The sequence below is a fragment of the Thermophagus xiamenensis genome (genome assembly GCF_900112795.1).
GTDB classification, from domain to species: Bacteria; Bacteroidota; Bacteroidia; order Bacteroidales; family Marinilabiliaceae; genus Thermophagus; species Thermophagus xiamenensis.
In genome coordinates this window covers 1-115,343 of record NZ_FONA01000009.1, presented here as the reverse complement: position 1 = coordinate 115,343, position 115,343 = coordinate 1, and the positions used below count along the sequence as shown (strand labels likewise).

Sequence of the window (115,343 nt, the reverse complement as noted above, 5' to 3'; positions counted from 1 at the left end):
GGGGTTAATTACATTGCCTTTGTAATCGACAGCCCAGAAAAGGCCTCCATGCTTCTTGTCCAGGAAATGGTGAATGAGGTAATCGAAGGCGCGATGAGCCAGGTCGAGGTAATGTCTATTTCCGAGGAAATTATAAGCAGCAGAGAAAGTCCATAAAATACGGGTATTCAGTACCAGGCTTTTGTCTGCCTTGGCCACCATTTTTCCTTTGGCATCGATCTGGCCTGCAAAGCCGCCATACTGATGGTCAATGGTGCGGGTTTGCCAGAAATGAAGAATATTTTTTAATTCCTTGTCAAATTCGTTGATCAATTGCTCTTTTTCTACCATCATGTTTGCTTGTTTTGGGTTTTGAAGAAATGTGTGTTTTTGTTTATCAATTGGTTTATTGTTGCAACTGAACCAGCGCTGCAAAATTTGTCCGGAGGAGTGTGGATGCAATAATCAACCAATTGATCGATGGTAGAAGTTGCTACGTGTAATCTGGTATCGGACGAAGCATAATAGATGAAAACCGTTCCATCGTCATCGGCAATCCAACCGTTGGAAAAAAGAACGTTAGAAACGTCGCCTATGCGTTCCTCTTTAAGGGGACTCATAAAATGTCCGGCTGGTTTGTGCGTGACGATCCATGGCTTTTCCAGATCGGTCATAAAAAGATAGAGGGTATATCGCAACCCTGCGGCGGTATATCTTACTCCATGCGCCAGATGGAGCCATCCTTTGCTGGTTTTGATTGGTGCCGGTCCCAAACCGTTTTTAAGTTCATATATGGTATGATATCTTTTGGGATCGACAATGATTTCGTTTTTAATCACGGCATGTTCAATATTGTCGGCCAGCCCGAAGCCAATACCACCACCTTTCCCGGTATCAATAAATCCATCCTGCGGGCGTGTAAAGAAAGCGTATTTGCCATCGATTTTGTGAGGAAACAATACTACGTTGCGCTGCTGACCACTGGTGGAGATGAGGTCTGGCAGCCGTTCCCAGGTAATGAAATCACGGGTGCGGGCAATGCCTGCCGATGCCACGGCACTGCTCGTGTCGCCTTCAGGTGCGTTGGGGTCTTTCCTTTCGGTGCAAAAGACGCCGTAAATAAATCCATCGTCGTGCTTTGTAAGACGCATGTCGTAAACATTGATGTCCGGATTTTCATTTTGAGGTAAGGTGACCGGCCTCTCCCAAAAGCGGAAATGATCGATGCCGTTGGGACTTTCAGCTATAGCGAAAAACGATTTCCGGTCGTTACCTTCTACTCTTACCGCCAGCAAATATTTATCTTTCCATTTGATAGCCCCGGCATTGAAGGTGGCATTGAATCCGATACGTTCCATAAAAAAAGGATTGGTGTCGGGGTTCATATCAAACCGCCAGTGAAGGGGAATATGATCTCGGGTCAGTACCGGATATTTATATCGGTTGTAAATACCATTGATACTAAACAAGGGTTCATTGGGTCGGGCGAGAAGTTTTTCATGTTCCTGCGAAATGATCTTATATCGTTCATTAAACAGTTTATTCTCCACAGCCATACAATTATTTTTAGAAGGATAGATTATAAGGTGAAAGATGTTGGAATTTGATTTATTACATCCTGAGTGCCCAATTTTTTTTCTGTGATTCTTGCTGAAATGCCTGGGGGTCAAAAGCTTTAGTTTTTTGCCAGGTTTTATGGGCTTAATTAAGGTTGTTATTTTGTTTAAATTGGTTCCAGTCCTTTAGCAGCCATACTTTTTCATTACTAACAAAAGTTTTGAAGTCAGATGCAGAAGGGTGGTGGGGATAAGTGCTGAAGAAGTGGGTGGTGTCGGCATTTCGCCAAAGCATGACATAGGCAATTTTATCGGCTGTTTTCCCACTAAAAATTGACTTTCCAAGTTTTTGAGTAAACCACTTGTAGTCTGTCATTTTATCCAGTCCGGTTTCGGTGAAGGCAGCCACCTTACCGGTTTTTTCTGCATAGTTGACCACAATTTCAAGTTTGTGACGTGCGGCTTCAATGTTTTCGGTGCCGGGACGAAAATCACCGTAATTGTCCACACCAATGATATCTACCACATCGTTACCGGGATACCAGGTCAGGTATTCGTCTTCGGTATTGAACCGGTTATCGGGTGAGTATGCCGAAAGGAAATTGATTTCTTTTTGGTTGCGCAAATATTCGATGGTAAATCTGAAAAGTTGTTTAAATTCTTTCGGTGAGCACAATGAACTTCCCCACCAGAACCAGTCGCCATCCATTTCGTGCCAGGGACGGAAAATGAAAGGAATCTGGTCGCCTTTTTCGGTTTTTAGGGAAGCCATGAATAGGGCTACCCGGTCCAGGTATTTTTTAAAAACATCATGATGCGTTCCTCCGGGAAGGATGTGTTTGACAACCTCGGTATCGGTTGTCCAGGCATTTTTTGTTGGGTCGAGCGGGCTGTAGGGATGCCAGCTAAAGGTTATGACGGCACCCTGTTGATATCCCTTCAGGGCCAAACGACGCATTGTCTCGAAAGGAACACTGTCCAGGTTAACTGTTCTTCCAAGTTCAATACCTCCCAGCTCCCATCCCAAAAGAGCGGGATAGTCACCTGCCGTTTCATAGGTGTCGGACCGGCCTTCTTCATATTTCCAGCCAATGCCGTAAGCCAGATCATCCTGGTGCCCGAAAAGGATCCCATTGTTTTTAATTGCTTTCAATTGTTTAAATAAGATTTTCGCAGAGTTATTTTCGGTATCTGAGGATTTACCGGCACCACATGCGATCATTAAGTTGACGGTCAATAGTGTAATGATAATTTTTTTCATTAGTATATAATTTAATTAATTCTTTGGTCTAATGGAACTCGCATGGCTTAATAAAATTTATACATGCTCTTTTGTGACTAAAGCCGCCATGCTCGTTTCATCCGTATAAAATTTATCTAAGTTATTGGTTGGATGGAACTCGCATGACCTACAGTTTATATATGTTCTTGTTGTGATAAATTTTCTTGGTCATGCTCGTTTCATCGAATTTATTTGTTTATAATTCCTAGAAAACCTTGTCATTGGAATGTAATTATTAAAGTCATCTCGTAAGGAAAGCGCTTGGAAAAATGAGGTGGGTATTTGGCTTTTCTGGCTTGTTTAATTAAAGGTATAAACTTTTATTTCAGCGGAGTGAGTCGTAGCATAATAACATCGTGCGATGGGACTGTAGCCTTGAAAACTCTTTTGGTGTTACCGATATTTTTTTTATCCCATAAATTGCGTATGTTATAGATTGTTTCATTAAATGCTGTTTCGAAACCAAAGATTTCATCCACTACATTTTCTATTTTCCAGTCAAATTTTATCACAGCAGGTTGATCCCTTCTGTTTAGGAAACAAACAGCCCACTCACCGTTGCTTAATGGTTTGAACCAGGTTTCGAGGCTGTCAATGCTATTGTATTTGAACCCCTGTATCCCAAGAGAATCCTGGTTAACCGCAATAACTTCCTGATTGGTCAGAATTTCGACGGTCTCTTTCGACATGTTTCTCAGGTCATTTCCGGCAATCAGCGGTGCCGCCAACATTGCCCACATAGAAAAATGTGCCCGATCTTCATTAACCGACAATCCGTTGCCTACTTCCAGCATATCTGGGTCGTTCCAATGTCCTGGTCCGGCGTATTGACGTAGTCCCTCCTGCATGTCCAGAATTTTCATCACTCCCCAGGAGTACCATCCGCCGTGGTCATGTTTACAATCCCAACAAATAAAGATATCACCCGTTGTTCGCCACATGTGGGCGATGTCTTTGGCCCATTCCCAGGGTTTGCTGGTGCCCCATTCACACATGCTGAAAAGAATGGGACGACCTGCCTTGTAGAGAGCGTCTCTCATGGTAGAATAAGCACCGATGGGATTGATGTTTTCCGTGTTACACCAGTCATATTTTAAGTAATCAATGCCCCATAGGGCATACTGAAGCGCATCCTGGTACTCATATCCACGGCTTCCCGGATATCCGGCGCATGTTTTTGTTCCGGCATCGGAGTAGATGCCCAATTTCAGTCCTTTACTATGAACATAATCAGCAAGAGCTTTCATCCCGTTAGGGAATTTGGCAGAATCGGGATAGATAAATCCGAGGCTGTCACGGCCACCCTGCCAACAGTCGTCTATCACAATATATTCATAGCCGGCGTCTTTCATACCGCTTTCCACCATGGCATCCGCAATACTGCGAATCAATTCTTCATTCACCTCGCAGCCAAATTTGTTCCAGCTATTCCATCCCATTGGTGGGGTAAGTGCCAACTTTTCAAATTTTTGAGCTTGAATTAGGATTCCGAAAAGAAAAATAAAGATTCCAAGGCAACTTGTTTTTGAATTCATATTGCAGAAATATTTAGAAAAAAAGAAAACTAAGAACTTACCATACGCTAAATACAGGAATTTTTAATATTGTTCCAAGTACGATTTTTTCATTTGATTATAGTATTTGTTGTGTTTTCCTTTTTTATTTGCATAAAATGAACTTATGTGGTTGGCTAAAGCTTGTTATGTCTAACATTCACCCTTCAATTTCAATCGACTGAGCTCGTGTCTAGGACTAAAAGCCTGGCATAATCTCAGTTGAATGAGAAAACTACTATCCTACAAAGTCATAGAATTGAAAAATTCACCTTCTTCATTCTGCTTGTGCACTTCAGCTTCTGCATTTAATTAGCAAATGTACTTGTTGTATTAACCTTTTGGAGTCATGCTCGTTCCATGAGAATTTCCTGTTTTTACAGGCAATGAGATATAAAATTTTCATATGTTTCATTACCGAATCTAAAAGTATATGTTACGGGCCATGAAGTATCGCCAATGTTATGTTATCCCTTTAATGTTGTTTTAAGTCAGGCATTTCATCTCTGGAAATTACCGCATCATCATTGAACGCATTTTGCCACCATGCGATGTCGGCGAATTCATGGTCAGTCCCGTTAAAATTTGCACTATTGGGATTATTGGTTCGTTCATAATCGTACCAGGGCATGAACCAAGACCATTTGGCCAGTGATGCCCACTGGTCAGAGATGTGCGGAACACCGCCCATTTCACTTAACGTGATGATTTTGTCGGGATAATCCGTCTGGATGGTTTCAAATTGTGCGGAGATAACCGAGACATCCGATACATCATAAATATCCCTGCCAATGATATCCACATAGTCATCACCGGGATAGAAATCTTCATCGTTGGTTTGTGTTGTCCATACCCAGATGAGGTTGTTCAAACCCTGTGCTTCAAAGTAATTAAACATATAGATCCATAATTTTTTAAATGCCTCAGCGCCGTCATATCCCCACCAAAACCAGGCAGTACCGTCATTATACTCATAAATGTTCCCAGCCGCTTCATGAAGAGGGCGCCAGATAACAGGAATATTCTTGTCAGAAAGTAGTTTTAGGTAACCGGCAACTTTATTCAGGTCGGCATTTAGCACCTCGTTTTCCCATGTTCCTTCAACAGTGGCATTGGCTGCGCGGAAAGATGTTTCGGAGGGGCGGTAGGTGTATTCCGTAGCTCCTTGGGATACCGGAACTAACCAGTGCCAGCAGGCGCCTACCAGCCCCTTGTTTTGCCACCACTCTTCCACTATCTGGGTGTTGGAGTAATCAATCCAATTGGAAGGTGAATAGGGTAAATGGATATAATCAAAGTTGGCCATGGCGGGATATTTCCCTGTGTGTAACCGTACCCATTCCGCCTCATTAATGTTCCAGTTTACATTGGCCATGGTGGCCGAAATAATGGATGTACCATAAATTTCCTTGAGGAAATTATAAACGTTTTGAGCTTCGGGAGAGGGATTGGAAACAGCAAGCTTTTCTTTAATAATAACCGGTGCTTGAGTAGTAAAAGAGAATCTTATTTCGTTTTTTGAGGGTACATCCAAAGTGTTTATTACAGCTCCTGGCGGAACGATAACCGTATAATGAGTACCATATTCCAGTTCCGTGTTTAATATTACTTTCCGGAAAGAAGCATTGGCCGATACGGGAATCCCGTTCACTGTGATGGCTACCTTTTCATTTATATGAACCACTTCATCAAATGTGACAGATACCTCAGCATTTATAGGGACCTCCTCAGCTCCGTCAACAGGATTAGTACTTTCCAAAACAGGAGGAATTGGTTTTTCTCCGGCGTCATGGGAACAACCTACGGATAAAAAGAAAAGTAAACAAAGAATCCAACCTATTTTTAACATATTCTAAAAGATTGTAGGACAATATTTAGGAAATAACAGGGGCTCGTGAAAGGCCCCTGCTATTTTTGAAGAAACACAAAGCTATGGAGCAGGTTCAAACCTAAAATTATCCAGACTGATTTTGGTGAAATCCAAATTGTCGAATGGCTGAACAATGAATCCCCAGTCACCACTGTTGGTAATATTTCCACTAATGCCCAGCTCACTTAGACTATAGGTGACGGTAACCCAACTGTTTCCGGTACCCCAGGTGGTGTCATCGTTTTGAAGACCAAGTTTGAACCAGTTAGAATCCATTCCTGATAATTTCAACTGGAAATTATTGGCGGCATCACTAATGGTTCCTTCAATTTTGACATCAATTTTTACGAGGTAATTATCGGCAGTGATTTCCGGTTTCGGGAAGGCGTCGTTATGGTTACAACCCCATACCCATGTCCAACTTCCCGAGGCGATTTGAGTGTTGCCTTTCAGGTATTTGCCGGAAACGCCATTTTCATCGTCCATAAGAGTGCTCACCCCACTCCAGTTATCCCAATCAAGACTGTGTCCCTCTTCATCAAAATCGTTAAATACCAGATCGGGATTAAAAATCTGATCAACACCGCCAAAGAATAATACCGGTAACAGACCTTCTTCACCTTCGTAAGTAATAACCCGGATCTGACCATTTCCGGTAAGTACTTGCTCGGGGACATAGACTTCAACACGGGTATCGGTTTTTTCACCGTAAGCCGTTGCCTTGATTTCGCCCGGGAATACCAATTCTTTTATCAGATCTAGGTTGGAGCCAAGAATGGTAAGAATTTCACCAGGCGTACCTTTATTTTCCAAATACCCGGTAACATCGGGAAGGTTAGATAGAATAGTAACCGCACCGGTAGATGGTACCTCAACTCCGTTAATGGCTACCAGAGTTAAAATACCGGTCTGGGCCCCCACTTTCACTGTTACCATTATTTCCGATTCGGTTTGGTTGATGATGTCTCCTTCGACACCACCGCTAAATATGACTTTGTCAACCAAGTCAAGGTTTTCGCCGGTAATGGTAAGTGTATTGTTGGGTTTTATTTCAGAAGGACTAAATGAGGTGAGGACAGGGTCCAGGAATGTAAGCTCATCGGCCGTAACGGATTTCTGTGCCAGGGTGTTGAACACCACAGCCCCTGAGAGTGCCCCGTCGGGTGTGGTAACCGAAATTTCTGTCTCAGTTCTACCATCCAAAATGGTTCCTTCAAAGCCGCCTTCAAAAACGACGGAAGAGACAAGATCCAGGTTTTCACCGGTGACGGTTATTATTTCACCGTTCTTGAGCGTTGTAGGCGTGATGGATGAAATAGTCGGGAGCATCATTTGAAGCTCTGTTTCCGAAACCACTTCTACTTGTGATGCAGGCAATAAAACAATATTTCCGTCCATGGCGTTGTCAGGAATTGTAACAACGATTTCCTCCGGGCTATGGCTGACAAATTCGGCAGAATCGATTTTAATATTTCCCAATTTAAATGAAACGACAAGGTCTAGGTTGGTACCCGAAATGGTCAGGTTATTTCCTGCCTTTACAGGGTTTGGAGAAAAATCGTTCAGAACAGGTAGAGTCACGTTTAACTCCGTTTCGGTATAGACGATGACGGGATCTTCGGCCCCGTTGGAAACGCCAATGATGCCTGTCCGCGCTTCATCGGGTACTATTACTTTTAGTTCCTTTCGGCTTTGTGCTTCAAAGGACGAGGTATCGGCAACGACTCTGTCGGTGAAAATGACTTCGTTGACCAAGTTCAGGTAATCCCCTGTAATTGTAAGGACTTCGCCTGGTCGAATGGTTTCGGGGGAAAAGGTTTCGATAGAAATAGGCTCAGAATAGCCAATTGGTGTTTTGGTGGTAATGTCGCCCGGAGGGGTTTTCAATACGACCAGGCCTTCTTCGGCTGTTTGCGGGACTGTAAGGGTAATTAGTTCCGCCGACTGTGAAGTAAATTCCGAAGCGTTAATTTCGATGTTGTTCGGAATAATAATGGCCGACACCTTGTCCAGGTTAATACCGATAAACCTAAGTTCAGCACCACGTGCCACGGGCATTGGCCCATAGCTTAGCAGTTCAACATTGCCACTGTTTTGATCGTCGTCGTCATCACAGGATGTCATGAACATGACAGCCCCAACGATTACAAGGATCAGTGGCAACCATGAGTACCTTTGAAAAATATTGTGTTTTGTTTGCATAATTAACAGATTAACGGATTATCAACTATTTTGGGACTACTCTAACGTTGTCAATGGCAATAAACAGATCCTGTTCGAGCTCAGCATCCAAAGCTGGTCCCCAGACAAAAAAGGTAAAACCACCGAAATCATCAGGATAGGTCAATGAGAGATTATTGACAGAAGCGTCATGAGAAAATCTGAACTCCGTTAAGGGAATAGAAACAGTAATCCAGCCTTCAGTCTGATAACTATCCCCGATTTCGAACCATGGTCTCCAGAGGGCACGTCCCAAACTGGTATCACTATAATAGGCATTTCCTCCATCAGGACCGGGGATGTCATAGGGTGTAAAGATACATTGCAAATAACCAACTGCCCAGGGATTTACTACATTAACCTCGAATTTCAGAACCATATCAGAAAGACTGTTTTGTCCCAGATCGAACAAAGGATTTTGTTGGTCGGGATTGCTACTCCAACCGCCCCATAGGTTCATGGCAAGGTTGTCTTCAATCCAAGCCCAGTCGGAAAGTGTTCCGGTAAGGGCCAGATAGTTACCGGAGACTCCATCGGGACTGGATGCTTGCGTAACACCTGATCGCCAGCCGGCACCCAGCTTGGTGTCAAAATCGAGGAAAATGTTTCTGTCGTCGCGGAAATAGAAGGATGAACGCGTTGATCCGTACATGGATTTTACCGTAATGGGGCCGGGCGATACGCCTTCAGGAACAATGACGCGAATCTGGTCAACAGTATAACTCTCTATTTCCGCTTCAATATTACCTGGGAAAAAGACCTGAAGAGGTCGTTCCTCATCACCAAGGAAATAATTGCCGTTGATAACAGCCACTTCCCCGTCGGGTACATATTCGCATGTCATTGAATTGAGCAGAGGTTGTGGAACCTGTACCTGGAAATCATAAGTGTATTCCACACCACTGCGGGTGATTAACTTAATTTGATCGGTTACCTCTTCCGGGATCTCATTGGGTATGGTAACAATAATGGCTTTATCCGTGATATAATTCACATTTAAAACTGCCTTTTGGTCATTAAACCAAATCTCAACCACATCTCCGAGATTATCACCCACCAATGCAATGGTACTACCCAAAAATGCCCGAACCACGAGAGAATCCGATGCCATAGGATCAGTGATTCGGATATATTTTATTTCCGGCACTTCTCCGGCTCCATCGTCGGAATCGTCATCGCAGGAATTAAGAATTGTCCCGGAAAAAGTACCGAACAATAAAAGCAGTACAACGGTCATAAAAGACGTACTTCTTTTCAATTGCTGTTTTATATTGTTCATTATTTCAGTTTTTTGTTGTTAATTAGGTTTTAATATCATGATAACCAATGACTATTTATTTTTTTGTTTGTAAGCCCAAGAAATATGGTATTGGTTTCATTGTTGCTTCCTTAATAAGGGATGGTACTGAAATCGAATGGAACAGGATCTTCGCTTAGATTAGGGTTCATGGACAAATCGATGTCGGGGAAAGGAAGTGTAAAATCGTCGTTGGTTATATTAACCTTGAATGAATTTATTGAGATGCTGGAAGCATCGACTTCTCCTTTGTAATAGCCATACAGGTCACCTTCATAACTACCTCTTTCCTGTTGATTGATCCATTGGCGAGCCAATTCGGGATTATAGTATGAAAGACGCACATAGTCATACCAATTATCCCCTTCCAGGGCGAATTCTTTTCTTCGCTCATTGAAAATCATTTCGAAAGAAAGTTCCGTGACGGGATCGGCGTCGGGGATGGCTCTCTGTCTGACGGCATTGAAATACTTCAATGCTTCCGGGTCGGTGGTGGTTTCATTGTTTCCAAGAATGGCTTCGGCATAAATGAGATAAATATCGGCCAGTCTCAGAATATGAGTAGCCAGATCCGTTGCCATTCGTTGCCCTAGATTGCCATTTTCTGCTGCATGATCACCTTCATAGTGTCCCACGATATGTTTAACCATGAAACCGCCGGTAGGAACTCCAAAAACAGCTCCGGCCACATTGTTGTCATTGTCCATGGTAGCTGTGAAGCCGCCCACGTGCCGCCAGAAATAATCGTAATGGTCGTTCCACATCATCATGGTGGCTTTTCGTCGTGTATCGTCATTTTGACGGGTGGGACTAAGGGCATTTTCACCAAAGAGGTTTTGAAGATCGATGGTTACGCCCCTCCAGGATCCCCATGTGTCGCCGGCAATGCCGGTAAAATTATTAAGTGCGACGTCAGACTGAATAGAATTTTGTGAGGTCCACGTATCTGAAATAGTCCAACGCCAGGAAATGAGATTTTCAGAGTTAAAGTTGCCAGTGCTGATGCGGAAAAGGTTACTGTAAACTGGCTCCAGAGAGCCCGGATATTCGTCAATCACCGTTTTGGCATATTGTTTTGCGAGGTCCAGATATTCCTGATTTCTGGTTCCATTCATTCCAAGCCCGGAACGGGTAAGATATACTTTTGAAAGCAAGCCCATGGCTGAATATTTGTTAATACGCCCTTCCTTATTTTCTTCAGGCAATAATTCGATTGCTTTTAGCAGGGTTCGTTCAATATATTCATAAACATCTTCGAGGTTATTTCTTTTAAGGCTTGTCGCATTTCCCTGACCAATAATTTGGGTGTTACTATGAATGATTGGAACTGCCCCCCAAATCCTGGCAAGGTAGAAATAAGCCAAAGCTTTCATTGTCATAGCCTCGCCGGTGACTGTATTTTTTGCTTCCTGGCTAACATTTGGACCGGATTTGGCAGCAATGTTTTCAATTACCGCATTACAGTGACCATTTACCAGCCATAACGAGTTAGAAGCATTGACCAAATCTTCATTGCTTGAGTTGAGATTAAAATTTTGATATATGGTTTCAGTTCCGGTATATATATTTCCAGCTAGTTGATCACCAATCCACAGAAATCCTCTTTGAAAGTCGTACCAGGGTGAATTGTATAATACATTAGCAGCTTGAAAACACTGTTCATCCGTTTGATAAAAATTATCAATGGTATAAGAGTCTTCTGTTGGTCTGTCCAAAAAGTCTTCACAGGAAGAGGTAGCCAACCACAGACCTGTAAAGAGCCAAATGATTTTATGGGGTGCTATTTTTTTCATTTTTTTATGTTTTTAATTCATTAAGAGAGAGATTCAGTTAATGTTTTAAAATGCAACGTTTAACCCGAAAATGAAGATTCTAGGTGCCGGATATCGTCCATTGTCAAGTCCATAAACATTGTCGCTTGTTTGGCTGGCACCAATTTCGGGGTCAAAACCCGAATAATTGGTGATTGTATAAAGGTTTTGAACTCCCGCTGTTATTTTCAAATTATCAACCCCATAACGGTTAATTATTCTGTTCGGAACGTAATAAGAGAGGGAAACATTTTTGAATCTCAGGTATGAACCATCTTCAATATACCTGTCGGAAATTCTGTTGTTGTCATTGGGGTCACCTGCAATGGCTCTAGGCATATTGTCTTCTCCCATCTGAATAATCTGAACATTGTCAATGTCGTTGTACCACCCTTCAACCTCTTCAATGGGCCCAAGAATAGTACGTTTGGTTACATCCGAGAGTTGATTGTCCCACATGTTGTCCATTGTGGTAAGACTTCTGCCGATGTAGTTCAGCACTTTATTTCCATAATTTCCGTTTACAAAAACGGTGAGTTCAAGATTTTTATAGCGGAATGAATTGTTCCAACCGTAAGAAAATTTGGGCCATGGTGAACCCAGATAAGTACGGTCATACTGGTCGATGATTCCGTCAGGTTTTCCATCTGGACCTGAAATGTCCTTGAATTTCAGGTCGCCTACCCAGGTGGTAGTTGCACGATCCCACATTAGTTCACCCGTTGCTTCGTTGGTGGCGGGGAAAGCCTCCTGTTTGGGGCTGTTTAAGATGTCTTCTTTACTTGTGAATATTCCTTCTACCTTATAACCGTAAAAGCCATAGAGTGATTGTCCGATTTCTGTTAGTGTAACGACATCTGTCCACTGACCGTAACCTTCGATGTGTGCCGAAGGAGCATCGGTCAACCCCAGCAAGGTGTTGTCATTCATGGTGAAGGTGATATTGCTTTTCCAGGTAAAGAGAGGCCCGGATACCGGTATGGCATTGAATGTTATTTCAATTCCTTTATTACGAATTTCACCGAAATTACCCATAGGAGGATTTAATCTTGAGGATGCATTACCCCTTGTTCCCATGTAGGAGGGTAATTGCATGGCCATGAGCATGTTTGTGGAGGTTTTATGATAAAGGTCCACAATCAGATCAATACGGTTATTGAAGAAACCCATGTCAACGCCCAGGTTGTATTGTTCTTGCTCTTCCCACTGAATATAGGGGTTGGCGATATTGCTCTGGCGATAACCCATTCCCAGTCCGGTAGGCATTTTAGTTATAGAAGCGCCCCACTGGTAACCGCCAATGTCGGCATTACCTGTTTGTCCCCAACCGGCGCGGATTTTAAAGCTGTTCACAATATGGCTTACCCCGTTCCAAAAAGGTTCATCGGAGACCCGCCACATGGCTGAAGCAGAGTGGAAAGGGGCCCATCGGTTCTCGGGACCAAAATTGGAAGAACCATCATATCGGAAAGTATAGGTTAAATAGTATTTCCGGTTATAGTTATAATTGGCGCGGGTAAAGAATGACGCCATGGCACTGCTTCCAAAACCGGAACCTACCGTCATGGTATTATTTTCTCCCAATGAGGGGGAATGGACTTCATTGCTGGACAGGGCATTGCTGGCACCACTGAGGTATTCCCAAGAGGATTCCGATACTTCCTGACCCACCATTATAGTGGGATTGTGATATCCGAATGACCGGCTGTAAGTAAGATAATTCTTTAATTCCCAATATCTGTTTTTATTGTATTGCCAACGGGAACTGTTTTGAGTATTGCTGACATTGCCATATTGATAGGTGGGAAGAAATGTATAGGCATCGGTGTTCCCGATGTTAAGAGAAGCTTCTGTCCTTAAGCTAAGCCCCTCCAGAAATGTGATATCGCTGTAAATATTACCGATGAAATTTAATCTTTCCAATTTGATCTCTTCATCCAACGCCTTCGCGATAGGGTTTATTTTTCCCGGGGACCCTTCCCTTTCATCACCCGACCATGTTCCGTCCACATTATAAACCGGAACATCCGGGGATGTTTTCAGTGCAACATTGATTATTCCTTCATCGCTATTGTTGAGACCTAAATCATCCTCAGATTGGGCAATGGTAATATTAGTTCCCATATTCCACCATTCCTTAAGCTCAACATCCAGATTTACTCTTCCTGTAAAACGCTCGTAACCACTGCCAATAACTGTTCCTTCCTGATTAAAATAGCTGCCCGAGATATAATACCGACTCTTGTCTGTTCCGCCACTCGCACTAATTTGATGTTTTTGCAACGGTGCAGTGCGAAATACTGCCTCCTGCCAATCCGTTCCTTCTCCTAGCAAGCTGGGATCCAGTAGTTCTTCCCTGGACTCCCGACCGTCCGTTTCGGCAGCAATATTATTGCTGTATTCGGCATATTCACGGAGATTCATTACATCGATTCGTTTGGCCTGTTCCTGAATTCCATATTCAAATGAATAGTTAAAGCTGGCTTCACCGGTTTTTCCACGCTTTGTGGTAATCAGTACCACACCGTTTGCTCCTCTTGAACCATAAATGGCCGTTGCAGATGCATCTTTGAGTATTTCTATTGATTCAATATCTGAAGGATTGATACTGGATAATCCACCGCCAAAAGTGCTGACGGGACCATTCCCCAAACGATCGCCAATTCCCACATCATGACCACCCTGAATTACATTTTGAATAGGTACTCCATCAACGACATAAAGAGGTTCGGCCGATCCTGTACTTAAGGTACTTTGCCCTCTGATGCGAATGGATACTGACGCCCCTGGTTGACCGGAGGTTGTGATTGCTGTAACCCCTGCTGCCCTACCCTGAAGGGCCTGATCCAGATTGGCCGACATGGTTTGTTGAAGGTCGTCGCCGCTAACTGAAACACTTGCAGTGGAAATATCGCTTTTACGCATTGTCCCATAACCAATGACCACCACTTCATCTATTGCTCTTGTTTCAGGTATTAGTTGAATCGAAAGTTCTCTTTGGTCATCTACTTGAATGATTTGACTTTCGAATCCTATAAAGGAGAATTTAAGGCTGTTTTGACCTTCTTTAAGGTTAATGGTAAAATGACCGTCCATATCAGTTACTGTACCGGAAGTAGTTCCCTGAATTATCACGGATACCCCTGGTAAGGGGGCGCCCGTTTCATCGGTAACCTTTCCTGTTACGACCTTTTCTTGCGCATGAACTGTTATTTGAAATGCAAGAAAAAACATCGCTAAAAAAAACTGCAGATTGTTTTTCATAAGGCGAATATTAAAATTTTATTATGACAACGTGTAAAAAGCACACTAAAAATACCTTTACAAAAATAAACCAAAAAACACATAAAGTCCGATACTATTTTATCACTTTCTTTTACTTTTTGGTCAGGCCTGATTTTAACTGAATGTGTTATTGTTGTGTGTAAAAGAATGTGTTAAGAATAATAATGGGGATTTTTAGAAATTTATTAATTGTTTGAATAGCATGATGAAAGGTTGGATAATAGATAATAATACAATCTTAACAATAGGTGTTTTAAAAGTTATACTAAAAACTAAAAAAGAAAAAAAGGTGTTTTTTATTGATATTTAAATGGAATGACTTTAGGATACCGGGAAATGTTAAATCCTTGATTAGTTATATTTTGTAAGGTTATTGAAATTATTACATTTGATGAGTTGGGCTCAATTCGGGGGGGATTTTCGGATATAACCAATTAAAAAAGAAATGATTAAGAAAATAGAATTGCTGAAGTTGCTCAGAATACGTTTTTTATTCCATTAAAATTTGAACGAAATTCAGTGGGTGTACAATTTTGTTTCTTTTTGAAAGTTCGATTAAAATTGGAAATATTATTAAAGCCACATTCGTAACATATTTCCGATATGTTTTTAGTGGTTTCTATTAACATACGTGTAGCATATCCCAAGCGGATTTCATTTACAAATTCAATAAATGTTTTTCCAGTTCTTTGTTTGATTAGTCTGCTAAACGAAACAACAGACATATTCAAAAGTTTGGCGGCCTCTTCCAGTTTAATCCTATTTTTATAATTTTCTTTTACAAAGTGGTAAATTCTTTCAATGTTATCGCTATTAAAAAAGTCATTTTGATTTTGGAAGGATATGTTTGTTAAAAGTTTTTGATTCTTTGAAATTGCTAACTCATATAAAAGAGATTGAAATTCCAAAAAAGAATCAAACCCCCTTTTTTTGTTTATTCGCTTTAGTCTTTGTGCTGCCAATTGTGCTGTTTCCTGAGAAAATAAAATGCCTCTGTTGGCATTATGGAGTAAATCTTTTAAAGGCTTTAAGATGTTTTTTCTTAGTAGATGATGTTGAAACAGATCTCGTGGAAATTGCAGGGTGATTTCGTGAAGAAGCTTATCGCCTTTGTTTTTATAGTTCTCCCATCCATGGAATAAATTAGGTCCTATCATTACTAATTCTAAGTCATCAATGATTCCAATGTGGTCACCAACTATTCTCCGTCCCCCCCTGGCATTGGCTATAAAATTGATTTCGTATTCGGGGTGAAAATGAATCGGGAAATTAAAAAGTCTTCTTTGACGATCAAAAATCAAAAAACAATCATCATCTTGGAGAGGTGTTATTTCTCTATGGATATGATTTTTTGTTTGATTTTTCATCCGTAAAAATTTTACTTACTTCATTGATATATTGTTTCTTAAAAGTAGTTATTAGTGGTTGGTCATTAGTCGCTAGTCTATTAGCACTAATGACTGTTGACTAATGATTATTGACTTCTTCTGCCTTCTGTCTCTGTATTTTTATCTTTTTTACAAATATAATTATTAAATATTTTATAGAGTTATTATCAACTTAGGGTATAGAAATTTACCAAAGTGGCCGGTAAATTGGAGCAGTATAAATTTCAGTTGACATTAGCATTATTAAATCGGTAAAAGCGGCTAAAATTTTCTACCTTTGAAAGTCCAAACCGAAACATAGGTATGATTGATAAAGGTACCATAGACCGTGTGATGGATACTGCGCAGAACCAAATTGTCGATGTGGTTTCGGAATTTGTTAATCTTAAACGCAGGGGGGTTAATTATATTGGTTTATGCCCTTTTCATAATGAAAAAACGCCCTCTTTCATAGTTTCGCCTTCCAAAGGGATATTTAAGTGTTTTGGTTGTGGTAAAGGTGGAAATGCCGTAAACTTCTTAATGGAGCATGAACAGATATCTTTTGTTGAGGCCATTAAGATTTTGGGAAAGAAATTTCATATTCCGGTAGAAGAAAAAGCCTTAACACCAGAAGATATTGTCCATCAAACCGAGCGGGAGAGTATGATGGTGGTTACCTCTTTCGCTGCACGATATTTTGCTGAAAGGCTTCATCAATCTGATGAAGGGAAATCTGTTGGTTTAGGCTACCTTCGGGAAAGAGGCTTTAGAGATGATATTATTCGGAAATTTGAATTGGGTTATTCTCCTGAAAACAAGGATGCCTTTACCCGAGAAGCATTGAGGAAGGGGTTTAAACTTGAGTTTCTTGAGAAAACCGGGCTTACAATTGTTAGGGATGACTATAAAGTTGATAGGTTTAGAGGTAGGGTTATTTTTCCCATCCACAGTTTGGCCGGGAAAGTTATTGGTTTTGGTGGGCGAGTGTTACGGTCGGATGCTAAAACTGCCAAGTATTTAAATTCCCCTGAATCAGAGATATATCATAAAAGCCGTATACTTTACGGAGCATATCAGGCCCGACAAGAGATAGCACGTCAGGACCGATGTTATTTAGTGGAAGGTTATACTGATGTTCTTTCTTTTCATCAAGCCGGTATTCATAATGTTGTGGCCTCATCAGGAACTGCCCTGACGCCTGATCAAATTCGCCTTATTGCTCGCTTTACCAAAAATTTGACCATAATTTATGATGGGGATTCGGCCGGTATAAAAGCATCATTGCGTGGAATTGACCTGGTACTTGAAGAAGGATTAAATGTTAAGGTGGTGTTGCTTCCTGACGGGGAGGATCCCGATTCATTTTCAAAAAAACTGGGAGGAGAAGACCTTCAGGGATATATTAAGGAACATGAAACGGATTTCATTCGATTTAAAACATCGCTACTATTGAATGAAACAAAAGATGATCCTGTTGGAAGGGCTCGTCTTATTCAGGATATAGTTCGTTCAATTTCTGTAATCCCCGATTCCATTATGCGTACAGAATATGTGAAGGATTGCAGTAATTTGATGAAGATTGAAGAACATCTTCTGTTTTCGGAAATTGGGAAATTGCGTCGTAAAAGGTATGAAAAAGAGGCTAAGAGATCACAACGAGCTGTTTTATCAGAAAAAAATGTTGCTTCATCAGTCCGGATTGAAAAAGAAGCCCTTAATGCATCCAATCCTTTTGATACGGAAGAAAGAGAAGTTTTACGGTTTCTGCTTAAATACGGCGACTACGATTTGGGTGAATTGGAGACTGAAGACGGAGTTCGCCAATTAACTGTTGGTGAATATATTGTTTCAGAACTTCGACAAGATGACCTGGAAAGTGTAAATCCTCTTTATAATGAAATCATGAGATTGTATGAAGAAAATTATAAAAAGGAAAATTTTAAAACTTCGCATTTTTTTATTACCTACCCCGATAGTAAAATAAGTAGCCTAACTACAGACCTTATAGCTAAAGAGTATCCTCTGAGCAGAATTCATAACAAAGGTGGAAACGTGGAAAAAGAGAGTGATAAGTTAGAGGAATTGGTTCCTAAAGTGGTGACCGAATTGAAATGGCGTAAATTAAAGGTGCTTCTCGATGAAAAGCGAAGACAATTAAAAATAGCCGAGGAACAGGGAGATCAACAAAAATTCATGGAGCTGTTGCGGGAAATTAATGGGTTGCAACAGGCGTTTATTTATATTTCTAAGGTTTTGGGTGAAAGAACTGTTGTTTAATTATTTTTATGCGGATAATTGAATTATAGCTTTTTTATGAAAACATATACTATTGCCGATCAGGAATTTATAGAAGAGATTATAGCGGGGTGTAAGGTTTGTTTTGCCGGGGTGGTGGATGAAAACGGATTACCCTATGTTGTTCCCATGAATTTTGGATATTATCAGGGGGTATTTTATCTTCACAGTGCACCCGAAGGCCGTATTATTCGAGCGCTTGAGAAAAATAATCATATCTGTCTGACCTTTAATTTAGGTGAGGAGCTTGCTTTCCAGCACCCGGAAGTGGCCTGTAGTTATCGGATGAAAGCCAAAAGCGTGGTGGCCGAAGGGAAAGTTTCTTTTGTAGAAGATATGGAGCAAAAACGTCAGGCTTTGGATTATATCATGGCTCAATACAGCGATAAATCGTTTAAATATAATGACCCGGCCGTTAGGAATGTTAAAATTTGGCGAGTCGATATAGACACTTTTGGATGTAAAGAATTCGGTGCACCACATGGGGCCTATAAAAAATAATTTATGGTACTAAATTATATTTGGATTGCTTTTTTTTTGGTTGCCTTTGTAGTGGCGCTCATCAAGCTTGTTTTTTTTCAAGATTTTGAAGTTTTTACCAGTATAATAAATGCGATCTTTGACAACGCTAAGACCGGCTTTGATATTTCGCTTGGCCTGACGGGCGTTCTTACACTTTGGCTTGGATTGATGCGTGTGGGAGAAAAAGGTGGAATGGTAAAAGTCATGTCTAAGGCTATCGGTCCTTTTTTTCGACGTATTTTCCCTACTTTAACCAAAGACCATCCTGCATACGGACCCATGATGCTTAATATCGCGTCCAATATGTTAGGCCTTGATAATGCTGCTACTCCGATGGGCCTTAAAGCCATGAAAGAGATGCAACAAGCCAATGAGAAAAAAGATACCGCTTCGGATGCACAAATCATGTTTCTGGTTCTGAATACTTCCGGCCTGACCATTATCCCCGTTTCGGTTATGGTTTATCGCGCGCAATTGGGAGCCGCCAATCCTGCCGATATTTTTTTACCTATTCTTTTAGCGACATTTTTTAGTACTCTTGCAGGGCTTATTGCAGTGGCAATTTGGCAAAAAATTAATTTGTTCGATAAGGTTGTGCTAGCTTACCTTGGTGGCTTGACACTTTTTATCGGCTCTATTATTTATGTTTTGTCAAAGCTTGATAAAGATGAGATTAGTCAGATTTCCATATTGACTGCCAACGTTATTTTGTTTTTTATTATTATAACTTTTATATCAATGGCCTTGTATAAAAAGGTGAATGTTTACGAAACTTTTATCGAAGGGGCTAAAGATGGATTTCAGATCGCTGTTCGCATTATTCCTTATCTGATAGCGATACTTGTAGGAATTGGTGTTTTTAGAGCTTCAGGGGCAATGGATTTTCTTATTAGCGGTATAGAGTGGGGTGTAGCATCACTGGGGTTGAATACCGATTTTGTACAAGCACTTCCTACCGCAATAATGAAACCACTTAGTGGCAGTGGTGCCAGAGGGCTTATGGTGGATGCCATGCAACAATATGGAGCCGATTCATTTGTGGGACGGGTTGCCAGCACTATACAGGGGGCTACTGACACTACATTTTATGTTATTGCCGTTTATTTTGGGTCGGTAGGCATTCGAAATACCCGTTATGCAGTTGTTTGTGGATTAATTGCCGATTTCGCAGGCATTATTGCTGCAATTTTATTAGGGTACCTTTTCTTTGGTTAAACTGGAATGCAAGAATAGTTTTAGGGCTAATTGTTGGTTGATTTTAAAGATTATTTCATGACATATCAGGGTAATTTGGTAAAGATGGATGGAACTCTTCAAAATGGAGAGGTTGTTTATAATCTGCGGTTAGGAGGTAGTGAGTTGCGTTTAAATGACTTGTTGGGGAAATTTATTCAAATTCACTATATGGGTAAAATTAATTGTGTGGTTTGTGGCAAAGAAATTCGAAAATCGTATGGTCAGGGATTTTGTTATGAATGTTTTTCTTCCGCCCCTGAAGCCGACGAATGTATTTTGAGACCGGATCGTTGTTTAGCTCACCTTGGGATTGCTCGCGATATGTATTGGGCAGAAAATCATTGTTTACAGCCACACATCGTTTATTTAGCTATAAGTGGCGGATTAAAAGTAGGTGTTACCAGATTATCGCAGGTGCCTTATCGGTGGATTGACCAGGGGGCGACTCATGCAATCAGAATTTGTCAAGTTCCTAATCGCCATATTGCCGGGGTAATTGAAACTTTTCTTATGCCTCATTTTGGCGATAAAACTAATTGGAAAAAAATGATAACCAATGAGGCTCTTGACAATATCGATTTGGTAAATAATAAAGAAAAAGCTATTAACTTGCTTCCGCGGGAGTTAAAAAGATATGGTTTAAACGATAACAATATTTTTGAAATTCAGTACCCGGTAAATTTCTATCCTCAAAATCCCGTTCAAATTAATTTCGATAAAGAAACTTTGGTTAATGGTATATTGACCGGAATTAAAGGTCAATATCTAATATTCGATAATCAAAAAATAATTAATGTCAGACGCCATTCAGGTTATTTGGCTCAAATTCAATTTAACTAACGATTAAAACCTTTTCATGGCATTATCATGTTGAATTGAATTAGAATGGAACGAACATGACCAACTTAAATGTGACAAAAGGCATCATTCTCGTTTCATTAGTTCTAAGCAGGTATTTTCCCTTCTCCTATTGAATTTGTTATTTTTTGCTAAAAGTTGCGGTGCTATTTTGGTCTTTTTTGAAAATTTGAGATTTAAAAAGAAACCAAAGTTAATAGTTTACGTAGCAATGGAATGTTGCCTGTGGTTACGGGTGATCTTCGTCACTTTGTAATAACCACACCTATTTTTAAATTTTGAATATGGGTTGTTTGAAATAAATTAACAATTTAAAAACAAATGAGAAAGATTTACTTGATTTTTGCATTTCTCCTTCTGATACCCGTTGCGATGGAGGGACAAGTAGAAAAGTACAAGGCCGTATTTACTTTGAATTTTATCAGGTATATTGGGTGGCCGGAAGATGCTCGCCAAGGAGATTTTGTAATTGGCGTATTAAACTCATCTAGTGTTGCCAAATGGATCAAAAGTCAATCAGCTGGTAAGAAATTTGGTTTTCAGGATGTTGTTGTAAAGGAGTTTAGTTCTGTAGATGAGGTCGAAGATTGCCAAGTTCTTTATGTTTCTTCCAAGGCTCGTTTTTCAAAAGTCGCAGATCAATTACAGGGAAAGTTAGGCAATAATTCTCTAATAATTACCGAGGAAGAAGGAGCTACTGATTTTGGTTCCATGATTAATTTTGTGATTAGAGATGAAGTTCTAAAATTTGAAATTCATAATAAAAATGCTTCTGATAAAGGACTTCAAATCAGTTCTCGATTAGGAAATATGTCTTCGGCCATAGTTTTATAAAAAATATTACTTTATAAATTTTATCGCAAAAAAGTTTAGAACTAATAATTTATGAATTAAGGACCGACAAATTCGGTATGCTAAAACAGGGTTCATGAAAATGAAAATTAAGTTTAATATTGCCCAAAAATTAATATTTGGTTTTGGAATTATTTTATTGGCAATACTTATTAATTCAGTATTGACATTAGGAATTTTGTCCAGAAGCAGAAATCTTTCGATGGATGTTACCACTATTTATTCTCCAACCGTTGAAAAATTAGGAGACCTTGGTATGGTCGTAACCCAAACCAAAATGCTTATTAAAAACTGGGTGTATATTGATCGTCAAGCCAATACACCTGATAAGGTTAGATTGGAAGAAATACATAAAACAGGATTTCCTAAAATTAAAGAGGATCTTCTTAAGCTTTCTGAACAATGGGAAAATAAAGATGAGAAGCAGCTGCTAGAAAATATGTTTAATAAAATTGATTCTCTGTTTGCTATGCATCAGAAGATAATGACTGCGTTAAATTCTTTTGAGGCATACGATGATCCCATGGTTCTTTTTGAGGTCGAACCCATGGTGGTTGAAGGGGGCGAAGTAATGGTTCTAAGTGATGAGATCATTAAAGAAGTTACTGCTTTGGAAGAGAAATACCTAAATAGTTATGAAGATTCTCTTGGAAATATGCATTCCATCTTTTCTTCCTTCACATGGTATATGATTATCATGAGTATTATTTTGACAGCGGCATCTCTTTTAATTGGATATGTTCTTTATTCATCTATAGTTAAGCCATTATCGAAAGGGGTCAAATTTGCACAATCCTTTGGTCAAGGTGATTTAACAGCAAGTATTGAAGTTAATCAGGATGATGAGATTGGCGTTTTGGCCCGAGAGTTGAAAACTATGGCCCTTAACCTTAAAGATATTGTGATAACCATCAAGCGAAATGCAATCGATTTGGTACATTCAAGCCGAAATCTTAGAGACAGTTCATTACAGCTATCTCGTGGTTCGGCCGACCAGGCAGCATCTGCCGAAGAGGTTTCTACTTCTATTGAAGAGATGGTAGCCAATATTGATCAGAATACAGATAATGCTATTCAAACTGAAAAAATTACCGTTGATACTGCTCGTGAGGTCAATGTTGCAAATGAGCTCTCTTCAGAGGCTGCCAAGGCTATGGAAGACATTTCGGAACGCATATCGATCATTAGTGATATTGCTTTTCAAACCAATATATTAGCTTTAAATGCGGCCGTAGAGGCTGCTCGGGCAGGTGAACATGGGCGTGGTTTTTCGGTTGTTGCTGCTGAGGTTCGCAAATTGGCCGAGAAGAGTAAAGCTGCCGCTGATGAAATCGTGAATCTCGTAGCTAAGGGGTTGAAGGTTTCAAAAGAAGCTGGTGAAAAAACCAAAATGCTTGTTCCGGAAATTGAAAAAACTACTCAATTGATTAAAGAAATTGCTGCCGCCAGTTTGGAACAAAAAACGGGTGCCGACCAGATTAATCAGGCCATGCAACAGTTAAATCTCATTACTCAGGAAAATGCTTCTTCATCCGATGAATTAACCCAGTCTTCTAAACAGCTTTCTGAACTGGCTCGGAACCTTCAAAAAGCAGTTAGCATTTTTAATATTGGCGGAGATGATGAGGTCAATGAAATGTCCGAAATGAAAGAAGATTTTGATCATGACCAACGCGGATTGGCCGATCAGAATGTTTCCACGGTAAAGGCTACTGATGGAGGAATAGATAAAAAAACAGACCTTAAAGAAGGTATGTCATCAATAAAACCAGACCTTTCCAACCTTGGAAAAGAGTTTGACCTGGATAATTATGAAAAATTTTAATATTTGTTTCTCTTTCTATTTGAATTAGTGGCAAGTAATTTAACAAAATAGCTTTTTCAATTTGTCAGGAAGCGATTGAGTGTTTTAACTTTTTTGAGTTGAAGTTATTGGATATCAGCTTGAAACTGAAATGAAGATTAAGTTTAATATTTAGTGAAACGCCATTATGAAGGACGACAGTTATTCAGTCCAATTAAAAAACGAAAAAGAAAAACAAGTGCTGACCTTTTCCGGTCAGTTAACAATAAATTATATTCAAAAAATTAAAGATGCTGTAACAAAGCAAATCAACTTTTCTAAAGATTTAGAAATTAAGGTAGAAAACCCTGATAATTTGGATATCACTTTTCTGCAATTATTGCAATCGTTAAAGATTACTTTTGAGCAGAATCAACAAAATTTCTCAGCAACTGCAACCTTACCGAATGAGTTGTTGAGTTTAATATCCAATGCGGGATTTTCCACCTTGTTGAGTTGTAACCCTGTAAACAATTAAACATATGGCAAAAACAGTTCTTATTGTTGATGATTCTGAAAGTATCCGGGAAGTTGTGAACTTCACTCTCCAAAATGAAGGATATGATGTTTTGGTCGGTGTTGATGGGCAGGATGCTCTTCAATATTTGGATGGCCGACCCATTGATATTATTATTACAGACCTCCATATGCCTAACATGGATGGGTTAGAGCTTATACGTAAAGTTAGAGAGATGGATAACTATAAACACATTCCCATTTTATTTCTTACTACTGAATCCCAGGCAGCAAAAAAAATGGAGGCTAAACAGGCTGGCGCTACCGGATGGATTATTAAACCCTTTGTCCCGGCTAAATTGTTAAGCGCTATTTCGAGGGTTCTTCGCTAAATTCTATTATATCTGTCTATTAATAGCTATTTGCTTTCTCTTGTAGGCAAAAAAATGTGAGAAACCGCAAAATAATATGATTGATAAATTTAAAGCCAAGTTTGTTGAAGAATCTTTAGATAATGTGAATGATTTGGAAGAAGCTCTCTTTGCTTTAGAAAATGACATGCAAAGCAAAGAACTTATAGAGCGCATCTTCCGGGCTATGCATTCCCTCAAAGGTGGAGGAGCCATGTTTGGCTTTAATCACCTTAGCGAATTTACACATCACCTCGAAAATATATTTGATCAGATTCGAAACAACAAACTTGAAGTTACTAATGACTTGATTTCTCTCACCTTTTCCGCGGTTGATGAAATTAAATACCTTCTGGATAAAGGAGATTTGACTGAAGAAGAGGATCTGGAGGAATTTAACAGCTTAATGGAGAAAATACAGGCTTTTCTGCATGATGACGGCGCACCTAGTGTTTCTCATAAAACATCTTCTTCCAACGCTGTTGACGATAATTCGGATTCGAAGATTTACTTAATTTCTTTTATCCCGCGGGAAAATTTGCTTCAAAATGGAACTAATCCATTGTTCCTCCTGGATGATTTGCATGCCTTGGGTGATGGACACAGCATCGTTTTTACTCATAAAGTTCCCCCTTTTGATGCTTTAGTCCCTGATTACAATTATTGTTTTTGGCAAATTATTCTGTCTACTTCCGAACCAGTTAATGAAATTAAGGATGTTTTCATTTTCGTTGAAGATGAATGTGATCTTTCGATCGAAGAAGTAGGAAAAGGAAGTTTTAAACTTACCCCACCCATTGAAAAACTTATTGAAAGCGCGCGTCAAGCTAATTCCTTGATTAAATCCTCTGAATTAAAAATATTATTAAATAAGGTTGATAAAAAGGAGGATAACAAATCTTCTCAAAAGGCTAAGTCGGGGACAAATAAACAAAAAACGCAGCTCAAAGAGCATAAAATTTCGAGTATCCGGGTTGCTTCCAAAAAGATTGATGAACTGGTAAACCTGGTAAGTGAGCTGGTAACAACACAGGCCCAGTTGAGTGTATATGCCGAAAAAAAAGGTGATAGTGATATTTTGACCTTGGCCGAAAATGTCCAGAAGCTATCCCGACAATTAAGGGATAATGCCTTTGAGATTAGTCTTATTCCCATGCAAAGCGAGTTGATGCGTTTTCAACGGCTGGTTAGGGATTTGTCTAAAGAACTTGGGAAAGAAACTGAATTTGTTATTGAAGGTGGGGATATTGAGCTGGATAAAAATATTATTGAACATCTAACAGATCCTTTACTGCATATTTTACGAAATTGCGTTGACCATGGTATTGAGACGCCTGAAGAGCGCGTTGCTGCTGGTAAGTCGCCTAAAGGTAATATTTATTTTAAGGCGTATTATGAAGGTGCTAACGTGATGATTGAAGTCACTGATGATGGAAAGGGGATAGATGTTAACGCCATTAAAGCCAAAGCCATAAAAAGAGGACTGATTCATGAAACAGATGAACTTACCCAAAAGGAAATTATGGATCTGGTTTTTACCAGTGGCTTTTCCACAAGAGATACCGTATCAGATGTTTCAGGCCGTGGTGTGGGAATGGACGTTGTTCGAAAAAAAATTGCCGAAATTCGGGGGGAAGTTACTATAGATTCTCAAGTTGGCCAAGGAACAACCATCACTTTACGTTTACCCCTTACCTTGTCTATTATCGATGGGTTATTGTTAAAAGTAGGATTTAACAAATACGTTGTACCCATTTCTTCAATAGAAAAGATCTATTCTTTAGCGAAAGAGCAATTAAGAGACTCATTTAATAGGGTAGTCGTTATTGATAATACACAAATCCCTTATGTTGATTTGCGGGATGTGTTCAAAGAAGAAAAACAAGAGACTACTAATATTCAGATGGTATTAATTAGACATGAGAATAAAAGACTTGGATTATTGGTTGATGAGGTGCTGGGAGAGCATCAGACGGTTGTTAAGCCAATGGGACGCTATCTCCAAAGACATGAAGTAATATCCGGAGCATCTGTTTTAGGTGACGGTTCCATTGCTTTAGTTGTTGATACCAACAGAATTTTTCAATTCAGTGGTGGTAATAATAGTGGAAAAAACAATTAAATGTCAAAAGGTTAAATTATGGCCGGGCAACAACAAAATAATACCCTTCTATCTTTTAAAGTTGGTGAGGAGTTTTTTGCTTTAGATGCCATGAAGGTAAATCATATCCTTGAGGTTTCTGAGATCACTAAAGTTCCGAATACTCCTGAATTTATGAAAGGTGTGATAAATCTTCATGGAAATATTGTTCCTGTAGTTGACTTAAGAGTGATGATGGGTTTTCCGGATAAAGGTATTAATCATGACACAGCCATTATTGTTGTTTCCCCGGATGACCAACAAGAGAATAATTTGGGGGTAATGGTGGATATGGTGAAAGAGGTTATTGAGGCAGAAGGTATTGAGGTGAAACCCACAGTGGTTGATTCAAAGAAAAGTCGCATTAAAAATTTTAAAGGGACTTTTCTTTTTGAAAACCAATTCATTCATATTGTAGACGTGCAAGAGTTAACTATTGCAGCTGAAATTTAAATTGAATTTTGGATTTTAATTAAAATAGATAGATGGAGTCCTATCTGACATTTAGACTTGCCAAAGAAGTCTTTGCAATACATGTTTCCAGGGTTTTAGAAATCCGGGAATACGAGCAACCAAAACCTGTTCCCAAGCAATCGGTTTTTTTAGCCGGGTTGCTTGAATTTAGAGAAGAAGTTATTCCGGTAATTGATACCGGTATTAAATTTAATTTGGGTTCTGTGAAACTCTCCAAAAACTCAGTTTTTGTTGTCCTTAATTTAGAATCAGGCCAAGGTAATTATAGAGTTGCCATTTTGGTCGATTCGGTTTCTGATGTAATTGAAGTCGAGGAGAAGGCGTTAAAGCCTATTCAACAGGAATATAAACCAGGCTATGTGGATGGCCTATTTAAATTTGAGAATGATTTTATTTTGGTTTTAGATCCTGATAAAGTTTTTACTGATAAAGAGGTAATCGAAATGAATAAAATTGTTTCGATTGCCAAAGAGCAGTGGAGTAGTTAAGAAATGATGGTTGAAGAAAATAGTGCTAAAGGTTTTGATTGTTTTAAAGCCCAACTGTCTGAACAAGATTTTCAGGCTTTTAGTACATTTATATATAGGGAATATGGGATTAAAATGCCTCCTGCCAAGCGCATTATGCTTCAAGGCAGGTTGTTAAAGAGAATTCGTGAATTAAAGATGAATTCCTATTCCCAATATCGGGATTTTTTCTTTAGTAAAGAAGGCCAAAAAAAGGAGTTGTTTAATTTTTTAAATGTTATAACAACCAATAAAACCGATTTTTTTAGAGAACCGGTACATTTTGATTTTTTATCGGAACAGGTCTTACCGGATTTTTCTACCCGTGGAGGAATGAAACAGCCTTTTAAAGTATGGAGTGCAGGCGTTTCGAGTGGCGAGGAAGGTTACACCATTGCTATCGTTCTTAGCGAATTTAAGTTGAGAAATCCAGGTTTCAGGTTTGAAATATTGGGGACAGATATTTCAAATAAAATGCTTGAAACTGCGGCTAAAGGTGTTTATAAGGAGGCTAAAATCGATATGGTTCCTCAGGCATTAAAAAAGCGCTACTTCTTAAGAAGCAAGAATCGTCTGAATCCAACTGTTCGGGTAATCCCTGAACTCCAAAAAGATTTTAAACTTAAGTATTTGAATTTAATGGATCAGTCATATGATGTGGTGGAAAAATTCGATGTTATTTTTTGCAGAAATGTGCTTATTTATTTTGACAGAAACACTCAAGAAAAGGTTATTAACCGTCTGTGTCGGCATCTAAAATCAGACGGCTATTTTTTTATTGGTCATTCTGAATCATTGTCGGGAATGGATGTTCCGCTCGAAAATGTTAAGCCAACTATTTTTAAGCGGAAATAAAACTTTAATGGTTGTAATTGTTTTGAATTTGAATTAAGGCTATAAAAGATAAATGATTTATTAATACGATGACGCTTTTTTAAATGATGCATTATGGCAAACATTAGTGACAGACAGCTTTTAAAAGAATTAAGAGAGAAGCTAAACGAGCGGAAGAAATTTGAGCAGGAAGTTCAAATGCTCACAAAGGAATTGCAGGAGGTTACCAAAAAGCTTAGAGAATCAGAAGCTCTTAAAAGCCACTTTATTTCCAATATTTCCAATGAGATTGTCAACCCTTTTACCTCTATTCTCGGGTTATCCAAATCAATTCTTTCGGTTGAAAAGAATGACTGGAAGAAAGTGGTTTCCATGGTGGCCTTAATTCATAGTGAGGCTTTTAATTTAGATTTTCAATTGAGGAATATTTTTGTTGCTGCAAAAATTGAAGCTGGGGAGGTTACACCTAATATCTCAAAGGTCAATATTCGGGGTGTAATCCAAAGTATTATCGATTCCTTTAGTCTCGTAGCCCGAAAAATGGGGATTGAAATAGACTTTGAATGGGAAATTGAATATGGCTTTGGGAAAAACTTTTATTTTAAAACCGATAGTGAAAAACTGAAGCTTATTTTAAGCAATTTGTTGAATAATGCGTTGAAATATAGCTATAAAGATGGCAAGGTAATTATTAGGGTTTGGGCCAATGACGAAATACTGAGTTTCTCAGTAAGAGATTTTGGTACAGGTATTTCCGAAAAAAACCAAAAAATCATTTTCGAGCGTTTTAAGAGGCTTGATACTGGCATTAACTCCATCAACCGTGGTCATGGACTTGGCCTTTCCATTACAAAAGCTCTTCTGGATGTTTTAGGAGGAGAAATTGAAATTGAAAGCCGGAAAGGTGAGGGATCGACCTTTACCATACACCTTCCTGAAGCCAAAAATGTTGTTGAAGGTTTTAGTGGTGAAGGTAATGACATCTTTTTTGACGATGGTGATGAGATTTTTTAAGGTTTTTACTAAATGGAGCAACAATATACACAACATTTTTTATACCCATCCACCTTGTTTGCCAGTAGAGAGCCCTATGTGGTGAAAACCATTTTAGGATCATGTGTTGCCATTTGTTTATGGGATCCGGTAACTAAAATTGGTGGTATTAATCATTATATGCTCCCCACTTGGAACGGGAATGATTTGGCCTCCCCTAAATATGGGAATATTGCCATTGATAAGTTATTGGAACGAATGATATTTTTGGGTGCCAAACGGGAAAACCTCAAAGCCAAAATTTTTGGTGGCGCCGAATTACTGGAAAGCGGTGCTAATGGCACTTTGATTGGTGAACGGAACATAAGGGTAGCTCGGCTTATTCTGGAAGAAAAAAAGATTCCGGTGGTAGCTTCTAGCACTGGAGGTCGAAAAGGCCGTAAGATTCTTTTTTTTACCGACACTGGCGAGGTAAGACATAAGTTTTTAGATAAAAAGGAATTGTAATTTATAGAAATGAGTAAAAAAATCCGGGTTTTAGTTGTTGATGATTCGGCTGTTGTTAGGCAAAGCTTGTCTGCTATATTGGAGTCTGACCCCGATATTGAAGTCATGGGGACTGCAGCAGATCCTCTAATTGCTGTTAAAAAGATTATGAAAGAGGTGCCGGATGTAATTACACTGGATATTGAAATGCCCCGGATGGATGGCTTAACATTCCTTCGAAAAATTATGTCGCAACATCCTATTCCTGTTGTTGTAATTTCTTCTCTTACTACCGAAGGGACTGAAACAGCCATGAGAGCTCTTGAATATGGTGCATCTGAGATTATTGGGAAGCCCGCCATGAATGCCGGGCAATTTATTAATGAGTCTAAAATTTTATTGTGTGATGCTGTTAAGGCGGCCTCCCAGGCAAAACTTACTCGCCTTAAGTTAAATCATCATAACCATATTGATTGGATTGCCCCTAAATTGTCCGCCGATGTTATTCTTAAAAAAAGCGTTTCGTATAAAAAAATCATTGACACCGAAAAAATCATTGTATTAGGTGCATCAACAGGTGGAACCGAGGCTATCCGTGCTTTTTTAAAAGTGCTTCCTGCTAAAATGCCTGGAATTGCTATTGTTCAGCACATGCCCGAAGGCTTTACCCGCTCATTTGCTAAAAGTCTTAATGCATTGTGTAATCTGGAAGTTAAAGAAGCTGAAAATGGTGATAGATTATATCAGGGACGAGTGCTTATTGCACCCGGAAATCACCATATGCTGCTTAAGCGTACCGGTAAAGAGTATTCGGTTGAGGTAAGAGAAGGTCCTTTGGTCAACCGGCATCGCCCTTCCGTAGATGTTCTTTTCCGGTCAGCGGCTCGTTATGCTGGACAAAATGCCATGGGAATCTTACTTACCGGTATGGGAAGTGACGGCGCAAAAGGATTATTGGAAATGAAAGAGGCTGGTGCTGCTACCCTGGTTCAGGATGAAGAAACGTCTGTAGTTTTTGGAATGCCTAAAGAAGCGATCAAATTAGGAGCGGCCCAAAAAGTGCTTCCAATTGATAAAATGGCACCTTATGTTATGAAATATTTTATTTGATTTTTTGAAATACGCCTCCAAATTATAATTGATAATTTTGCATTAGTGCTTTTCACGGTTATAACTTTTTTTTTGATTGTACGTTTAGGTTCGAAAATATATTCCATTATTTGAAGGAATTTGAAAAATTTTATTAATCAGAGAAACGAAAAAAGTTAATCCTGCATAACTAATTTTACTACTTAAGAGGTCAAAGAGTTGACAACATGAAGAAGAAAGATTATCGTAACATATTATCGCAATATTCGCTCAGAGGTTTTGCCTTTGGTTTGATTTTGGCTGTGCTCATAATTTTACTTAGTCTTGATGCCGGACCAGTAAAGCAAACCGGTGAAGGATTATGGAGCCTCCTTTATTTGGTACCAGGTATGTGGATTGTGGTATTTTTCCCTTTCATTTTTGCTTTTCTTGGTTATCAGGTATCGAGTGTTTTTGTTAGGGCACTTCGCAAACAGCATAAACGTATCAAGAAAGAGGCTAGCAAAACCCGTATGGTGTTGGGGTTTATCGACAACCTTAGACAGGGTAAATTAGATGAGATAATTCCTAATAACAGGAAGCACGATGCTTTGACGAATGCCCTTATAAAGCTTAGAGAATTCATGATTCAAAGCAAAAAAGAACAGGAACAGCGTCGATTGGAGGAAGAACAACGGGCTTGGGTGACACAAGGTCTCGCTCAGTTTGCCGAACTTTTAAGGAAAAATAACGATAACCTTGAAGAACTTTCCTATAACATTATTCATTATCTGGTTAATTATATGAAGATTAACCAAGGTGGATTTTTCCTGTTAAATCAACCCGAAACCGGGGAAGAAGGGGAAAAGTATTTTGAAATGACGGCCTGTGTTGCTTACGACCGTAGAAAATTTGCCGACAAAATAATTAAGTGGGGTGAAGGATTAGTGGGGCGGTGCGCTTTGGAAAAAGAAACTATTTATATGACAGATGTGCCTGATGGGTATGTCAATATAACTTCGGGACTTGGTGAAGCTACTCCTGGTGCCATTTTGATTGTGCCACTTAAAGCTAATGAAGAGATTTATGGTGTTATTGAGCTAGCCTCTTTTAGGCCTTTTCAGCAATTTGAAATCGAATTTGTTGAAAAGTTGGGTGAAAGTATTGCAGTTACTATTTCTACCGTTAAGACCAATATAAAAACTTCCAAGTTGCTGAAAGAAACCCAAATTCAGGCGGAAAAAATGGCTCAGCAGGAAGAGGAACTGCGGCAAAATCTTGAAGAGATGACCGCCACTCAAGAGGAAAGTGAAAGGCGGGAAATAGAAATGCAAGGGATTCTCGATGCTATTGACCATGCAGCTATAAGCTGTGAATTTGAAACTGATGGAACACTTATTTCGGTAAATCATAATTTCCTGAATACTTTCAAATATCGACCTGAAGAAATTGAAGGGCAAAATCTTAAAATTTTCTTTTTTAAGGAAGATGAACCTGAGCTAGATAAAATTCTTTCTCAACTGCAAAAAGGGCAGAACTTCCGTGGTCGTGTAAGGCGTAGAACTAAACTGGGGGAAGAAATATATTTACTTACCACCTATTCGCCGGTGGTTGATAATGATGGCAATATAATGAAGATTCTTAGTTTGGAGAATGATGTAACCGAGCAGGTGAAGATGGAAGAGGCTCTTAAACGTTCCAAAGAGGAATTGGGTATTATGCTTGAAGAGGCCAGAAATGAAGTGAAAGAGCATTTTAAGGAAATTGAAGCTGTGAAAATCAGAAATGAAAAGACTCTGGAAGGGGCACTTGATGCCATTATTACCACTAATAAAGATGGAATCTTGGAGTTTTTTAATGCGGCGGCTGAAAAATTATGGGGCTATTCACGAGAAGAGGTGTTAGGGAAACACGTTTCTAAGCTCTTTTCAAAAAATACAGCTAAAAATGATCCATTTGTGTCTGCTTTTGTTAATCCTGGAGAAAACAAAATAATTGGACAACGTAAAGAAGTGCCTATTTTGAATAAATACGGTGAAGAAGTTCCGGTACTTTTCCTATTATCAGAAGCCCAGGTGGGTGACGACCATTCTTACACCGCATTTATTCAAAATGTTGAAGTTGAGTTGTTTTAATTGATTGAAGAGTTGTATCAACCCAAAGTAATGACCTATAAAGAATACCTCCGGGTGCTTAAAGAGCATACACCCTATGATTTTTCTGAATATTCCGATAATTCTATTAACAGAAGAATCCAAAAGGTGATGCAAGACCATAAGATGACCTTCGATGAGTTAACAGCCCGTACCCTCTCTGATAATCGTTTTGTTGAAGAGGTTGTTGAAGCCATCACCGTTAATACAACAGATTTTTTTAGAGACCCTGAATTGTGGAGATTTTTATTTGAAAAACATTTATCTATTTATCGCAAAAATGGAGTTATCAATATTTGGCATGCAGGCTGCTCTACTGGGCAGGAAGTTTTTTCCCTTTTAATCTTATTTAATGAACTGGGGATGCTCCCTAAAACCAGAGTCTTTGCCACCGACATAAGTCAAAAAGCTTTAGATAAAGCAAAAGAGGGAATTTATAAACACCAAATTGAAAGGGGATGTATTGACAATTTTTCAAAAGTTTTTAATGACCCTAAGAAAGGCGAGCAGATTTTAGATAAATATTTTGACGTTGATTCAATGAATGACATCATTACTGTTAAACCATTACTAAAGAAAAATATAAAATTCATTCGCCATGATCTGGTAAAAAATGGCTTACCATTCTATAATAAAATGGATATTGTCTTTTGCAGAAATGTCCTTATTTATTTTAATGCCAAATTACAAACTAGAATTATTCAACGTTTTTTTGATGTATTGTTCTCTAATGGTACACTTGTTTTGGGTGCTCACGAAAGTTTAAATGGTTTTTTTAAAACTAAATTTGAAAAAACGGGCCCTGTTTTTAAAAAAAGCAATGGGTTTCATTTTAGATGCTGATTACAATATTTTGAACATGGGTGTTTCTCTTAGTATAAAAGAAATTAAAACAGTTACCAGTGAAATGTCCAAGTATGATTGTTTGGATTATTCCGGGCACTCCTTCTCTTTTTTAAAAAGAAGGCTTGGACATATCTTTTCCCAACTTAAGATACGCCGATTGACCCAGTTTTGTGAACAATTGGCTGATGAAAATTTCAGGGAATTGATAAACTATCATATGGCCGTTAATGTGACCGAAATGTTCCGCGACCCCGGATTTTGGAGGGTCTTAAGACGTGATGTTTTTTCTTTATTCGATAAGGAAGGCTGGTCGGTATGGTTCCCCGATACACCTTCGGGAGAGGAGGTTTATTCTTTGTTGATTTTGCTAAAAGAACAAGGAATACTTAATAACGTGAAGGTTTTGTGTCAGCATCCCTCTAAAGAAAAATGCAGAGAAATCTCTGAAGGAGTCATAGATCAGAAAAAAATAGAGATTAGTTATAATAACTATCGAAGGCTGGAAGAGAAAGACTTGTTCAACAATTATTTTATCGAGAAGGAGGGTGAAAAATATTTTAACAAAGAGCTTTTGGAATTCTGTGAGTTTAAGTGTGCTTCGGTAGGAGTGGGCGATTTTAATGAAAAATTTGATTTAATTCTTTTTCGGAATTCAGGCATTAATTATACGGTTCGTAAGAAAGAAGAGCTTTTAGCGAGGTTGCTAAGCAATTTAAAAACGGGTGGAATTATTGCCTTGGGTGTTCGAGAGTCTATTCCCGAGGTATTTCATAATCAGTTATGTGTTTTAGATAGGAAAGAAAGTATATTTAAAAAAATTTGAAGGCTCTTTAGATTGTTTTATTGCAGATCGTATAGTTCCCTGTTGGTAAAAGTTCAAGTTTGGGAAATTATTAATTAAACGAGATAATAAACTAAATATATAAAAGGATTGGATGAATATACCGGATCAGAAGTTTAAAGTGGTCGTTATAGGTGGTTCGGCCGGAAGTTTTTCAGTTGTATCCAGGATACTTTCTCAACTGGATCCATCCTTTTCTGTCCCAATAGTGTTATGTCTTCATCGTCTTAAGCATATACGCTCCGGGCTGGTAGAGGGACTGAATATGAAGTCAAAAATTCCGGTTGTGGAACCGTATGATAAAGATAAGTTAAGGCCTGGTATTGCCATGTTGGCACCTTCAAATTATCACCTTTTTGTTGAATTTGATGGTACGGTTTCTTTGTCTACTGAAGAGGTAAATAATCATAGTAGGCCTTCTATCGATTATGCCTTTTCGTCGGCAGCATTTGCATTCAGAGAAAAAGCCCTCGGGATTATTCTGACCGGTGCCAATAGAGATGGAGCGCAAGGAATTAAATGTATTCACGATAAAAAAGGATTTACAATTGTTCAGGACCCCGCTTCTTGTGAGGTCGATACAATGCCTCGGGCTGCACTCAAGTTGTTTACCCCCAACCAGGTCCTTAAACCTGATGAAATTGTTCAGGTATTGAATCAATTAAAGGGGTAATAAAACAAGGTAAAAAAATGAATATGATCAGGCATTTTTTTAATAACCATAATTTTCAAAAATGGCTTTTCCTTTTCGGAGGTATTGCCTTTACCTTGTCGTTGTTTAAAAATGTTTTTCTCAGTCATTATCCAGGAACTTCATATTATTTGGTTGAAACCCTGGCTTTTTTGTTTTTTTTGGCCGCTTTCTATATTAGCGATAAAAACAATCAATTTGTTCATCTTCAACTGAAAAAGTATAAAAATAAGCTAGAGGATGAACGGATAAAAAGTGAACAAAAAATAAGAGAATTGGAAAATTTAATTGCTGAATATGCCAGAAAAGACGATGAAGAAAAAAGGTTTGTTTCGTACCAGGATAAAATTATCCAAAAACTTGTCACCGATTCTCGTGTGCAATCTGATAAGCACCATTTTTTGTTTTTGTTAATTGAGTTTTTTCAAGGAATGGCCGCCATCTGGTACAAAAAAGAAGAACCTGATAATCAATTTAACGTAGAAGCCTCTTTCGGATTACCAGAAGATTTTGAACCCAAACCTTTTGTTGAAGGCGACGGGCTTAATGGGCAGGCTGTTACCGACAAGAAACCTTTGATGGTGAAAGATGTCCCTGCGGACTACGTGTCGGTTGAAACTGCCTTAGGGAAAAGTAAGAACTATTTTTTATACTTATTACCCATTTTAAAAGAAGGTGAATGTGTTGGGCTGATAGAAATCATGACCTTCAAGGATTGTGATGCAGAGCGGCATTGGCCGGCTATTATGGAACAACTAATTAAAAAGAATATTTTATAAGGATGGTCGGCTGATTAAGCGATGGCTAAAAACAGGAAAAAAATTATTGTTTTTTAATTGGGGCTAACAATAATTCTCTGTTTTTCCAAGGTTATGATTGTTCTTTTAGGAATTTTATGAAGGTCACTATTCTATATTGTTAGCAGAAAATATTGACTATACGGATGAAATGAGCATGGCGGCTTTCGCCACAAAAGAACATGTATAAAAACAAAGAGGCAGAAGTGCACCAGAAGTGCACAGGCAGAAGAAGTCAATAGTCATTAGTTGAACAGTCATTAGTGTTAATGGACTAGTGACAAATGAATAACCACTAATGACTACTTTTAAGAAACAATATATCAATGAAGTAAGTAAAATTTATACGGATGAATATATCTGAGAGATTATATAAAAGAGTTAGAAAGTTGTTCTATACAGGCGTATTGTCCGTAAAGGAACGTTTCTATCTTTTGGTTTTTATCTTTCTGTTTCTTTTTTTGGCATGGGAAGGTTTTCTGTCCATTGAAAAAAGTGTTTTTAGTTTTTCAAATATATTGTCGTTGCATACCTGGTGGTTGGTTTGGTTTGTTGATTTTTTAATTATTGCCATTCCTTTTTCTTTCGTCTTTGTTCGGAATTATTTAAATGAAAAAACTAACCGTTTTAGACTAGAGATTTGGAATTTAAAAAAGCGAATCGAGCATAATATTGCCCTGGCTAATCATCTAAAAGAGGGTAAAGAGGACCTGGATGAACTTTGTGCCGACGACCCCTTGGCTACGGTTTTGCGCGATATCGGGAAAAATATAAAAGTTGCCCGGCTTCGGGAGGAGGAGGAAAATTATATTTCCAGAGGCAAAGAGAAGATGTCGGACCTTTTAAGGATGCATAGAAATTTAGAGGAACTAACCCTTGCTGTTCTACGTGAATTAATCGAATATCTGGGGGCTATTCAAGGTGCTTTCTACATTTTGGAAGAGGATACTCTGAAACGTCGCGCCATGTATGCTTATAATCGTCGACGCTTTGAATATGACGAATTTAAAATCGGGCAAGGATTGGTGGGTGCCGCTGCTTATGAAAAGCAGTTAATTTATAGAACAGAAATACCTGATGATTATTGGAGCGTTACTTCCGGTTTACTTGGGGATAAGAAACCAAAGTCTTTGCTTGTTATTCCTTTGTTGCAGGAAGAAGAACTGCAAGGTGTTGTCGAAGTAGCATTCCTTAAAGAGCGCCTGGAAAACCGGCATTTAGCATTTGCTGAAGTGGTAGCAGAATCTATTGGGCAAACAATTTATAACCTGAAAATTACTGATCGTACTCAAAAGCTTTTGAAAGAGTCTCAGGAATTAACCAAAACGCTTCAGAAAAACGAAGAACAACTCCGGCAAAATGCTCAGGAGATGCTCGAAACGCAGGAAGAGCTGGAAAAATCCAATCAAATGCTTGAGGCACAAGTGCAGGAGGTTGCTAATGCTCAAAAACGGTTAGAAGCACTGTTGACCAATGCATCTGAATTTATTTCCATCTATAATGAAAAGCAGGAATTAATTTTTGAAAGCCCTTCCGTAAAAAGAATTTTGGGTTACGATGATGACGATAATGTTACGGGGATGGACCCTGATTTGCTTACTCCCAGAGGTTATCGTACCATTAATAATCTTTTTCAATATCTTCTGGAAACGCCGGGTGGTGAACAAACTGCTCAATATACCTACCTGAGGAAAAACGGTGAAAAATTATTTCTTGAAACCAAAGGTAAAAATTTACTGCATGACCCTGCTATTCGTGGTATAATTTTTAATACGCAGGATATTACTGAGCGCAAAAGAGCCGAAAAAGAGGAGCGCATGAAAAGTCGGATGCAAAGCCTATCCGAAAATAGCCCCGATATGATTATGCGCGTTAATATGATGGGGAAATTAGTTTATGTGAATCCTGCAGTGGCTCGTTTTGTCGGTATCCCTACTTCCGAAATTATTAAAAAGAGAGTAAGTGACCTGGAAGTTGATGCCCAGTTTGTTAATTATATTGAAGAAACTTTGTCAAATATTAAACAGAAGCAAGATACAATAATTTCCGAAGTAAAGGTAATGACTCAGGAAGGGGAAAGAATAATGGAAATTAAGAGTATCCCCGAATTGAATGATGATAATGAACTCGAGTCGGTGTTGTTTGTGTCACATGATATGACAGAGGTCAAAAAAATTGAAGCGGAAATTAAAGAGAAAAACAAAAAGATATCTGACAGTATCAATTATGCACAACGCATTCAGAGTTCATTGCTTCCCGATTCTAAATATTTGCAGGAGTATTTTCCTCGTTCGTTTATTTTTTATCGGCCTAAAGATGTGGTTAGCGGTGACTTCCCTTGGTTCCTCAAAAAAGACGATGTCTTTTTTGTTGCCGCGGTCGATTGCACCGGGCATGGAGTGCCAGGTGCTCTGCTCTCATTTATAGGCTATTTCTTGCTTAATAATATTGTTAGTGCTGATCCTTCTTTATCCTCTGCACAAATTATGGAACAACTTCATCAGGAAGTGCGTAGAACGCTTAAACAGGATAAAGAAGGTTCTACAGGTCGTGATGGTATGGACATTGCCCTGTGTAAAATTAATCCACAAAATAAGGTGCTGGATTTTTGTGGTGCTCATAGACCTTTATTTTTATTGCGTAAAGGTGAGTTATTGGAATTTCAGGGAACTCGTAAAGGCGTTGGGGGGGCTCCGCTACCTCGAAGGAAGGAGAAAGTGTTCGAAAATCACTTGATTGAGTATCAGGAGGGAGATAAGATCTTTATTTTTTCGGATGGTCTTCCCGACCAATTGGGTGGTCCTGACAGAAAGAAATTTCAACCCAAAAGAGTTCGAGAGGCCTTAACTATGGATCCCGGTTTTACTATGGCCCATTTTTCCAGGTTTTTCCCAAAAACATTTTATGAATGGATGGGAAATGAAAAACAAGTTGACGATGTTTTATTGATAGGAATTGAATTGTAATTATATTTACATCTTTAAAGACTTCATACATTATGAGTAAGGAAATAGAAAGTCACCGTTTTCTGGAGTTTGCTTACCAACTCTACAAGACGATGAAAACCAATGAGATTAATTTGGTTTATGAAGGAGAAGTTACTCAAGAAATCACCAAAACTTTTACTTCTCTTACTGAAAAAAATATGGCCCGAAGTGAAGAACCTAATCAGGTTCAGCGAAAGGTTTTTAATGTTATGGTCGAGTGTTTGCAGAATATTAGTAAGCATGCCGACACCTTGTCCGACGAAGGTGAAACCGATAAGCGTGGTATTGTTATGGTGAGTAAAGGTGAAGACAGCTACAAAATTATTACCGGGAATGTTATCCGTAATTCCAAAATCCCCGGTTTAAAAGAAAGTCTTGAACATATCAATAGCCTTGATAAAGCCGGATTATCTTCCCTTTACAAACAGCAAATCAAAGAAACTAAACTTTCCAAAAAGGGTGGTGCCGGGCTTGGACTTATTGATATCGCTAAAAAGACAGGAAGTAAATTATCCTATCAATTTAAAGAGCTCAATGATGATGTATCGTTTTTTATATTAACCTCTACTATTAAACGAAATTGAAAAATTTTTTAGATTTATGGATGTAATTAACATACAGGGAACTGATGACACTCCAAGTGTTATTTTAGACAAAGCCAGCGGAAAATTTGAAATTTCAGGTCGCTCCTTACCTGAGGACGTTAATATGTTTTATGAACCTATTTTGGATTGGATTGATCTCTATAGTGAGGATCCTAATGACCGGACCGAGTTTTCTTTTAAACTAGAGTATTTTAACACCGCTTCTTCTAAAATTATTCTGGACATATTATTGAAGCTGGAAGAAATTATGGAAAAAGGTAAAGAAGTGGTGATTAAATGGCATTATCATGAAGATGAAGAGGATATGTTGGAGGCGGGAGAAGAGTATGCCGATATTGTTGAAATCCCCTTCGATTACGTTTTGTATAACGACTAGACTATTTAGTGGTTTTTTACCTTTATCTGACCAATGAGCGAAGAAATTCTTAAGGCATTGATGCAACTGTTTGGCTTGATTGCCAAACAAGACGGAGGCGTTGAATCCAACGAAACGGAATATGTCAGAACCTTTCTTAAACACCAGCTTAATTCTGAGGCTGTTGAAGAGTATTATAAATTATTTTTGAAATATACTGCCGATTCCAGAGTTGGACGAGGCGAAGAGGGTAAGATCCGGCTGACTTCCATGAAAGATTCGGTTCGGATTTTGGGAATTTGTAAGAAAATTAACAAACAACTTAATCGTGAACAAAAGGTTGTTGTACTGGTCAGATTGTACGAACTGGTTAATGCCGATCATAAGTTTACCGAACAACGAATGGCCATCATTAATACGGTGGCCAATGTCTTTAAATTGTCCGATCAGGAAATTAGCAATGTCGAGAACTTTGTTATTCATAATGACCCGGGAAAGCTCGACTTTGGTAATTTGTTAATGGCTAAAGAGGAAGATCCTGGTTTTAAGGAGGCTAAATTTATTCATACACCAGGATTAGATGGGGCCATTATTATTCTTAGGGTTAAAAGTGCAGATCTTTACTTTATGAGATATACCGGTGATCAGGAAATCTTTCTTAACGGACTGGTCATCGATAAAAGAAGAATTTATCTGTTTCCCAACGGGAGCTTTATTAAGGTACCTAAAGGAAAACCCATCTACTTTACCGATGTGGTTGGTCATTTCATGACCGATACAAATACACCCCGCATTACTTATGAGGTTAAAAATGTGGAGTACCGTTTCAAAAGTGGTGATATCGGTATTCGAAACATTGAAATGGCTGAAGAGCAGGGAAAACTCATCGGTATTATGGGAGCCAGCGGTGCGGGAAAAACAACCTTGCTGAATGTGCTGTCGGGTATTGAAACACCAACAAAAGGACAAGTTCTCATTAATGGCTATGACCTCCATCGGGATGCCGAAAAGTTAGAGGGGGTTATTGGGTTAATCCCTCAGGACGATCTTTTAATTGAAGAGCTTACCGTTTTTGAAAATCTTTATTATAACGCCAAACTTTGCTTTAAAGATAAAAGTGAAGAGGAAATTCATCAACTGGTAGATGATACCCTTAAAAGCCTGGGACTTTATGACCGCCGACATCTTAAAGTGGGGTCCCCTCTCAATAAAATGATCAGTGGTGGTCAACGCAAACGTCTTAACATTGCTTTAGAGTTAATTCGCGAGCCCGCTATTTTATTTGTTGATGAACCTACTTCAGGCTTGTCATCACGGGACTCCGAAAATGTGATGAACCTGTTGAGAGAACTTGCTTTAAAAGGGAAACTTATTTTTGTGGTAATTCACCAACCTTCGTCAGACATCTTTAAGATGTTTGATAAAATGTATATTCTCGATACCGGAGGGTATCCTGTCTATTATGGCAATCCCAGTGAATCGTTGATCTACTTTAAACGGCTTGATGCACAAATTAATAGCGATGTAGGTGAGTGCCCTACTTGTGGAAACCTTAATCCCGAACTAATTTTTAATATCATCGATTCTAATGTAATTGATGAATACGGTAATTATACAGACCAAAGAAAGGTGTCGCCAGAAGAGTGGCATGAACAGTTTAAAAAAAATATTCAGATTCCCCAGGTAAAAACCGTTCATGATACTCCACCTAAAAGTTTGAATATCCCTTCCTGGTTTAACCAGTTTAAGATTTATACCTTACGTGATTTCTTTTCTAAAATCAGCAATACCCAATATATCCTGCTAAATCTTTTAGAAGCCCCGTTACTTGGGTTTATTTTATCCTATTTGGTAAGATATATTGCCGACCCTTCTTCAAATGTTTATATCTTTAGAGAGAATGAAAACATCCCCCCTTACATTTTTATGGGAATTGTTGTAGCACTATTTTTTGGTTTGATCATAAGTGCCGAAGAAATTTTTAAGGATGCCAAAATATTAAAAAGAGAGGCATTCCTAAATCTAAGCCGATCGAGCTATCTGATGTCTAAAATTCTTATACTTTTTGCTATTTCTGCCATTCAAATGGTGTTGTTCGTTTGGGTGGCCAATACCGTTCTTGGTATTAAAAATATGTATTTTGAATTCTGGATAGCTCTTTTCACGATATCTGCCTTTGCAAATATTCTGGGGCTGATTATTTCAGCATCTTTTAATTCCATTATTACCATTTATATTCTTATTCCCTTACTGATGATTCCCCAAATGGTGTTGGGGGGTGCTATGTTTACTTTCGATAAGCTAAACAAGGACTTTTCAAGCCCCGATGTAGTGCCCGTTATTGCTGAATTCATGCCTTCCAGATGGATTTATGAAGGATTGATGGTGCATCAGTACAAGCACAACAATTTTAAGAAAAATATCTTTGATGTGGAGATGCGTGAAAGCATGGCTGACTTTAAACAGGTTTATTATATTCCTACATTAAGAGATATTGTTTCCGAAACACAACGCTATCTCAATGGTGATGAAAATATTTCCTCTGAGCAATTTAAAAGCAATATTGAGCTGCTGCGAAACGAGATTTCACGGGAAATGAAAAGAGTTCCTTCTATACCTTTTAATAACCTTAATCAAATTACACCCGATCAATTTTCCGATAAAACCGTTGTTGATATTAATAACTATTTGGATCGTATCCTGAAATATTACCAGAATGAATTCTTTAAAGCTAATTCCACTAAAGAACAGTTTCTTACGGCCAATATCAACGCCAATAGGGAAAAGTTTGAACGTATTCGCGATGACTATTTTAACGAAAGTATTAATGATATTGTCCGTAAGGTATTCGATAAGAATAAAATTTTGCGGGAGGATGATCATCTAATACAAATGGTTGATCCAATTTATCAAAAACCAGAGCCTTCTAATTATTTGGATTTCAGAACCCATTTTTTTGCCCCTGCAAAATATTTTGCAGGACATTTCTTTGAAACATTGTGGTTTAATATTGCCGTTGTGTGGGTGTTGACTATCCTCCTCTATATTGTGCTTTATTTTGATCTCCTTAAAAAAGGTCTTAATTTTGCCGGCCGGTTTAAACGAATAAAATCATAAGACGGGTAACCTTTTTGTTTTCATAACAGTATAACAGAAACAAAATTTAAAAGTAAAATGCTATGATCAGAAAATTATTTGTTGCGTTGCTTATAATTGTTTCTTCCAATATGTTTTTTTCGTGTGCAGGAGGCGGTAATAAAAAAGAAAAGGCGCAGGAAGATGAATTAATTTTACCTGATTCAATTAAAGGAGATGCTCCATTGAAGCTTTCTGAGGAGATTATTGGTGATGTGATTCAAAATATATCTTCACCTGTTGAAATGGCCAATTTAATTAAATCAACAGGAGTGGATTTTTCTCAGCAAATTCTTAATAATCCGGAAAATATTTCCAAGTATAGCACCAGTTACAAAAGGGCACTCAATTTAGGCGTTTTTAGTGCTGACCTAGGTTACATTAACTCCTACGATAAAAGCAATATTGTGGTCTCTTATCTGCTTGCCGTTAAAAATTTAGCTGATGGCATTCGTGTGGGGCAATTTTTTGACTTTGAGGCTTTAAAACGAATGGCTACCAACTCTAGCAACTTAGATTCCTTAATGCAAATGTCGGTTAGCAGTTTTAACCAAATGGACTCTTATCTGCGAAACCAAAATCGGAGCAATGTAAGTGCGTTGATTATTACCGGTGCATGGATCGAAGGTCTTTACATTGCCAGTAATGTTATCGATAAAACCAACAATGATGAATTAATTTCCAGATTAGGTGAGCAAAAAGAAATTGTTGATATCCTCTACATCATTTTGAAAAATTATGAACAAAACAGTAATTTTGAAAGCTTGATTGGGTATATTGGCGAATTGAAAGAATTGTATAAGGGCGTAAAAATTACACGGGAAGTGGTTGAACCAAAGACAATTGAACAAGATGGAATGCTAATTGTAGTTCAGGATGAAGTCAGTCATGTGGATATCTCTCATGACGTTCTTGGGAAAATTATTGAAAAAATTAAGGAAATTCGCGCCTATATTATTAGTTAAGGCAGATTTTAAGGATAAACAGAATTTAAGCAAGGCAAGATTTGTGAAACCGGCCATATATTTTTAGGGTGTTTTTGAGGGAATAACCAGGATAACCTTATGGCCTATGAAAAATATTAGAGAAATGAAAAAAGTATTATTTACCTTCTTTTTCATATTTGTACTTGGTTCAGCTGGGGTCTATGCTCAGTGTGATCATGATGCGCTTTTGAAACAGGCTTTGAATGAAATGGGTAGCGGGCAGTATATTAAGGATTTCATTGTAGAGTTGAAAAAAGGTGATGGACAATCGGGTTCCGTTAAATATTCAGTTATTCTCAACAGCCGGAGTCAATACAAATTTAATGTGGTTAATGCTTCCGGAAATGCGGAAAAAGTCCTAATGGAACTTTATGATGGAGAAAAATTACTGGTAAGCAATAAAGTTCAAGGTAAAATGTATAAAGCCTTCGGCTATATTTGTCGTTCTACGAAAGTTTACAGCCTGGTTTTTTCCTTCCCGGAAGGAAGTGAAGGATGTGCCAGGGCTGTGCTATCTCTTCAAAAACAATTTCAAAGCGGAGAAATGGGATTCTAATTTTCCCGCGATAAATTATTTTCTTCGGAAAGCCAAATATTACTTTCAGAAAGATAACGCCGCATTTCAGAAAATAATGCGGCGTTTTTTAATTTTTTAGGCAACTATTTCGTTTTCATTACGTCTTAATACTGAGTTCAAGTGTTTAATCTTTTAAAAATAATGTGGCATGAGTTCAAAGCGGCTTTCCATTGGTTTGCCCGAGCGCTTTTTAGCCGGACAGATCGTTTTGCTTCTTACATTAATTCTTTTAATTGTTTTGTAGTGGGATTCAGTATTGATTGCGGTCATTTTAATGGTTTTCCGTTGGTTTAATTCTTTAATTTATCTTAGGTCACTGGAAAATTTTTATTTGAAATTATCGAACTGTATCCATGACACCGCCTGTTTAAGGTCATTTTTAAGGCCTTTTTGAGTCCAGATACTACGTAGTATGCCTAGAATTTAACTTTTTGGGGGACCAAAGCGAAACTTTTGCGCTTTGGTTTTTTTTATTGCTTTTGAAAAGGCTGATTAAAGTATTTCTCACCAAAGGTTAAACTCTTCCCTTTCTACCCAAGTTTTACTCTTTTTTTACCGTAGGCAGATTTAAAAGAATAATATCCGGAATCGGCTTTGGTGGTTTAATAAGTATTTTGGTTGGTTGAGAGGGATTTTTATCTGTTTTATGCCAATTATATTACCTTTGCAAGTTGCAATTTTTTAGCTGAAATGAATCTTCATATTCGTATAAAATTTATATAAGTTATAGGACGAATGTAACTCGCATGAACTACAGTTTTTACATGTTCTTATCGTGATAAATTTTTTGGTCATGCTCGTTTCATATAAAAATAAAGTTTGCATGGTAATGCTAACTTAATTTTAAAAAGTGCAATCTGAAGTTGGAGAAGGCTAAAGTAATTTCATTAATTGCACAATTGTTGAAAAGATGTTTCTTGTTGTGACGTCAGGGGGCAGGTTTAGATTTTTAGAATAACAGTTTTAGAAAACTCAATAGTATGAAGCGATTTATTTATTCTTTTTTGAGGGCTTATCTGTTTTGGCTTGTATTTTTTGCTTTTTTCAGAACTCTTTTCATAATAGTTAACCAGTCATTTATTGAAGATACCCCCATAACAGTTCTTTTGGCCTCTTATTGGCCGGGGCTTCGGATGGATATGTCCTTTGCAGGCTATCTGATGTTGTTGGTAATTGTTTTTCAACTGTTTCTGCTACCGTTAAAAAAAGACTTTTGTTACCGATGTTTTAAATGGGTGTATTATATTCTTATCCCTATTTTTGTTGGGTTATTATTAGGCGACATTAATTTGTTTCGCTATTGGGCCGGACATTTAAATAAAGAAGCCATTTCTTTTTTGAAAACCCCTGATATTATTTTTGATTCTATACATCTGGGTGAGGCGATATTATTCTTTGTCTTGTGTGTAGTTTTTTCCTGGTTATGGATTTTTTTATTTAATAAGGTTGTTATAAAAACCGCTTTTCAGTCAAAATTTAATCAAAAGCAAATTGCTGTAAACTGGCTTTATACACTTCTCTTGGGTGCTTTTATGATTGTACCCATTCGGGGAAGCTTTAGCGTTGCGCCTATTAATACAGGAGTTGCTTACTTTTCTGGTTATTTGTTTGCAAATAATGCGGCTGTCAATCCCTTATGGAATTTGGCCTATTCCATGAAACGAAATGCCATTAATGATGGTGGGTATTCTTTTATGGATGATCAAAAGGCTCAGGAAAGATTTAACAACTTGATGCACCAATCCGGAAAATTTCCCAAAATACTTAATACCGATAAACCGAATATTGTTGTTATTCTTCTCGAAAGTTTTTCTGCTCAAGCCATTAAAAAACTTGGCGGACAGAATGTAACCCCTAACTTAAATACATTGATGAAAGAAGGAATATTTTTTTCCAACCTTTATTCGGCCAGTTTTCGTTCTGATTATGGAATTGTAGGGGTCCTTACTGGCTATCCCGGGATACCGGGATATTCTGTTATGCAATATCCCGAAAAATCGCGGCATTTAAATTTTATTCCGCAAAAATTAAAAAAAGCCGGATATAAAGACCTTAACTTTTTGTATGGGGGGGATATGACTTTTAAAAATATGAAGTCATTAATTGTACTTGCAGGATTCGATTCCATTACCAGTATTGAAGATTTCCCGGCTAAATACAGAGGGAAAAAATGGGGTGTGCATGATCAGTATACATTTGAAAAACTTTTAAATCTTTTGGAGAATTCAAACAATCCTTCATTTAGTTTTTTCTTCACCCTTAGTAGTCATGAACCTTTTGATGTTCCGATGGAAAGGGTGATTAATGATGATTATCTTAATTCGGTGTATTATACCGACCATTGTCTGGGGATTTTCTTCGACCAGGTAAAAAAACGGGGATTGTGGGATAATACCCTTTTTATTCTTGTTGCTGACCACGGAGTTGTTGGACCCGAAAAATTGGGTTATACCAATGCCCGTCGATACCATATACCAATGTTGTGGACCGGCGGTGCGGTGGCTGTAAAAGATACCGTTATTGAAACTGTTGCTTCGCAGGTAGATCTCGCGGCAACTCTTCTCAACCAGCTTAATATTGATGCATCTGATTTTAAGTTTAGCAAAAATATACTTGATGAATCGGTAAATGGGTTTGCATTTGTGCATTACCCTGATGGGTTTGGATTTATTGACTCAAATGTTTTTCAGATGTATAATAAAAACAATTTTAGCGTGCAGGTGATGTCGGGCGCCAAAACAAAGGAAGATAGTTTGAAAGCTAAAGTATGGATGCAAATTATTGCGAAAGATTTTAAAGAGAGATTGAGTAATGAGTGGAAATAGATATAAAGAAAGTGATTTCGAAGTGATGGCGCCTGTCGGTTCTTATGAATCTCTTATGGCGGCCATTCAGGGAGGGGCTGATTCGGTTTATTTTGGTGCCGAAAAATTAAACATGAGGTCGAGATCTTCCGCCAATTTTTCTGTTGATGACCTTCGACAAATTGTAGCCATTGCCAATGAGCATAATGTAAAGACATATTTGACCGTAAACACCGTTCTTTATGATGAGGATCTTCCTACAATGCGGAAACTTATTGACGCCGCTAAAGAAAATGGTGTTTCGGCCATTATTGCATCGGATCAGGCAGCTATAAATTATGCCAATAGGCGGGGCGTAGAAGTTCATATCTCTACACAAGTCAATATATCAAATATAGAAGCGCTTAAATTTTACAGCCATTTTGCCGATGTAGTTGTTTTGGCAAGAGAACTCAATCTGAAACAGGTAGGCGAAATTTTTAAAGCAATTGAGAAAGAGCAGATAAAAGGTCCTTCCGGAAAACTTATGCGTATTGAAATGTTTGCACATGGTGCTTTGTGTATGGCTATTTCCGGGAAATGTTATCTGAGTTTGCATCAGTTAAACAGTTCTGCTAATCGTGGTGGATGTTTGCAACCCTGCAGACGTAGTTATATGGTTACTGAAAAAGACTCAGGACAACAGCTGGAAGTAGATAACGAATACATTATGTCACCCAAAGACTTAAAAACTATCCACTTTTTAAATAAGATGATAGATGCCGGGGTGCGTGTTTTTAAAATTGAAGGCAGAGCTCGAGGGCCTGAGTATGTGAAAACCGTTGTAAGTTGCTATCGTGAAGCTATTAATGCGGTAGTTAACAATACTTATTCTCAAGAAAAAATTGAGGAGTGGGAGCAACGTTTGGCTTCGGTATTTAATCGCGGTTTTTGGGATGGATACTACCTGGGACAAAAACTTGGGGAATGGAGTGCCAATTATGGTTCTTTGGCAACCAAAAGGAAAGTATACATTGGGAAAGGAACCAATTATTTCCCTAAAATAGGTGTTGCCGAATTTGTTTTAGAAACAAAAAGTTTAAAAGTTGGTGATGAGATTTTAATTACCGGACCTACCACCGGGGTTGTTGAGATGAAAGTACCTGAAATAAGAGTAGATCTTAAGCCGGTGGAAGAAGCCCGGAAAGGAGACCGTTTTTCAATGCCTGTTGGAGTGAAAATTAGACGCTCTGATAAATTGTATAAATGGGTTTCTGTTAATCCAAAGCAGTAAAGAAATTTTATTAGTTTGAAATTTATTTTTACCAGCTTTCCTGTTATCTTGCTTTTAGATAAAACTATTGGTTCTCGCAAAGCATGAGAAAGTTTAATTCATTAACTCCTTTTTTCTTAGGGTTTAGTGCTTTTAAACATGATTTTGTTTTGACAAACCATGCTGTTCATGCTGGGATCTTTTGAAAGCACTACTTCTTTATCTTATGGAAAGAAATACGTATATTGATAATTCGAAACCATTAAAAGTCTGATTATGACAAGTGAAGTAGATCTTTCCAAGAAAAAGAAAAAATCGGCCGGCCCCTGGACTATTGGTTGGGGGTGGTTTATTACAATTCCTGTTCTTTACTGGTTTGCCAAGGCCTGCAAAAGGGTAATGAGTGATAAGGAAGAAACAATTTCACCGCTTGCTATTATTAAAATGCGTTATGCAAAAGGTGAAATCGACAGAAAAGAATACGAAGAAAAATTAAAAGACTTGTCTTTTAATTCCATGGCACCTTAATATTCATGTTTAAAATTCTGGTAAAAGGTAACTAATTCTACCTTTCATGGAACTGTTTAGCTGTGCGTACACTTAATTATATATTAATTCACTTTTCTCAATTTACTCACCGGGCTTTTATGGCTTTTTAAAATAGATTAATTATGTCCTTAAAAGGATTCATATCGGTTAATTAGTAAGATTAATATTATATCCTCTAGAGGATTTATTGTAATCAATTAAAATAATCAATATCATATCCTCTAAAGGATATATTGTGGATAATTAAAATAATCAATATCATATCCTCTAGAGGATATATTGTGGATAATTAAAATAATCGAAATCACATCCTTCAAAGGATTAATAATTATTTGTGGGAATTTTATATAAAATATCCTTTAAAAGAAGGATATATTCCTGTCGGTAATAGAAACTATTGCAAGTGGTTGATGGAAACGGCAAATATTGTTTTGAAAACTTTTAACTGCAACGGAATTCCTAAAAAGGTAATAAAACCGGTAGATGTTATGACCAATTAAAATGGATGAAGGGCATTTTTAAAGTGAGTAATATATAGTTAGGATATTTAATAGAGGAAAATAAGCAAAACAACGGGAGAAAAATTAATATTCTCTTTGATTTATCAGATTTCCTTTTTCATCCCATATTGACCAAACACCTGTTTTTTGCCCCGAAGAATATTCCATTTCATATCGGAGTGTTCCGTTTTCATCCCAAATAAACCATTTTCCATGCTTTTTCCCGTTTTTATAGCGGGCTTCTGCTTTTTTAGTGCCATTTTCGTCCCAGGTAATCCATGTCCCATCCATTTTATTGGCTTTGAAAATGCGCACTTCTTTTTGTTTTCCGTTGGGGTAAAAGTAGGTGGTTTTTCCTTCTTTTTTTCCCTGCAGAAGGTTCATTTCAAGTCGGACCGAACCATCGGGATAATACTCAATATAAGTTCCGGAGTAAGGTTGGTTGTTTGAGTCGTAGTAAATTCCGTTTTTTTCAACAAGCTGGGCTTGAAGGATGGTTGTTGATACCACCATTGTGAGCAATAACATCAGCTTTTTCATGGCTTAATGATTTTTTAAGAGTTTTATAAAGCCTCCCAACTTGTTCCTGTTTGTGTGATAACGTAAAATTAACATTAAAGTTACAATTTGACAACATTAATAAAAAAAGGAAGACGAGTTTGAGCGTCTTCCAGGTAATATAGAGTAACGTATACAACTGCAATTCGTTATTCTGTAGCGACAGGTGCCAGTTCAAGATTCAAATCATGCATTTCATCAGGGTTGACTTGTATTTCTCTAATAATAGGTTGGTAAGAAATAATATTAGCCTCTATCGAGTAATTTCCCGGCTTAATTTTATCGAAATGAAATTTGCCGTCAAAATCGGTATATGTTTTAGTGGTAGAGCCTTTTAGTTTTACCTCTACGCCGGTTAAGGCTTCGCCTGTTATTTCATCAATAATTGTACCTGAGATGATGTTGTTAACAGCTATGGATTTGTCGTTTCTTTTGTTTTCATTGTCCGATGAAGCCTTCAATCCCGCTGAGGTTGAAAAGGCTAATACTAGAACTATTACAATTGCTTTCATGACTTTCCTGATTTTGATTTGTTTTTTTCTTTCTGACTCAAAAGTAGAACAGTCATGTTAAAGCAATATTAATTGGTTATTATTTGATAATTAAATTGCTACTTCTTCAATTGCTTCGGATACGTTGATGATATAATCAGCCAGCTTTTCACATTCCGAAAACAGGTCATTAAATATAATACCTGCTTCGTAGGAATACACTTTATTGGCCAGGTTGTCGAGATGCTCACTTTTTAACTGGTTTCGATAGTTGTTGATTTGACTCTCCAGTAATTTAGCTTTGTCGAGTGAAACGGCTAGTTCATCTTGCTGAAGGTTTTCCCGCATTATTGAAAGAGCTTCTTCTACAAGATTAAACATGAGTTCCAGCTTTTCCAAGGCCGAGGATTTAAATTTAATGTTTTGTTCCCGCATACGGTTGACGGTTCTTGCCAGATTGAAATTACTATCGGCAATGCTCTCCAAATCACCCGCCATTTTGAGCATAGACCTTAATCTTTTTCGGCCAATTTCACTGAGTTTGTATTGGGAAATTTGTGCCAGATAATTAGTTATTTCTACTTCCACATTATCACTAATGCCTTCATATTTTTGAACCTTGGAGAATTGTTTATTAAACTTTTTATCTTTTTCTTCATGCATCATTTTTCTGACGAAACCAAACATCTTGGTGGTGTGTTTGGCATAAAATTGAATTTCTTTTTTTGCTTGAAGTAACGACAGTTCGGCTGTTGAAAGCATTCCGGTGGTAATGTATTTTAGCCGGAATTCTTCGTCAGACTCTTTTGATTTATTTGGAACCAAATATTCAACTGCTTTTTGTATAAGCGGGGTAAACCAAACGAATATAAGTACATTGATAATATTAAACGAAGAATGGAAAATTGATAAGGCGGTTGGGATGGCTGCGGGAGAGTGACTGGGTGAAATACCGCCATTGCGAGACATTAAAGAATCAATGAGCCCGGTGAATTGATTAAATACAAATAACATCCACAAAACTCCCAGAAGATTAAAAATTAAGTGGATTCGGGCAGCCCGCTTGGCACTTAAGTTACCTACTGCCGCTGCTATGTTGGCCGTGATGGTTGTACCTATATTTTCACCAAGAATCATGGCGGCCGCTTGATTGAATTCTATCCATCCCTCGTTGCACATTACGAACGTTAAGGCCATGGTGGCCGAAGAAGATTGAACGATGATGGTTAAACAAGTTCCGATAACTAAAAACAAAAGCGTTGTTGCCAACCCGTGATCCGTATAGCGGTGTAAAAAGCTTAAAAGTTCAGGATTTCCTTGAATGTTTGGAACAGATTGCTTTAAAAACTCTAAACCCAAAAAGAGTAAGGCAAAACCTATTAGCAATTCACCATATGAACGTTTAGAGCCAGATTTTGAAAAAATGAATGGTAAGCCCAACCCTATTAATGGAAGTGAATAGGCACTAATTTTAACTTTGAAACCAAATATTGTGATGACCCATCCGGTGATAGTGGTCCCGATATTAGCGCCCATGATAACTCCAATAGATTCTTTTAGTGTGATTAATCCGGCATTTACAAAACTCACCACCATAACCGTTGTGGCTGAGGAGGATTGTATCATGGCCGTAACCAAAAAGCCGGTGAATATGCCAAAAAAGCGGTTGGAGGTCATGGCCGACAGTATGGCCCGCATTTTATTCCCTGCAACTTTTTGCAAGGCCTCACTCATAATTTTCATGCCATAAAGAAATAGCCCTAAGGAGCCAATAAGTGAAAGAAAATCAAATAAGGAATATTCCATCGCGTTGTTTTCTGTAAAAATTTAATGTAAAGTGATTTAATCAATTCATGCCTTTGAGGTTAGGGCTTGACTGATTTTTTACATTTATTTTTCTGTCATTTTATGATACTCATTGCAATTTCAAATTCATTAATTAATACTATTCCACTCTGTAATTGTAAATAAAATTGTAATCACCACCTGTTATGAGGTTGAACCGATAGGCCGATGATTTTAAAAAACCTATTGAAAAACGAGAGGTTCCTTTTAGCGGGAAACCTTTGTATAGTGTTCCATCGCTATTGTAGAGAAAAATTTTACTTTCTTTTTCGGAAACTAGCCCAATCTTGTAATCGGTTGATGAAAAATGATATATATCGGCAATAACCTTTACGGGGGATTCCAGCTTTTTATTGACTTCGGGGTGTAAATTATTGTTGTATATTTTAAGTTGTTCAGCGGTTACAATTACATACTTGGGTTTGTTGTCATAAAGAATTGCAAAATAGTGTGGTTGATTTTCAACTTTTGTTTGTGGACGAATAATGGTTTTCCCCGACGGCAACAATATTTGTGCTAAAGAACCGTCGGTTGTTGTTGTAACCAATGCCGATTTTTCGGAATTGGGGTATTCCAAATAAAAGGGGCTCAAATTGTTTCTGATGAAAATTTTATTGGGTCTGACTCTTGTGTTGCCACGACGGTCCATAATATAGTTTCGGTATTGGTCACTAAAAACAATATAATCTTTGCCACTGGTCCGGAAAAATTGAACGGGTTGGGTAACAATTCCTTCGGTTTGAGGGATGTTCCAGCCGGTTACCCTGGCTCCAGTTTTGTCAAACAGATATATTTTGCGGTCTTCAAGAGCCAGGAATAATCGATAATTTCTGTTCTTGTCATAGTCAAAAACGGCCACCCCGTTGGTAGCTTTTGCGGGTAAAGTAAAAGGATATCTTGCCACATGGTTGCCATTGCGGTCAAGGAGGTAAAGCTTTTTCTCGGTATTAAAAAGATATTGCAGCTTGTTGTTTTGATAGTAGTCGATTTGATGAATTTCACTAATTATGGGACCGTCAAGAGGTTTTTCCCATAATATTCGCCCCATATTATTAATAAGGTACAAGTTGTTGAGTTTGTCTTGAACCATTATTTCTTTTTCCAGGGTATAATGATTAACCACTAAAGCCGGTTTTATTGCCACGGCCGAATCTAACCGGCTTTGCCAAATGGTGCGAGGTTCTTTGTCTCGGTGGGGAGTATAATCGGCACAGGCGGTAACATAATGAAGTCCCGAACTATTGGATAGTTGGATGCCGGCACCATAAAAGTTGAATAGTATTTTCATCTGTTCCTGTGTGGGATGAAAATAATCGGGATTTAGGCTGGGCTGAAGAAACGAAATTAGATGAGGTATTTCGGCAAAAAGGAAAAGATTTTCTTCATAGGCAAAATTTTCCATAAAAGAGGAAAAATAAGGATGGCTTTGCAAAGTCCTTTTTAAAATGTTTTGATATAAAAATGATTCTAATGATTTTTGGCTGTCACCGAAAATTAAATAATTACGGTAGAATGAAAAATATTGTAAGGGGGTATCGGGAAACAAATAACCTAATGCGACTTTTGGCAGCTCTTCAGAAAATCCCTGGTAGATGGGGAATGTGGTGGATTCATCAACTTTATACCAGGTTATTGGGTCGGTAGAAACCCCAAAATATTTCTGCATCTGTTTTAACTCAGAAAGGGTGCTGGCCTGACCTTTCGTCCTGAAGACGAGAAAACGTCCTTCTTTAGGATTGCTGGCATTATAATTGGAAAATGCCAACGCGGCCTCTCCCTCTACCAGGTTGAAAAAAGCATCAACAAAATGACTTCCGGTAGCATTTTTATAGGACTGGTTCACCGTTTCAAATTTCTTGGCTTCATCTGAATTTTGAATATATCGTTTAAGGTTTTCGATAAATCGAAGAGGGTCATCATAATTATAGCTAAAAAATAGCTTGATGTCGGATGGCAATACTTGATGAAGAGATGACTTACGCGGTTTAACCCCTTCGAATAAAGAGGAAAATTTAGAGGTGTCTTTATTGGATAGGAACCCATTCAATGTGAGACGTTCTTTATTTAATTGAAGGTCTAAAGCTCCCCAGGAACTAATTCTCCCAAAGAACGATGCGTTGTTTTTCGCCTTAGGTGCCAAAAAAGGTTCCGAAAAGCCGGGAAGAAGCGAGAAGTTAAAAAATAATGATGCGATAGAACCCGGGTTGGTAGTTTTATTGAGGTTAGAAAATTGTGGGTTGGTTCTGAGAGAATGCCCCGTTTGTTGCTGTCGGATAGAGGCTTCAACGATAAGGGATGATGGACTAACTGTCAGCACGCCATTTTGCCAGGTAACAAAGAGTGGGTTGATATTGTTGGCCGGAATTGAAATTTTAAATATTGAAAAGCCGGTATAAATTCGTTTTTCGGAATGACGGTTAGTAATCCATGATTTTAGGTCATTTAAATGTGCCTGGTTTTGTATGGCAAAATGCATCGCCCATTCAAATGAATTTTTCCCGATTTTGTTGACCGATACATATATAGGTGCTTTGAGCAGATCTTTAAATGCGCTACCAGAAAATAACGAAGTGGTATCGATATAGTTGATAAGATCAAAAAATTTAGAAATACTTTCAAAAGCTTGCAGGTCTGATTTATAATTTATTTTGTTTTGAAGCGTTTCAACAAAATCTTCGGCTGAATTGATTCTTAAAATTAATGGGGAATTAAGGGGGACTGCATCCAATGTTTTTTCGGCACTAAAACTTTGGTGTCTGTATAAATTCCAAAAGACAGCAATGATTACTGCCACGAATATCAATATAATACCGAAAATGCCCAGGTTTCGTTTCGTCATCAGCAGCATCTTTTTATGGCTTTAAGTCAATCATCGGATTATTGCCACTTTCGTAGTTCCTCTTTGTTCTCCATCTAAAGAGGTCAAAAATATAATATATATACCGGATTTTACTTTTTCTCCTCTAAGATTTTTCCCGTTCCAGAATGCATTTCCACCTAAAGAGATGGTTTCATATACTAAATTTCCTTGTGTATCGGTAATTTTTACATTAGTTTCCTCCAATAAGCCTGTAATTGTGATGAGCCCACCATATTCGGGTCGTACAGGGTTAGGATAAACAAATACGTCATCAAATGTTTGGCTTCCTTCAATAGCCTTACCTTGGTATGAAATCAACCCTTTACTGGTTGAAAAAAATACTTCCCCGGTTTTTTTATCTATGTCGATGTTTAAGATGGTATCTGAAGGAAGTGGTGTGTTTTGAGTGGTAAAGTGAGAAACGGTTTGAAGTCCGTCCTCTGAAAGCAAATAAATACCATTACCTACTGTTCCAATGTATTTTCGGTTTGCCTCATCGACCGCAATGGATGTTACTTTCTCTCCTTCCAAAAGGTAATCGGCAAGTCCACTGCCATCATTTCTTGGAACTATAATTCTGGTAAATGAGGGCTTTTCTGTATTAAATATTTGTGAAGGATTGTATTGCACTACAATGCCATTGTCTGTTCCAAACCAAAGATATCCGTTTTTATCTTTTTCGATACAGTAAGCACCACTTATTGACACTTCTTCGTATTCGTCCCAAAATTCGATTAATCCAAAATTTCTGTTGTCGGGATCCTCAGTCGTGGATAACGGCCCACGGTATTGATCATCCGAGAGGTTTTCAATCGTGCCATTATCATCAAAAACAAAAATACCCTTGTAACCTTGTAAAATGGAAGTCCATTTGTATCCGTTGTTGTCGATTATAATGTCACCCATTTGGGGGGTTAGAATGGATATGGTACCGTAATTGTAAGGATGCCAGGTGCTGTCGGAAATATTAAAAACTATAATACCTTTTTCTGAGCCAGAATGGTTAATATAAAGGTATCCTTCTTTGCTAAACGTTAATCCGGATATATAAAGATTTTGATTTCCGGAAGCATCTGTGCTTGCCATAAGTGGACTATTATTGGCGGTATAATGTTTTTTCAGATAAATCTTATCATTGTTCTTATCGAATTCGAAAAGACCCTGTCCATATGAGGCTATAAAGATATTGTCATCATTAAAAGGGTTGACGGCTATATCGACAAAGTCGACAACATTTTTTAAGGCAGGGGTATTAATGGTGTCGAGATATAACCATGAATTCTCATTGAAGATGGATATGGATGCCGGTATGTTGCTTTTAGTATAAACGGAATTGAAACCGCCGGTTAGGATCCATAACTCATCGCCTATTTTTTTTGTTTTATATATTTCATTGGAATAGGGGCCTTGTGGTAAAACCTGTTGATATTTATTGCCGGAGGTTTTATAAAACAAACCATTCTGCCGGTCTGCAATCCATATTTTATGATCCTCGGACACCAATAAGTCCCTGTAAAAAGGGAAAATTATATTGTCGTCATGGGTGACAATGGTATCTTGTTGTGAAGTTATTTGAAGCTGGTTGTCAGTGAAGAAAATACCATTTCCTGTTGTAATAATAAAACCACTTTCAATGGGGGTAATGTTGTAAAAAGCTTTGAATTCTGATAATATAGATGCCTCCTCATTCTGGAATAATATTAATAGGCAACTCTTTCCCAATGAACCTTTCACACCCATTATGCCTGATGGATGATCAGAAATATCGATATATTCAGAACTATCCTGTGATAATAATGACCAGTTTTTATAATAAAAAAGCGGGTTATTCATGTCGGCCATTAATAGTCCCTTTGAAGTTGCAGCATAAATGGTATCATTTTTAATGAAAGTTTTGTTAACCTTCAGATAAGATGCTTCATCGCCAATGATTAGTGTAGAAATGATTTCATTTTTTGAAAGGTCAAGTTCAATAATACCAAAATTGGTGCTGCAAAAAGCTTTTTCATTATAAATTAAAAAGTGGGTAATGCTTTTGCTTACGGTCAATTGCTCAATTTTAAGGTCGGGGATGTTTAATACATAATCATCTTTCACGATGTCAATATTGCCATTTTCATAGCCAACTAAAATTATATTCTTTTCTTTGGATGCACCAATGGCAGAAATTTGGGTGTCTGAAAGACCATTTGATTTGTTTAGTGTAGAGAGGGAATGAGTCTCTTTATGGTATAGTATTAGTCCAAGTTCGGTTGCACCAATGATAAAGTCCTTACTTTCGGCAATGTCAAAACATTCTTTATAGGAATAGTAGGTCGTCCATTGATCGAGAGCAACGCAGTAAATATTTAATACAAACAAAAACAGTGAGATGAACAGGAAGCGGTAATTAAAAAAACGAAAGTCAATTTTAACCTTTAATAATTGCTTGAACCAAAGCTTGCAGGGCCTTATAATAAAGGAAACAAATCCTTCAACGAATGACACCGGGAGAATAGCTATTATAGTCTTGCAAAATTTATTCGGCCAATGACTATAATAAGATTGAATCCATGGTTTTGAAATTATGGTATTCATGCAAAATAATTTAACAAGTCTTTAGCCAGCAAATAGTTATCAATAACTAATGTTTTAGGAATAATATACAGGGTTTTATGAGACAATTGTCATTGAACCGGCAAATTTTGGATACTATGGTTGGTTCTTATGAAAAAACTCTGCCAGCTTTTGAAGTGCCATAGCCCGGTGACTAATTTTGTTTTTTTGAGATAATGGCATTTCGGCAAATGATAAATCATATCCTTCCGGCATAAAAATAGAGTCGTAACCAAATCCTCCGTCTCCTCTTGGGGCATCAAGTATTGTGCCGTCAACATAACCTTCAAAAAGCATCTCTTTTTGGTCAAGTATTAAGGCTATTACCGTTCTGAAACGAGCCTTTCTGTTGGTTTTATTTTTTAATTCGGAAAGTACTTTTTCAATATTTTTTATGCTGTCTTTTTCGGGGCCGGCAAATCTGGCCGAATAAACGCCAGGTGCTCCATTAAGAGCGTCAATTTCAAGGCCTGTATCATCCGCAAAACAATCTACGCCAAGATGTTTATTTATAAAACGTGCTTTTTGCAAAGCATTTTCTTCCAAAGTATGGCCTGTTTCGGGTAGGTCTCCTTCGAATTTGATTTCCAAAAGAGATTTAATCTTCTTGGTGTCTCCAAGCATTCGGTTTATTTCCAGTACTTTATGCTTGTTTTTGGTCGCAAATATAAGATCCATCCTTCATTTAAATATATCGCGAAAATACAAAAAAATAAGACCAATGTAGATTATAAATGAACTTTGATCAAAAAGAATTCAGCTATTAAACCAATATATTATGCTGGAATAAACATATCACAGAATCAGACCATAATCTGGAGAAATGAATTTTATATAGGATGAAACGAGGATGGCGGCTTTTGTGGTAAAAAAGGATGATTAAAAGACATAGGCAGAAGAAGTTTATAGTCATTAGTCAACAGTCATTAGTGATTAGTGTTGATTAACTAATGATTAGCCACTAATCTTAAGGGCTAACAAATCAATGTAAAAAGTAAATTTAATACGAATAAAACGAGCATGGCGACTTTTGTCACAAAAGAACATGTATAAACGACAAAGGCAGAAGAAGTCAATAGTCATTAGTCGTTAGTTAACAGTCATTAGTGTTAATGGACTAGTGACTAATAACTAACCACTAATGACTGCTTTTAAGAAACAATATATCAATAAAGTAAGTAAAATTTATACGGATGAATAAGACATATTAATGGGTGATAGAAAAGAAGGGATCAGAAACTACCACCATAGCCATATTTCATGAGATCGGTTCTGGGGTTGATAACAAGTACCGGTATTTTGGCACTGTTGGCAATAATGTGTTGTTCCTGGACTCCCAGAAAATAGTCATGAAAGGCGATATCGCGCGTAGTCATTATAATAATTAAATCGGCATTGTTTTCTTTGGCAAAATCAATGGTCTCTTGCGAGAATGATGATTTGTGTTTTGAAAGAACTAATTCATAATCAATATTTTTTTCTTCCAGAAAATTTTTACAGAATACCACATTGGCTTTTGTTCGGCTGTCCAATACCCCTTCTTTGGACGAAGAGGAAAACAAATAAATTTTAGTTTTAAAATAGAGAGACATGTATTCAGCCCATCTCAGTTTTTCTTTGTTTTCCGATTTAAAGTCAACAGGGAAAACTATTTTTGTGTAATCAGATTTTTGGGGAGGCTCCTGAACAACTAAAAATGGCACTCTTGAGCCCACAATCACTTTTAATGCCCAACTTCCAGTTAGTTTTTGTAATCCACGCATGCCATGAGTGATCATGACGACCATGGCGCATTCCAACTCTTCCGAAACTTCATTAATGGTTTTAAAAATACTGCCTTCTTTAACCAGTATTTCAGGTTTTATGTTGAATTGCTTTTCAATTTCTTTAGCCTGTTCACCAAGTCGTTGTTCTGAATCTTTTACCTCCGAACTGCGTTTAACAATATGGAGTAAAGTGATGTTGGTGTTCAAAACGCGGGAAAGATTTACTGCATGCTCGACGGCATATATGACAGTATCCGAGAAATCGTAAGGGACCAAAATGCTATGCATTAAACTTTCCATAGGTATTAAAATTCTATTTAACCGCTTAAAGATAATATTTTGTTTTTTCAAACATTAAAGAATTTCAGCCATTTTTTTAAACTCCAACAAATGATTGACGAATGACGTTTTTTACAAGACTTTATTTATATTGCAGTTTCAAAACATACGAGGTGATGATATTAACTCTTCCTTTTTATTATATTGGTTTGGCAATTGTGGGGATTATTTTGATAATTGGTGTGGTTTTTTTGATAAGAAATTATATTCATCTTTGTGTTGAAAGGCTTACAGCAGAGCGCCTTGAGTTGGCCCTAAAGGTTAAGGAGAGAGCTCGGCGGATACAGGCACAATATGATACTGAATCTATCGTTTATACTCATCAAGGGCCCAAAAAAAAATCGCGGAAATATCAGAAGGTAACTGTTCTTTTTGCCGATATCCAGGGATTTACAAGAATTGTTGAGCAATTAAATCCTGAAGTATTAATTGATGAACTGGATCAATTGTTCTTTCAATTTGATGCTATCGTTGAAAAATATGGCATTGAAAAAATAAAAACCATTGGTGATGCGTATATGTGTGCCGGTGGCCTCCCGGTAAAAAACAGTACCAATCCTATAGAAGTTGTCTTGGCAGCCCTGGAAATGCAGCAATTTATGGAAGAATTGAGGCGCAATAAGATGATTGAACATAAAGATTATTGGGAGTTGCGCATAGGAATTCATACCGGACCTGTTATATCGGGTATGGTGGGGCGGAAGAAAATTTCTTTCGATATATGGGGTGATACCGTTAATATAGCCAGTCGGATGGAATCTTCCGGTATGCCGGGTGAAATTAATATTTCCGGAACCACATGGCAGCTTGTTAAAGAATTTTTTGAGTCTCAGTACAGGGGTAAGATGCCCATTAAATATAAGGGAGAAACAGATATGTATTTTATTAAAGGAATTATTCCTGAACTTTCGGTTGACGGAGAAGGAAAGAAACCCAATGAACTGTTCAAGATAAAATTGCAGCATATAAGATTTGGCGATGTGGAAGAGTCTGTTCTTAATCGTTTGGAGAATGAATTATCAGAAGAGTTTACATATCATAATGTTAAACATACTATTGATGTAGTTACCCAGGTTGAAATTATTGGTCGTGGCGAGGGCGTCAATGAAGAAGAAATGTTACTTCTTAAGACTGCTGCTTTGTTACATGATTCGGGTTTTTTGGTCTCTTATAAAAACCATGAACATTATAGCATGGAATTGGCCAAAGAGATTTTGCAGATGTATGGCTATTCTGATGACCAGATAGAAGAAATTAACCGGTTAATTAATGTGACGCGCAAAGAAGCACTTCCCAGTAATCATCTCGAAGCTATCCTTAAAGATGCCGACTTAGATTATTTGGGACGGCCTGACTTTATTCCTATTTCACAAAATTTATATAAGGAAATTCAAACATTTAATGGAAAAATGTCTTTAAAAGAGTGGAATAAAAAACAAATTAATTTTATTGCAAATCATAAATACTATACCAATACTGCCAAAAAACTCCGACAAGTAAAGAAGGAGCAACAGCTTATGGCTTTAAAGGAATTATTAAAAGAACAACCATAATTGGGATTTCTTTTTAATTTTGCTAATAATTTACGGGAATTGTGGTGGCAGACTTTTTTAGTAGAGAGGTTGAAAAATTTTTTTTGCGCAAATGCAGACCACAATTAATTGGTGCCTATTTGTTGAATAACTTCGTAAAAAATAAAAGTATATTACAATTAATAACTTAAATAAAGTTTAATGAACATGGCGAAAAACATCGAACCAGAAAGCAAACTTCCTAACATTATTGGTCCGGGAACCAAAATTATAGGTGATATTGAAACAAATGGTGATATTAGAATTGACGGGCAGATTGAAGGTAATATAAAATCCAAAGGAAAGGTGGTTGTAGGGTCAAATGGAATGATTAAAGGTGAAGTATTTTGCGGTAATGCAGAACTTGCAGGTTCTTTGAATGGAAAAATTAATGTTACTGAGCTTCTCTCATTGAAAGCTAGTTCTAAAGTGAGTGGTGATATAAAAACCGGGAAATTGAATATTGAACCTGGTGCTATATTCTCAGGAACATGTAATATGGGTAATCAGACAGGAAACGAGCCTTTACTCAATGTGGCAAAAGACAATAAAAAATAATTTGATCTATGGCACCACTACCATTTTTGGCGTATAAAGTGCTGCTTATTAAAGAAATTTTTTACGGCCTGCTGTTTAAAGGACTAGCGGGTCTTATTGTTTATATTGAAGCAGGACACATTCCCAGAAACTGGGTTTATCTCGCCTTAATAATAGTAGTGCTTTTCCCATTGACCTCTTCTATTTTAAAATTCTTCAAGGATCTACGACCCGATTTGCCGGGATTAGTGCTGGTAATCATGTCGGTGTTGAAAATTTTTATTATTCCGATATTGTTAATGCTTTTTTTCGACAAAGAACATGAGCAGATAGAAGCATTCGTTATTCCGACAATGGTAAGTTATATTGTTTTGTTAACGCTTGATACCAAATGGAAGATCCAATGGTTATCCAAGAAAGATTATTGAATTTGGCCCTGATAAGATCCGGGAAAACTGAAACATCTATTTTGTCGGGTCGTATACAAGTTTCGGGTTAAAGACATAGGTCATTGACATTGTTTGTTTAAAAATTAAAGAGAAAGTTTTATTTTGAAATTTTTCATTGTCATATTTTTACTGTTGGTGGGAAGCTTTTCCGTCCAATCCGAAGAAATGACCTCCAGTGATGAAAATGAGGGGTCTTTTGATGTAATCGGGTTAGTGATGGAACATATTACTGATGCTCACCAATGGCACGTTTTGGATTATACTAATCGTCATGGCCAAAGAGTTCATCTTACAGTTCCATTGCCTGTAATTCTATGGCATGAAGGTAAATTTTGGTTTTTTTCTTCTGACCGTTTCTATCATTCTTCCGAACCTGTTGCTTTGGGAAACGACTTTGTGGTTCTCCATGATGAGCGGTTCTATTTAACCGATTTCGACGGAACTATCCATACAGATAAAGAGGGGCACATTGTCAATGCTTCCGTGGCCGATTTTTCTATCACGCAGAATGTGGCCAGCATGTTTCTTTCTGTAGCCCTAATTTTATGGATGTTTTTATCGGCCGCCAGAAATTATGCCCGTTATGGGATGGCTCCACCCAAAGGATTCCGGGCGGTTTTGGAACCCATAATTCTTTTTGTAAGAGATGATATTGCCAGGGCTCAAATCCCTGGAGAAAAGGCCGATAAATTTGTGCCTTTCTTAATAACTGTATTTTTCTTTATTTGGATCAATAATCTTATTGGGATTGTACCTTTCTTCCCAGGGGGAAGCAACTTATCGGGGAATATTAGTTTTACAGCGACACTGGCTGTTTGTGCTTTTCTGGCTATTAATTTGTTCGGATCTAAATCTTATTGGAAGCATACTTTTACCGCTCCGGGAATTCCATTTCCGGTAAAATTTATTTTGGTGCCCTTGGAAATAATTGGGATGTTTACTAAGCCGTTTGCATTGATGATTCGTTTGTTTGCCAATATAACAGCCGGGCACATCATCATATTAAGTTTGATTTCGATTATATTTATTCTAAAGTCATTATATATAGCCCCGATGTCGGTGGCCCTATCATTGATAATGTATTTGTTAGAACTACTGGTGGCTGTATTGCAAGCCTATATTTTTAGTTTGCTGACAGCCTTATTTATTGGGATGAGTACAAGTAAATCTGAACATTAATATTAAAAAAAACAAATATGGAGACAATTTCATTTACAGCTTTAGGGTTAGGTTTAATTGTTTTGGGTGCAGGAATTGGGATTGGTAAAATTGGTCAGTCAGCTCTTGAAGCTATGAGTCGACAACCCGAAATGGGCTCGAAAATCCAAACGCTTATGATTGTTGCTGCTGCTCTTATTGAGGGTATTGCCCTTTTTGCAATTGTGGTGGCTTGGCTGGTGGGTTAATACCTTCCAATTTAATTAATTCAATTAAAAAATTGTCAGGATGGAATTATTGACACCGAATCCTGGATTGGTATTTTGGACGACACTGACTTTTATTTTATTGCTGTTAGTACTCCGGAAATACGCCTTGCCTTCCATTATGCGCGCTCTTAAAGTACGAGAGGAGACCATCTCTTTTGCCTTAGAAGATGCTAAAAGAGCCCGCGAGGAAGTGGAACACCTTGAACAGAAAAAAAACAAAGTTCTTGAGGATGCCAGAAAGGAAAGGGATGCCATATTGGCTGAAGCCAGAGAGTTGAAGAACAGGATTATTGAAGAGGCTCAGGCGGCTGCCCGTGAGGAAGGTCGGAAGCTGATGGAGAAGGTTAATGCCGATATTAAAAAGCAAAAAGAAGAAGCACTATTCGAAATCAGAGATGCCATTGGCCAATTGTCTCTTGAAATTGCTGAAAAAGTTTTGAAGGAAGAACTTGCTGATCGGGAAAAGCAGAAAAAAGTGATTAATACTTATTTGAATCAAATGAACTTAAATTAATACTCTATACTTTTTGTTTTTTATTAATGAAACGAGTGTGACCAATTAACGTTGTTACAGCCGGTTCCTGTTTAAGTTGAAGGTCATGCGAGTTCCATCTGATCTATGAATTAGAAAAATTTTATTCTGATGAACAGAGGCCCTGTTACAGTGAGATACGCTAAAGCTTTATTCGAGCTTGGTAAAGAAAAAGGAGTATTAGAACGGTTGTATACCGATTCAAAACTTCTTTTGCAGCACTGTAGCACAGTCAAAGATTTTCGGGCTTTTCTGGAGAATCCTGTTATTAAGACTTCTCAAAAGAAAGAGGTCATTAAAAAAGTACTATCAGGCGAACAACATCCTTTAATGATTCAATTTCTCGATCTGATTTTAGACAAAAACAGGGAAAATCTTTTGTACGATATAATAAATTATTTCGAGCAATTGTATAGAAATTACGAAGGCATTAAAAATATTAAGGTGATAACTGCCGTGAAAATGGATCAGGATTATCTGGATAAGCTAAAATCATATTTGGCGGAAAGTCTTGGGGCACCCGTAGAGATGGATGCGCAAGTAAAACCTGATATTATTGGTGGCTTGATACTGGTGGTGGATGAGAAAATGATAGACAATAGTATTTTACATCAGGTAAAAAGTTTAAGAAAAAAATTATTGAGTTAAAGAAAGCCGATATGGAACAAATACGTCCATCGGAAGTTTCCGAAATTATTAGAAAAGAAATTGAAGGGTTTCAGTCTTCTACTGAGCTGGAAGAAGTAGGCACGGTGTTGCAGGTGGGTGACGGCATAGCCCGTGTTTACGGACTGTTTAATGTCCAGTCAAATGAGTTAGTTGAATTTGACAAGTGTATGGGGGTGGTTCTTAACCTCGAATCGGATAGTGTGGGAGTGGTTTTATTAGGGGATTCCCAATTGGTTTCTGAGGGCGATATTGTTCGTCGTACACGTCGTATTGCATCCATTAATGTGGGCGAGGGGATGGTTGGTAGAGTGGTAAATACATTGGGCGAGCCTATTGATGGTAAAGGAAGTTTGAAAGGTGAACTATTTGAGATGCCATTAGAGCGTAAAGCCCCGGAAGTGATTTTTAGGCAACCGGTAAAAGAGCCTTTACAAACCGGATTGAAGGCTATCGATTCGATGACACCTATCGGACGTGGACAAAGGGAATTAATTATTGGTGACCGACAAACAGGTAAAACTGCCATTGCCATCGACACCATTATTAATCAACGCAACTTTTTTGAAGAGGGAAATCCTGTTTATTGTATTTATGTAGCCATTGGCCAAAAAGGGTCAACTGTCGCCCAAATTGTTAATACGCTTCAGAGGCATGGTGCCATGGATTATACCATCGTGGTCTCTGCCACGGCCTCTGATCCCGCTGCTATGCAGTTTTATGCCCCTTTTGCCGGAACAGCCATCGGCGAATATTTTAGAGATACCGGTCGACATGCTTTAATCGTTTATGACGATCTTTCTAAACAAGCCATATCTTACCGAGAGGTCTCTTTGCTATTACGCCGCCCACCCGGACGGGAGGCCTTCCCCGGAGATATCTTTTACCTCCATTCCCGCCTTCTGGAAAGAGCTGCAAAAATTATTGAATCCGATAAAGTCGCAGCTCAAATGAACGATGTTCCGGCTTCACTCAAAGGGAAAGTTAAAGGAGGTGGATCTTTGACCGCTTTACCTATAATTGAAACTCAGGCTGGGGACGTCTCTGCTTATATCCCTACAAATGTCATTTCTATTACAGACGGACAGATCTTTTTGGAACACAATCTGTTTAATGCCGGTGTTCGGCCCGCTATTAATGTGGGTATTTCTGTGTCACGTGTGGGTGGAAATGCTCAGATTAAACCGATGAAAAAAGTGGCAGGTACATTAAAACTTGATCAGGCTCAATATAGGGAACTGGAAGCTTTTGCCAGATTTGGTTCTGACCTTGATCCGGCAACTATGAATGTATTGGATAAGGGTAGAAAAAATGTGGAACTGTTGAAACAGCCTCAATATAAACCTATGAAGGTGGAACAACAGGTGGCATTGATTTATTGCGGAACTAAAGGGTTGCTTAGAGAGGTGCCTGTAGATAAAGTTAAGAAGTTTGAACAAGAGTTTATCGAAAGCATGAACATTAGACATCCTGAGGTTTTTAAGACTATTTTATCAGGAGTGATGGATGATGAGGTATCCCGGAAAATTGAGACGGTGGCGAAAGATGTGGCTGCACATTTTAAAGTTAATGAGGAGAATTAATTTTAAATGGCAAACTTAAAGGACATAAGAACCAGAATTGGCGCAGTTAAAACCACTATGCAAGTAACTAGCGCTATGAAGATGATTTCGGCTGCCAGATTAAAAAAAGCTCAAGATGATGTTGAACATATCCGTCCATATACCTCTCACCTAATAGGAATTATTCACGATATGGTTTCAACCTATCCTGATGTTACCATAAACTATACCATTCCTGGACGCGGGAATAAAGTAGTACTTTTTGTCATCGCTTCAGATCGTGGACTTTGTGGCGCTTTTAATGCTAATGTGGTGAAAGCGGTCCAAAATCTTTTAAAGAATGAGTTAAATGATGACTACAAAAAAGGGAATGTGGAGATTAGGGTGCTTGGGAAGCAAGCCTGGAAAATGTTGCGGTCGAGGAATATTAGACCTCTTATTTTGGAGGAGGGACAATTAAGCGATCCCTCTTTTACCAAAATTGCCATGATAGCTGATGAATTGATTAGTGAATATGATTTAGGAGTACTGAAAGAAGCTATCATAGTCTATAATAGTTTTATCAATGCTGCTGTTCAAGAAGTGCAGGTTCAGCAGTTTTTGCCAGTGAAAATTCCGGAGGTTAAACGTACCAATCCTATTTCTGAATATATTTTGGAACCAGACCGACAAGCTATCGTTGATAGTTTGATGCCCAAAACTCTTCGGTCTCTCTTGTATCAAGTGGTGCTCGAATCAATTGCTTCGGAACATGGTGCCAGAATGACTTCAATGCACAAGGCCACCGATAACGCCAACACTCTTATCAATGAACTTCAGTTAATGTATAATAAAGCTCGACAGTCGGCGATTACCAATGAACTGATTGAAATTACTTCTGGTGCCGAAGCACTCAAAAAGTAATCTAATGAAACGAGCATGGCGGCTTTAGCCACAAAAGGAACATGTATAAAAACTAAGGCAGAAGTGCACAGGCAGAAGAAGTTTATAGTCATTAGTCAACAGTCATTAGTGTTAATGGACTAGTGACTAACCACTAATGACTACTTTTAAGAAGCAATATATCAATGAAGTAAGTAAAATTTATACGGATGAAAAATTTAACTTTTCGATTATTGGACCACAATTTTTTAAGCTAAAATTGTGGTTAATGATTAAATAATTGCACTTTTGTTTGTTTAGTTCTCAAATAGATTTTGATTTTCTGCTCAAAAAAAAACCATCCTTGAAAAGGATGGCTTTTTCTTAAGAAGTGAGTAATGCTACTATTCTTCTTTTTTGGTTTCTTCTTCAGAACTGGCGGTTTGTTCAGCCTTAGCTTCCTCAGAAGTACTGTCTGAGTTTTGTGTTTCCTCACTGGCTTCTTTTTGTTGAGCTTCTGCTTCAGCAGCCAGTTCAGCAGCACGTTTAGCCAGCTTTTCAGCTCTTTCGGCATTGATTTTAGCTTCTTGTTCCAAACGAGCCTTGCGTTCTTTTTCACTTTCGGAAGCAAGACGGTCTTTCTTGGCTTGAATTTTTGCTTCTTTTTCTTCCAGCCATTTTTGGAACCGGCGTTCGGCTTCTGCTTCATCAAAAGCACCTTTCTTCACACCTTCGAGCAGGTGTTTTTTCATGAGAACACCTTTGTAACTCAAAATTGCACGGGCAGTATCAGTAGGTTGAGCGCCTTTCCTGAGCCATGATAAAGCTTTGTCGAAATCAAGTTGAATCGTAGCAGGATTTGTGTTGGGATTGTACGAGCCAATCCGTTCGATGAATTTACCATCTCGTGGCGCCCTGCTATCTGCTACTACGATGTGGTAGTATGCATACCTTTTGCGTCCGTGTCTTGCTAATCTAATCTTTACGGGCATGTTTTTTTAAATTAATAATTAACAACCTACATTTTTGCGAGTGCAAATATACAGTGATTTATTGGTTTATGAAATTTCTTTCCCCTTTTACTGATATTTTTTATCATTTAAACCGTTTGCTTTGGCGTTGAAAATTTTTTGAATACCATAAAAAGCAGTTAAAATTTTGTCTTTCGGCTTTCTTGGGAGATGGCCAGATAAATGATATTTGGCAAATATATGGCACCGGTGTTGTCATTTTCAACCCAAAGCGAAATTTTTTTGTTACTTCTTGACAAACTTTTCATTGGATTATATGTTCATCCTATGAATTATATCACACTATCAATTTTTCGTTACTCTTTAAAAAAAAATTAAGGTTACCGGCTTGGTCGAAATATTTTCGCCGGCAATTTTGGGTAACTTTGTAGCTTAAATCGGATTTAAGAATTTTATTTTATTATGGGACTCATACCATTTACACATCTTCATGTTCACTCACAATACTCTATATTGGACGGTGCCGCAGCTGTTAGTGATCTTGTAAATAAGGCCAAGGATGATGGCATGACAGCATTGGCCCTTACCGACCATGGAACGATGTTTGGGATTAAAGAATTTTTTGATACTTGTCGGAAGAAAAATATTAAACCCATTCTTGGTTGTGAGACTTATGTGGCGGCTCGATCAATCCAGGATAAGTCTGACAGTAAGTTGGACGGAAGAGGTGATCACCTTATCCTGTTGGCTAAAAATCGAACCGGGTATAAGAATTTACTTAAGTTAATTTCCATTGCCAATATTGAGGGCTTTTATTATAAACCCAGAATTGACAAAAATCTCTTAAAACAATATCACGAGGGGCTTATTGTGTCCAGTGCCTGTATTGGTGGGGAGATACCTCAAAAGATTATTGCCGGTGATATGGAGGGGGCCAGGGAGTCTATCTTATGGTTTAAAAGCATTTTTGGCGACGATTTTTATTTGGAATTGCAACGACATCCTGCGGAAGATCCCAGGTCGAGACAGGAGGTTTACGAAAATCAGATCAAGGTCAATAAAGCTCTTTTGGCTTTCTCTAAAGAATTAGGGGTTAAGGTAATTGCAACGAATGATGTTCATTTTACCAATGCCGAAGATGCCGAAGCCCACGATTTGCTTATTTGCCTCAATACCGGGAAAGACTATGATGATGAAAACCGGATGCGTTACACTAAACAGGAGTGGTTTAAGACTACTGCCGAGATGAACGAGCTCTTTGGCGATGTGCCGGAAGCCCTTCAAAATACCATGGAGGTGGCTGAAAAAGTAGAGGAGTATGACCTCAACTCATCCCCTATCATGCCTTTCTTCCCAATCCCTGATGAATTTGGGACCATGGAAGAATATAAAAAGAAGTACCCTGAAGAGGAGCTTCGAAAGGAATTTGGTGAAAGATATGATGCTCTTGGAGGCAATTATGAAAACCTGCTTCGTATAAAACTCGAGTCTGACTATCTTACTTTTCTTACCTATAAAGGGGCCAAAGACCCATCGCGTTATGGTGATCCTATTCCCGATGAGGTAAAAGAAAGACTCGATTTTGAGCTGAACACCATTAAAAGCATGGGTTTTCCCGGCTACTTTCTGATTGTACAGGATTTTATTAATGCCGCCCGTAAGATGGGCGTTCTGGTTGGTCCCGGACGTGGCTCGGCTGCCGGTGCAGCAGTTTCATATTGTGTGGGTATTACCAATATAGACCCCATTAAACACGACTTGCTTTTTGAACGGTTCCTGAACCCTGACCGAATATCGATGCCTGATGTGGATATTGACTTTGATGATGATGGCAGGCAAATGGTTTTAGACTGGGTAACTCAAAAATACGGGCGAGATAAGGTTGCCCACATCTGTACCTTTGGTACAATGGCAGCTCGTATGGCCATACGTGATGTAGGACGCGTGTTGAAATTACCGCTCTCCGAAACAGATAAACTTGCCAAGTTAATACCCGAGAGGCCGGGTACCAAGCTTGCTAATGCTTATGAAGAGGTATTAAAAAGGGAACGGGAAACCGGGAGTATTGATGATGCTATAAAAAAGATAGATAATGAGTTAAAAGCTGCCCGAAATGCCGGTAAGGGAAAGGAAGAAAGCAAGCTTGAAGTGTTTAAAATTTTTGCCGAGCGCATTAAAGAAGCACGGGCAAATGGTGAAGAGAAAGTACTTAAAACCCTGAAACTGGCTTGCACACTCGAAGGCTCGGTGCGACAAACCGGTGTTCACGCTTGCGGCGTACTCATTGGCAGAGATCCTCTCGACCAACATATCCCGTTAATTCCTACAAAGGGCGAAAATCTTATGACTACCCAGTACGATGGGCACTTCGTTGAAGCCATCGGACTGTTGAAAATGGATTTCCTGGGGCTTAAAACCTTGTCGATTATTAAAGAGACTCTTGAGAATATTAAATTATCTAAGAACATTGAGATAGATATTGATAAAATTCCTCAGGATGACCCCAAAACTTTTGAGCTTTTCAGTAAGGGAGATACAACTGCAATATTTCAGTTCGAATCCCCCGGAATGAAGAAACATTTAAGGGCACTTCAGCCTAACCGCTTCGAAGACCTGGTGGCCATGAATGCCCTTTACCGACCGGGACCAATGGAATATATCCCCAATTACATCGCCAGAAAACATGGGAAACAGGAAATTATCTATGACCATCCCATGATGGAACCTTACTTGAAAGATACCTATGGTATTACTGTCTTTCAGGAACAGGTGATGTTGCTTTCAAGGGCTTTAGCCGGATTTACCCGTGGAGAATCCGATACTTTACGGAAAGCCATGGGGAAAAAATTGTCCGACTTAATGGCGCAGTTAAAAGTAAAATTTTATGAAGGATGTAAGAAAAATGAAAAATTCCTGGAAGGTTGCAAAGAGGTTAATAAAGATCCTGACCAACTGATTGAAAAAATTTGGAAAGATTGGGAAGCTTTTGCTAGCTATGCCTTCAATAAATCCCATTCAGTGTGTTATGCCTATGTGGCCTATCAAACCGGTTACCTGAAAGCTCATTATCCGGCTGAATTTATGGCCGGCGTATTGAGCCGTAATCTGAATGATATTAACAAGATTACCACCTTTATGGAGGAATGCCGGCGCATGGGCCTCGAAGTGCTTGGTCCTGACGTAAATGAGAGTTTTAGGAAATTTACGGTAAATTCTGAAGGGGCTATACGTTTCGGCATGGCCGGTATTAAAGGTGTAGGGGCTGCCGCGGTAGAAGAAATCATACGGAAGCGCGAAGAGGGAGGTCCTTTCAAAGATATTTTCGATTTTGTTGAACGGGTTAATCTTCAAACGGTTAATAAGAAAAATATTGAGGCATTAGCGGCCGCCGGAGCTTTCGATAGTTTTAGCGGTCTTAACAGAGCTCAGTTTTTTGCAACTACCGACGGCGAAGAAGGAACATTCATTGAACGCCTGTTGCGTTATGGGAACCGCTTTCAGGCAGATAAAGCAAGTGCACAGGTGTCATTGTTTGGGACTGCCGATATGACAGATGCTGTCAAAAAACCGTCAGTACCCAATGTGCCTGAGTTTACCAGTGTAGAAAAACTTAAGAGAGAAAAAGAGTTAATAGGTATTTATCTCTCTGCTCATCCATTAGATAGATTTCGTCTTGAACTACAATATTATTGCAATACCCCTTTGAGTGATTTAAATGACCTTTCTGCCATCAATGGCAAAACCATTATTGTGGGCGGAATGGTAACCGGCATTAGAAGAGGAGTTACCAGGGTTAAAGAGAATTCTTATGCCATCATTACCTTGGAGGATTATTCAGGCTCATATGATTTTGCCCTGTTTGGGCGCGATTACAACGATTTTAGTAAATATCATGCTGTGCCTGAAGATGGCAGCATTTTTTTGTTGATAAAGGGGAAGGTGCAACCCAAAAAATACCATCCGGAAGAGTTGGAGGTGAAAATTCATTCTATTTCATTCCTGGATGAGGTACTGGAAAGCCATGTCCGCAATCTTTCCTTACATATTCCGGTTGATAAAATTTCCGAAGAATTAGTAAATGAATTGGCTAGTGTTATGCTTGAAAACAGGGGAAATGTATCGCTTAGGTTTCATGTTTTTGACCCTGCCAATAAGCATAATAGTGTTCAGTTATTATCCCGGTCGGCCAGAATAGATCTTTCCCAAAGAGATGTTCTTCAGTTTTTTAACGAACATCCTGAGTTGCAGATACAACTGTCATGAGCCGCTTGGTTGGGAAAAAAAATATATCTTTGAACAAGCTTTGGCAAAAGATGTTTTTTATAATGATAAAGCGTATTGGTATGCTTTTTGGAAAAACTAAAATTAAGTATTGATATTTATTAAAATAAATGAATTATGGCAATTGAAGTAACAGATGCAAATTTTGAAGATGTAGTATTAAAATCAGAAAAACCTGTTTTGGTGGATTTCTGGGCAGAATGGTGTGGCCCTTGTCGTATGGTTGCTCCTATCGTGGCGGAATTGGCTGAAGAGTATAACGGTAAAGCGGTAGTTGCAAAAATGGATGTTGATAGTAATCCTGAAACCTCTGTAAAGTTTGGAATTCGCAATATTCCAACTATCTTATTCTTTAAGAATGGTGAAGTCGTTGATAAACAAGTGGGGGCTGTCCCTAAGACAACTTTAGCCTCAAAACTTGATGCTATTATTTAAATTCTGAACATCACCAATTAATACTAAAATAGAGCTGCCCAAAATTAATTTGGACAGCTTTTTTTTATCCTAGAATCATCCCAACAATTGTTGCCGAAAGAAGAGATGCCAGAGTTCCTGCCAATAATGCCCTCATCCCTAATTGAGTAAGAAGTGTTCTTTTGCCTGGGGCTAAGGCGCCGATTCCACCGATTTGGATGCCAATGGATGCGAAATTAGCAAACCCGGCTAATACATAGGTGGCCATAATAATTGATTTCTCATAGGCAAATGCGCCGGCTTCCTTTAATTCACCTAAACTTACATAGCCGATGAATTCAGTCATGATAATTTTTTCGCCCAGCACCCTTCCTACCAAATCAATATCATCTGCTGCTACGCCCAGAAGCCACATAAATGGTGCAAAAGCATATCCTAAAATAAATTCCAGAGAAAGTCCGGAATATTCGCCATCTGTAACAGAAACAATTAAATTATTGAGGTGGGTCCAGCTACCAACTTTAATCAAAATATAATTTAGCATGGCTATTAGAGCGATAAATACGAGCAACATTCCGGCGACATTGACTGCAAGTTTTATGCCTTCGGTGGTGCCGTTTGAAATGGCATCCAGTATATTTTTTCCTATTTTTTCTTTTTGTATGGTGACATTTTTATCAATTTTTTCAGTTTGGGGCACTAATATTTTGGAGATGATTATAACACCAGGAGCAGCCATTATAGACGCTGCCAAAAGGTGTTTGGCATAAAGTAACTCTTGTATAGGATCGCCGGCACCTAAAACTTTAATATATACGGCCAGAACCCCTCCGGCAAGCGTTGCCATTCCCCCTGACATGACCAACATTATTTCCGATCGATTCATCTTTTCAAGATAAGCCTTTATCATAAGCGGGGATTCGGTTTGACCAAGAAAAATATTTCCTGCAACAGAGAGACTTTCGGGACCCGATATTTTTAATAATTTGGTCATCCCTAAGGCCATCCAATAGACCACTTTTTGGATAATTCCATAGAAAAACAATATACTGGTTAACCCCGAGAAAAAAATTATGGTTGGCAGTATGGTGATGGCAAAATTTAGAAGAGGCTCTTCAATCTCACCGGATGAAAAACTTTTAAAAAGAAATCTGGCTCCTTCTTCTGAAAAACTCAGAACTTTTACAAATATTTTCCCCAATGTATCAAATATCGATCCTACAAAAGGAACATTTAAAATGGCCAGAGCTAACAATACTTGAATGGCCAGGCCGGTTAGAACAACTCTCCAGGAAATGGCTTTTCGATTAGAACTAAACAGCCATGCTACAAACATGATAAATAACATGCCGATTAAACCACGAAAAAGACTTTCAGCTGAAAAGCCTTCACTCTTAGAGACAATGGAATCAGGTGAGGCATAAAGGGATGATGGGAGAAGGAATAGAATTCCCGAAAAGATTAAAATACGCAAAAAAAAAGAGGTGGGTGTTGTGCCTTTCATAATTGCTTTTCTAAGATATTAATAGTTTGGAGTGTCAATTTTTAATTTAAATATTCTTAACGGCAAGAACTATTTTAAAATCTATTATACCTTTTGTTTCAAAAATTACTTAAAGTGTGTCTTTAAAGCATTTGCATGGCTTGCTTAAGTTTATGCAAATTGCTTAATGTGAATAGCTTTTGTTTTATGCTCGGTTCATTCAAATAGGCTTACTTCTTTCGACGTTTTATTTCATCTCTTATTTCAGAGGCTTTTTCATAGTTCTCTTTTTCAATAGCCTCGTCCAGCATTTTTTTTAGTTCTTTCAAAGTTTTATCTGCTAATGGATTTTGAGGAGCGGAAGAGGATACTTCTGATGTTTGTTTTGACTTTTCTGAACTTGTTTCATCTTGGTCCCCAAAATCTAATACAATTCCCGCTTTTTGTAATATATCCTCATAAGTATAAATGGGACAATTAAAGCGAAGGGCTAAAGAAACTGCATCAGATGTGCGGGAATCGATTTTTACGATTTCATTATTATGCAGACACACCAATTCAGAATAGAATATCCCCTCTTCCAGCTTGTAGATTACAACTTCCAGAATTTCAATCTTGAAAGCCTTTGCAAAATTTAAAAACAAATCATGTGTAAGAGGTCGAGGCGGTTCAAGTCCTTCTAGTTTTATGGCAATTGATTGGGCTTCCACTGCCCCAATTATAATAGGAATCCTTCTTTCCCCGTTTTCTTCGGCCAGCACTAATGCATAAGCCCCCGATTGCGTTTGGGAATAGGATAATCCTAATATATTAAGTTTAACTTTTGGTTTTTCCATAACTGAGGATAACTACTTTCACAAATCTCTCCGTGAGTAACAAATATAGAAAATTGTTTTGACAATTCAGGAAGGGAATGGTATTAACAACACTTTACAATAAATGGAACATTACCAGGGAAAAATATCGTTTGTGAAATATGTATAAAAAGAGCACAACAGGCAAGAGGTAAAGGCCAGCAGGGATGGGATAATTATAAGTTGTTGATTGCTAGATTTAAAAGGTTATTCATTTCTGCGTAATATGCAGGGGCGAACACTGGATGTCAAAAATTGGAATTTGTGAATAAAAATGTTATAAACCAAATGATAAAAACGCAATGCGTTTCCTTTTGTGTTGAAAATTATTCAATTGTGACCTGACTGGTGAATTTTTAAAATTTTAAGCGGTTAAGTGTTGTTTGGGAAATTCGAGTTTTATTCATCTGGCAGATGTAGAAACATGGTTGGCAGTGGAGATTAAATTGAATTTTTTGTTAAAAAATAAGGGTATAAGTGCCGGTAAGGCTATGTTTATTATCCATATAAGCATGGTGGAAAAAATAATCGCGGGTCCTGAGATAACTGATTCACCAAAGATTAACAATGCAATGGCTGAACGTATTCCCAAATCGCCAGACCCCCACGAAGGCACGAAAGTTAATACCCCATAAAAAAGAAATACTGAAAATAATTCAGATGTAGTAATGGACGGTTCAAAAAGATGCAGTATAATCAATAGTTGAAAACAAAATAACAAATACCGTATAAGAGTTAGAAATATTATTTGAATTAACTGCAAAGCAGAAAAATACCCAAATGAATGTAATAAGTCGATGAAAGTTTTTTGTCGGTGTCTTAAAAACCAAATAATAACAATTCCCCCAAAAATAATCAGCAAGAAAAGGGCTGTTATTGCTGCTTTATCTATTGCCATGAATCGCTCAAAAATGAAATTAAGTAACTGTTCTGTGGAAGATCCTGCCAAAAGAATAGAGATAATAGTAAAGATAAAAATTACACCGTTTTGTATAAAGCTTCCGAGCAGAGAGAGAAAAATTATACCGGTCCGCTTGTTTGATTTATAAAATAAAGCTTTGCCTAAGGGCTCACCGCTCCTGGCCGGTGTAATTAATCCCCATTGTATGCCTTTGATTACTTGTATGAATGATTGTTTTAGTGATATTTTTTCAGCAGGGCTGGCCAATAACCGCCATTTGATTGACTCAATGCTAACATTGAGGAACATTAGGAAAGTGATTAAAAATAATGTCCATGATAGGTTGGATGCATTCTGTGAAAAGAAAGCTTTAAATTCAGGCCATCCTTTAAATTGATATAATTTGTAAACAACCCATGAAGAAGAGATGAGGCTTATTAATATCATTAAAATGTTCTTCTTGGGGATGAGTGCCATAGTTGATGAGAAAATTAATTGATTGGGCTATATTAATAATTTTTCCTGGTTTAGGTTGCCTAATGTTCCTTGAATCATCTTGTCAGAGGCTTTTTATTTATTAAAGGAATGGTTAAGAATGATAACAAGCCTGTTACAATAATCATAGCGTTAAGTGAGCCATGAACCAAAAGGGCAAAAGCGGAAGCCTGTGATGATTCTATCCCAAAAAATATTAATGTGGAAATAACCAAAAAATGCCATGGACCTATCCCCCCCTGAACAGGAGCTACCATCCCGAAACTTCCCAAAACAAATACTGCCAATCCTTTACCGGGGCTTAAATGTCGTGTGAACGGAAAGCCGAAAAAGCAAACATAAATCATCAAAAAGTAAAGAACATATATTAATACGGTGTGGAATACAAATAGAAACTTGTTCTTTACATTTCGGAACGAAAATAGGCCTTCCTTAAATTGCCGCCATAATTCCCGAAATTTGTAAAAAACTTTCCATTTCATTATTTTTTTTCGGAAGAGAAAAAATATTCCTATGATGAGAATGGCTGAAAAATAAAATTCCCGGGAAGATAAAAAATTTCCTATCTCACCAAGGTTTAATTTATTTTTAATTATATCTATAAAGACATTGTATTGCGTAATAATCACCAATACCAAAGATAAAAGCAGCATAATTAAATCGATAATACGTTCGGTTACAACCGTACCTACAAGCCGAGAAAAGGATATTTCTTCATAGCGGCTTAGTACAGCACATCTGGATATTTCTCCCATTCTTGGAATAGCTAGATTGGCCAAGTAGCCAATCATTACCGATAAGAAGGTGTTTAACAACCCTGGGCGTTTTTCTATAGGTTCTATGAGCATTTGCCAACGAATGGTACGGCTTATATGACTGAATAATCCTAAAATTAGAGAAAGAAAGATCCATCCATAATTTACCTCTTTTTTCAATATGTCGGCCATTTTTTTAGGGTCCTGATCTTTATAGAGCCACCATAGAATGGTTAATCCTAAAAAGAGAAATAAAAAAAAGCGGAAACTTTTATTAATTGCTTTGGTCATTGTGTGTTATTGTTTTATCTGTTGTGTGTTGAGGGGAAGTACAAAAATGATTTATTCATGTCCATTGTTTTGACCAGTATTGATAAAATGTTTAGGAGGGGGATACTTTCCCTCATAAAAAGTCTTACCTTTGCAGCGCCAAAGGAAAATACAATTTTACGAAATACCTCTCTTTTGGCCAAAATTATTGTATTACGTTAATTAATGGATGCCCATTATGGAAGATGAGGAGAGTCAAACCCAAGAAATACCTCGGTCAACATTTTCTCAACGATCGACGAATTGCTGCTCGTATCGTAGAGGCATTACCTCTTCCTCCTTATCAAGTGCTGGAAGTAGGACCTGGGATGGGTGTGCTCACTCAATTCTTATGTCAACTTAAGGATATTGACCTTTCCTTGGTTGAGTTAGATGATGAATCTGTAGCTTTTCTCCATCAGACTTATCCTGAACTTCAAGAAAAAATTATTTCTGCTGACTTTTTAAAGCTTAATTTATCGGAACGTTTTTTCGGAGAATTTTCCATTATTGGTAATTTCCCCTATAATATTTCCAGTCAGATTTTATTTAAAGTACTGGAAAATAAAACACAGATAAAATATGTTACCGGCATGGTTCAGCGCGAGGTGGGTCGTCGTATTACCGCCGGGCCCGGGGGTAGAGAGTATGGCATTCTAAGTGTTTTAATGCAAGCCTGGTACCATGCGGAATATTTATTTACCGTTGATGAATCTGTTTTTTCCCCTCCCCCTAAGGTGAAGTCGGCGGTAGTCCGTTTTTCCAGAAATCATGTAAGTACATTGGGGTGTGACGAATCACTCTTTGTTAAGGTGGTTAAAGCTGCCTTTAACCAAAGGCGAAAAACGCTTAGAAACAGCTTAAAGGCTTTTGGATTAAGTGATAAAATTATTGCTGATGATAATATATTCCGAAAAAGACCGGAACAGCTCGGTGTAGAAGAGTTTGTTAAGCTTACAAATATCATTGAGCGGTCGATGTAAGAAGTTTTGATGTTTGTTGAATTAAAATCCTGAGGTATGGCCAATTTTGAACTTACCAGAAAATTTGTGGAGGAACTGAAAGTCCTGATTGACAAACAGGATAATGAAGAGGTCTCCAGGATTCTTGATGATCTTCATCCGGCAGATATCGCCGAATTATTTGAAGAGTTAAACATTGATGAGGCGAAATATATTTATTTCCTGCTGGATGATGACAAAGCGGCCGATGTTTTGATTGAACTTGATGAATACGACCGCCTTAGATTCCTGGAGTCGCTTCCCAGTGAGGTCATTGCCCGAAGGTTTATTGATAAAATGGACTCCGATGATGCCGCTGATGTTATCTCTGAATTTGATCCCAACAGGCAGCAGGAGGTTATTTCTTACATCGAAGATGCCAATGTGGCCGGCGATATTGTTGATCTTCTTAATTACGATGAAAATACAGCCGGTGGCCTGATGGCCAAAGAGTTGATTAAAGTCAAGGAAAATTGGAGTATTCCCACCTGCTTAAGGAGCATGAGACGGCAAGCTGAAAATATTGATGAGGTTTATTATGTCTATGTTGTTGATAACAATGGAAAGCTGAAGGGAACGCTTTCTTTGAAAAAAATGCTTTTAAGTTCCACGGGAAAATTGGTTAGTGACATATATAACCCAGATGTTATTTCCGTTGGCGTGGACACCCCGGCCGAAGAAGTTAGTAACATTATGGATAAGTATGGATTGGTTGCTTTGCCGGTAGTGGATCATGTGGGACGATTAGCCGGACGCATTACTATTGATGACGTTGTTGATTTTATGCGTGAAGAGGCCGGGAAAGATTATGCTTTGGCTTCCGGTATTACGGGTGATGTTGAAGCATCGGACAGTATATGGCTTTTGACAAAGGCCAGAATACCCTGGTTGTTTATTGGTTTGATTGGTGGTTTATTTGGGTCCAGGGTGGTTGGAAGCTTCGGAGGAATATTGGACCTTTATCCCCAATTGGCTTTTTTTATGCCTCTGATAGCTGCCATGGGCGGAAATGTTGGCATTCAATCCTCTGCTATTGTGGTGCAGTCTATTGCGGCCGGAACTATGGGACTTGCTTCGCCGATTAAAAAGTTATTGAAAGAATTTAGTGTAGCTGTTTTAAATGCATCAGTTTTGGCAGGTCTGGCTTTTGTCTATAATATGCTTATAGGCTCTCAGGAAGCTTTAACATTAACTGTTTCCGGTGCTATGTTCTCGGTGATTATTTTTGCTTCGATCTTTGGCGCAGTCGTTCCTCTCTTCCTTAATAAAATTAAGATTGATCCGGCTGTAGCCACAGGCCCTTTTGTTACAACTCTGAACGACATTATTGGGATGGGAATTTATTTAACTATAGGCACCTTCTTTTACAATTGGTTGGCGTAAGTATAAAACCTTTCTTTACAACTGGGAAAAAGAATCATTTCTCAAGCACAACAAAAAAAAACAGAGAAATGGAGAATTGACTAATTCGCAGTTTTGATAAAGTCTTATATTCTATTTTTCTTCGAATTATTTCTACCCCTTTCGGGTAACCTTTATAAATTGCTGTACATATGTTGTCTTTTTTTAACTGTATTTGACAGAATAAAACATCCCAAATTTAGTTTTCTACAAATGGATAAGCAATAAGCTGAATTTTGAAATAGGGAACAAACGTTTTTAGAGTACCCCAACCTTAAAAAAAGAAAAATGGTGCTATTCAAATTATCCTTTCAATCACGCAGGAAATTTCAACCTAGTCTGGTTGCTTCGGCAAAAAAATGGCCGATATTTATTGGATATTAGAGCTAACCACATGGCAAAAATCGGAAATTATATATTTGGCAACTCTTCATTGTCATAATTTTGTTCATTTGTACCAAATTTTCATAGCATAACAATATAAGCCCTGATGTTTTTGCGGCAATTCCCAAAAAAAATGTCTGCCCTTTAATTTAATTAAAGAGCAGACATTGATTATTGATCTCAAGAATTCCTAAAATTTTATCTTTTCATTTTCCCCCAGTATGTTGCGTTTAAATTTTTATCCGTTCCGGCATACACAAATGTTACCCGACGAGGAGATGCTTCCCAATCCACTTCGCGTTCTACGCAAACAATAACATTGCCCAATTTTAATTGTTTTTTATCCTCATCATAGCTCCAACTGCCTGTTAATGTGCCCGACATTGTTCCGTCTTCATTGAGAGTTAAAGCCGAAGCTTGATTTTGTTGACCATATGAATATTTAAGAGTTATATGCTCCCAGGTTCCAACAAGCGAATCCTTGGTTATTGTCCCGTAATCAGGCACAGCTGCGTATCGTTCCGGTAACGCAATTGGCCAAAGATTATCTGGTTCATCACTAGAAGCTGGACACCATACAATACGGCGGACATGTCCCATCATTAACGCATTGGAGTACGGGTTACCATTTACATTGGGAGGTAATCGCCCCTGGGAAACATAGAACCATTCGCCGGTGTCTTCTTTTTGAAAAATGCCGCAATGTGCTAATCCTACCCATCCATGACTTAGATTGAATTTGTATGGGTGAGTTACAATAGGATAACAGTCGCCTTCACCGTTAGTAAAATTTTTTCCATTGATATCATAATAAGGGCCTTCGATATTGGTACTTCTTACTACTCGCGTGTTATAAGGAATATCAAGGGCATCATATGCCATGAATAAATAATAGTATCCATCTTTATATATTATTTCTGGCGCTTCGCTTCCTTGCCAACGTGACGAGGCCGTCCGTGTCCCAATTCTCACACCATAACGTGAAGTTAATTCACTAGCACTGTTGGCATAAGGCTCGCCAAGTGTGGTAAGAGGCTTTCCTGTAACAGGATCTACTTGCAATAGGGCGAAGCCACTATGCCATGAGCCATATATCAGATAATGTTTCCCTTCTGGGGTGACAATGTATGTTGGGTCAATAGCGTTATAGTAAAAATAAGCGTTCCAATCGGATAAACTAGAACGACTGTAGTCCAATCCCCGGTCTGAAGAAGATGTAGTTACAAAACCTTTATCGATCCATTGGGCTTCGGCGGGATTGGTGGATTCGCACATGCCGATAAATGCGCGTTCGGTCCAACTACCATCAAAATTTTCAGGTGTGTTGGGCTTCCCGGTTTTTATATAGTTATCAACAACTACACTGTAATACATACGTAAAATATCTTGGCCTTCAACGTTAACTCTTCTTACTACCGGAGCCCAAAAACCGTATTGTATTTCGTTTGCAGGAATGGCATCTAGCCCCATACGTGAACGAATGGCATTCAAAGAATCAGCTATCCAAGTGGGTGGATCATAAAATGGTCCTCCAACCCATTCCCAATTTACCAAATCGGTTGAACGTTTACCTTGAAAATGTCCATGGCCTTCGTGTTCATTACCATATGAAGCATCGGTGCAATACATATAATAATAGCCATTGTAAAAAGCAACCGATGGATCGTGTACATTGGCCAAATTCCATTCATTACGGTTCGACCACGAAGCTATTGAGGAATAGTCATCGTCGTAGGTGGGAATGGTAAAACCAATTTCCTCTTCAGAATTATCTTCTTCAGGAACGATATCTTCGTCTTTACAACGAACAAACAAAATAGTAATCAAGAAGACGGATAATAGTATAAAATGCTTTAGTCTCATAATAATTTGATTTTAAAACTTCCCTATCAACCATAAATATATAGCTGACAAGGAAGTTTTAGTTTGTTGAGGAATTTTTAATCCAACTCTATTACTGGACGTATAGTCCATTTTTCTCTGAAAGCAGGTCCATTATCTTCATTCTTGTTTGCAGAGTTTCCTTCAAGATTAGGATTGGCATTAAGGGTAGATTGATATATGGGAAAATATTCGTGCCCTTTATAATAGTATTTGAAAGATGAATCGTCAGCGGTTTCAGCAGTAAGCTCTTCTGTTGAAGCTGTACCGTCACGTTTGTAATAACCATGTTCAATCAGTTGATTTAATCGATCTTCGTCGTAAAAGAAGCCCCAACGTATTAGATCGATTCCACGTCCATTTTCGCAGCCAAATTCTTTTGGGCGTTCTACATTGGCAATTTGTTCAAAAAGGTGGTCGGCGGTGGGGAAGTCGGAAAGTTGGAGATCTTCAAGACCTGCGCGCCGACGTACTTGGTTTATGTAATCGATAGCCGTTTGTGTTGGGCCATTGATTTCATTTTCACATTCTGCAGCCCTCAGCAACACATCACTGTAACGCATAAGGCGTAGATTGATACCGCAATGCAATCCATTAGTAATAGATTTGTAGAGATTAGTTCTTGCATTTGTGAACTTAGCAATTGAGATACCACCCTGGGAGGTGTTTGATAGTGGCGTGGCAGTTATCTCTTGTTGATAAATTATGTTGCAACGAGGATCGCCGTCGGGATATGCTGCTGTTTTAAGCCCTGTATAACTGTTGTATTCTTCTTCGTATGTAACTAGAGTCCAGTATAATCGTGGGTCGAGTCTTCCATCTGTACATCGCTCTTTTTTAAACAGGTTGTATAACCAAGGTGAGCCGGCCAGATCACCCCAACTCCCCATTTCTTGTGAAGCGTAATTGCTTTCTATTGCATGTCCCTGTGTTGCCTCCGGACTTATGTTTATAGGTGTCCACTCTTCAACGGTGCCACCTGTTCCATAATCCATAAATTGGACTTCGAAAAGGCTTTCAGAATTATTTTCATATTCAGGACCTTCTCTGAAGTTATCACCATAATCAGCTGTTAGTTCATAATGTCCGTATTTACCAGCAATGATGTCTTTTAGTACTTCATAAGCCTCTTCATATTTATGGCGGAACATAAGAGCTCGGGCCAGATAACCAGCGGCAGCACCACAAGTTGCGCGGCCTTGGGCCCATTCACCGCCCTCATCGCGCGATGGTAACATTTGCATAGCTTTTTTGAGATCTTCTTCAATTTGGTCAAACACTTCATCTTGAGTGTTGTTGGAGGCATACATGGTATTTATGTCAGAATATGCCGAATAATCAATAATGAGTGGAACATTTTGGTAATAAGTGGCTAAATAGTAATATGCCAACGACCTGAGAAATAATGCCTGGCCCGCTATTTTATTATAAGAGTCTTCCGTCAGATCAACTTTGTCCACTTTTGATAATACGAAGTTTGTTCGGTTTACGACATGGTAAAAGTCGCGCCAGGGCCATAAATCACCTATTTCTATTGTTCCTGGAGAGTTGAGGTTATCATATTCCAAATACCATTGTTGTGATGAATTCCAAACTTCATCACCACGTACAGCATCCAGCGTATAACCAACGCGGGCAAAGGTTCCTTCAAGACGTATGCGGTTGTAACAGGCGATGACGGCTTCCTCCAGTTCTGATTTGGAGTCACCAAAATCATAAGTTGTCTGATTGTTTGGGTTCGTAACATTGAGCTCATCATTGCAGGCCGATACCCCTACAATAATCACCAATATTATTTGAATTATATTAAAGGTTTTCATAATTATGATCTATTATAATTTAATTTAGAATGACATATTTATTCCGAACATTATGGTTCTTGGTGTTGGATATGATGCATAGTTATAACCTGGTGTGAATGTACCGCCGGCGAAATCAACATTGTAACCTCTGTACTTAGAAAAAGTAGCCAGATTTTGCCCTGAAGCATAAACGCGTAATCCGTGAATATAGCCGCTAAACCATTTGTCAGGGAAATTATAGCCTAATTCGATGTTAGCAATTTTAAGATAGGTAGCATCTTGTAAGAAACGCTGGCTGAACATGTCATTGGTTATTGAACCTGCCGACTTGTAGGCAACGCGGGGAATATCTGTGTCTTTATTCTCTGGCGTCCATGCGTTCAGAAGATCAACACTCTTGTTAAGAGCACCGTAAGAGCTGCGAAGGGTGAGGTCAACAAAATCTAAGGCTTTGAAACCTGCAGCACCAAATGTGGCTATGCTCAGATCAAAGCCTTTCCATTCAAGATGTGCATTTAACCCGAAATTAAAATCTGGTATACCGCTTCCTAAGAATGTTCTGTCCTGGTCGGTAATTTCACCATCGTTGTTGAGATCGGCGTATGCAACATCCCCTGGTTGGGCACCCGGCTGATTAATGTATAAGCCTTCTGAGTTGACACGTGTGTCTATCTCTTCTTGCGACTGGAAAATTCCTTCGTAAACATAGCCGTAGAACTCTCCAATTTCACGCCCCACTTCAGTACGACAGAAGCCGTCGGTACGTGGTTCGCCTGAAATTCCTAGCTTTGTGACCTTATTGTTGAGTGTGGAAAAGTTTGCAGAAACATCATACTTGAACGGATTTCGATAATTACGATATGTAAGAAGCAATTCAATACCCGTATTTTCCATTGTCGCGGCATTCATTGTCACTGTTGTATTGGTAGACCCGGCACTGGCAGGTACCGCCACACTATAAAGAAGGTCCTCTGAAATGGATTTATACCAGTCAAAAGTAAATTCCAGACTATTATTGAACATACCCACATCAAGCCCGAAGTCAATAGTTTTCTTCTTTTCCCACTTAATGGCTGTATTTACATAATTTGATATTGATGAACCAGTAACCTTATTATTCCCAAAACTATAAGTGTAATTCCCTCGAGCCATGACATCCATGTATTGGTATTCTCCTATGTTCTCATTTCCAAGTTCACCATAGCTGCCTCGAATTTTTAACAGGTTGACAATGGATTCGGAAACAGGGAAGAAGTTTTCCCGTTCTATTCGCCAGCCTGCTGATATGGAAGGGAACCAGTCCCAGCGATCTTCGGAAGATAGCCGGCTTGAACCATCACGACGTACCGTGGCAGAAATCAGATATTTCTCATCGAAATTATAATTGAGACGACCAATATATGAGGCCAACACGTGTTCGCTTTCATAGGTTGAAGACGATGTTTCTTCTGCATTGTTTATTTGCAGATAATAGGGTTCAGGCATGTTAACCCCTTCACCTGTAAGTGTGTGATAGAGCTCGCGCTGGAACGTTTGACCAATAACTGTGTTAATGTGATGGCGTCCAAACTTGCCATCGTAGTTTATATAATTTTCAATTAATGCATCACTATAACTTCGATAGCCTTGAGTAAGGCGTTCATTGCTTTTTGATAAGTAGTTTGTTGTACTTTGAATAAATGCAGGAACAAATGTAAAGTCTTTGGCTGTGGTTTTACTGTACGAAAGGTTTAAGTTGTAATCAAAGGTATGGTTACTACTTCTTTGTCCCATCATGTTTATGAGGTCAACATTTGCCGAACCAGAAGCAACAAAACGGTCGACAATGGTATTCCTTTCAAGTAAGTTGTTCAATAGTAATACGTTTGTTACACGTAAATCGCCATGAACATCATCATAATACGTGCCATAACCGTAGGAATCGTAAGTGTATTCCGAAGCAGCCGATATTTTGTCGTCTAAAACCCAGGTCGATTCATCGTACGCCTTGATTGTTGGTGGTAAAAGTAGCACCGAAGCCATTACGGGATATTGAGCCCCATACAATCCCTGTACGTATTCGTTGGCGTTACTGAGGGCCATATTATCCTGATCACTGTGACTATATACAAGGCTTGTTTTAATTTTGACAAATTTTACATCCATTGAATTGTTGGCACGTGCCGTGTAGCGTTCGAAATTAGGGCCGGCACCTTCCATTGTTCCTTCCTGGCTAAAGTAATCAAGCGAAAAATTATAAGTATTGTTTTCGCCACCACCTGAAAGGTTAATGTTGTGATTCTGGCGGACCCCTGTTTTGAAGGCCTCTTTGAACCAATTTGTGTTTACTTCACCGGGATCAATATATTTTTCACTTGTAGGATCGTATCCCGCTGGAACATCCATGTCACTGTTGTTGTAGGCCATAGTTATATATTCGGCATATTGGTATGAGTCCATAACATCGTATACCCCTTCTTTAACCTGGTCGAAACCAATATAACCGCTGTAGTCTATCTTCATAGGTTGCTCTTTCTTCCCTTGTTTGGTGGTGATAATAATTACACCATTGGCGGCTCGTGAACCATATATGGCGGCAGCAGAAGCATCCTTAAGTACCTGCAAAGTTTCTATATCGTTTGGCGAGAAGTCTCGTATGGTGGTACCCATTGGCACCCCATCCACAATGTAGAGCGGAGCCGTACTGCCGAACGATCCAATACCGCGAATTCGGACTATTGGATCAGCTCCAGGTTGTCCGTCAGTGGTAATTTGAACGCCGGCAACCCTTCCCTGAAGCATGGTTGATATGTTTGAATGAGAGACTTTCTTCATCTCTTCGGTGTCGACAACTGAAACTGAACCCGTGAGATCAACCTTGCGTTGAGTACCATAACCTATTACAACCACCTGGTCGAGTTCTTTGATATCTGAAATCAATATGATATTGCCCAGTTGAGTCTTACCATCAACGCTTACTTCAGTACTTTTGTAGCCTACAAACGATATTACCAATGTGGCGTCGGAGGGAACAGAAATGGAAAAATTTCCTTCAATATCGGTAATGACTCCAAAGGTAGTCCCTTTTTGTTGAACAGTGGCGCCAGGAAGTGATTCGCCGTTTTCGTCAACAACCTTTCCAACTACTGTTATTTGATCTGTTTGAACAATTGTCAATTGATTGGAATTGACTTTGTTTTCTGAAAATATTGCCGGAACGAACGTTAGTAATCCCAAAAGGATTAAATAAAAATATTTCATAGCCTAATAAATTTTGTCTAAATGATTATTCAACAAATACCAGATAAGCGTTTTCTATAACGAGTGCACAATTCAAATCGGAACTATCTATCGTTATTCCTTCATACTTTTGAAAATGTGTTTCACCATTGGCATAGGTTACATCATATAGTACATCTGCAGTGTTATCTCCATTATTAGTAACAGTGATGACTACTTTTGATCCGCTTATGTTTGATGTAAAAGTATCCCAATTCCAGTCACTAGTAGCAGTAGCGGTTGCATAACCATCGCCCCATCCAAAGTGGTCCATGCGAACTACAGCATATTCAGTCATGTCAGCCTTGCGAAGGATTGTACTTGGACTGTGCCAGTTTTCAAGATTGTCGGAGTAGCAGAACATGGTAAATGTTTTGCTTTCTCCAGACCCAACCGCATAGTCTTCAGAAAACTCGGTCCACCATTGAGTCGAAAAGTCAGTTGCTCCTATTTGACCTATTCCCTTAACAAGAGTTAATGGGACAGTAGTAGATACTGTTCTCGTAGCACCTACATATGAAACAACTGCATTTTGGGTTCCTTCGACAGCTGGAATTTTGCTGAAAAGAAGCGTTTCGTTTGCCAGTATACCTGTTGTTTCGTCTGAATAGGTTGCAGTAACAACCATTCCTTGGGGATTGAATAGGATGGAGTCGTTCCTGAAAAAATAGTAAGTGGTGATGTCGGGCAAAGTAGTAACCTCTATACTTGCAACGGAGTTTGTTACTTCCAGCGTGTAGTATGTTGACACAGCATCGGTGTACTCGCCTTGTTTGGTTTTGTTATATGTTACAATAACTGTTTTTTCTCCGATTGAACTCATATCAGGAAAAACAGTGAATGCTAATTCGGAACTATCCACTTGTACAGAAGAGCCGTCGGCAAAGGTAACTGTAGCTGTAGCATTTCCCCAGAAGTCTTCGTTACCTAATTCAACAAAATCTGGTGTCCCTTCAACTGTGATTGAAATCGGATTAACATCTTCTATTTCAGTTACCTTAGTAGGTAAAAGGAATACTTTTTTCATTTCGAAGTGGCTGCCGTCACAAACTAAGAAAACCACGATGTCAGAAGAGGTAGAAACCGGTTGCTGGTAAGTTTGAACCAACTCGGTATCATTAGTTCCAACGGCAGTGGCTGTTACAAAGGCAATACCGGTAGGGGAATGGTCAATTTCCAAAGTAACATAAGCCCCTTGCATTGTGGTGCGGAAGTCGTTCCAGATATCTCCATCACCATCTGTGTCTGGATAGTTATAAGATATCATGTTTAGGTCGAAATCATCGTTACCCCAGCCATAAGCATCAGAGCGAAGAACAAAGTATTCTTCATAATTGTCGGCATCTCGGTCTGCTACGTTGGCAACTACAAGGTTCCAATTGTTCCAGTTATTAACCCCTGAACTGTGGTTTATAAACTCAAGATGCAAAAGCTTATTGGTTGGAATGGTAAAGTAATCAGAGAATGCAGTCCACCAGGCGGCGCTGTTATCTTCAGCGCCCACAATTGTTGTCGAAATGTCGATGTAAGTTGTGTCACCTGTATTTCTACTTGCTTTCTCTGCTGCAATGGAATCAATTTTACTTTGCAGGTCAGAGGGCGCAACAATTGAATAAGTATCCAGCTTCTCGCATCCAATTAAGCCGAATGCTACCAACATTGCTGCCATTAAAACGTTACTTATTAATTTATTTGTCTTCATAAATTAGAATTTAATTTATTTTGATCTGAATTGATTGATTTGCAGATTGATCTATTGTTTTCTTAGAGACATGATTGTATGCATAGGCCTTTCAAAATAAAATGGATCTTGGGATGTCAATAAGTGTTAAAAATTATTTCACTAAATTACACTAGTATGCGCTTTAATGGGTGGATTTTTGATTTTAAGTGGTGGATACAAAAGTAAAATGTGAAATATGTTTAAAATATGATTAGTGGTTGAAACTATTTGAATTCAGAGCGATGCGTGAATTTGACTGGATTTAATAATCATTTGTCCACATTGCAAAAAACATATTTCGCCTCAAAACATCTATTATAAAGATTGGCTATTTACTTTTTGAGGACTTTTTAGAGAGTTCTTGTTATTGTCCTAAAGAGGTTTTCTGTTTTTGTAATTGCTTAACTGGCCTGGTTGGTTATTTATAATGGTGGGTCGTTCAGAATAAGAGAAAAATTCTGTGAAAATGTTTTGGGAAAGGTATAGAAAATCTGAGCTACCAATTTCACATTTCAACTATAGAGAAATAAAAGTGAGGGCGTCTAAAAAGTTTGTTGCTTAATCTATGAAATTCAGTAAATACTCTGATAAACTTTGTTATTTAATAGATTATATAAAAGCTTGTTTTGTGTTTTCGGAGCCTGACGCACATTTTAGACACCCTCTTTTTGTTAGTGGATATAAGCTAAGGTAATAAAAGCTTAAAATTAAAGTTGGTTAGGGGTTGTTTACTTTAAGAACGAATCCTCATTATCGAGAGGATATCTTACAAATGCTTCAATAGCTTCATATTCGGTTAGGCCCAGCTTATCATAGAGCTTTGCCGTTGCCCTGTTTCGGTCCTCTGCTCTTTGCCAGAATTCACGACTGTCTTCTCCGGGGAATACAGGAAAATCTTTCTGGGATTGATGTTTAAAGATCGCTTTCCGTTTGCGCATTAATTCATCAGGACTGATGGGGACGGCCATCTCTATGTCTTCAATATCCCACTCTTGCCAGGCGCCACGATATAGCCATATATAACAGTCTTTTAACCATGCATCTCCTTCCGATTTTATTTTTCTGAGAGCAGCCAATATAATTTGCAGGCATACTTCATGAGTGCCGTGGGGGTCCTGAAGATCGCCTGCAGCAAAAATCTGATGGGGTTTTACTTGCCGTAGTAGATCGATTACTATGTTTATATCTGCTTCCGACATGGGTTTCTTTTCTATGAGGCCCGTTTCATAGAACGGAAGATTTAGAAAATGAACATTTTCTTCTTTAACATTACAAAAACGGCAGGCTGCCTGGGCTTCCCCTTGTCTGATCAACCGTTTTATGTTTTTCACAAAAGGAATGTCAATGTCATCAGGTTTTTTCTCTTTTAAGAATTGAGTCAGTTTTTTATGTTCCTCTGTTAGAGGGGTATCAATGTTGTAACATTTTAGCAAATCAACCGCGAAGGTGGAAAAGCGAAGGGCATCATCGTCAAATACGGCAATATTTCCTGATGTTTGATAAGCTACATGGACGTCATGTCCCTGGTCGGTTAATCTGAGTAGGGTTCCACCCATCGATATTACGTCATCATCGGGGTGAGGACTAAAAATGAGAGATCTTTTAACCGGTGGTTCGGGGCGTTCCGGGCGGGTTTTTTCATGAGCTCCCGGTTTGCCTCCCGGCCAGCCGGTAATAGTATCACGTATCTGACTAAAAACTTTTATGTTTAGGTCATATGCTTTTCCGTAAAAGGCTAGCAGATCCGTTAGCCCCTCACTCTTATAATCATCATCGGTGAGTTTTAGAATAGGTTTTCCGGTTTTTAAACTTAGCCATACGACAGCTCTTTTAATCATTTTGGGGGTCCAATTTACCATGCCGTAAAGCCATGGAGCCTTAGTGCGGGACAGTTCATCCGTAGCATCTTTATCGGCAAAAACTGTTACATCTGTATGAAGTTGTAAAAAAGAGGCTGGAACTTTTGTTGAAACAGGACCTTCCAACATTTTTTTCAAGATAATTGATTTGTTTTTTCCCCAGGCAGCTAATATTATTCTTTTAGCACTCAAAATAGTATTTATCCCCATTGTTAAGGCCTTGGTGGGGACTGCCTCTTTATTCCCGAAGTCTTTTGCTGCATCGGCAATGGTAATAGGGTCCAGTTTGACCAGCCGGGTGGTTGAATTGATGGCTGAGCCAGGCTCATTAAAGCCGATATGGCCTGAACGACCTATGCCTAATAACTGCAAATCAATTCCACCTACCGATTTTATTTTTTCTTCATATTGTGTGCAGTATGGTTCTATTTGGTCAATTTCTATAGTTCCATCAGGAATATGTACGTTTTGAGGTTCGATGTCAATATGGTCGAACAGATTTTCCCACATAAATTTTACATAGCTTTGTTTGTTTTCTGGATGCATGGGGTAATATTCATCCAGATTGAAGGTTATTACATTCTTAAAACTCAGGCCTTCTTCTTTGTGTTGCCGAATAAGTTCCTTGTAAATTAAAATAGGAGAAGAGCCTGTGGCAAGGCCTAATACTGTTTTTTTCCCTTGAGCTGTTTTTTCTTTTATCAAATCACTGATTAAGGTTGCAATGATTTTGGCACCTTCTTCCTTGTTTGCCACAATCTGAAGAGGGATCTTTTCTATCGATTGTTCCGAGAAGTTAACTTGGTTTGACATAAGATTTTATTTTTGGTTTAATGTGTTTTTTTAAATTTGTTTTGCAATTCTGGCTTTTTTTAAATCATAGGTGAGATATTCACATGTATGACATATTTCAAAAATAAAAGTTCAATATAAAGCCTTCATAAACGGAATAAAAAGTCTATATTTGTGTGTTATTTCTTTAAATTTTTAAGACAGATTGATGGACGAAATATTCAGTAAAATAGGTACCACTCAGACTTTGAGTCAGAAAATTGAGCGGAAGATTGAAGAAGCTATACGACAAAAAAAATTGGTACAAGGTGTCAAGCTTCCGTCGGAAAAAGAGCTTTGCGAACTTTTTGGTGTAAGCCGCACTGCCTTGAGAGAAGCCCTTCGGCGCCTCAATGCCCGGGGACTTATTGAAATCAGGAAAGGGAGTGGAATGTATGTTTCTGAGATAAAGATCGAAGATGCTATTAAATCTTTGAATCTTTATTATGATCTGAGTTTCGATTCCAATTTGATTTCTCAAATTATTGAAGTTCGACGTATTTTTGAACCCGAAATTTCCCGGTTGGCAGCCCGAAACCGTACCGATGAGGATATCAAAATACTTACCGAGAATATTGCTGATCTTGAACGTTGCGATCCGGATAACACTCAGCAGGAAGTGGATACTATTAACCGCTTTCATATGAATTTGGCCAAAGCCACCGGAAACCCCATTATTATTATCAGTCTGGAACCTATCTATTCTCTTTTGCCGCGCATGAGAAACTTTATCTATGCTAATGTGGAAGGGGAAAAAGAATTTACAATGAATGCTCAACGCAATATTCTGGCTGCCGTTGAAGCCAAAGACGAAGAACGGGCTTACCTGGAAACCGAAAAATTGGTTATCAGAAACCATGAGGTTTATGAGCGATACCTGAAAAAAGTTTTTAAATAAACAACAGGTATTTGAGTTCATTTCTATTCCTTTTTATATTCATCAATAGCTTTTTTGACTGAGCCATAACGCATCAATAATTGGCGAGCGCTTTCTTTGTCCAGCTTCAATTCTTCCATAAGCATGCGTGTTCCTCTGTTAATGAGCTTTTTGTTGTTTAGTTGCATGTTTACCATTTTGTTACCCTTAACTTTGCCTAGTTTTATCATTAGGGTAGTGGTGATCATGTTGAGAATCATTTTTTGAGCGGTTCCGGCTTTGAGGCGAGTACTTCCGGTGATAAATTCCGGACCAACAATAGCTTCGATGGGGTATTCTGCCACTTTGGCTATTTCTGAGTTGGGATTACAAGTTATACATCCGGTAAGTATCCCGTTTTCTCTGGCATTTTTTATGCCGCCTATAACGTACGGTGTGGTGCCGGACGCAGCTATGCCTATTACAGTATCTAATTGATTGATGTTATGTGCCTGTAATTCTTTCCAGGCCATGTGGGGGTCATCTTCAGCATTTTCTACGGCTTTTCTTAATGCTACATCTCCCCCTGCGATAAGACCTATTACCAATGTGTCGGGAACACCAAATGTTGGAGGTAGCTCTGAGGCATCCAGTACGCCCAGTCGGCCGCTTGTCCCAGCACCTAAATAAAAGACACGCCCCCCTTGTCTCATCCTCTCTATAATCCGAACAATTAATTGTTCTATTTGCGGAAGCGCTTTCCGAACCGCGATATGAACTTTGGCATCTTCTTCATTAATGCTCTTAATAAGGTCAGCAACTTCCATTTTCTCCAAATTTTTAAATCTGGAAGGTGATTCCGTAATACTAAGGGTGAATTTGCTTGTTTCAGACATATATTTAAGGACTTAAAATGATTAATTTATTGTTTGTTTGATGAGGTTTTTAATGGTTTGAGTGGTATTTTATTAATCCAGGCATGGGATCTTTTATGATTTTCCCAGGTTTTAAATTGTTTTCGATAAGACTTTCTTTTAATATTTCCTTAAAATGCCAGGCAATGCTACCAACGAAATGGATTGGTAATTGTCCGGCTTTTTCATATTGCATTACATTTCGCTTCAAAAATTCATCAAAAGATGTTTTAACCAATTGGCGTAATGCCGGATAAGAAATGTGTTCTGAAATGAAATGAGTAAAGCCTGCTGCATATCGATTGGGGAAAGGCTGCTTGTAAATATGATGAAGAATTTGGGCCGCATCTGTTTTATAAGTATTGAAAAATAATTCAATGATATCTTGTGGCAATTGTTTTTTGAGTATGTCGGCCAAAAGTTTTTTTCCTATGACAGCACCGCTACCCTCATCCCCCAATATGAATCCGAGGGGCGATACATTGGCTGAAATCTTGGAGCCGTCGTAGTAACACGAGTTGGAACCGGTGCCCAGAATGCATGCAATACCTTCTTCTTCGCCACATAGCGCATGAGCGGCGGCCATTAGGTCACTGGTAATTTCTATCTGCTTGGCCTGGAAGAAACAACTTAAGGCTTCCCTGGCCGTTTGATTTATTTCCGTATTGGCACATCCTGCACCATAAAAATAAATGGTCTCGAATTGACGTTGGGCGCCTGTAAAGTCCTCTTCCAATGTTTTTAATATGGTATCATGATCCTGGTAATAGGGATTAATGCCTCGGGTCTTGAGGTATTCTGTTTCCCCCGTTTTTGCATTCAGCATACACCAGGTGGTCTTTGTTGATCCACTGTCGGCTATCAGTATCATTTTGTGGAAATATGTATTATATGTTATGTTTTTGTTCTATTCTGTTTTTTTAATCTCCTTTATTATGATCGCAAGGAGTTTTACTGTGTCTATTTCCCATTCCATTGAGGAATTTGTGATTGCAAAGATACTAAAAAATAGTTCAGTTTTTGATATTATATAAGATGTATTACAAATTTTTGTTTCTTTGAAAATAGTTTCTAATTTTGAACATCAAAAGATAGGGCTTTATCGGGTGAAAGGGAGTGTGTGGCGTTTAAAATTTTGTAAACTAATAATTTGGCAGGATGTTATTTTGCTTGTAAAGTCGCTTTTTAAACAACATTATTGTAAAAAGATACTTTTAAGTCAATGAATAATTTTCTGAGATTGTTATTTTTAGTCATTTTTTATGAAAAAGAATAATTACAATATCCAAACATTGCTTTTTAATATAGTGCTCCTTTTGGTTTTGGCATATCCCATTGACCAAACAAGTGCGCAAATTACTTCTAAAGAACTTAGTTTTTTAAATAAGGTTCGTGATGATCTGGCTTCGGTATCCGATTTATTTCATGGATGGAATTATTTAGGGCGAATGGAGGTCGATTCGGTTTTTGTCAATCCGGATAAACGTGTTGTAGAAATTCATCTTTCCCCCCATGTAACCCGGATTCCCATAAGGCATGCCTGGATTAAAGAGTTGACATTAAATATAAAAAAGAAACTTAGGAGGAGGTTTAGAAATTATGATATCGAACTTTTTTGCAAAGGGCGACCTCTGGAGGATTTTATTCCTCTATATTATTATAAAGGAATACCCGATTCATTAAGATTAAAACACGACAAATTCCGCACGCCCATAGTCACCAATCTTTCAGCCTTAGAATTTGAAAAAGGCCTTACTAAAAATAATATTGCCCTTTGGCCCAGTCATGGATACTATTACGAAGCTGAGCTAGATCGGTGGGAGTGGCAGCGGGCGCGGTTATTTGGGACTGTTGAAGATCTTTATCCTTTTAACTTTACACAAAATTTTCTGGTTCCCATGCTCGAAGATGCCGGAGCCACCGTTTTCTTGCCCAGGGAGAGAGATACGCAACCTCACGAGGTGATTGTTGATAACGACGGCTCGTCCGGTGATAGCGAGATGATAATCAATAATGAAGATGCTTCCTGGATAAAAATGCCAAAAGGGTTCGCCGCTAAGGATACACTTTTTGAAGGTGAAAATCCATTCCTTATCGGTTCTTACCTAAAAATGGATGTGCATCCCGGAAGTTCGGGAATGTTGAAATATATCCCTGATATCCCTGAAAGTGGTGATTATGCCGTTTATGTTTCCTGGGGAAAGGAAGAAAAGGCTCTTCCTAATGTTCCCTGTACTGTATATCATACGGGTGGACAGACGCGATTCCTTTTGAATCAGCAAATGGGTTACGGGACCTGGATATATATCGGAACCTTTCATTTTAAAACAGGTAAGAATCCGGACATAGGTTCGGTTATTCTGGCTGTCCCCGATAATGCAACCGGTACTATCTCTGCCGATGCTGTACGATTTGGCGGCGGAATGGGTAATGTGGCCCGAAAACCCAATAAAGAATACATCCCTCGCCAATGGTCACTTAATAACGGTAAGAACCCTGTTGCTGAACCTTTTAAATTCAACGCCGAGCCATATGGCTATAAACTTAGCGGAAAACCGCGATGGATGGAGGGAGCCCGTTACTGGCTGCAATATGCAGGGATGCCTGACTCTATCGTTTATAGCCTCAACAATAATAAAAACGATTATAACGACGACTATCAGTCACGTGGTGAATGGGTCAATTTCTTAATGGGAAATCCCAATGGACCAACAGGAAATCCGGAAGCTGAAGGACTCAACATCCCCATTGATCTGGCCTTTGCTTTTCATACCGACGCCGGTACTACCCCCAATGATTCCGTTATCGGAACACTCGGTATTTATAGCAGCGTTCGTAATAATGGACTATTCCCCGATGGAACTTCAAGACTGGCCGGCCGGGACCTTACTGATTTGGTTCAAAGCCAGATAGTCTCTGATATCCGACTTACTTTTAATCCGCAATGGACACGTAGAGCCATGTGGGACAAACAATATTCCGAAGCGTGGCGCCCCAATGTTCCCACCATGCTGCTTGAGCTTTTGTCGCATCAAAATTTAGCGGATATGAAATTTGGCTTAGATCCGCGGTTTCAATTTACGGTTGCAAGAGCCATATACAAGGGGATGGCACGGTTTTTAGCTGCTCGTGAAAACAGACCGGTAGTAATCAAACCCCTTGCACCCCAAAATATGGCTATAGAAGTTGTCGGTGATAAGAAAGTTAAAATTAGCTGGAGTCCGGTGTCTGATCCCTTAGAGCCTTCTGCTATTCCAACCGGCTACCTGGTTTATCGTCGCATTGAAGATAACGGATTCGGGAATGGGGTTTTCACCAGAGATACTTTTTTGATTGTGGAGCTGGAAGAATACAATACCATTTACAGCTTTAGGGTTAGAGCGGTAAACGAAGGAGGGCGCAGTTTCCCGGGCGAAACTCTTGCCGTATCTGTCGATAAAGATTCAAAAGGGTTGGTGTTGGTGGTTAATGGCTTCGATCGTGTAGCTCCGCCTGCTTTTGTTGAGGGTGAGGCGGCAGGAGTAGCCTGGTGGGACGACGAAGGCGTACCGTGGAACAAAGATTTTAGTCATACCGGAAATCAATATGACTATCATCGTTCTTCTGTGTGGCTCGATGATGACAGTCCGGGACACGGGGCCAGTTTCGCCGATATGGAGGGTAAAATTATTCCCGGCAATCATCGTGATTTTGTTTTTGAACACGGACGGGCAATTAGAGATGCCGGTTACTCTTTTGTTTCGGTAAGTGATGAAAGATTCGGGTGCCATGACTTTGATGTCACACCCTATTTTGCCATAGATGTTATTTATGGTGAAGAAAGAGGTACACCATCCTTGTTCAGCCAATCCAAAAAAGATTTCCGGGTTCTTACGCCTTCCACTCGTTCTTCCATAAAAAGGTATCTGGACCGGGGAGGAAACATTTTTATTTCGGGAGCCTATATTGGTACCGATATCGTTGAGAATAATGATAGTGCAGCCATTGATTTTGCAAAAAATGTTTTGCATTACCGCTGGATGACTAATCATGCCGATAATACCGGCGCTTTGATGGTAACCGACCAGGCCAAACCATTTTTTCGGAAAGTAAGCTATAATGCTCAATATCATCCTTATCTTTATAAAGTGGAAGCACCCGATGGTATAGAGCCATCAGGAGATGGAGCATTCCGAATTTATCGTTATGCCGCCGGTAAAGTGAGTGCCGGAGTGGCCTATTCCGGTAATTATAAATGCGTTGTCCTGGGTTTTCCTTTCGAAACGATAACTAATAGAAATGAGCAGAACCAATTAATGAAAGATATTTTAATGTTTTTCGGAAGAGATTAAATGAGTCATTTTCGCCAAATTATTATTTGAAAACATAATCGACACAATAATATGAACAAACTTGCATGTTTTTTACCGGTAGCACCGGAAGCCGATTTAAATCGTACCATTCAGGAATTAAAAGACACTAATGCAATTTCCTTCATTTACGTTATGGAAACGTCCGATAACAGGGCTTCTTCCCTGCCGGAGGGAGTCAATTCTTTCCCGATAGCGGCGATGAACTCTACTGACATGGTTAAGCAAATTGCTCAACATGCCATGGAGGTGGATTATGTATTATTATATACTAAAACTTTACCCCTGAAAATTGGGCCTTTTTCTTTGGAACGTATGATTCAGGCCGCTCAGTTTACCGGTGCGGGAATGGTATATTCCGATTCTTTTGCTATAAAAGAGGGAAAAGTGACCAACCATCCGGTTATCGAGTATCAGGATGGCAGTTTGCGCGATGATTTCGATTTTGGTTCATTACTGCTTTTTTCAGCATCGGCATTTTGTCAGGCAGCCAACAAAATGGAGGAAGAATTTCGGTTTGCCGGCTTGTATGACTTGCGACTAAAAATATCTCAACAATATAAGCTTTTCCATTTACCGGAATATCTCTATACCGAAATGGAAACCGATACACGCAGGTCAGGGGAAAAAATCTTTGATTATGTAGATCCCAAAAACAGGGATGCACAAATTGAAATGGAAAAAGCCTGCACACAACATCTGAAAGATATTGGTGCATATTTGGAACCGCAATTTAAAACCGTTGAGTTTGGAGAGTCGGATTTTCCCGTAGAGGCCTCGGTTATTATCCCTGTTCAAAATCGTGTTAAGACCATAGAAGATGCTGTAAGGTCAGTTTTTAGTCAAAAGCCTGACTTTAAGTTCAACCTGATTGTGGTGGATAACCATTCTAATGACGGAACCACCGATATTCTCGAGAGGCTGTCAAAGGAGGATTCCCGGTTGATACATATTATTCCCGACAGAACCGACCTCGGCATAGGGGGGTGTTGGAATCTGGCCATCATGCATGATGCTTGCGGAAAGTTTGCTGTTCAGCTGGATAGCGATGACCTTTATGCCGATGAGAATGTTTTACAAACCATTGTCGATGCTTTTTACGAACAAAATTGTGCCATGGTGGTCGGTACCTATCGCATGGTTAATTTTAAGCTGGAGGAAATCCCCCCCGGACTTATTGACCATAAAGAGTGGACCCCCGATAATGGTCGTAACAATGCTCTTCGCATCAATGGCCTTGGTGCCCCACGGGCTTTCTATACCCCCGTTTTGCGCGGCATTAAGGTTCCCAATGTTAGTTATGGTGAAGATTATGCTGTTGGGTTGGCTGTTTCCAGAGATTATCAAATAGGAAGAATTTATAAACCACTTTATTTATGCCGGAGGTGGGAAGACAATTCCGATGCCTCTTTGGATATCGTTAAAATGAATCAGCACAATTTTTACAAAGATAAGGTGAGAACTATGGAGTTATGGGCGCGAATTGAAAAAAACAAAAGAAACCAATGAGCAATAAATTGACTATGAACATAGATTTTCAGGAAGGCGTCCATAAACTGATCGACGAGCAATTAATCAACTGGCCCCTTGCACGCGATAATTATCAGGGATTGAGCAGCGTTAAAACCCGGGTTTTAGAGGTTGCCCCCGCAACGACAATGCGTATTCAGTTTAATCCGGCCCGCATACGCTCTTCGGCAGCCAAAGTGGATGAGCAATCGATTCGGCAACGTAAATGTTTTTTGTGTTCTGAAAACCTTCCTGTTCAACAAAGAGGTATCGGTTTTGGAGATTATACAATTTTGGTCAATCCTTTTCCCATCTTTACAAGGCACCTGACCATTCCTCATAAAGACCATATAGATCAACGAATTGAAGGCCGTTTGACAGATATGCTCAACCTGGCTCGTGCTCTTCCCGACTTTGTGATTTTCTATAATGGGCCACGGTGCGGTGCCAGTGCCCCTGACCACTTTCACTTTCAGGCCGGCAACAAAGGCTTTATGCCTGTGGAGAAGGAATTATCAGCTCATCCCGGAAAAATTAAATTACTGGACCGGGACAGGGTTAAAGTTTTTTCCATAGAGAACTATCTTCGGAAAACGTTGGTTTTTGAAAGTGATGATGAAGAAATGTTGTTGAAATGGTTCACCCGGGTTTTTACTTTTCTTGGGAAGGTTCAACACATGGAAGTTGAGCCTATGGTTAATATCCTTTGTTCCCGGGAACGTGATTTGTGGAGAGTTTTTCTGTTTCCACGCAGGGAACATCGACCCCGGCAGTTCTATGCCGAGGGTGCCGAGCAGATTTTATTAAGTCCCGCCTCTGTCGACTTTGGTGGGGTTTTGATTACACCCAGAGAAGAGGATTTTGAAAAATTAAATGCGGATACCATTAATGATATTTTTAATCAGGTGACCCTTGATGATGACACATGGACGCAGGTACAACTTATCTTTAAAGTATAATCATATGCAACCAAATATAGAAGTAGGCGTGTTGATGGCGCCGGAATTTTCCTTCACCTTAGAAGGGCCTTACCGGCTTCGTGCTACAGGCAAAATTTATAAAGGGCCGGGGAAAGCGGTTTTAAAAAATGATAAATGGACGCTATGGATCAACGATATAGAAATTGCCACCTCACTTCCCGCAGAACTGGAACCTGTCAACTATCAAAAGTGTAGCTTTGAGTTGAAAGATGTGGTTATTGGTATCAATTTTCACTGGGAGCGAAAAGAGAATCAGCGTTTTAAAGGGATGTTGAGGATTATCCGCGAAGAAGATCATTTGACGGCTGTCAATTGTTTGCCGTTGGAAGATTATCTGGTGAGTGTTATTTCATCCGAGATGAGTGCTACTTCATCGCCCCAGTTATTAAGAGCGCATGCCGTTATCTCTCGTAGTTGGCTTATGGCGCAAAAAGAGAAAGAACAAAAGTTGAAGGAAAAAGGCTCTTATGAAACGACAATAGAGAGACCGGGAGAAAGAATTAAGTGGTATGACCGTGAAGATCATCTTCACTTTGATGTTTGTGCAGATGACCATTGTCAGCGTTATCAGGGTATTACCAGGGCATCTACAAAAGAGGTAGAATCTGCCATTGCCGACACATTTGGGCAGGTTCTGGTTTATAATGATACAATTTGTGATGCCCGTTTCTCGAAGTCATGCGGTGGTGTATCCGAACTCTTTGAGAATGTCTGGGAGCCGGTCGGGCATCCCTATCTTACGAAAGTTATCGATAATGATAAATTGCCTGAAGGGTATAATTTGGATTTGACCGGTGAAGCGGCCGCTCGTGAATGGATTTTGAACAGTCCGCCAGCTTTTTGTAATACTCATGACCGGCAAATTCTTTCTCAAGTGTTGAACGATTATGACCAGGAGACCTCTGATTTTTACCGATGGCGGGTCGTGCTCACTCAGGAGAAAATTCAAGAGCTTTTGAAAAAGAAAATCAATCTCGATTTGGGCGAAATTGTTGACTTAATACCGGTCGAACGAGGGGTGTCCGGTAGGTTAATCCGGTTGAAAATAGTGGGAACAAAAGGCGAACTAACCATTGGCAAAGAGCTGGAAATTCGAAAGGCTTTGTCAGAATCGCATTTGTATAGTTCTGCATTTATCATTGAAAAAGAACAGAAGAATGGGGAATTACCAACCACCTTCACGCTCATTGGTGCCGGCTGGGGGCATGGGGTAGGTTTGTGTCAGATTGGTGCGGCCGTAATGGGTGCTAAAGGGTATTCTTATCAGGATATTCTTTTCCACTATTTTCGGGGTGCCCGCCTGGAAAAACGCTATTAATGATTTTTCGTGGAGATTATTTGTTCTTTTTTCCTTTACCAATACGTTTGACCTAAAGGTATCCCGGGTACACATGTCTTTGATGATAACCTAAAAGTACTATTATGAAAAAGAGAAGGTTACTAACTGTTGTTCTGTTAAGCATGTTTTTTGTGTGGAGTGCCACTGCCGGTGTATGGATAAGAATAAACCAGCTGGGGTACCTTCCAAAAACATCTAAGATTGCGGTCTTAATTAGTGATGAGGTCGTAACCGCCGGCTCTTTTTTAATTCGTTCAGTACAAAACGATGAGGTTGTTTATCAGGGAGATGTTTCCGTTGAAGATGGCTCTGTCTGGGGAATGCAAACGGCTTTTCGACTGGATTTCTCGAACTTCAACAAAACCGGGAAATATTATCTGGAAGTTGGTGGTCATAAGTCCCCGGTATTTAAAATAGCACCGGACGTATTTAAAGGGGCTGCTGATTTCTTGCTGCATTACATGCGGCAACAAAGATGTGGTTATAATCCTTTCCTGAAAGATAGTTGTCACGTTCAGGATGGAACCATCGTGGATCATCCAACCCGTTCGGGCCGGGCTATAGATGTTCACGGCGGATGGCACGATGCATCCGATTACCTGCAATACACCAATACATCGGCGAATGCTGTTTTTCAAATGTTATTTGCTTATCACAAAAATCCGGGTGTTTTTAAAGATCAATATGATTCAAGGGGGGAGCCGGGCGCCAACGGTTTGCCCGATGTACTGGATGAGGCGATCTGGGGATTGGAATGGCTCATGCGGATGAACCCGGCACCGGGTGAGATGTACAATCAGATAGCTGATGACCGCGATCATGCAGGGTTTCGGTTGCCTAACAAGGATTCGGTTGACTATGGTGTACCTTTTGGCCGGCCGGTTTATTATGTGACAGGCCTGCCTCAGGGGTTGGGACCACATCGGAACCGTACAACCGGGGTGGCATCGGTTGCCGGTAAGTTTGCCTCCGCTTTTGCATTGGCGGCGAAAGTTTTGAAAAATGAGTATCCCGAATGGACCGAAATACTGTTAAAAAAGGCCAAAGAGGCTTACCGTTTTGGAGAACAGTTTCCCGGTGCTACACAAACGGCTTGTTATGTATCGCCCTATTTTTATGAAGAACAAAACTATGTTGACGACATGGAGCTGGCTGCTGCCTCTCTGGCATTAGCCGATAACGACAGCCTTAAGCATTGGCTTGATGCCGCTGACTTTTGGGGAGAGGTAGAACCGGTAACCCCCTGGATGAAGTTGCATGGTGCGAGGCACTATCAGTTTTATCCTTTTGTAAATGTTGGACACTACTTAATGGCCAAACAGGCTGACGATGAAACCAGAGAGAAGTATATTGCTTTTATGCGAGAGGGATTAATGGCCCTGGAGCGGGAAGCAGCGACAGATCCATTCCGTATGGGAGTTCCGTTTATTTGGTGTTCAAACAATTTGGTTGCAGCTGCCCTTTCCCAGGCCCGGTTATATCACGAATTAACAGGAGATGACAGATTCTCGACGCTGGAAGCTGCCTTGCGTGACTGGCTCTTTGGATGCAATCCCTGGGGCACCGCCATGATATGTGGATTACCGGGTGTTGAGGATTCACCTACCCACCCCCATTCGGCTTTTCCCCTGCTTTTAGGAAAGAATACCTTGGGCGGATTAGTGGATGGCCCTGTTTATCGGTCAATATTTGAGAATTTAAGAGGTGTTACCCTGTTGGAAGAAGACGAATATGCCATTTTTCAGAATGGTAAAGCGGTTTATCATGACGATATAGGTGATTATTCGACCAATGAGCCTACAATGGATGGAACAGCCTCTTTGATTTTTTATTTATCATCATTGGAGGCTTATCCTGATGGGTATAGCGGCGTCGTTCGTGACCAGTATGGTGCGGTTATTGGTTTTGACAAGGCCTTTCCAAACATTTATCTTATTTTTTCTGCTGATGAACATTTTGAAGGTGCCTCGCATATATTGAATGTGTTGTCAGCAAAAAATGTAAAAGCTTCATTTTTCCTTACCGGCCGATGCCTGAGAAATAAAGAAAATCAAAAAGTTATAAAAAGAATAGTTGCCGATAATCATTATCTTGGTCCTCATTCCGATGCTCATTTATTGTATGCCGACTGGGGGAAAAGGGATTCGCTATTGATTACAAAAAAGACTTTTCGGAAAGATCTTGAGAAAAATTTAAAAGCCATTACCCAATTGGGTATTAGCAAAGATTCTGTTCGTTGGTTTTTGCCGCCTTATGAATGGTATAATCAGCCAATTGTTGATTGGACCCGGGAAATGAATATGGAGGTCGTCTGTTTTACCCCCGGAGTAGGTACCAATGCCGATTATACTACACCTCAAATGAGCAACTATAAAAGCAGTAAGGCTTTGATTGGTCGCCTTTTGCATTTTGAGGAAACAAAAGGTTTAAATGGGGCTGTCATTCTTATACACCCTGGCGTACATCCAGATCGTGAAGATAAGCTTTACATGCATCTAGGTGATATTATTGATGAGCTGCGAAAGCGCGGTTATCATTTTAAAAGTTTATAAATAACAGGATTTATCACTATAAGGTAAAGGCAGAAAAAGTTCTTTTTTTTAAAGTGCCTTTGGCTTGTTAAGAGATTATTTAAGTAAATAAAACCGTTGCATTTATGGGTAAAAACAACCGTTCCCCCTGGAGTTGGGTGCCTACGCTCTACTTTGCGCAAGGTATTCCTTATGTAATTGTCATGACCGTTTCGGTAATAATGTACAAACGTTTGGGTATATCCAATGCCGATATAGCGCTTTATACCAGCTGGCTGTATCTGCCGTGGGTAATTAAACCTTTGTGGAGCCCCGTGGTGGACCTGTTAAAAACCAAACGATGGTGGATTGTAATCATGCAGCTATTGGTGGGAGCGGGTTTGGCCGGCGTGGCTTTAACGATTCCGGCACCCGGTTTTTTTAAATATACTTTGGCCTTTTTTTGGCTTTTGGCATTTTCTTCGGCTACACATGATATTGCTGCCGACGGCTTCTATATGCTGGCGTTGGACGAGCACAAACAAGCTTTGTTTATTGGTATCAGAAGCACGTTTTACCGCATCGCAATGATTACGGGGCAGGGGCTGCTCATCATTTTGGCCGGCTTTTTTGAAACCTCTACCGGTTTACCACCTGTTGAGTTTTCGGTCCATGCACGCCCCGATTTGCCTGCACGGATTGATGTTCCCGAATTTCGTCAAACCGACGGGAATGATGAGTTGACATTCATTTTAACTGCCAATGAGCTTCAAGTTTCCACACAAAAAGTTGAACCCGAAATTATTGACAGTCTAAAGAGGTGGGCGGCACAGCAAAATCTTGCCAATGGATTTGTGATTCCCGAGGTTAAAGAATCAAAGAAAGAAGAGAGTGGATGGTGGACCAACCATATTTCCGGTCCATTGAAAACTCAACTCAAGAATCTTTTTGGTCGTGACCAAACGGTAGAAACCTCTTTACATCCGGGGAATGTAGCTCTTGTAGGACTTCGACTGTCTGCCGCCCCCGAACCGGACCAGGAAGTGATATTGAATACCGGTTTTAGGCGGGGCGATGAAAGCATCAGCCTCGTTGTAGGGGAACGCATTGTTATGAACCGGTCAAACTGGAATAAAACCGCCTGGCTGGTGGTTCAGTTAGACCCCAAGCTACAAGGAGCTTCTGCCGCATGGTTTGAAGGGCGTTCCGGGAAAATTCCGCTGGCCTGGAGCCTCACCTTTGTTATTCTGACTGTATTATTTCTCATATTCTTTGTTTACCACCGTTTTATATTGCCACGGCCGGCAACCGATAAGCCGGCGGTACAGGAAAACAACGAAGGTCTTTTTCAAGAGTTTTTCATTACTTTTAAATCGTTCTTCCGCAAAAAGAATATAGGCTCTGCATTGGCCTTCCTGTTGTTGTTCCGGCTGGGAGAATCTCAGTTGGTGAAACTGGCATCGCCCTTTATGCTGGATGCGCGTGAAGCCGGCGGGTTGGGCCTCACCACAGGAGATGTGGGATTAATTTATGGTACCATAGGAATTCTTGCCTTAACACTTGGCGGCATTCTGGGCGGATGGGTGGCATCGCGCAATGGACTGAAATACTGGATTTGGCCCATGGCTCTGGCCATGAACCTTCCCAACCTGATGTATGTCTACCTTTCCTATGCCACGCCTCAGAGTATGTGGCTCATATCTGCATCAGTGGCGGTGGAACAGTTCGGCTATGGATTTGGCTTTACAGCATACATGCTTTACATGATCTATTTTGCTGCAGGCAGTCATAAAACCGCCCACTATGCCATTTGTACCGGCCTGATGGCTCTCGGCATGATGATTCCGGGCATGATTTCAGGATGGATACAGGAAATTGTGGGATATCAGAATTTCTTTATTTGGGTGTTAATCTGTACCATTCCCGGATTCATTGTCATTAAGTTTCTGAAAATTGATCCCCAATTTGGCATTAAAAAGGCTGAAAGGGGGAATGGTCAATAGTGGTTATTTCTGTGGATAGGTATTGATTAAAGGCATTTTTGATATAAAAGGAGAAATCGGTTTAACTTCTTAAATCTAATAATCTTACATCTAAAAATCTTATTATGATTCGGAAAACCACTCTTATCATAGTAGCACTTTTGGTTTCTTTGGCGCTATCGGCCCGTAATTATCCCAAACGCGAGATGCGGGCCGTCTGGATCGCCACTGTGGCCAACATCGATTGGCCTTCCAAACCGGGATTATCGGTCAATATGCAAAAAGAGGAGATGATTGAATTGCTGGACCTGGCAAGAGAATATCATCTCAACACTGTCATCTTTCAGGTCAGACCCGCTACAGATGCCTTCTTCCCATCAGATATGGAGCCCTGGTCGCAATGGCTTACGGGAGAACAGGGAAAAGCCCCTGACCCTTTCTACGACCCGTTACAGTTTGCCATTGACGAATGTCGTAAGAGAGGACTGGAGTTGCACCTTTGGCTCAACCCATACCGGGCAGTGGTAGATACGGCCAAGGCTTCAATCGCAGAAAATCATCCCATAAATCAGCATCCCGAATGGTTTGTTACTTATGGTAAGGCTCGTTATTTTAACCCCGGTTTGCCGGAGACACGCAACCATGTGGCTGCTGTTGTGGCTGACCTCTTACGCCGATATGATGTGGATGCGCTTCATTTCGATGATTATTTTTACCCTTATCGTATTGCAGGTCAGGAATTTCCCGACCAGGATGCTTTTGAAAAATATCCGCGCGGATTCAGTCCCGACCAAAAGGAAGACTGGCGAAGAGACAATGTTGATCTGATCATCAAACAGTTGCATGATACCATTAAAGCCGTACGTCCCACAGTAGCTTTTGGAATCAGTCCTTTCGGGGTATGGCGCAATCAATCGGACGATCCACGCGGTTCGGCAACCAAAGCGGGTCAGACCAACTACGATGATTTGTATGCCAATATTTTGCGATGGCAGCAAGAGGGGTGGATCGATTATGTGACACCTCAGCTCTACTGGCACATAGGCAAAGAGGTGGCCGATTATGCTATCCTGGCCGACTGGTGGAGTAAAAATGCCCTGGGCTGTAGACTCTATATCGGACAGGCTTTCTACCGCATCAATCGTAAAGCCAAAGACCGCCAATGGCGATCCTCACGGCAGATAATTAAGCAGATTCAGCTCAACCGTACTATCCCAAACATTGACGGCAGCATGTTTTTTAGTGCCAAATCACTTAGAAGCAATCCTTTAAAACTTAAAGATAAATTACTGAGAGGCCCCTTCCGGTATGAAGCCCTTCCACCTGTTAACCAGCGTGTACAGCAAATAACTTCAGGTGTTCCGCAAAATACGCAGATGGAGGTTAAAGATAATACCATTCACCTTTCCTGGAACCCGGGACGTAATAACCGTGCCTTTGTGATTTATAAATTTAAGAAAGGTAAACCTGCAAACACCGAAAATCCGGAAAATATCTTTTTGATAACAGGGGAACATGAATGTACCATAAAGATTTCTCGTGAGACAAACCCCGATAAGTACTATTTCGTAATTTTGGCACTGAGCCCCACCAACATGGAGTCTGTACCGCAATTTTTTTAACAATAGCCGGGCTTTGGTTTTGAGCGGATAGTTGAGCCTCGGTCAATGATGAGGTTTTGAAAAGAAGTCAATAGTCATTAGTCAACAGTCCTTAGTGAATTAGTATTGATTAACTAATGACTACTGACTAACCACTACTGACTAACCACTAACAACTAATAACTAAATACCATATACTTCGATGAGCACCACACTCGTATTAATTGTTATACTTGGTTTTTTTGCCGCGCTGTTTCTGATATCGTGGTTTTCGTCGCGGGGCAGCAACAGCGAAACCTTTTTCACCGGCAATCGCAAGTCGCCCTGGTATCTGGTGGCTTTTGGAATGATTGGCGCCACCATTTCTGGTGTCACCTTTATTTCGGTGCCGGGCGAGGTGGGGAACAGTGCCTGGAGATATTTCCAGTTTATCCTCGGCAATTTTGTGGGATACTGGGTCATCGCACTGGTGTTGTTACCGCTTTATTACCGTCGCAACCTGGTTTCCATATACACCTATCTGGATCAAAGGTTTGGTCTGCGCGCCTACAAAACCGGTTCGTTCTTTTTCCTGTTATCGCAGACCATCGGCGCTTCATTCCGTCTTTATCTGGTGGCGGGCGTGCTTCAAATATCGTTTTTTGATGCCTTGGGTATTCCTTTCTGGGTTACTGTATTAACCACTATTACTCTAATCTGGCTCTATACCTTTAAAGCAGGCATCAAAACCGTGGTATGGACCGATACTTTACAAACGTTGTTTATCCTTCTTTCGGTGGTGGTAACCATTATTGTAATGCTCAAACATCTGGATATGGATACGGGTGATTTATTTTCCACAATTATTCACCATCCTTACAGTAAAATATTCGACTGGAACTGGCAGTCGGGCACCAACTTTTTCAAGCAGTTTCTGGCCGGGATTGGCATTACCATCGTGATGACCGGGTTGGATCAAAATATGATGCAAAAAAATCTCACGTGCAAAAATCTTAAGGAAGCACAAAAAAATCTTTTTTGGTTCAGCTTTTCGTTTGTGGCTGCCAACTTGCTGTTTCTGGGGCTGGGAGTGTTGCTCTACCACTATGCGGAACAGATGGGTATAGCCCTGCCGGAACGTACCGATGATCTGTTTCCTCTGCTGGCCATCAAATATTTTGGCACCGCCGTGGGCGTTTTCTTCCTGTTGGGAATTACCGCAGCTGCCTATTCCAGTGCCGATTCATCACTAACAGCACTCACCACCGCTTTTTGCATCGACTTTCTGAATGTGGATCCCAAGCAACCCTCGACAGAAAAAAAGAGAATCAGGGTGCATCTGACCTTTTCATTCATCATGTTTTTGGTCATTGTACTATTCCGGATTATCAACGATGAGAGTGTGGTCAACTCGGTGTTTACCGCTGCAGGTTATACCTATGGTCCCTTACTGGGATTATTCACCTTCGGTATTTTGACGAAGCGAAAGGTGAGAGACCGCTTTGTTCCGTTTATAAGTGTATTATCACCGATCATCTGTTATGTCGTGAGTAGCAATTCTGAAGAGTGGTTTGGTGGTTACCGCTTTGGTTTCGAATTGTTGCTTCTGAACGGGCTTCTGGTTTACCTGGGGCTTTGGGCCTTTTCTAAGAAAGTAGATTAAGTATAGCGGAACAAAGGCACAGACACATAATGCTTTATTGTGAAAATGACAGCTGAAACGGGCTTGATTAAGAATGAGGCAACAGATTGTTAGGGAGGCAAATAGGTTGTTTGACCAATTTATAGAGAACTTAGGATACCAAAATTTACAGACTATACATGAAGTACTTTGAACTTTAAACATCTTATGTCTTAATTAATTCTATACCGATGAAGAAAACAGAACGATATCTGGCACTGGATGTGCTTCGGGGTATGACCATAGCTTTAATGATTACTGTCAACAACCCCGGCAGCTGGAAATATATTTACGCGCCTTTACGACATTCCAGCTGGCACGGATGCACCCCCACCGATTTGGTTTTTCCCTTTTTCCTGTTTGTGGTAGGCGTTTCCATGTTTTTCTCTTTTTCCAAATATGGGAATACCCTTAACAAAGAGTCGTTTAAGAGATTGGGAAGAAGAACGTTATTAATCTTCGCCATTGGTCTTTTTCTGAATTCATTTCCTCAATGGGACAGAGACTATAGCACCCTGCGCATTATGGGTGTACTGCAGCGGATAGCCCTGGCCTATGGTTTTGGGTCTTTAATTGTTCTTTCGGTGCCACGAAAATATATTCCTTTGTTGGGTTTTTCCATACTATTACTTTACTGGGGGATATTGGGTTGGTTTGGCGGCGAGGACCCGTACAGTCTTAACGGTAATGTAACCATACCTTTCGATGCTGCCATTCTGGGCGAACAACATCTCTACAGGGGTTTTGGTATTCCTTTCGATCCCGAAGGGTTGCTGAGTACCATCCCTGCAGTAGTAACAGTTTTATTAGGTTATCTTACCGGTGTATTTATCAAAACTACCGAAAAAGTCAAAATTCCCGGCCAACTGGCGCTCTATGGACTTATTGTTGCCATTGCCGGCCGATTGTGGGGCCTCGTATTTCCCATCAACAAACCCCTCTGGACCGGCTCTTATGTGCTCTATACTGCCGGTCTGGCCGCCATGGCCTTTGCACTGTTGATTTTTATTATCGACATCAAGGGATATAAAAAGTGGACTTCGTTTTTTGTGGTGTTCGGGATGAATCCCTTGTTTATTTATGCCTTGTCAGGATTGTGGGCCCGTACTTTGGGGATGATTATTAAGATTGAATTGGCCGATGGCACCGTTATGCGTGGCAGCACCTGGCTCTATGAAAATATTTTTGTTCCTCTGGCAGGAAATATGAACGGTTCGTTGCTCTATGCTTTAACACATGTCTTCTTTTTCTGGGTTATTGGATATTTCCTATACAAGAAGAGGGTGTTTATAAAAGTATGATAATTTTAGAAGGAAAAGTAAAATGCTTTTGGTTATATAAATTATTACTTATGATAGGCCGATGTGTTTTTATTCTGTATAAAAGCAAAATAAATCAATAATATTTGACATATTATTGATACTTTTTTAAATTTGTAATGTTTTCTGAAAGTTGTATTTTTTAGGAATGCCTGTTCTGAGTCTAAAATTATGTGTGACCGAGCTTATACTTATCTGAAACAGGCCATGGATGAAATACGAACCCACGGCCGGTACGTTTCCCGGAGACATCCGGAACGCAAAAGGGGCTATGTTAGTGGTTATTGGAAATGAGTTGAACAGTGCTTATCTGCCTCAAATTCGGGATGCCTTTAATCTCGGGTTTGAGGCTTTTTTTATTAATAGTTGCGGATTGTAAATACACAACGACCAAGGGTCTAATAATCTCATTGGGGAAAAACCGTAAAAAAATTGCTCATAACTTACCAAAAATTTTTTCTCATAGGTTAGCAGGAAAAATTTTTCGTAAGGCAGGCAGAATTTTTTTTTATAACCTATGCAGAAAAATTTTTCATAAGGCAAGCAGAACTTTTTTTTGTAACCTACGCAGAAAAATTTTACATAGACTACAAACAAAAATTTTTCATAAGCTATCGGAAAAATTTTGGTAGCCTTAACGAAACTTTTCGAAAGCCTTAAGGAAATTTTTTCGTTAGGTTAACGAAACTTTTTGGCAGCCTTAACCAAAATTTTTCCTTAAGCCTTACGAGAAATTTTTCCGGTAAACTACAGGAAATTTTTTTGCATAAGGCAGAGAGAAAAATTCCCCTTAACTTATCGGGAATTTTTTTTTGTAACCTATCGGGAAAAATTTTCTGTAAGCTACACAGAAAAATTTTTCATAAGGCAGGCAGAATTTTTTTTTGTAACCTACGCAGAAAAATTTTTCATAGACTACAGACAAAAATTTTTCATAAGCTATCGGAGCGTGATGAAATGCAACCAAGTATTGGAGCTGCTAAGAAAATAGCAAAACTGGTTAGTACAACGGTAGGTTACTTATTGGGAGAGACTGACAAAGAAAACATTTTAAAAGCCCCTGAGATGCTTAAACAACTCAATGAAATTGAGAAGATGGATAATGAGGATAAAGGAAGTATACTTAAAGTGCTTGATGGTTTTATTGGTTCTGCTGGCACTTGTGATGCCCCTGTAGTGTTTATGATGCTTGGTAGTCCTATCGCAAACATGTATGATATTCCAGATATTTGACTGTCAAAAGCAGGCTATATTCATGCATAAATAAAGGGCCGGGTTTTTACGATTGTCTGATCTTTTTTTTGGGGGTTAGACCCTTCGGTGATTACTATCACATGGTGTCACCAATTATAATCACATGGTCCTGTTAATTACTATCACATGATATCACTAATTATAATCACATGGTCCTGGTGATTACTATCACATGGTGTCACTAATTATAATCACATGGTCCTGTTGATTACTATCACATGATATCGCTAATTATAATCACATGGTCCTGGTGATTACTATCACATGGTGTCCATCATTATAATCGTATGGTCCTGGAATTTTCCTTCCATTAAACCGTTTCCAAAACCAGTGGTAAAACCTCCTGCAAAACCTGCACCGGCACCAACTGCGGCTCCTGTCATAAAACTACTTGTATAGCCCACGGATAATATCGTAGATATTCCCTGTGAAGAACCTACAAAAACAGCCCAAAAAGAAGCACCTGCACTGGCTGTTTGTATTCCAACTCCAACACCAGCCCCTAAAGCACCAGCAGCACCAAAATATCCGAGTTCCTCCCTAGTTAATGGTTTTGTGAATTCCTTGAATAAATCTATTCGGAAAAGGGAATAACAAATCCGTTCAAATCAATTCTTTAAATTTAGTTTCCAATTACTTGTTTTTCTATTAATTTACCATCCTTAAATCTTAACTTCCATATTTCATCCCTTGCAGTTATGGGAGGTGGAAAATCGTTAAATTTTAAATAATATTCATAATCTTCAGGTAAGTAACTTTGCATTATTGATATTAAAGAGCTTTTAGTTAATGCAAAACAATCAACACCTTCAAAAATAAAACCTACTAATTGATTATCTATTGTAAAAAATACTTGCGGGGGATCTAAAAGTAACCTGTTAACATCAATACAATAGATTAATGAATATTCATTAATAGTTTTGTCAATTTTCTTACAATATACAACAACAAATTTATTCTTTACTGATGGTACTTTAACAGTTTTTTGATACAATCTGATTTGAGCAATAAGCTCTTGATTAGTTAATACTAACCCAAATTCACTTTTCATTTTCAAATCCTGACAATAAAAAGAACCACTTACCAGTATAAATATTAGTATTCCTATTACCTTTTTTACCATCTTCCAATTGTTTTCCAGTTCCACTCATCGCCCCAATACATCGCTGAGTAAACTTTATGGTTATATAAAATATGAATTGGTTTTTTACCCATAAAATTAAACATTCTAACATCTGCTGACTTAGGATTATTGAGTAGTCCAATACCATTCGCTGCTCGGGGATGTGTATGTGCATGTGTTTTAATCGCATAAGTTTTACCATTAAAACTCACATACTTCTTTCCGGACTTAGTACTGAATACTTTCAATGCTCTATTATCACTATAATCCAACCCATTCTTATCATATGGCAACATAATCAAATCACCATTTTCAAGCTCCCATGCAGAAACTTCTCTGGTGGGAATTCCATTTTCAAATGAATTATTCCACATATCGTTATACCCGGCTTTTTTATTCGCATAGTATCTTGCGCCAGCTTCTCCCACCATCGCTTGCAGATGATTTAACCCAGCATTCATTACGCCAATAGCTGCACCTTCCCAAAAGCTGCCCCCCCGTCAATTCAGACCCTAATCCTCCAGCCAAACCCGAGAAAGAATATGTACCTGCCGAACTACTTGCAAACTTTCCTCCATACATCATAAAAGCAGAACCTCCTAAAGAACCTAATCCACCAGCAGCAAAACCGGTCATGAAATCACCACCAAATACTTCTGATATCATACCTTGTGCAAGACCATGTGTATATGCTCTGGCTATTTTTCCGTATCCACCCCACCAACCCCATCTTTCCTGTCATGAAAGTGGTTATTAGCTTTATCACAAAAAAATCATGAAACACAGAAAATTTTTGAACCGTAGCATGCTTGAGCATGTGGTTCTACAGCAGGAAAGTGGTCAAACTTTAGGAAGTTACGCCAAACAAATTGGAGTAACACGCTCGAAAGTGCAATACTGGGTAAGTAAATACAAGGCCCTTGAAAAGACTCAAAAAACAGAATACGACACCAGCCTGAAATTTATTGGCCTTAACTCATTCGGTCTTCAAAATGCACAGGTTGATTCTTT

Annotated in this window: 88 protein-coding genes (1 of these 88 running past the window's edge); 55 read left to right on the top strand and 33 right to left on the bottom strand. The window is 39.0% G+C overall.

Annotation, left to right across the window (positions count from 1 at the left end):
• The 10 genes from BM130_RS07125 to BM130_RS07080 form a co-directional block, all read right to left on the bottom strand.
• Positions 1-333: the start of an AGE family epimerase/isomerase gene (locus BM130_RS07125; RefSeq protein WP_010526326.1), read on the bottom strand. 903 nt of this gene lie to the left of the window's left edge; 333 of the gene's 1,236 nt are visible here — the first part of the coding sequence; the start codon lies at positions 331-333; the stop codon falls past the left edge of the window.
• Positions 330-1,535, bottom strand: coding sequence for a glycoside hydrolase family 130 protein (locus BM130_RS07120; protein WP_010526327.1), 1,206 nt, complete (start codon positions 1,533-1,535; stop codon positions 330-332). Before BM130_RS07120 ends, BM130_RS07125 begins: the two co-directional genes overlap by 4 nt.
• 145 nt (positions 1,536-1,680) lie before the next feature.
• A complete protein-coding gene (locus tag BM130_RS07115) occupies positions 1,681-2,796 on the bottom strand; it encodes a glycoside hydrolase family 26 protein (protein WP_010526328.1) in 1,116 nt (371 codons plus the stop codon).
• A gap of 341 nt (positions 2,797-3,137) precedes the next feature.
• Complete coding sequence (locus tag BM130_RS07110) at positions 3,138-4,352, bottom strand: glycoside hydrolase family 27 protein (RefSeq protein ID WP_010526329.1); 1,215 nt, start codon at positions 4,350-4,352, stop codon at positions 3,138-3,140.
• A gap of 493 nt (positions 4,353-4,845) precedes the next feature.
• Positions 4,846-6,219, bottom strand: a complete 1,374-nt coding sequence (locus tag BM130_RS07105) for a glycosyl hydrolase (RefSeq protein WP_010526330.1) — start codon at positions 6,217-6,219, stop codon at positions 4,846-4,848.
• A gap of 81 nt (positions 6,220-6,300) precedes the next feature.
• Entirely contained in the window at positions 6,301-8,442 is a 2,142-nt protein-coding gene (locus BM130_RS07100; protein WP_010526331.1) for a glycan-binding surface protein, read from the bottom strand.
• Positions 8,443-8,467: 25 nt separating this feature from the next.
• Complete coding sequence (locus BM130_RS07095) at positions 8,468-9,739, bottom strand: glycan-binding surface protein (protein ID WP_010526332.1); 1,272 nt, start codon at positions 9,737-9,739, stop codon at positions 8,468-8,470.
• A 110-nt stretch (positions 9,740-9,849) separates the two neighbouring features.
• The gene (locus tag BM130_RS07090; protein WP_010526333.1) at positions 9,850-11,550 is read right to left on the bottom strand and encodes a RagB/SusD family nutrient uptake outer membrane protein; all 1,701 of its coding nucleotides are present in this window, start codon (positions 11,548-11,550) and stop codon (positions 9,850-9,852) included.
• Positions 11,551-11,595: 45 nt separating this feature from the next.
• A complete protein-coding gene (locus tag BM130_RS07085; RefSeq protein ID WP_010526334.1) occupies positions 11,596-14,832 on the bottom strand; it encodes a SusC/RagA family TonB-linked outer membrane protein in 3,237 nt (1,078 codons plus the stop codon).
• A 497-nt stretch (positions 14,833-15,329) separates the two neighbouring features.
• Complete coding sequence (locus BM130_RS07080) at positions 15,330-16,220, bottom strand: helix-turn-helix domain-containing protein (RefSeq protein ID WP_010526335.1); 891 nt, start codon at positions 16,218-16,220, stop codon at positions 15,330-15,332.
• A 324-nt stretch (positions 16,221-16,544) separates the two neighbouring features.
• Here BM130_RS07080 and dnaG point away from each other — a divergent pair, with 324 nt between their 5' ends.
• From dnaG to BM130_RS06935, 29 genes are all read left to right on the top strand, one after another.
• The gene (gene dnaG, locus BM130_RS07075) at positions 16,545-18,500 is read left to right on the top strand and encodes a DNA primase (RefSeq protein WP_010526336.1); all 1,956 of its coding nucleotides are present in this window, start codon (positions 16,545-16,547) and stop codon (positions 18,498-18,500) included.
• 36 nt (positions 18,501-18,536) lie between these two features.
• Entirely contained in the window at positions 18,537-19,019 is a 483-nt protein-coding gene (locus tag BM130_RS07070) for a pyridoxamine 5'-phosphate oxidase family protein (protein WP_010526337.1), read from the top strand.
• A gap of 3 nt (positions 19,020-19,022) precedes the next feature.
• The gene (locus BM130_RS07065) at positions 19,023-20,255 is read left to right on the top strand and encodes a nucleoside recognition domain-containing protein (protein WP_010526338.1); all 1,233 of its coding nucleotides are present in this window, start codon (positions 19,023-19,025) and stop codon (positions 20,253-20,255) included.
• A gap of 57 nt (positions 20,256-20,312) precedes the next feature.
• Positions 20,313-21,116: a DUF2797 domain-containing protein gene (locus BM130_RS07060; protein WP_044138351.1), complete on the top strand. Its 804-nt coding sequence runs from the start codon at positions 20,313-20,315 to the stop codon at positions 21,114-21,116.
• Between the two features lie 339 nt (positions 21,117-21,455).
• Complete coding sequence (locus tag BM130_RS07055; RefSeq protein ID WP_010526340.1) at positions 21,456-21,968, top strand: YfiR family protein; 513 nt, start codon at positions 21,456-21,458, stop codon at positions 21,966-21,968.
• Between the two features lie 94 nt (positions 21,969-22,062).
• Positions 22,063-23,811, top strand: a complete 1,749-nt coding sequence (locus BM130_RS07050) for a methyl-accepting chemotaxis protein (RefSeq protein WP_010526341.1) — start codon at positions 22,063-22,065, stop codon at positions 23,809-23,811.
• A 166-nt stretch (positions 23,812-23,977) separates the two neighbouring features.
• Entirely contained in the window at positions 23,978-24,307 is a 330-nt protein-coding gene (locus tag BM130_RS07045) for a hypothetical protein (RefSeq protein ID WP_010526342.1), read from the top strand.
• A gap of 4 nt (positions 24,308-24,311) precedes the next feature.
• The gene (locus BM130_RS07040) at positions 24,312-24,677 is read left to right on the top strand and encodes a response regulator (protein WP_010526343.1); all 366 of its coding nucleotides are present in this window, start codon (positions 24,312-24,314) and stop codon (positions 24,675-24,677) included.
• Between the two features lie 76 nt (positions 24,678-24,753).
• Positions 24,754-26,817: a chemotaxis protein CheA gene (locus BM130_RS07035; RefSeq protein ID WP_010526344.1), complete on the top strand. Its 2,064-nt coding sequence runs from the start codon at positions 24,754-24,756 to the stop codon at positions 26,815-26,817.
• A gap of 18 nt (positions 26,818-26,835) precedes the next feature.
• The gene (locus tag BM130_RS07030) at positions 26,836-27,288 is read left to right on the top strand and encodes a chemotaxis protein CheW (RefSeq protein ID WP_010526345.1); all 453 of its coding nucleotides are present in this window, start codon (positions 26,836-26,838) and stop codon (positions 27,286-27,288) included.
• Positions 27,289-27,320: 32 nt separating this feature from the next.
• The gene (locus tag BM130_RS07025) at positions 27,321-27,797 is read left to right on the top strand and encodes a chemotaxis protein CheW (protein WP_010526346.1); all 477 of its coding nucleotides are present in this window, start codon (positions 27,321-27,323) and stop codon (positions 27,795-27,797) included.
• Positions 27,798-27,800: 3 nt separating this feature from the next.
• Positions 27,801-28,670 carry a CheR family methyltransferase gene (locus BM130_RS07020; protein WP_010526347.1) on the top strand — a complete coding sequence of 290 codons (870 nt, stop codon included), beginning with the start codon at positions 27,801-27,803 and terminating at the stop codon, positions 28,668-28,670.
• A gap of 93 nt (positions 28,671-28,763) precedes the next feature.
• On the top strand, positions 28,764-29,663 hold the full coding sequence (locus BM130_RS07015; RefSeq protein WP_010526348.1) for a sensor histidine kinase: 900 nt from the start codon (positions 28,764-28,766) through the stop codon (positions 29,661-29,663).
• Positions 29,664-29,675: 12 nt separating this feature from the next.
• Entirely contained in the window at positions 29,676-30,149 is a 474-nt protein-coding gene (locus tag BM130_RS07010; RefSeq protein WP_010526349.1) for a chemotaxis protein CheD, read from the top strand.
• Between the two features lie 9 nt (positions 30,150-30,158).
• On the top strand, positions 30,159-31,238 hold the full coding sequence (locus BM130_RS07005) for a protein-glutamate methylesterase/protein-glutamine glutaminase (RefSeq protein WP_010526350.1): 1,080 nt from the start codon (positions 30,159-30,161) through the stop codon (positions 31,236-31,238).
• A gap of 206 nt (positions 31,239-31,444) precedes the next feature.
• Positions 31,445-33,331, top strand: a complete 1,887-nt coding sequence (locus tag BM130_RS07000; RefSeq protein ID WP_010526351.1) for a PAS domain S-box protein — start codon at positions 31,445-31,447, stop codon at positions 33,329-33,331.
• 30 nt (positions 33,332-33,361) lie between these two features.
• Positions 33,362-34,192 (top strand): CheR family methyltransferase, encoded by an 831-nt coding sequence (locus tag BM130_RS06995; protein ID WP_029626453.1) that lies wholly within the window; start codon positions 33,362-33,364, stop codon positions 34,190-34,192.
• A complete protein-coding gene (locus BM130_RS06990) occupies positions 34,170-35,018 on the top strand; it encodes a CheR family methyltransferase (protein ID WP_010526353.1) in 849 nt (282 codons plus the stop codon). The genes BM130_RS06995 and BM130_RS06990 overlap by 23 nt, the downstream gene beginning before the upstream one ends.
• Before the next feature lie 112 nt (positions 35,019-35,130).
• Positions 35,131-35,709 carry a chemotaxis protein CheB gene (locus BM130_RS06985; RefSeq protein WP_010526354.1) on the top strand — a complete coding sequence of 193 codons (579 nt, stop codon included), beginning with the start codon at positions 35,131-35,133 and terminating at the stop codon, positions 35,707-35,709.
• 23 nt (positions 35,710-35,732) lie between these two features.
• Positions 35,733-36,506, top strand: coding sequence for a GAF domain-containing protein (locus tag BM130_RS06980; protein WP_029626455.1), 774 nt, complete (start codon positions 35,733-35,735; stop codon positions 36,504-36,506).
• 368 nt (positions 36,507-36,874) lie between these two features.
• Entirely contained in the window at positions 36,875-39,490 is a 2,616-nt protein-coding gene (locus BM130_RS06975; RefSeq protein WP_010526356.1) for a PAS domain S-box protein, read from the top strand.
• A 32-nt stretch (positions 39,491-39,522) separates the two neighbouring features.
• Positions 39,523-40,095, top strand: a complete 573-nt coding sequence (locus BM130_RS06970; RefSeq protein WP_010526357.1) for a SiaB family protein kinase — start codon at positions 39,523-39,525, stop codon at positions 40,093-40,095.
• A 16-nt stretch (positions 40,096-40,111) separates the two neighbouring features.
• The gene (locus BM130_RS06965; RefSeq protein WP_010526358.1) at positions 40,112-40,492 is read left to right on the top strand and encodes a DUF1987 domain-containing protein; all 381 of its coding nucleotides are present in this window, start codon (positions 40,112-40,114) and stop codon (positions 40,490-40,492) included.
• Between the two features lie 33 nt (positions 40,493-40,525).
• Positions 40,526-43,588, top strand: coding sequence for an ATP-binding cassette domain-containing protein (locus BM130_RS06960; protein WP_029626456.1), 3,063 nt, complete (start codon positions 40,526-40,528; stop codon positions 43,586-43,588).
• 62 nt (positions 43,589-43,650) lie between these two features.
• Positions 43,651-44,571 carry a hypothetical protein gene (locus BM130_RS06955; RefSeq protein ID WP_010526360.1) on the top strand — a complete coding sequence of 307 codons (921 nt, stop codon included), beginning with the start codon at positions 43,651-43,653 and terminating at the stop codon, positions 44,569-44,571.
• 124 nt (positions 44,572-44,695) lie between these two features.
• Positions 44,696-45,148 (top strand): hypothetical protein, encoded by a 453-nt coding sequence (locus BM130_RS06950; protein ID WP_010526361.1) that lies wholly within the window; start codon positions 44,696-44,698, stop codon positions 45,146-45,148.
• Positions 45,149-46,149: 1,001 nt separating this feature from the next.
• A complete protein-coding gene (locus BM130_RS06945; RefSeq protein ID WP_010526363.1) occupies positions 46,150-47,994 on the top strand; it encodes an LTA synthase family protein in 1,845 nt (614 codons plus the stop codon).
• A complete protein-coding gene (locus BM130_RS06940; RefSeq protein WP_010526364.1) occupies positions 47,981-49,246 on the top strand; it encodes a peptidase U32 family protein in 1,266 nt (421 codons plus the stop codon). Before BM130_RS06945 ends, BM130_RS06940 begins: the two co-directional genes overlap by 14 nt.
• Positions 49,247-49,501: 255 nt before the next feature.
• Complete coding sequence (locus BM130_RS06935; RefSeq protein WP_010526365.1) at positions 49,502-49,753, top strand: SHOCT domain-containing protein; 252 nt, start codon at positions 49,502-49,504, stop codon at positions 49,751-49,753.
• A 605-nt stretch (positions 49,754-50,358) separates the two neighbouring features.
• Here the strand turns inward: BM130_RS06935 and BM130_RS06930 are convergent.
• From BM130_RS06930 to BM130_RS06900, 7 genes are all read right to left on the bottom strand, one after another.
• The gene (locus BM130_RS06930; protein ID WP_010526366.1) at positions 50,359-50,814 is read right to left on the bottom strand and encodes a toxin-antitoxin system YwqK family antitoxin; all 456 of its coding nucleotides are present in this window, start codon (positions 50,812-50,814) and stop codon (positions 50,359-50,361) included.
• A gap of 167 nt (positions 50,815-50,981) precedes the next feature.
• A complete protein-coding gene (locus tag BM130_RS06925) occupies positions 50,982-51,344 on the bottom strand; it encodes a carboxypeptidase-like regulatory domain-containing protein (protein WP_010526367.1) in 363 nt (120 codons plus the stop codon).
• 90 nt (positions 51,345-51,434) lie between these two features.
• Positions 51,435-53,129, bottom strand: coding sequence for a Na/Pi cotransporter family protein (locus BM130_RS06920; protein WP_010526368.1), 1,695 nt, complete (start codon positions 53,127-53,129; stop codon positions 51,435-51,437).
• A 139-nt stretch (positions 53,130-53,268) separates the two neighbouring features.
• The gene (locus BM130_RS06915) at positions 53,269-56,007 is read right to left on the bottom strand and encodes a DUF3352 domain-containing protein (RefSeq protein WP_010526369.1); all 2,739 of its coding nucleotides are present in this window, start codon (positions 56,005-56,007) and stop codon (positions 53,269-53,271) included.
• A 30-nt stretch (positions 56,008-56,037) separates the two neighbouring features.
• Complete coding sequence (gene porZ / locus BM130_RS06910; protein ID WP_010526370.1) at positions 56,038-58,605, bottom strand: type IX secretion system anionic LPS delivery protein PorZ; 2,568 nt, start codon at positions 58,603-58,605, stop codon at positions 56,038-56,040.
• Positions 58,606-58,719: 114 nt separating this feature from the next.
• On the bottom strand, positions 58,720-59,301 hold the full coding sequence (locus tag BM130_RS06905; protein WP_010526371.1) for a non-canonical purine NTP diphosphatase: 582 nt from the start codon (positions 59,299-59,301) through the stop codon (positions 58,720-58,722).
• 554 nt (positions 59,302-59,855) lie between these two features.
• Positions 59,856-60,689, bottom strand: a complete 834-nt coding sequence (locus tag BM130_RS06900; RefSeq protein ID WP_044138354.1) for a universal stress protein — start codon at positions 60,687-60,689, stop codon at positions 59,856-59,858.
• A gap of 155 nt (positions 60,690-60,844) precedes the next feature.
• Here BM130_RS06900 and BM130_RS06895 point away from each other — a divergent pair, with 155 nt between their 5' ends.
• From BM130_RS06895 to atpG, 9 genes are all read left to right on the top strand, one after another.
• Entirely contained in the window at positions 60,845-62,281 is a 1,437-nt protein-coding gene (locus BM130_RS06895; protein ID WP_010526373.1) for an adenylate/guanylate cyclase domain-containing protein, read from the top strand.
• A 186-nt stretch (positions 62,282-62,467) separates the two neighbouring features.
• Complete coding sequence (locus BM130_RS06890) at positions 62,468-62,857, top strand: bactofilin family protein (RefSeq protein WP_237706078.1); 390 nt, start codon at positions 62,468-62,470, stop codon at positions 62,855-62,857.
• Between the two features lie 8 nt (positions 62,858-62,865).
• The gene (locus BM130_RS06885; RefSeq protein ID WP_010526375.1) at positions 62,866-63,264 is read left to right on the top strand and encodes a hypothetical protein; all 399 of its coding nucleotides are present in this window, start codon (positions 62,866-62,868) and stop codon (positions 63,262-63,264) included.
• Positions 63,265-63,387: 123 nt separating this feature from the next.
• Entirely contained in the window at positions 63,388-64,464 is a 1,077-nt protein-coding gene (gene atpB / locus BM130_RS06880) for a F0F1 ATP synthase subunit A (RefSeq protein WP_010526376.1), read from the top strand.
• A gap of 17 nt (positions 64,465-64,481) precedes the next feature.
• Positions 64,482-64,691, top strand: a complete 210-nt coding sequence (gene atpE, locus BM130_RS06875; RefSeq protein ID WP_010526377.1) for an ATP synthase F0 subunit C — start codon at positions 64,482-64,484, stop codon at positions 64,689-64,691.
• Between the two features lie 40 nt (positions 64,692-64,731).
• Positions 64,732-65,226, top strand: a complete 495-nt coding sequence (atpF, locus tag BM130_RS06870; protein ID WP_010526378.1) for a F0F1 ATP synthase subunit B — start codon at positions 64,732-64,734, stop codon at positions 65,224-65,226.
• A 129-nt stretch (positions 65,227-65,355) separates the two neighbouring features.
• Complete coding sequence (gene atpH, locus BM130_RS06865) at positions 65,356-65,892, top strand: ATP synthase F1 subunit delta (RefSeq protein ID WP_010526379.1); 537 nt, start codon at positions 65,356-65,358, stop codon at positions 65,890-65,892.
• 11 nt (positions 65,893-65,903) lie between these two features.
• On the top strand, positions 65,904-67,493 hold the full coding sequence (atpA, locus tag BM130_RS06860; RefSeq protein WP_010526380.1) for a F0F1 ATP synthase subunit alpha: 1,590 nt from the start codon (positions 65,904-65,906) through the stop codon (positions 67,491-67,493).
• Positions 67,494-67,499: 6 nt separating this feature from the next.
• Positions 67,500-68,375 carry an ATP synthase F1 subunit gamma gene (atpG, locus tag BM130_RS06855; protein ID WP_029626458.1) on the top strand — a complete coding sequence of 292 codons (876 nt, stop codon included), beginning with the start codon at positions 67,500-67,502 and terminating at the stop codon, positions 68,373-68,375.
• A 362-nt stretch (positions 68,376-68,737) separates the two neighbouring features.
• Here atpG and BM130_RS06850 read toward each other — a convergent pair whose 3' ends face one another.
• Complete coding sequence (locus BM130_RS06850) at positions 68,738-69,325, bottom strand: 30S ribosomal protein S16 (protein WP_010526382.1); 588 nt, start codon at positions 69,323-69,325, stop codon at positions 68,738-68,740.
• Positions 69,326-69,766: 441 nt separating this feature from the next.
• On the opposite strand from BM130_RS06850, the gene dnaE reads away from it, so the two are divergent.
• Positions 69,767-73,567 (top strand): DNA polymerase III subunit alpha, encoded by a 3,801-nt coding sequence (gene dnaE, locus BM130_RS06845; RefSeq protein ID WP_010526383.1) that lies wholly within the window; start codon positions 69,767-69,769, stop codon positions 73,565-73,567.
• A 135-nt stretch (positions 73,568-73,702) separates the two neighbouring features.
• Entirely contained in the window at positions 73,703-74,020 is a 318-nt protein-coding gene (gene trxA, locus BM130_RS06840; RefSeq protein ID WP_010526384.1) for a thioredoxin, read from the top strand.
• Between the two features lie 64 nt (positions 74,021-74,084).
• On the opposite strand, the gene BM130_RS06835 is transcribed toward trxA, so the two are convergent.
• From BM130_RS06835 to BM130_RS06820, 4 genes are all read right to left on the bottom strand, one after another.
• Positions 74,085-75,503: a NupC/NupG family nucleoside CNT transporter gene (locus BM130_RS06835; protein ID WP_010526385.1), complete on the bottom strand. Its 1,419-nt coding sequence runs from the start codon at positions 75,501-75,503 to the stop codon at positions 74,085-74,087.
• Between the two features lie 209 nt (positions 75,504-75,712).
• Positions 75,713-76,318, bottom strand: a complete 606-nt coding sequence (locus tag BM130_RS06830; RefSeq protein WP_010526386.1) for a bifunctional nuclease family protein — start codon at positions 76,316-76,318, stop codon at positions 75,713-75,715.
• Positions 76,319-76,739: 421 nt separating this feature from the next.
• Positions 76,740-77,684, bottom strand: coding sequence for a lysylphosphatidylglycerol synthase transmembrane domain-containing protein (locus tag BM130_RS06825; protein ID WP_138956825.1), 945 nt, complete (start codon positions 77,682-77,684; stop codon positions 76,740-76,742).
• A 104-nt stretch (positions 77,685-77,788) separates the two neighbouring features.
• Positions 77,789-78,778: a lysylphosphatidylglycerol synthase transmembrane domain-containing protein gene (locus BM130_RS06820; protein ID WP_010526388.1), complete on the bottom strand. Its 990-nt coding sequence runs from the start codon at positions 78,776-78,778 to the stop codon at positions 77,789-77,791.
• Between the two features lie 224 nt (positions 78,779-79,002).
• On the opposite strand from BM130_RS06820, the gene rsmA reads away from it, so the two are divergent.
• Together rsmA and mgtE are read left to right on the top strand one after the other, a co-directional pair.
• On the top strand, positions 79,003-79,779 hold the full coding sequence (gene rsmA / locus BM130_RS06815; RefSeq protein ID WP_010526389.1) for a 16S rRNA (adenine(1518)-N(6)/adenine(1519)-N(6))-dimethyltransferase RsmA: 777 nt from the start codon (positions 79,003-79,005) through the stop codon (positions 79,777-79,779).
• Positions 79,780-79,815: 36 nt separating this feature from the next.
• Complete coding sequence (gene mgtE, locus BM130_RS06810; protein ID WP_010526390.1) at positions 79,816-81,180, top strand: magnesium transporter; 1,365 nt, start codon at positions 79,816-79,818, stop codon at positions 81,178-81,180.
• A gap of 600 nt (positions 81,181-81,780) precedes the next feature.
• On the opposite strand, the gene BM130_RS06805 is transcribed toward mgtE, so the two are convergent.
• The 5 genes from BM130_RS06805 to nagB all read right to left on the bottom strand — a co-directional run bounded on the left by BM130_RS06805 (position 81,781) and on the right by nagB (position 92,918).
• Positions 81,781-83,445: an arabinan endo-1,5-alpha-L-arabinosidase gene (locus BM130_RS06805; RefSeq protein ID WP_010526391.1), complete on the bottom strand. Its 1,665-nt coding sequence runs from the start codon at positions 83,443-83,445 to the stop codon at positions 81,781-81,783.
• Positions 83,446-83,522: 77 nt separating this feature from the next.
• Complete coding sequence (locus BM130_RS06800; protein WP_010526392.1) at positions 83,523-85,283, bottom strand: RagB/SusD family nutrient uptake outer membrane protein; 1,761 nt, start codon at positions 85,281-85,283, stop codon at positions 83,523-83,525.
• A gap of 24 nt (positions 85,284-85,307) precedes the next feature.
• Complete coding sequence (locus BM130_RS06795; RefSeq protein ID WP_010526393.1) at positions 85,308-88,505, bottom strand: SusC/RagA family TonB-linked outer membrane protein; 3,198 nt, start codon at positions 88,503-88,505, stop codon at positions 85,308-85,310.
• 25 nt (positions 88,506-88,530) lie between these two features.
• Positions 88,531-90,183 carry a hypothetical protein gene (locus BM130_RS06790; RefSeq protein ID WP_237706079.1) on the bottom strand — a complete coding sequence of 551 codons (1,653 nt, stop codon included), beginning with the start codon at positions 90,181-90,183 and terminating at the stop codon, positions 88,531-88,533.
• A 791-nt stretch (positions 90,184-90,974) separates the two neighbouring features.
• Positions 90,975-92,918 carry a glucosamine-6-phosphate deaminase gene (gene nagB / locus BM130_RS06785; protein WP_010526395.1) on the bottom strand — a complete coding sequence of 648 codons (1,944 nt, stop codon included), beginning with the start codon at positions 92,916-92,918 and terminating at the stop codon, positions 90,975-90,977.
• A 187-nt stretch (positions 92,919-93,105) separates the two neighbouring features.
• Between nagB and BM130_RS06780 the strand changes: the two genes are divergently transcribed.
• Positions 93,106-93,834 carry a FadR/GntR family transcriptional regulator gene (locus tag BM130_RS06780; protein ID WP_010526396.1) on the top strand — a complete coding sequence of 243 codons (729 nt, stop codon included), beginning with the start codon at positions 93,106-93,108 and terminating at the stop codon, positions 93,832-93,834.
• A 23-nt stretch (positions 93,835-93,857) separates the two neighbouring features.
• Here the strand turns inward: BM130_RS06780 and murQ are convergent, their stop codons facing one another.
• Both murQ and BM130_RS06770 read right to left on the bottom strand, forming a co-directional pair.
• Positions 93,858-94,688 (bottom strand): N-acetylmuramic acid 6-phosphate etherase, encoded by an 831-nt coding sequence (gene murQ / locus BM130_RS06775; protein ID WP_010526397.1) that lies wholly within the window; start codon positions 94,686-94,688, stop codon positions 93,858-93,860.
• 49 nt (positions 94,689-94,737) lie between these two features.
• The gene (locus BM130_RS06770; RefSeq protein ID WP_029626461.1) at positions 94,738-95,577 is read right to left on the bottom strand and encodes an ATPase; all 840 of its coding nucleotides are present in this window, start codon (positions 95,575-95,577) and stop codon (positions 94,738-94,740) included.
• Positions 95,578-95,968: 391 nt separating this feature from the next.
• Here BM130_RS06770 and BM130_RS06765 point away from each other — a divergent pair, with 391 nt between their 5' ends.
• The 11 genes from BM130_RS06765 (at position 95,969) to BM130_RS06720 (ending at position 113,188) form a co-directional block, all read left to right on the top strand.
• Positions 95,969-99,037 carry a golvesin C-terminal-like domain-containing protein gene (locus BM130_RS06765; RefSeq protein WP_010526399.1) on the top strand — a complete coding sequence of 1,023 codons (3,069 nt, stop codon included), beginning with the start codon at positions 95,969-95,971 and terminating at the stop codon, positions 99,035-99,037.
• Positions 99,038-99,088: 51 nt separating this feature from the next.
• Complete coding sequence (locus BM130_RS06760) at positions 99,089-100,564, top strand: glycosyltransferase family 2 protein (protein WP_010526400.1); 1,476 nt, start codon at positions 99,089-99,091, stop codon at positions 100,562-100,564.
• Entirely contained in the window at positions 100,561-101,523 is a 963-nt protein-coding gene (locus BM130_RS06755; protein WP_010526401.1) for a DUF4922 domain-containing protein, read from the top strand. Before BM130_RS06760 ends, BM130_RS06755 begins: the two co-directional genes overlap by 4 nt.
• A 4-nt stretch (positions 101,524-101,527) precedes the next feature.
• Complete coding sequence (locus tag BM130_RS06750; RefSeq protein WP_029626463.1) at positions 101,528-102,862, top strand: SpoIID/LytB domain-containing protein; 1,335 nt, start codon at positions 101,528-101,530, stop codon at positions 102,860-102,862.
• Between the two features lie 104 nt (positions 102,863-102,966).
• A complete protein-coding gene (locus tag BM130_RS06745) occupies positions 102,967-105,435 on the top strand; it encodes a bifunctional glycoside hydrolase family 9 protein/polysaccharide deacetylase (RefSeq protein ID WP_010526403.1) in 2,469 nt (822 codons plus the stop codon).
• Between the two features lie 104 nt (positions 105,436-105,539).
• Complete coding sequence (locus BM130_RS06740; protein WP_010526404.1) at positions 105,540-107,396, top strand: MFS transporter; 1,857 nt, start codon at positions 105,540-105,542, stop codon at positions 107,394-107,396.
• A 104-nt stretch (positions 107,397-107,500) separates the two neighbouring features.
• A complete protein-coding gene (locus BM130_RS06735; protein WP_083399207.1) occupies positions 107,501-108,997 on the top strand; it encodes a glycoside hydrolase family 10-like protein in 1,497 nt (498 codons plus the stop codon).
• A gap of 181 nt (positions 108,998-109,178) precedes the next feature.
• Positions 109,179-110,618, top strand: coding sequence for a sodium:solute symporter (locus BM130_RS06730; RefSeq protein WP_010526406.1), 1,440 nt, complete (start codon positions 109,179-109,181; stop codon positions 110,616-110,618).
• A 209-nt stretch (positions 110,619-110,827) separates the two neighbouring features.
• Complete coding sequence (locus BM130_RS06725) at positions 110,828-111,937, top strand: acyltransferase family protein (RefSeq protein ID WP_010526407.1); 1,110 nt, start codon at positions 110,828-110,830, stop codon at positions 111,935-111,937.
• 229 nt (positions 111,938-112,166) lie between these two features.
• Positions 112,167-112,334, top strand: a complete 168-nt coding sequence (locus tag BM130_RS15400; protein WP_157998092.1) for a hypothetical protein — start codon at positions 112,167-112,169, stop codon at positions 112,332-112,334.
• A gap of 383 nt (positions 112,335-112,717) precedes the next feature.
• On the top strand, positions 112,718-113,188 hold the full coding sequence (locus BM130_RS06720; RefSeq protein ID WP_010526408.1) for a hypothetical protein: 471 nt from the start codon (positions 112,718-112,720) through the stop codon (positions 113,186-113,188).
• A 281-nt stretch (positions 113,189-113,469) separates the two neighbouring features.
• Here the strand turns inward: BM130_RS06720 and BM130_RS15760 are convergent, their stop codons facing one another.
• From BM130_RS15760 to BM130_RS15275, 4 genes are all read right to left on the bottom strand, one after another.
• Positions 113,470-113,592 (bottom strand): hypothetical protein, encoded by a 123-nt coding sequence (locus tag BM130_RS15760; protein ID WP_258164872.1) that lies wholly within the window; start codon positions 113,590-113,592, stop codon positions 113,470-113,472.
• A gap of 239 nt (positions 113,593-113,831) precedes the next feature.
• Positions 113,832-114,332 (bottom strand): hypothetical protein, encoded by a 501-nt coding sequence (locus tag BM130_RS06715; protein ID WP_010526409.1) that lies wholly within the window; start codon positions 114,330-114,332, stop codon positions 113,832-113,834.
• Positions 114,326-114,763, bottom strand: a complete 438-nt coding sequence (locus BM130_RS06710; RefSeq protein ID WP_074964316.1) for a hypothetical protein — start codon at positions 114,761-114,763, stop codon at positions 114,326-114,328. The genes BM130_RS06715 and BM130_RS06710 overlap by 7 nt, the downstream gene beginning before the upstream one ends.
• Positions 114,726-114,998 carry a hypothetical protein gene (locus BM130_RS15275; protein WP_010526411.1) on the bottom strand — a complete coding sequence of 91 codons (273 nt, stop codon included), beginning with the start codon at positions 114,996-114,998 and terminating at the stop codon, positions 114,726-114,728. The genes BM130_RS06710 and BM130_RS15275 overlap by 38 nt, the downstream gene beginning before the upstream one ends.
• Before the next feature lie 109 nt (positions 114,999-115,107).
• Between BM130_RS15275 and tnpA the strand changes: the two genes are divergently transcribed.
• Positions 115,108-115,343 (top strand): IS66 family insertion sequence element accessory protein TnpA (gene tnpA, locus BM130_RS06705; protein ID WP_217645607.1); only part of this gene is annotated, 236 nt, incomplete at its 3' end.

Coding starts and splice junctions, on each gene's coding strand:
- BM130_RS07105 (WP_010526330.1), bottom strand. CDS start 6,219: ATGTTAAAAATAGGTTGGATTCTTTGTTTACTTTTCTTTTTATCCGTA.
- BM130_RS06890 (WP_237706078.1), top strand. CDS start 62,468: ATGGCGAAAAACATCGAACCAGAAAGCAAACTTCCTAACATTATTGGT.
- BM130_RS06805 (WP_010526391.1), bottom strand. CDS start 83,445: ATGAGACTAAAGCATTTTATACTATTATCCGTCTTCTTGATTACTATT.
- atpA (WP_010526380.1), top strand. CDS start 65,904: ATGGAACAAATACGTCCATCGGAAGTTTCCGAAATTATTAGAAAAGAA.
- BM130_RS06795 (WP_010526393.1), bottom strand. CDS start 88,505: ATGAAATATTTTTATTTAATCCTTTTGGGATTACTAACGTTCGTTCCG.
- BM130_RS06755 (WP_010526401.1), top strand. CDS start 100,561: ATGAGCAATAAATTGACTATGAACATAGATTTTCAGGAAGGCGTCCAT.
- atpF (WP_010526378.1), top strand. CDS start 64,732: ATGGAATTATTGACACCGAATCCTGGATTGGTATTTTGGACGACACTG.
- porZ (WP_010526370.1), bottom strand. CDS start 58,605: ATGAATACCATAATTTCAAAACCATGGATTCAATCTTATTATAGTCAT.
- BM130_RS06920 (WP_010526368.1), bottom strand. CDS start 53,129: ATGGAATATTCCTTATTTGATTTTCTTTCACTTATTGGCTCCTTAGGG.
- BM130_RS07070 (WP_010526337.1), top strand. CDS start 18,537: ATGAAAACATATACTATTGCCGATCAGGAATTTATAGAAGAGATTATA.
- BM130_RS07100 (WP_010526331.1), bottom strand. CDS start 8,442: ATGCAAACAAAACACAATATTTTTCAAAGGTACTCATGGTTGCCACTG.
- rsmA (WP_010526389.1), top strand. CDS start 79,003: ATGAGGAGAGTCAAACCCAAGAAATACCTCGGTCAACATTTTCTCAAC.
- BM130_RS06790 (WP_237706079.1), bottom strand. CDS start 90,183: ATGTTGGTAGCATTCGGCTTAATTGGATGCGAGAAGCTGGATACTTAT.
- BM130_RS06980 (WP_029626455.1), top strand. CDS start 35,733: ATGATCAGGCATTTTTTTAATAACCATAATTTTCAAAAATGGCTTTTC.
- BM130_RS06710 (WP_074964316.1), bottom strand. CDS start 114,763: ATGGTGGGAGAAGCTGGCGCAAGATACTATGCGAATAAAAAAGCCGGG.
- BM130_RS15760 (WP_258164872.1), bottom strand. CDS start 113,592: ATGACAGGAGCCGCAGTTGGTGCCGGTGCAGGTTTTGCAGGAGGTTTT.
- BM130_RS07005 (WP_010526350.1), top strand. CDS start 30,159: ATGAGTAAAAAAATCCGGGTTTTAGTTGTTGATGATTCGGCTGTTGTT.
- BM130_RS07010 (WP_010526349.1), top strand. CDS start 29,676: ATGGAGCAACAATATACACAACATTTTTTATACCCATCCACCTTGTTT.
- BM130_RS06730 (WP_010526406.1), top strand. CDS start 109,179: ATGAGCACCACACTCGTATTAATTGTTATACTTGGTTTTTTTGCCGCG.
- BM130_RS06955 (WP_010526360.1), top strand. CDS start 43,651: ATGATCAGAAAATTATTTGTTGCGTTGCTTATAATTGTTTCTTCCAAT.
- BM130_RS06905 (WP_010526371.1), bottom strand. CDS start 59,301: ATGGATCTTATATTTGCGACCAAAAACAAGCATAAAGTACTGGAAATA.
- BM130_RS06750 (WP_029626463.1), top strand. CDS start 101,528: ATGCAACCAAATATAGAAGTAGGCGTGTTGATGGCGCCGGAATTTTCC.
- BM130_RS06990 (WP_010526353.1), top strand. CDS start 34,170: ATGGGTTTCATTTTAGATGCTGATTACAATATTTTGAACATGGGTGTT.
- BM130_RS06945 (WP_010526363.1), top strand. CDS start 46,150: ATGAAGCGATTTATTTATTCTTTTTTGAGGGCTTATCTGTTTTGGCTT.
- BM130_RS07035 (WP_010526344.1), top strand. CDS start 24,754: ATGATTGATAAATTTAAAGCCAAGTTTGTTGAAGAATCTTTAGATAAT.
- mgtE (WP_010526390.1), top strand. CDS start 79,816: ATGGCCAATTTTGAACTTACCAGAAAATTTGTGGAGGAACTGAAAGTC.
- BM130_RS06885 (WP_010526375.1), top strand. CDS start 62,866: ATGGCACCACTACCATTTTTGGCGTATAAAGTGCTGCTTATTAAAGAA.
- BM130_RS07090 (WP_010526333.1), bottom strand. CDS start 11,550: ATGAAAAAAATAGCACCCCATAAAATCATTTGGCTCTTTACAGGTCTG.
- BM130_RS06960 (WP_029626456.1), top strand. CDS start 40,526: ATGAGCGAAGAAATTCTTAAGGCATTGATGCAACTGTTTGGCTTGATT.
- BM130_RS06985 (WP_010526354.1), top strand. CDS start 35,131: ATGAATATACCGGATCAGAAGTTTAAAGTGGTCGTTATAGGTGGTTCG.
- BM130_RS07040 (WP_010526343.1), top strand. CDS start 24,312: ATGGCAAAAACAGTTCTTATTGTTGATGATTCTGAAAGTATCCGGGAA.
- BM130_RS07095 (WP_010526332.1), bottom strand. CDS start 9,739: ATGAACAATATAAAACAGCAATTGAAAAGAAGTACGTCTTTTATGACC.
- BM130_RS06935 (WP_010526365.1), top strand. CDS start 49,502: ATGACAAGTGAAGTAGATCTTTCCAAGAAAAAGAAAAAATCGGCCGGC.
- BM130_RS06715 (WP_010526409.1), bottom strand. CDS start 114,332: ATGGTAAAAAAGGTAATAGGAATACTAATATTTATACTGGTAAGTGGT.
- BM130_RS07120 (WP_010526327.1), bottom strand. CDS start 1,535: ATGGCTGTGGAGAATAAACTGTTTAATGAACGATATAAGATCATTTCG.
- BM130_RS06765 (WP_010526399.1), top strand. CDS start 95,969: ATGAAAAAGAATAATTACAATATCCAAACATTGCTTTTTAATATAGTG.
- murQ (WP_010526397.1), bottom strand. CDS start 94,688: ATGTCTGAAACAAGCAAATTCACCCTTAGTATTACGGAATCACCTTCC.
- BM130_RS06975 (WP_010526356.1), top strand. CDS start 36,875: ATGAATATATCTGAGAGATTATATAAAAGAGTTAGAAAGTTGTTCTAT.
- BM130_RS06800 (WP_010526392.1), bottom strand. CDS start 85,283: ATGAAAACCTTTAATATAATTCAAATAATATTGGTGATTATTGTAGGG.
- BM130_RS07115 (WP_010526328.1), bottom strand. CDS start 2,796: ATGAAAAAAATTATCATTACACTATTGACCGTCAACTTAATGATCGCA.
- BM130_RS06965 (WP_010526358.1), top strand. CDS start 40,112: ATGGATGTAATTAACATACAGGGAACTGATGACACTCCAAGTGTTATT.
- BM130_RS07025 (WP_010526346.1), top strand. CDS start 27,321: ATGGAGTCCTATCTGACATTTAGACTTGCCAAAGAAGTCTTTGCAATA.
- BM130_RS07060 (WP_044138351.1), top strand. CDS start 20,313: ATGACATATCAGGGTAATTTGGTAAAGATGGATGGAACTCTTCAAAAT.
- BM130_RS06970 (WP_010526357.1), top strand. CDS start 39,523: ATGAGTAAGGAAATAGAAAGTCACCGTTTTCTGGAGTTTGCTTACCAA.
- BM130_RS06835 (WP_010526385.1), bottom strand. CDS start 75,503: ATGAAAGGCACAACACCCACCTCTTTTTTTTTGCGTATTTTAATCTTT.
- BM130_RS15275 (WP_010526411.1), bottom strand. CDS start 114,998: ATGATATCAGAAGTATTTGGTGGTGATTTCATGACCGGTTTTGCTGCT.
- BM130_RS06830 (WP_010526386.1), bottom strand. CDS start 76,318: ATGGAAAAACCAAAAGTTAAACTTAATATATTAGGATTATCCTATTCC.
- atpE (WP_010526377.1), top strand. CDS start 64,482: ATGGAGACAATTTCATTTACAGCTTTAGGGTTAGGTTTAATTGTTTTG.
- BM130_RS06745 (WP_010526403.1), top strand. CDS start 102,967: ATGAAAAAGAGAAGGTTACTAACTGTTGTTCTGTTAAGCATGTTTTTT.
- BM130_RS15400 (WP_157998092.1), top strand. CDS start 112,167: ATGAAATACGAACCCACGGCCGGTACGTTTCCCGGAGACATCCGGAAC.
- dnaE (WP_010526383.1), top strand. CDS start 69,767: ATGGGACTCATACCATTTACACATCTTCATGTTCACTCACAATACTCT.
- BM130_RS06930 (WP_010526366.1), bottom strand. CDS start 50,814: ATGAAAAAGCTGATGTTATTGCTCACAATGGTGGTATCAACAACCATC.
- BM130_RS06995 (WP_029626453.1), top strand. CDS start 33,362: ATGACCTATAAAGAATACCTCCGGGTGCTTAAAGAGCATACACCCTAT.
- BM130_RS06915 (WP_010526369.1), bottom strand. CDS start 56,007: ATGACGAAACGAAACCTGGGCATTTTCGGTATTATATTGATATTCGTG.
- BM130_RS07015 (WP_010526348.1), top strand. CDS start 28,764: ATGGCAAACATTAGTGACAGACAGCTTTTAAAAGAATTAAGAGAGAAG.
- BM130_RS07050 (WP_010526341.1), top strand. CDS start 22,063: ATGAAAATGAAAATTAAGTTTAATATTGCCCAAAAATTAATATTTGGT.
- BM130_RS06760 (WP_010526400.1), top strand. CDS start 99,089: ATGAACAAACTTGCATGTTTTTTACCGGTAGCACCGGAAGCCGATTTA.
- BM130_RS07110 (WP_010526329.1), bottom strand. CDS start 4,352: ATGAATTCAAAAACAAGTTGCCTTGGAATCTTTATTTTTCTTTTCGGA.
- BM130_RS06895 (WP_010526373.1), top strand. CDS start 60,845: ATGATATTAACTCTTCCTTTTTATTATATTGGTTTGGCAATTGTGGGG.
- BM130_RS07000 (WP_010526351.1), top strand. CDS start 31,445: ATGAAGAAGAAAGATTATCGTAACATATTATCGCAATATTCGCTCAGA.
- trxA (WP_010526384.1), top strand. CDS start 73,703: ATGGCAATTGAAGTAACAGATGCAAATTTTGAAGATGTAGTATTAAAA.
- dnaG (WP_010526336.1), top strand. CDS start 16,545: ATGATTGATAAAGGTACCATAGACCGTGTGATGGATACTGCGCAGAAC.
- BM130_RS07055 (WP_010526340.1), top strand. CDS start 21,456: ATGAGAAAGATTTACTTGATTTTTGCATTTCTCCTTCTGATACCCGTT.
- BM130_RS07020 (WP_010526347.1), top strand. CDS start 27,801: ATGATGGTTGAAGAAAATAGTGCTAAAGGTTTTGATTGTTTTAAAGCC.
- BM130_RS06740 (WP_010526404.1), top strand. CDS start 105,540: ATGGGTAAAAACAACCGTTCCCCCTGGAGTTGGGTGCCTACGCTCTAC.
- BM130_RS07045 (WP_010526342.1), top strand. CDS start 23,978: ATGAAGGACGACAGTTATTCAGTCCAATTAAAAAACGAAAAAGAAAAA.
- BM130_RS07065 (WP_010526338.1), top strand. CDS start 19,023: ATGGTACTAAATTATATTTGGATTGCTTTTTTTTTGGTTGCCTTTGTA.
- BM130_RS06770 (WP_029626461.1), bottom strand. CDS start 95,577: ATGATACTGATAGCCGACAGTGGATCAACAAAGACCACCTGGTGTATG.
- BM130_RS06820 (WP_010526388.1), bottom strand. CDS start 78,778: ATGACCAAAGCAATTAATAAAAGTTTCCGCTTTTTTTTATTTCTCTTT.
- BM130_RS07080 (WP_010526335.1), bottom strand. CDS start 16,220: ATGAAAAATCAAACAAAAAATCATATCCATAGAGAAATAACACCTCTC.
- nagB (WP_010526395.1), bottom strand. CDS start 92,918: ATGTCAAACCAAGTTAACTTCTCGGAACAATCGATAGAAAAGATCCCT.
- BM130_RS06940 (WP_010526364.1), top strand. CDS start 47,981: ATGAGTGGAAATAGATATAAAGAAAGTGATTTCGAAGTGATGGCGCCT.
- atpG (WP_029626458.1), top strand. CDS start 67,500: ATGGCAAACTTAAAGGACATAAGAACCAGAATTGGCGCAGTTAAAACC.
- BM130_RS06925 (WP_010526367.1), bottom strand. CDS start 51,344: ATGAAAGCAATTGTAATAGTTCTAGTATTAGCCTTTTCAACCTCAGCG.
- BM130_RS06900 (WP_044138354.1), bottom strand. CDS start 60,689: ATGGAAAGTTTAATGCATAGCATTTTGGTCCCTTACGATTTCTCGGAT.
- BM130_RS06825 (WP_138956825.1), bottom strand. CDS start 77,684: ATGATATTAATAAGCCTCATCTCTTCTTCATGGGTTGTTTACAAATTA.
- BM130_RS06735 (WP_083399207.1), top strand. CDS start 107,501: ATGATTCGGAAAACCACTCTTATCATAGTAGCACTTTTGGTTTCTTTG.
- BM130_RS07030 (WP_010526345.1), top strand. CDS start 26,836: ATGGCCGGGCAACAACAAAATAATACCCTTCTATCTTTTAAAGTTGGT.
- atpH (WP_010526379.1), top strand. CDS start 65,356: ATGAACAGAGGCCCTGTTACAGTGAGATACGCTAAAGCTTTATTCGAG.
- BM130_RS06725 (WP_010526407.1), top strand. CDS start 110,828: ATGAAGAAAACAGAACGATATCTGGCACTGGATGTGCTTCGGGGTATG.
- BM130_RS06780 (WP_010526396.1), top strand. CDS start 93,106: ATGGACGAAATATTCAGTAAAATAGGTACCACTCAGACTTTGAGTCAG.
- BM130_RS06950 (WP_010526361.1), top strand. CDS start 44,696: ATGAAAAAAGTATTATTTACCTTCTTTTTCATATTTGTACTTGGTTCA.
- BM130_RS06850 (WP_010526382.1), bottom strand. CDS start 69,325: ATGCCCGTAAAGATTAGATTAGCAAGACACGGACGCAAAAGGTATGCA.
- BM130_RS07085 (WP_010526334.1), bottom strand. CDS start 14,832: ATGAAAAACAATCTGCAGTTTTTTTTAGCGATGTTTTTTCTTGCATTT.